Below are 115,043 nucleotides of genomic sequence, written 5' to 3' on the forward strand. Positions count from 1 at the left end.
TGGGGTCCGGTCCGTCGGGCGGCTCGGCGGAGTGGGTCGGACGGGTACGGGGTCTGCCTGCTCATCGACAGCCCCTTTGTAGAAGGTTCTTGGCTGAGGCCGGGGGCGAGTACGCCGGTTGCGGCTCGCTGAAACATGGCCGCTCGGGCGCCCCGCCCCCACCTACACTCCCCCCATGTCCACGCCCTCGGTCGCCCCCGGCACCCCCGCCTCCCGGGCCCTGCGCCACGTCACTTCCCTGGCCACTGGCGGGCCGCTGCGCGGCGGGCTGCGGGTCACGCTCAACTTCCATCCGGACCGGCTTACTTCGGGTGGGGTGCCCCTGTTGCGGCAGCTCGGGCGGGACGGGGTGTACGTCTCGCAGTTCGTGAGCGGGACGAGTAACGGGGGGCTCACGGCGTGGCCCGGCGGGGACCGGTGGCGGTGGGAGAGCCGGATGTTCGGGCGGGCCTACGACGGGGCCGGTGCGGGGGAGCGGCCCGTGTACGGGGCGCTGGACGATCTGCGCGGGCCCGGCGGGGGTGCGCCGAGGTTCGGGTCCTCGTTCCTGCGGCTGCGGGACGGGGCCCTGCGGCGGGCCACGTTCTGCTACCCGGACAGCGCGGACGAGCCCGAGCTGTTCGGGGTCGCCGAGCGGTGCGACCTCGTCGGCCGGTGCCGTACGGGTGGGCGGGACGTGCTCGACGCCTACGTCGAGGCCCATGTGCACGGGCCCGTCTCGCTGGAGCGGGACGTCGAGGTGCTCGTGCTCGACTCCGCGTACCGGGGGACCGGTGTTGAGGAGGACGCCTCGCGGTTGCCGTGCCCCGTCGACTGGCATCCGGGATTTCGGCTTCCGGTCGAAGTACTTGACGACAAAGGGGAGTTCAGGGGTGAGCGGATCGTGCGGCTGGCCCGGGAGGTCGCCGGACCTGGCGGGGTGCTCGATCCGCGGATCATCGGGGACGCCGTGCGGGCCGGGCGCCACGATCCGCAGGACCTGAAGAAGGTGTGGCACTGCCTGGCCCGGTTCGGCGCCCCCGCGGTTCAGGGGGACACCACCGTTCCGGGGGACATCACCGTTCCGGGGGAGACCGCCGTCGCGCCCGCGCCCGCGCCCGCGCCCGAACCCGCACCTGCGCCCCGACCTCAGCCCGCCCCCGCACCCACCCCCGCCCCTCAGCCCAGCAGGTAGGCGCTCGCCGTCGCCGCGCCGAGTGCGCCGCCCGCGATCACCTGGCCCAGCGTGTGGTAGCCGAGGGCCACGCGGGACCAGCACACCGCGAGCGTCATCGCGTATGCGGCGAGCCACCACGGGGAGTGCGCCGCCGCGGCCAGCAGGGCCACCACCGACGAGGCGACCGCCGCGTCCACGGATATCTTCCACACCGTGTTGACCGTCAGCAGGACGACGGTCATCGCCCACAGCGCGAGCATCGCCACGAGGATGCCGTGCGGGGCGTGGCCGAGGATCATCACGAGGGAGCCCAGGCCGATCGACGCGAGGATCACGAGGAAGATCGGGGCGCGTTTGGTGCGGTCCACGACGTGGCGGTCGCCCCAGGTGCCGCGTCCGCGTTCCCACTCGATGTAGCCGGCCGGGACGATGCCCGCGCACAGCGCACCGAGCAGGCCCCAGGGCAGGCCCGTCCAGTCGCCCGCCGCCGCGAGGCCGATCGCCGACATGCCGACGAGGAGGACGTTGCGGGGCTGGAAGACGTCCGTGACCGTGCGGGCCGTGCGGAGGGTTCTCGACGGGTCGTCCACGGCGGGGGAGGAGGGGGTCGGGGTGGTGTTCACTCTGTCCTTTCCAGGGGCGTGCGCGCGGTCTTCGGCTTGCGGGGCCCGGTCGCGCCGGCCGCCCCGCGATACGCCGCCGACACCCGTACCAGCCAGGCTATTTCGTCGTCCTGGTCGGCCGAGGGGGGTGCGGGCGGGCCCTCGCGGAGGGGGCCGGGCGTGGCGCCCGCGTTCTTCGCGGACAGGGTCGCCCGCAGCCACCGGGCCGCCACCGCTGCCTCGTCGCCGGGCGCCTGTCGCCGTACGGCGGTGGCGAGGTCCGGTGTCGCGTAGTGCCGCAACTGCTCGACGGCGTCCGCGATGTCGGCGGCCCAGCGGTCCACGCGCAGGTCGGCGGGGGTGTCCACGCGCAGCAGTTCGCGGGGCAGCGAGGCGGGGGCGGCGAAGGGCTGTTCCGGGAAGGCCGTCATCAGGTCGCGCCACAGGGGGTGCAGCGCCGCCTGCGCGCGCCAGAGCCTGGCCCGGCGTACGCCCGTGCCGAAGGCCGGGATCGAGGCGCCCACCGCGAAGAACACGAACAGGACGACCTGCGCCGCCTCCGTCACCTCGTCGAAGCGCAGCGCGAAGCTCTCGGCCGGGCGGTCCGCGACACTGATCCACAGGAACAGGGTCCGGCTGACCGTGTAGCCCACGCCGATGATCATCGCGAAGGTCATCATGCCGAGCCCGGCGCGCAGGTGCCGCCCGCGCGCGTCGGCCGTCGCGAGGCCCCACTGGAACGCGCACACGGCGGAGGCGGCGCCCAAGTACACGTAGAACACGGTCATGTAGACGGTCGCGCCCCACTGGCCCGCGTGGTCCGAGACGAAGCGGTCCGAGGGGTACGAGCGGTCCACGACGGTGAAGAACAGGACGGTGAGCAGGACCAGCGTCGCCACCGAGGCCTTCGCCGCGACCCGCTGCACGGTGCGCGCGAACCGTACGTGGCGCGGGATCTCCCCGGCGTCCGGGTAGCGGCCGTAGACGGCCACGATGTAGCTGAGGATGGCGAGGATCGCGACGGTCGCCGTGTAGTGCTTCACGAGGACCGCGAGGTCGGTGACCGCGCTGTCGTTGAGGGTCACGCGGACGTACTGGGTCTTCGTCCACAGGGCGGCGGCGAAACCCGCGTAGCAGCCCCACAGGGCGCGTCTGCGCCGGTCCTGTTCGTCGCCCCAGAGCGCGGCGGGCATACGCCACAGCGCGACGGCGGTCATGAGGCCGGCGACGACGTACCCGGCGAGGTCGAGGGGGGAGGGCGACACCCCGCGATCCTAGGGGTGCCTTCGGGGTGCCTTCGAACTCGCGTCCGTTCCTTGCGGGGAGGCGGGGGCGTCCCGGGCGCCCCCCCGAACGCGCCACGGCCGGTCCGGCCCGGTCCCTCAGGCCCTGCCCCGCCCGAACCACCCCCGTCTCCGGTGGGCCACGGGGCGGGCGAGGGAACTGCTGAGGCGGCCGACCATGTCGTCGCTGGCCGTCTCGCGTGCCATCCGGGGCACGAGGGAGGCGCCGAGTTCCGCGACGCGTTCGTCGTGGGTGTCGTACTGCGCGCGCGCCTGCACCGAACCGCCCGCCCCCAGCACCCTCTTGACCAGGTCCGTGTCGAACACCGGGAGTAGCCGGGCGAGTTGGTCGGCGTCCGGGCTCGTGCCGTGCTCGAACCACTCGTGGCACAGCTCGTGCAGGACGACGTGCTGGGTCTGGTACGAGGTCGGGCGGCGGCGGTACAGGACGAGGCTGACCTCGGGCGTCGCCAGGCGCAGCCCGCACGCGCCGCCCGGGCGGGCGAACCGTTCCGGCAGCTCGTGCAGGACGATACGGCGGCCCCGGGCCCGCTCCATCGCCGCGATCAGGCCCTCGATCGTGAACGGGGCCGGGATCGGCAGGTCCGCGAGCCCCTCCTCGCACTCCTTGCGCAGGTCCCGCATGCCGAGCGGGTCCCCTTCGGAGCGTGGGTCCCGTCGGGCGTGCGGGTCCGGCCGGCCGCGTGGGTCCGGCGCCTCCCGTCCGTCGGGCCCGTACCGCTTGCGCATCGTGCTCAGCCGTCCGCGCGGTCGGGGATCGCGGGAGCCTGGTCCGGCGTACGGTCCGCGTGCTGGTCCGTCGGCCCGGCCGGGGCCTTGTCCCTGGCCTCGGTGAGCAGGCTGAGGGCGAACTCCAGGAGTTCCGGGGAGAGTCCGTCGGTCGCTCCGCGCGCGGCGGCGCCCACCACCTCGCCGGTCCTGCGGCGGGCCAGGAAGTGGAGGCCGGCCACGACGTCGTCGACGACCTCGGACTCCTCCTTGAAGAAACGCCAGTCCACGCCGAAGCCGAGACCGAGGGCCTTCAGGATCTCCTCGGAGGGGTGCGTGACCTTTCCGGCGAGGATGTTGGAGAAATAGCTGTGCGACAGGGAGCCGCCGCGCTCCCGTACCCGTTCCGCGAAGAAACGGCCCGAGACCCGCTCCCCGGGAAAGGTCTCTTCGATCATGTATTCGACCTTGGCGCGCAGTGTCCGGAGCTGCGGCGCGGGCTCGTCCATGGTCACCCCGTCCCCCCTTCCCACCCGCACCCCTGCGGGATTCGGCAGGCCCCGACCTCGAAATCGGGCTTGCGTAAACACTCTACGTCACTGTTAACTCGAAAAAACACGGGCAGGGGGCCGCGAGGGGAGTCCCCTGCCTGTGAAAGCTACGCGCGTCGCGAGCCGTGAGACGCGGTGTTCCGCGCTGCCCACCGCCCGTCCGGCTCGCACACCAATCCGCCCGCCCCCCGGCTCCGTATCACCCCCGTACCGGCGAGCGACCGGACATGAACGGGGTGCCAGGACGTCGTGGAGGATCGCCGCGTGAAAGAACCCGTGTACATCGGACCCAATCCGGCGGCGGCGCCGCGTCTGGAGGAGCTGATGCGGCAGGTCGCGCTGGGCGACCAGGACGCGTTCGCCTCCGTCTACGACGCGGTCGCCGGGCCGGTGCTCGGCGTCGTGCGCAGCGTGCTGCGGGACCGGGCGCAGTCCGAGGAGGTCGCGCAGGAGGTGCTGGTCGAGATGTGGCGCACCGCCGCCCGCTTCCGCGAGGACCTCGGCTCCGCCATGAACTGGGTGCTGACGCTCGCGCACCGTCGCGCCGTCGACCGGGTCCGCTCGGTCGAGGCGTCCGCCGCCCGGGAGCGGCGGGCCGGTCTGCTGGAGCGCACCCCCGCGTACGACGTGGTGACCGAGCAGGTCGAGACCCGTCTCGAACAGGAGCAGGTGCGGCGCTGTCTGCGCACGCTCACCGAACGCCAGCGGGAGTCCGTGACTCTCGCCTACTACCGGGGCCTGACCTACCGGGAGGTCGCCGAACTGCTGACGCTGCCGCTCGGGACCGTCAAGACCCGGCTGCGGGACGGTCTGATCCGCCTGCGCGACTGCCTTGGGGTGAGTGTGTGATGACCGCCGTCGACAGCCACGTCCTGACCGGGGCCTACGCCCTGCACGCCCTCGGCGAGGAGGAACGCGCCGAGTTCGAACGCCACCTCGCGCAGTGCGCCTCCTGTGCCGAGGAGGTGCGCGAGTTCACCGAGACCACCGCGCGGCTCGGCCTCGCCGTGTCCGTCCCGCCGCCGCCCGCCCTCAAGGAGGCGGTGCTCACGCGGATCGCGGACGTACGGCAGGAGGCGCCGCACACCGCGAAGGCCGGGCGGCGGCGCGGGCCCGCCGCCGTCCGGGGGCGCGGGCTCGGGCGCTGGGCGCTCGCCGCGTGCCTCGCGGCCGCCGCCGCGCTCGGCGGCACCGCCGTGTGGCAGCACCAGCGGGCCGACGACGCGCGGCAGGAGGCGAGCGAGGCGCGGGACCTCAACGCGCGGCTGACCGCCGTGCTCTCCGCGCCCGACGCGAAGGCGCGGACCGCCGGGATCAAGGGCGGCGGGCGCGCCACCGTCGTCGTGTCGCGGAAGGTGGACGGGGCCGTGTTCGCGGCGGCCGGGCTGCCGAGGCCGCCGTCCGGCAAGACGTACCAGCTGTGGTTCGACGTGGGCGGCACGATGCGTCCGGCCGGTCTGCTCGGCACCGGCCACGGCTCGGGGACGGTGCTCATGGACGGGTCCGTCGCCGGGGCCTCCGGCATGGGCGTGACCGTGGAGCCCGCCGGGGGGTCGAAGGCGCCGACCTCCGACCCGGTCGCGCTGATGGCGCTGCCCGCCTGACACCGGCCGCGCGGGGTGGTTGAGGGGGCCCTCAACCACCCGCCGCTCACGGCCGCTTCGGCCACACCCCCGGTGGCCAGGGGAAGAAGCCGCTGGTGCGGGACGCGTACCGGTCCCAGCCCTCGCGCCGGGACATGGACCGTTCCAGCAGGGCCTTTCCGCTGCCGAAGACCAGCAGGTAGCTCATGACGAGCGGGGCCACGAGGACGGCGCCCGCCGCCCCGGGGGCGGCGGGCGTGAACAGGAACAGGCCCCACCACACGCAGAAGTCGCCGAAGTAGTTGGGGTGCCGCGTCCAGGCCCACAGGCCCCGGTCCATCAGCCGGCCCCGGTGCGCCGGGCCGGACTTGAAGCGGGCCATCTGCGCGTCGCCGACCGACTCGAAGAGCAGGCCCAGCGCCCACAGCGCCACCGCGCACCAGTCGGCGGCGCCGAGCGGGCCGCGTACGTACATCGCCGCCTGCACGGGCAGTGACACGAGCCATACCAGGGCGCCCTGCGGGAGGTAGACGACGCGCAGCGCGTACTGGTCGCGCGAGGTGCCCTGCGGCGCCCGGGACAGCATCCTCTCGTAGCGCGGGTCCTCGCCGTGGCCGCGTCCGCGCCGTCCGATGTGGACCGCGAGGCGCAGCCCCCACACGACGGTGAGCGCGGCGGCCAGCGTCGCGCGGGCCGCGTCGCCCCGGGTGCCGAGGCCCAGCGAGAGCGCCCAGGACACGAGGGCGACCGCCGCGAAGCCGGCGCCCCACGCGGAGTCCACGATCCGGTGCACGCCCTCGCGGCGCGCGAGCGCGTACGTCACGCCCATCACGAGGGCCGCCGCGCCCGCCGCCGGGGCCAGGCCCCGCGCGAACTCGGCCCAGGGGAAGCCGTTCACGCGTCCGCGTCCGGCACGGGTACGGCCTGGGACGGTCCCGTGGGCCGTTCGCACAGGATCTGGTCGACGCCCCTGCGGTTCTCCTCGAAGGCGAGCGCCCCGCCCACCAGGTACAGGCGCCACACCCGCGCGGTCTCCTCGCCGACGAGCGCGGCGAGACGGCCGGTCACCCCGGTGCGGCCGGACGGGCTGAGCAGGGCGGGGCTGGTCGGGGTCATGGGGCGGTCTCTCCCTCGGCGGCGGCGGTGGTGGTGTCGCGGGCGGTGGTGGACGTGGCGGTCTCGCGCGGGGCGCCGTCCGTCCGTGCCGCGTCCTTCGTGAACAGGTACTGCTGGACGTCGAGGTAGCCGGAGCGGAACCCGGCCTCGGAGTACGCGAGGTAGAAGGTCCACAGGCGGCGGAAGGTCGCGTCGAAGCCGAGGGCGCCGACGTGCGCGGCGCGGTCGGTGAAGCGTTCCCGCCACAGCCGCAGGGTCTCCGCGTAGTGCGCGCCGTAGCCGTCCCTGCGGGTCAGGCGCAGCGAGGTGCGGGACGCGGTGACCGACTCGATGGCCTGCGTGGAGGGGATGAGGCCGCCGGGGAAGACGTACTTCTGTATCCACGTGAAGGTGTCGCGGCTCGCGCGCAGCCGGTCGTGCGGCATCGTGATGGCCTGGAGCGCGGCCCGGCCGCCCGGCGCCAGGCGCGCGTCGACCGCCTCGAAGTAGGCGGGCCAGAACTCGGCGCCGACCGCCTCGATCATCTCGACGCTGAGCACCGCGTCGTACGTGCCCGTCGCCTCGCGGTAGTCGCACAGTTCGACGGAGACCCGGTCGGCGAGGCCCGCCTCCGCGACGCGCTCAAGCGCGAGGGTGCGCTGTTCGGCGGAGAGGGTCAGCGAGGTGACGTGGGCGCCGCGGGCGGCGGCGCGCAGGGCCAGTTCGCCCCAGCCGGTGCCGATCTCCAGGACCCGGGTGCCCGCGCCGACCCGGGCGAGGTCGAGCAGCCGGTCGATCTTGTGGCGCTGCGCCGGGGCCATCCGCTCCCAGCTCGCGGGCAGCGAACGGAAGACGGCCGAGGAGTACGTGAGGGTCTCGTCGAGGAAGAGCGCGAACAGCTCGTTGGACAGGTCGTAGTGGGCGCCGATGTTCTCCCTGGCCCCGTCCGGGGTGCCGCGCTGCGCCTCGGGGTGCCGGGGCGCCCACAGGCCGCGCAGCCGCTGGAGCGGGGCGGGGACCAGTTCGGCGGCGCGGGAGGCGAGGACGGTGAGCGCGGCCACCAGGTCGGGGGCGTCCCACTCGCCCGCCAGGTAGGACTCGCCGAAGCCGATGAGCCCGCTGCGGCCGATCCTGCGGTGGAAGGCCACCGGGTCGTGCACGTCGACGAGGGGGCCGCCGAGGCCGAGCCGGGTCCCGTCGGGGAAGCGGACCAGGAGCGGCAGCCGGCCCAGGGCGTGCCGCAGAACACGCCGGGTGATCGCCGTTCGGGCGGTGGACGCCTCGGGGACGGCCGCGACGTCCGGCCAGCGGCCCGCGTCGACCCGCTCGCGCACGTCGCGCGCGTACACGGGGTCGGGGCGTCCGGCGCGCGCGGAGAACGCGCGTTCCGCGCCGGTGGGGGAGGCGGGCCCGGGGACGCGCGCCGGGTACGGCCGGGCGCCGGCCGTGCTCCCCTCGGGCCGGGGCGGGGTGGTCGGGGCGGTCACTGCATTCCCTCCTGGGGGTGGTGGTGGGGCCGCCGCCGGACGGGCAGCCCCCGCAGGTACAGGCGGATGCCGTGCACCCGGATCGCGGCCGACACCGCGAGGGTCGACCAGGGGTGGCGTACGGCGGCGCGGACGAGGGCCTGCGGCGTGGCCGGGACGCGGTGGCCCCGGACGGTCGCGGCGAACGGGCGGCCGCCCTCGCGCTCCAGGCGCACCGACAGCTCCAGCCGTTCGCCGGGCAGCGGCAGGCGCATCCGGTAGTCGCCGTCCACCGGGAAGAACGGCGAGACGTGGAACTCCTTGGCGGTACGCGCCACTGCGGCCTCGTCGGGCCGCAACAGGTAGCTGTGACGCTCCCCGTACGTGTTGTGGACCTCGGCGACGACGCAGACCGGGGCGCCCGCGCGGTCGTGGCACCAGTACAGGGTCAGCGGGTTGAAGACGTGGCCCAGGACGCGGGCGTGCGCGAGCATCACGACCCGGCCGCCCGCCAGGTCGACGCCGTGTGCGGCGAGGAAGCGGTCCAGGCCCGCGCGCAGGCCGGGGGCCGTCCCGCCGAAGTGGTCGCGCGCGTCGAAACGGGCCAGCGGGCGCAGCAGGCGCGGCAGTTGGGGCGGCCGGTCCGGGTCGATGAGCCACATGTACGTGCGGTGCCGCAACCCGTAGCGCAGCGGGGCCGTACGGACGTGGCGGACGGTGCAGGGGTAGAGCGCGGGGGCCGGGGCGGGGCCCGCGCGTCCCGGCGTCCGGCGTGGGCTGCGGCGTGGGGTGCGGCGCCTCACCAGTCGGCTCCCTGGGCGCGCGCGGCCTCGACCCCGGCGCGGCAGCCGTCCTCGTGGAAGCCCCAGCCGTGGTAGGCCCCGGCGAACGCGAGCCGGGGGCCGTTGAGTCGGGGCAGCAGGCGCTGGGCGGCGACCGACTCGGGGGTGAACACGGGGTGTTCGTAGACCATGCGGGCGTGCACGGTCGCGGGGTCCACCAGGTCCTCGCCGCCCAGGGTCACGAGGTACGGGTCGCGGGTGGGCAGGCGTTGCAGCCGGTTCATGTCGTAGCTGATGCGGACCCGGTCGGCGGGCGCCGTGCACGAGGGCAGCAGGTAGTTCCAGGAGGCGTGGGCGCGCGGCGCGCGCGGCAGCAGTGACGTGTCGCCGTGCAGGAGCGTCGGGTTGCGGGAGTACGTGAAGGCGCCGAGCGCCGCGCGTTCCGCGTCCGTCGGGTCGGCGAGCAGGCGCAGCGCCTGGTCCGGGTGGGTCGCGAGGACCACCGAGCCGTACGTCCGCGTCGTGCCGTCCCCGGCGGTCACGTCGACGCCGTCCGCGTGCCGGCGCAGCGCGCGCACCGGCGTACCGGTGAGGACCCGGTCGACGCGTTTGGCGACGAGGTCGACGTACTCGCGGGAGCCGCCGCTCACCGTGCGCCAGGCCGGTGAACCGGTCACCGACAGCATGCCGTGGTGGTCGAGGAAGCGGAACAGGTAACGGGCCGGGTAGCGCAGCGCGGTGCGCCCGTCGCAGGACCACACGGCGGCGACCAGCGGGGTCATGAAGTGGGTGACGAAGTAGCGGGAGAAGCGGTGCGCGGCGAGGAACGCGCCGAGGGTCGTCTCCTCGCCGCCCTGCCCGGGGCCCTGTTCCGGGGCGCCCGACCCGGGGGCGGGTTCGGGGGCGGCCAGCAGCGCGCGGGCGGCGCGGTGGAAGGCGGGGACCTCGCGCAGCAGCCGCAGGTAGCGGGGGCGCAGCGCGTTGCCGGGCCGCGCGAACAGGCCCAAAAGGCCCCGCGCCCCCGCGTACTCCAGGCCGCAGCCCTCGCACCGCACCGACATGCTCATCTCCGACTCCTGCGTCCGCACGCCGAGTTCGCAGAAGAGCCGCAACAGGTTCGGGTACGTACGGCGGTTGTGGACGATGAAGCCCGAGTCCACGCGCAGCGGCAGCCCCGAGGAGTCCGTCACCTCGTGCGTGTGCGCGTGCCCGCCGAGCCGGTCCTGCGCCTCGTACAGGTCCACGGAACGGGACTTGGCGAGCAGGTGCGCGGCGGTGAGCCCCGCGACACCGGCGCCGATGACGGCGGCCGGGCCCGCGCCCCCGTTCTCCCGCCGGGGACTCGGGGCCGCGCCCGCCCCGTTGGTCCGTTCCGTCCCGTCATGTCGCATCATGGGCTCCCTCCCGCCGCAACCGTCATGGGGGATACGGAGCCGAACGGGGCGCGGATGGGCGGCCGGTGCGATCTCCTGCCGGATCTCCCACGAACGGGTGAGTCCGCGATCCGGGACCAATCCGGGACGGGGGGTGTCACCGGATACCCCGCGTGACCCAGGAAACAGCAGTGCAGACCCGGCCGCAGGCGGCGCCCCGTCCCCTGCGCCGCCTTCCGCGCCTCGCGCTGGGGGCGCTGGGCGGTGTGCTGTCCGGCTACGCGGCGCTCGCGCTCGCGGAACTCGTCGCGGCGGCGGTACGGCCCGAGGCGGGCCCCGTCGTCGCGGTGGGCGGTGCCGCCGTCGACCGGACCCCGGTCGAGGTCAAGGACTGGGCGATCCGGCACTTCGGCACCAACGACAAACTCGTCCTCCAGCTCGGCATCCTCGCCGTACTCACCCTGTTCGCCGTGGTCCTCGGAGCCTTCGCGACCCGCTTCCGGCGGACCGGGGCGGCCGGGGTCCTGCTGTTCGGCGTGGTGGGCGCGACGGCGGCGCTGAGCCGCCCGGACTCGGAGGGCTTCACCGACGCGCTGCCGTCCCTGGTGGGGGCGGTGGCGGGAGCGGTCCTGCTGTACGTACTGGTGGGACTGCTCGGCGGGTGGCGCGCCCGGGGCGCCACCGCGCCCGCCGGTCCCCGGGGGAATGAGGATGCTCCCGGGGACCGGACGGACACGGACACCGACGGGACGGACACCGACGGGACGGACCCCGACGGGACGGACGGTTCCGGGGCGAGCGCCGCGGGCCCAGGCTCCGGCCCCGGCTGGGACCGGCGCCGCTTCGTGCTCCTCGCGACGGCCGCGGCCGCCGTCTCCACGGGCGCGGGGGCCGCGGGCCGGGCCCTGAGCGGGGCGGGCAGCGCCGACGCGGTCGCCTCGCGCAAGGCCGTACGGCTGCCGCGAGCGCGCTCTGCGGCGGCGCCCGTCCCGGCGGGCGCCCGGCTGCACGTCCCCGGGCTCAGCTCCTTCACGACGCCGAACGCCGACTTCTACCGCGTGGACACCGCGCTCGTGGTGCCCAAGGTCAACGCGGACACGTGGCGGCTGCGGGTGCACGGCGAGGGGGTGCGCAGCCCGCTCACCCTGAGCTTCCAGGACCTGCTGCGCCGCGAGCTGATCGAGCGCGACATCACGCTGACCTGCGTGTCCAACGAGGTCGGCGGGGGATACGTGGGCAACGCGCGGTGGATCGGCGTACCGCTGGCCCCGATCCTGCGGGAGGCCGGGGTGCGGCCGCCCTCGCGCGGCGGGAAGGCGGACCAGCTCGTGGCCCGCTCGGTGGACGGCATGACGCTCGGCTCGCCCGTCGAGACCGTCATGGACGGCCGGGACGCGATGCTCGCGGTCGGCATGAACGGCGAACCGCTGCCCTTCGCGCACGGCTTCCCCGTCCGCATGCTCGTCCCCGGCCTGTACGGCTACGTCTCGGCCTGCAAGTGGGTCGAGGACCTGGAGCTGACGACCTTCGACTCCTACGACCCGTACTGGGTCAAGCGGAGCTGGGCGAAGCGGGCCCCGATCAAGACGCAGGCCAGGATCGACACCCCCAAGCCGTTCGGGCGGCCCAAGAAGGGCACCGTCATGGTCGCCGGGGTCGCCTGGGCGCAGCACCGGGGCATCGAGAAGGTCGAGATCCAGGTCGACGACGGCCCGTGGCGGCGCGCCGACCTCGCCGCCGAGGACACCAAGGACACGTGGCGCCAGTGGTCCTGGCCGTGGCGGGCGACGCCCGGCGGCCACACCCTCACGGTCCGCGCGACCGACGCGACCGGCACCACCCAGACCACGAAGCGCACCGGGACCGTCCCGGACGGCGCGAGCGGACACCACTCGGTGGTGGTCACCGTCGACTGACGACCCCGCCCCCAGATCCTCGCGTACCGCCCGCAATTCCCTTACCGCCGTACGTACTTATCTCCCCACGGAATCCGTGTTCCGCCCAGGAGCCCGGACCCCCACATCGCACCACGTGTCGAACGCCGAGCGTGGTCCGTCAACAGGAGCAGAAGAGATGAACACCACCACCCGTAAGACCGTCCTGCGCGGCTCCACCTTCCGCCGTACCGCTGTCGCCGTGCTCGCCGCGACGGTTCTCCCGGTGGCGCTGACGGCCTGCTCGGACGACGGCGACAGCGACGCCTCGTCCTCGAAGTCCTCGTCGGCCGCCGAGAAGCCGGCCTCGGACGCGCCGAAGGACGAGGCGAGCGGGAACAACGGCATGAACACGGACGAGCCCTTCGGCCCGGCGTGTTCCTCGGTGCCGAAGAACGGCGCGGGCTCCTTCAACGGCATGCAGGAGGACCCGGTCGCGACGGCCGCTTCGAACAACCCGGCGCTGTCGACGCTGGTCACCGCCGTCAAGAAGGCCGGTCTGGTGGACACGCTGAACAACGCGAAGGACATCACCGTCTTCGCGCCCACCAACGACGCGTTCGCGAAGATCCCGAAGGCCGACCTCGACAAGGTCCTCGCCGACAAGGCGCAGCTCACCAAGATCCTCACGTACCACGTGGTGGGCCAGAAGATCACGCCCAAGCAGCTGGAGAACGGCTCCTTCGACACCCTGGAGAAGAGCAGGCTCATGACGAAGGGCTCGGGCGAGTCCTTCACGGTCAACGACACGGCGAAGGTGGTCTGCGGCAACGTGAAGACGGCGAACGCCAACGTCTACATCATCGACTCCGTGCTGATGCCGAAGAGCTGACCGCGGACGCCGGCGGGGCCCTGGCGGGGGCTTCGCGGTGGTGACGGGGCCCGGGAACGGTATCCAGTTTCCCGGGCCCCTCGCTTGCCACCTGGGTGCACGACCGCCCTTGATAGGCGCCGGGTCAGGCTGAGACCGGCACGCTCTTCCGTTGAGCTACCGTGCCACGAGAGGCACGGACGGGATTCGAACCCACATCTGCCGGTGCGGGCCCGGGCCTGGCGGGCGGTGTGCGGTGGCGCATGCTGAGTCTGGAGCGAGAGTCTGAACTTGAGCGGCGGGGCCGGTGCGTCCGGCTCCACCTGGTCAGTTTCACGTTCTGATTCAGCTTTTCGCGCGCACTCGGCGCGCACCCTCCGCGCTCAAACGGAGGGCGTCCTCTGGCCGTTCACGGTACGGCGGGACCGGTGTCCGGCAGCCGTGGGGGACCACAGGCCGGACGCGGGCGAACCGGCGGACTGCCCGGCCGGCTCAGGAACCGGCGAGCAGGTAGCCGAACACGGCCTCGCCGACGCGCTGGTCGTCCACCTCGAAGGCGTTGGCCTCCTCGCGGGCGAACTTCACCGCCTCCTGGAGCCGTTCGACGCGCTCCAGCAGCTCGTTGACCCGGCGGGCGGGCAGCGCCCCGGAGAACTTCACGGTCGTCCAGTAGCCGATCGCGATGTCCTCGTAGTACACCTCGACCTGCGCCGGGTGCTGCTCGGTGGCCTCCGCCTTGACGTGGTTGCGCGGCACCTTCTTCGTACGGACGGTGCGCACCGGCTCGGTCTTCCAGGTGTCCGTGGACGGGTCCTGCGCCCAGGACTCGGCCGCGTCCAGCACCGGCAACCGGCGGACGAAGGCGTGCAGTTCGCCGAGCTGCTTCTCCAGGAACAGCAGGTACGGCACCGGGACCCCGGCCAGCAGGGTGCGGCCCCCGACCACCACGTCGGCACGGGCGGCGGTGTTGGCCCAGTCCTTCGCGGCGGTCACGTCGAAGAGCCGGGTGAGGCTCGTGGCGGCGGTCCGCAGCAGGTCCTCGGCCTTGACCTGGACCCTGGTCGACTCGGGCGGGAACTGCTCGCCCTCCTCGTCCTTGGGCTGGTAGGTCCGGGACAGCCCGGCGAGCAGGACGGGCTTCTGGATCTCCTGCTGGGCCCGCGCCAACTCCTGGGCGGACTTGGACTTGACGCCCTTTTCCACGGCGATGATCTGATTCAGCTTCGGCACGTGAGCGAAGGTAGCAGGAACGACTCGTACGGGTGGGCGATTTATGGGCTGGGTGCGCTGCTGTCAGGCGGGGTGCCGAACCCGGCGCCGGTGGTGCTCGCCCGGCGGCTGACGCCGAGGGGGCGGCACGGCTCGCGCCCGATCGAGGGCCGGGCGTCCGCGCGGTCCGGTGGGCGGGGCCCGGTCGGGGCGCCTGCGACGGGGGGCGCGGGCCGCCACTGGCCTGGTCCGGCCGGTGGGGCTCGTGCCCCGCGTCGCGGGCGTTCCCCCGTTCCCCCGTACGGCCCCGGTTCCCCCGTGGTCCCCCGTGGGCCGATGCACTGAGGATGCCGTGCGGGGGCTCGGGGCGCACTGCCTGTATCCGGCAGTCTTCCGCGGCCCCGGCCTGCCGGGCCTGGCCCGTACCGCCCGCGCGGCGGTCTGTACGGACGTGCCGCACTCTGATAGTAAGGCTTCCTTACAGAGGAGTCCCCCAACTCCTCGTGTCAGGAAGGGCGTTGACCCCCACATGCGACGCACCTCGGATACCTGCGACAGTCCGCGGGACACCACTTCCGCACCAGGCCCCCGCCGCCACCTCGCACCACTCGCACCACTCGCACCACTCGCACTCCTCCTCGCGCTCGCCGCGCTCCCCTCAGCGGCGTACGCGACGACCACCACCTCCTCGCCCGGCTCCACCGCACCGGCCCTGACGACCCGCGCCGCCCAGGAGGCACCCGCCGTGACATCCGGAGGGGCGGTCCGCCCGGCCGCCGCGAGCGGACTGGACGAGCCCGCCAAGAAGGAGATCGCGATGCGGCTGGTCTCCAGCGCAGAGAACTCCAGCCTCGACTGGAAGGACCAGTACCGCTACATCGAGGACATCGGGGACGGGCGCGGCTACACCGCCGGCATCGTCGGCTTCTGCTCCGGCACCGGTGACATGCTCGGACTCGTCAGGCACTACGCCGAACTCGCGCCCGGCAACGTGCTCGAACGCTTCCTGCCCGCACTGCGCGCCGTCGACGGCACGGACTCGCACGAGGGCCTCGGCACCGCCTACGAGGACGCGTGGCGGGAGGCGGCGAAGGACCCGGTCTTCCAGCGGGCGCAGGACGAGGAACGGGACCGCGTCTACTTCGGCCCGGCCGTCGCCCAGGGCAAGGAGGACGGGGTCGGCACGCTCGGGCAGTTCGTCTACTACGACGCGATCGTCATGCACGGCCCCGGCCAGGACAGCACGAGCTTCGGCGGCATCCGGGCCCGGGCGCTGCGCACGGCGGCGCCGCCCGCGCGGGGCGGTGACGAGACGCGGTGGCTCAACGCCTTCCTCGACGCCAGGGTGTGGGCGATGAGGCAGGAGTCCGCGCACGAGGACACCAGCCGCGTCGACACCGCGCAACGCGTGTTCCTCGACGCGGGCAACCTCGACCTGGACCCGCCGCTGGACTGGAAGGTGTACGGGGACAGCTACCACATCGGGTGAGCACGGCTTCGTGGCCCGGTAGACCGTCGCGACCGTCCCCCGGACCCACCGGCTACCGGGCCACCGTCCCCCGGACCACCGGCTACCGGGCCACGAACTGCGTGAGGATCGCCTGCACCTCGTAGATGTCGACGCCCTTCGTGAAGGTCTTCTCGATCGGCGTGGAGTGGCCCGAGAGCCAGATCTTGAGTTCGGCGTCGAGATCGAAGTGCCCGGCGGTCTCCACGGCGAAGTGCGTGATGCTGCGGTAGGGGACCGAGTGGTACTCGACCTTCTTGCCGGTGATGCCCTGCTTGTCGACGAGCAGCAGCCGCCGGTCGGTGAACAGCATGGTGTCGCGGATCAGCAGATACGCGGCGTGGACCTGCTCCCCCTGGCCGAGCAGCCGGGCGTAGTCGTGCTGCGCCTTGGCCGGGTCGACGGTGTGGGCGTTCCCGAACATCGCCATGGTCTGGCCTCCCTGCGACGTGGCGCGGACGGTGTCCGTACCGCGGCTCCACCGCCGAGCTTCACACGAAGGCCGGGGCGGAGGCCAGGGTTCCGGGCCGGGTCGGTCGCGCCCGTGGAGCGGTCGCGAGCAGACAGTAAGGTAAACCTAATGTCGCTCTCGCACGCATCTTCGTCCGCCCCGGCCCCGGCGCCTGCACCCGCCCCGCCCCAGGCCGCCCCGTCCCCCTCCGCCGCGTCCCCCTCCGCCTCGTCCGCGCACGCGCTCGCGTCCGGGTACGTGCCGCTGGGCTCGCCGGAGGAACTCCAGGAGCGGCTGGGCGGCGAGCCGTGGCCGCTCGTGATCGAGAAGGTGCACGACCGGCTCGTGGACGAGGACCTGGACCTGCTGGCCCGCAGCCCGTTCTGCGTCCTGTCGACCGCCGACGCCGAGGGGAACTGCGACGCGTCCCCGCGCGGTGACCTGCCCGGCTTCACGCACGTGATCGACGCGGGCACGATCGCGCTGCCCGACCGGCTGGGCAACCGGCGCGGCGACAGCTTCCGCAACATCGTCGACAACCCGCACGTGGGCCTGCTGTACCTGATACCCGGGGCCATGGACGTCCTGCGGATCAACGGCCGCGCCCGCGTCCTGACCGACGCGCCGTTCTTCGACGCCATGACGGTCAAGGGCCGCCGCCCCCAGCTGGCGCTGCTCGTGGAGATCGACGAGATCTTCCGCCACTGCCCCCAGTCGCTGCGCCGCGCCGGCCTGTGGTCCCCGGACTCCTGGGAGGGCGCGGAAGCCGCACCCGGCAAGGGAGTTGCCCCGGTCGCCTGACGCGCGACGGCCCCGGCTTGGCTATAGTCCGCCTGTCGTACGGCACCGGGGGGCGGGCCGCGGGGCCCGCACCGGTCGGCTCAGGGGGAGAGACACGTGCATCCGCTCGTCGTGGTGGACAGGTTCAGGTCGGGTTCCGGGCGCCTGCGGGCCTGGGGGGTGACCCTGCTCGTCCTCGCCGGACTGCTGTGGGTCTACGCGGCCTGGCAGATGTTCGCGCCCTACACGGGGGAGTTCGGCCGCGTGGACTGCTCCGGGCCGGCCTTCCAGGACCACGAGGACCTGTACCGCGAGGACCCGTACCGTGGTTCGGCCTCCCGGAACTGGGGCGTCTACAACGCCGAGTCCTGCGCCGCCGCCAGGGACTGGGCGGGGCCGCTCACCGCCCTCGTCCTGTCGACCCCGCTCGCCACGGTGGGCGGGATGCTCGCCGCGACGGGCACGGCGAGCCTCCGCGTCAGCGAGCACATCGAACGGCGCGGCCGGGCCGAGGAGAACTGACCGCGCCCGGGCCGTACGTCAGCGGGGCCCGGGCTCCCCGGCCCCCGTACCGGCGGCGACCTGCGCGGCGGGCGAGGGGTCCGTCCCCGCCGCCGGGGTGCCGGCCGCGATCACGGCGGAGCGGGCGCGGGCCCCGTCCCCGCGGTCCATGAAGCCGCCGAGCAGCGCGAGGCCGAGGCCCGCCACCGCGAGGCCCGCGCCGACGAGCGCGGGGGAGGTCCAGCCCCAGCCGGCCGAGATGACGAGGCCGCCGAGCCAGGCGCCCCCCGCGTTGGCCAGGTTGAAGGCCGAGTGGTTGGAGGCCGCCGCCATCGTCGGGGCCTGCTCGGCCTTGGCCATCAGCAGCATCTGGACCGGCGTCGTGATGAGCGAGCCGACCGCGCCGATGACCAGGACGCACAGCAGCGCCGTCGCCGTGACGTGCACCGCGAAGGAGAACGCGAACAGGGTGAGGGCGAGGACGATCAGGCCCCCGTACAGCGTCGGCCGCAGCGCCCGGTCGGTGAGCGGGCCCGCGATCAGCGTGCCCAGCGTCATGCCGATGCCGTACAGCGCGAGGACGAGGGTCGTCGAGGACTCGGCCATGCCGGTGACCTCGGTGAGCATCGGCACGAGGTAGCTGTACACGGCGAAGCAGCCGCCGAAGCCGACGACGGCGGTCGCGAGGCCGATGCCGACCTGCCGGTTGGCCATCGCGCGCAGCTCGCGGCGGATGCCCGCGCCCTCGCCGCGCGGCTGGTGCGGGACGAGCACGGCGAGCGCCGCGAGGGACACGAGGCCGATCACGCCGACCGCGAGGTAGGCGTACCGCCAGCCGAGGTGCTGGCCGAGGGCGGTCCCCGCGGGGACGCCGATGATGTTGGCGACCGTCAGCCCGAGGAACATCGTGGACACCGCGCGGGCGGCCCGCTCCGGGGCGACGAGCCGGGAGGCGACGACCGCGCCGACCCCGAACAGCGCCCCGTGCGGCAGCCCCGCGAGCACCCGGGCGCCGAACAGCGTGCCGTAGCCGGGGGCGAGCGCCGAGGCCGTGTTGCCGACGACGAACAGCCCGGCGAGCAGGAGCAGCAGCCGCTTGTGCGGGATGCGGGCGCCGAGGCCGGTGAGCAGCGGGGCGCCGATGACCACGCCGAGCGCGTACGCGGAGACGAGGTGCCCGGCCTCCGGCACGGACACGCCGAGGCCGTCGGCTATCTGCGGCAGCAGCCCCATCGAGACGAACTCCGTCGTGCCGATCCCGAAGGCGACGACGGCGAGGGCGAGCAGGGCCAGGGGCATGGCGGGGAAACCTCCGGTGGGGACGGCAGGACGGTTCCGGGGGTCGGGTCGTGCGTTTCGCGGCCCCCCGGTCCGGGCCCGCGCAGGGCCCCATCGCCCGGCGCATGCGAAAAGAGGGGCCGGGCAGGCGGCCCCCATCAGCGCAGCGACCCCGGTCCCCTCCCGCATTCCGCCCCGACCGATATTTCCGGCATGAGCTACGTCACTCCGGGGGCGATGACCTCTCCGGGGCGTGGCCTGCCGCGTGGCGCCCCGGGCCCGGACCGTCGTCCCCCCGCCCGGGCCCCTCGTCCGCCCCGCCCCGGTCCCCGTCCCCCCTGATCGCCCGCTCGACCGCCGTGATCCGCTCCGCGAGCAGGCCCAGCGCGGCGACCGCGCGGACCGCCGGGTCCTGCTCGGGGCCGCCGAGCGCGGTGCGCCGTACGTACGCGGAGCACAGCGCGTCCCAGCGGGCCGACTGCGCGGGGGTCGCGGTGCCGCGCAGGTGGGCGAGTTTGAGGAGCGCCGACTCGGCACCGGTCGCGAGGGTGCGGGCCTCGCCCGCGTAGTGGTCGTGGACGAGCGCGTCGAGTTCCGCCTCGTTCATGGCGGGGGAGATCCGGGCCACGATCCGGTTCATGTCGCGGTAGGAGCCCTGGAGCAGGAACGGCGGTTCGGTGCGGTCCGCGTCGTCCTGTCCGGCCGAGGCGATGTACGCCGCGTTGACCGCGAGCACCGTGTCGCGGGCGCGCAGCACGAGGCGCAGGACCGCGAGGACGCGGTCGCGTTCGGCGGGGGCGTAGGGGTGGGCGGTCGCGTCGGCGCGGGCGGCCGGGTCACCGGCCGCGGCCCGGACCAGGACGCCGAGGTCGGCGGGGTCCCGTCCGGCGAGCGGGGCGAGGACCGGGTGCGAGGTCAGGGCGTTCTCCACGAAGCTGAGCGCGAAGCTCTCCGCCCTGCCGTTCAGGACCTCGCCGAGGTTCCACACGTCGGCGCGGTTGGCGAGCATGTCGGGGACCCGGAAGACGCCCCCGGACTCGGTGAACGGGTTGCCGGTCATGCACACCGCGAAGCGTTTGCCGCGCAGGTCGTGGCCGTTGAGGGTGCGGGTCGCGTCGCACAGCGGGATGAACTTCTGGAGCAGCGCGGGGGACAGGTGCTGGATGTCGTCGAGGTGCAGCAGCACGTTGTTGCCCGCCTTGAGCGCGAAGCCGATCTTCTCCAGCTCCCGGCGCGCGGCCTCGTTTGGCGCCCCGGCCGGGTCCAGGGAGGTGACCTCGTGGCCGATCGCGGGCCCGTCGACCTTCACGAGGAGCAGCCCGAGCCGCTCGGCGACGTACTCCACGAGCGTCGTCTTGCCGTAGCCGGGCGGCGAGAGCAACAGCAGCAGCCCGCCCCGGTCCGCGCCGCCCTCCGCGCCCGCGGCCCCGATCTGGCGGGCGAGGTTGTCGCCGGCCAGCGGCAGGTACACCTCGTCGACCAGGCGGCCGCGCACGAAGGAGGACAGGACGCGGGGCCGGTACGCGGCCAGGTTCAGCCGGCGCACCTCGCGGGCCAGCAGCCCGGTGCGCAGCCGCTGGTAGGCGCGGAACCCGGGGACCACGCGCCGCGCGAAGTCCCCCGTCCTGGCCAGGAACTCGTCGACGCGCAGCGGCAGTCCCTCCGGGCCGATACGGGGGTGGGTGCCGAGCAGCCCGGGAACGGTGACGGTCGTGACGCCCGCCGAGAGCTGATCACCAGTGGACGTGCGTTCGGTGTGTTCGTGGCGCGCGAGGCCGGGGCACACCTCGATCGCGACGGCCTCGGCGAGGTCCCCGGCGTCCACCGGCTCCCCGCACGAGGCCGCGTACGCGGTGAGCCAGCCCTCCACGAGACGCCGCGCGCCCGCCGCGTCGTGCCGCGCGAGGCGGGCCAGTACGTCCTCGGCGTACGGCGGCGGCGACCCGGGCGGGGCGGCGCCGGACACCGCGCGGGCGAACGCGTCGAGGAGGGCGCGGGCGGCCGGGCCCGTCACGAAGGACTCACCGGAGGCGGCCAGTTGCTCGATCAGGTACGTGGCGGCGGGCGCGGTCAGCGCCTGCGGTGACCGCCCCTCCTCCCGTGACGCGGCGACGAGCGTGTCCCGCAGTGTGTCCAGGGCGCCCGGGGCGGTGCCGAAGGTCTCCCTGGCGCGGACGAGCGAGGCGGCCTCCCCGGCCCAGGCGGCGCGCTGGTCCGGGGAGGTGCCGTGCGCCCAGAACAGCTGGGCGGCGGCCCGGTCGGCGGCGCGGTGGCGCAGCAGCCCGGCCGCGCGGCGCAGCCGCAGCACCGCGCCGAGCACGGCCGCCGCGTCGTGGTCGTGCACCCCGCGCTCGTAGCCCTCGTCGTACGCCGCCTGCGCCGCCCGCCGCGTCAGCGCGGCCAACTCCGCTTCGTCCAGGGCCTCCAGGGCGTCCGCGCCGTGTTCGGCGAGAAGGCGCGCGGCCAGGTGCTCGGCGCGGTACACCTCGGCGTTCTCGCTGGACAGGGACTGACCCCAGTACGGGCGGGTCGCGGCGAAACCGGGGTCGGTGACGGGCGCCCGGTAGTCGGTCCCGGTCAGCGCGAGGACCAGCCGCCCGGCGCCCTCCTCGCCCTCCTCTCCCTCGGTGTCCTCCGCGCCCGGTACGAGGGTGAGTTCGGGCGCCCGGGTGGTGACCGTGAACCGGTGCGCGCCCAGGCGGACGGTGTCCCCGCCGTCCGCGTACAGGTCGGTGCGGTCCCGCAGGGCGCGCAGCGCCTCCTGCCGGGCGGCGACGAGCCGTCCGGTCAGCTCGTCGGCGCGCACCGGGTCCCCGAGCCGCCGCAGCCGCTCGGCGATCCCTCGGACCTTGACCGGCAGCGGGTCGGAGGCGAAGTAGGCCGCGACCTCCTCGGCGGAGCCGAGCCCGGCGCCGCGCCGGGCGACGGAGGCGAGGACCTGGGCGGCGGAGGTGGCGAGGCGTTCGGCGCGGCGGGCCCGTTCGTCCTGGAGGGCCTGGCGGCGCGCGGAGAACGCGTCCCGCACCTCGGCCCGTCTGTCGGCGATCTCGGTGAGGAAACCGTCGTGGTCCGCGAACCGCGCCTCCAGGTTGTCCAGTTGGACGAGGAGCGAGGTGAGCTGGGTGTCGCAGTCCTCGGGGGTCCCGGCGGCGGCGAGCGCCCCGGTGACCGACTGGCCGAGCAGCGCGAACTCGGCGGTGAACGCGGCCCGCCCCTCCGCCTCGCGCAACTCCCGTACGCGGGCGGCCAGCAGGGCCCGGGCGCGGTTGAGCCCGCCCAGCACCTCGGCGATCCGCTCCAGTACGACGGTGCGCACGGTCGCGTCCACGACGGGGCCCTCGTCGGCCCCGTCCGGGTCCGTCCCGGCGCCGCCCGTGGGGGAGTCGCCGACGCCGAGTCCGGTCACGACCTCGGTGAGGGTGCGCAGGCCGAGGACCCGTTCCTCGACGCGCGCGGTGAGCGCCTCGGCCTCGGCGACCGCCCCGGTCGTCGGCGCCCCGGCCACGATCCGCTCGGTCTCGGCGTGCTGCTCGGCGAAGGCCGCCGGCCGGCTCAGGAAGTCGACGGCGCGCCGCACGGTCGTCGCGAGGTGCCGGCCGGTCTCCGCCGCGAGCGCGTCGACGGCCGCCGGGTCGGCGTACCGCAGGTCCTTCAGGGCGAGCGCCCGGCCCTGGGCGCGGCGCAGCAGCGCGATCCGGTCGATCCACTCGGCGGCCCGTGCGGGCGCCTCGCCGCGCACCCGGCGCACGAGCCGCCGCACCTCCTCCTCGACCGCCGCGAAGGACTCGGCGGCCCGCGCGGTCAGCTCCCGTACGGAGGCGGACTCGGCGAGCACGTCGGCGGCGGCCTGCCGTACCGCCTCCAGCGCGGCGCGCAGGTCACCGGCCTCGGGGTCGCCGAGCCAGGCGTGCCGGTCGGCGGCGCGCTCGCAGCTCGCGAGCAGCGCGCGGTGCAGCGCCCCGGTCCCGGTGCCCGAGGCGGCGGCCCGCGCCTGTCGCACGGTCGCGAGGCAGTCCGCGAGCCCCCGGACGAGTTCGGCGTTGCCGATCCGCGCGAGCGGGCCGCCGTCCGCGCCCGCCGCGTGGTCGGCGGCGTACGCGTCGGACACGAAGGGCGTACGCCACCACTGCACGGTGTGGACGCGGGCCGGCTCCCCGGGCACCGCGCGCAGGACGACGAGGGTGCCGTCGTCGAGCAGGGCGTGCCCGTGGCCGGTGACCGGCGTGGACACCTCCTTGCGGATCAGGTTGTACGGGAGCAGCAGCGTGCGGCCGCCGGAGCGCGCGCGGAAGACGTACAGGACGTCCTCCCCGTTGGGGGAGCGCACGGACCGCTCGAAGGCCGCATCGGGCACGGCGCCCTCACCGGCCCGCGCGTCCCCGTCCCCCGCCTCGGTGTCGAAGGTGCGCACCTCGCCCGTCGCGAGGCAGTAGCCGCCGGGGAAGACGAGCCCCTGTCCGTCGGGGAGCCGGCGGCAGGACCGGCCGATCGCGTCGATCCGCACGACGGCCCGGGTGAGCGTGTTGAAGACGAGGTGGCGGGCCTCGGGCTCCTTGTACGGGCGGACCCGGATCAGGACGAGGGCACCGACGACGGCGTACGCGACCTCCGCGTCGGCCAGCGACTGGAGGGGCTCGGCGACCGGCTCGCGGTACACGCCCTCGCCGGACTCGGTGTCGTTCTCCACCTTCACGGTGAGGGCGCCGCCGACCGCCGAGACGAACACGGTGCCGTCCGCGAGCGAGAGATGCGGGTGGCGCCCGGGCACGTGGTCCGCGCGGCCCGCCACGGTCCACTCCACGTCGTACGGCTCGGGCACGGTGTGGTCCCGCTCGCCGAGCGCGTCGAGGAAGCGGACGGCGGGGGCCGGGGTGGTGGCCGTCGGAGCGATGGTGGCTGAGGTGGTGCCGGGGGTGGTGGTGCCCGAGGTGGTGGTGCCCGAGGCGATGGTGCCCGAGGCGATGGTTTCCGTGGTGAGCGCCCAGCGCAGGACCCGCAGGTCCTCGTCCCGCTCACCGGTGCGGAAGACCGCGAGCAGCTTCCCCTCGACGAGCCGCAGCCGCAGCAGCCTGGCCCCCTGGAAGTACCGGTGCAGATCACCGAACTCCCGTACGAACGAAGGGTCGTCGAGCAGTCCGGGCACGGCCGTTTGGGGCAGCGCCCGCCCCTCGCGGTCGTACAGCGAGAACACGTCCGCGACGGTGACCGGCCCGGCGGGCCCGGTGCCCGCGGGGCCGCCGCCGAGCGCCGGGGCGGTCCCGCCGTCCCGGCCGAGGTCGTGCCCGAGCAGCAGGACATCGCCGACGGCCACGAGATCGCGCGGTACGCGCGCCGTCTCCGTCCGCAGGTGTCCGGTCCCGGCGAGTTCGGTCCCGGTCGAGCCGAACTCGGCGACCCGCGCGGCGTCCAGCGCCTCCGCACGGCGGGCCAGCACGTCGGCCCGCTCGTTCAGCCGGTCCCGCAGGAGCGCGTAGGTGGTGTCGTCGGCGGGCGAGGTGGTGGGGGAGTTGGTAGGGAAGCTGGTGGGGGAAGTGGCATGGTGCACCTGCTCGTTGTCCGTGTCTGCGGCAGTGGTGTCCCGCCCGGCCGCCGCCCTGCCCCCGGCCCTCGCCCCGTTCACCGTCGTGACGTCCACGCGCCCCGCCCCTCCTCCGTAGGTACCGCCGTGGTGCGCGCCCCCGTGAGGCGCGGGATTCCTCATGTGCCGCTGCTGACCGCCCCGTTGAGCTTGTCGAGGCCGCCGGTCCTGTCGAGCCCCTCGCGCGGGAGGGGCACGGAGCCGTCCGCGAGGCCGCTCACCGGCAGGTCGCTGATGCCGAGCTGCCGGGCCGCCGACAGGAGCCCGTCGAGCTGCGGGGAACCGGACGGCATCAGCTTCATGAGCAGCGCGGACACCGTGAGGTCGCGCACGCCGGACGCGGTCACCGAGCCGAGCACCCGCGTCAGGTCCTCGGTGAAGGAGGCCGAACCGTCCAGCCACGGCCCGGCGAGGGCCTGCGCCGTACGGGAGTTGTCGACGAACCCGTCGATGCTCCGGCCGAGCGACACGGACTGCACGAGCCGGTCGAAGAACACCGAGTCCCCGCCCACGATGTTGATGTCGGCGCTCTCCAGGCCCGTCGCGAGCACCGTGGCCTGCGCCTCGGCGACCTGCCGCTGCACGTCGAGGCCCGCGAGACGCACGTCCTTCTCCGCCTCCAGCCGCAGCCGGTACTCCTCGTGCTGACGCGAGGCGTCGTCCAGCGCGGCCATCGCGGCGGCCTTCTCGGTGAGCCCGGCCGCCTCCGCCTTCAGCTTCTCGCCGATCCCGGCGGCCTCGGCGAGGGCCGTCTCCCGCTTCCCCTCGGCCTGGGCGAGCGCCTTCTCGCGCGCCCCGGCGGCCTCGGCGCGCAGCCGCGCCTCCGTCGCCCGCGCCTCGGCGAGCCCGGACTTCTCGATCACCTCGGCCTCCTGCTCCCGCACCCGGACGGCGGCCAGGCCCTCGGCGGCGGCCTCCGCCCGGACACCCTCGGCGATCCGCACCTTGGCCTGCGCGTCGAGCGCGGCGGCCTTCTCGCGGGCCTCGGCGAGAGTGAGCTGCTCGGCGGCCCGGTGGATCGCGGACTGCTCGGCGGCCTCGGCGGCCTTGATGTCCTTGACCAGCTGTTCCTGCGCCTCGGCCTCGGCCGCGATGACGGTGGCCTGGCGCATCCGCTCGGCCTCCTCGACGGCGCGCAGCCGCTTGATGGACTCCTCCTGCTCGGCGACCGTACGGTCCACGGCGACGCGTTCCCGGATGACCTCGGCGATGTCGCGGCGCTCGGCCTCGACCTCCTTCTCGGCGGAGATCCGGCTCAGTTCCGTCTCCCGGTCCCGGCCGATGACCTCCAGCAGCCGGTCCTTCTCGATCCGCTCGGACTCGATCGCGATGACCCGCTCGCGGTTCTTCTGCGCGACGGCGATCTCCCGCGCCTGGTTCTCCCGCTGAACCCCCAGCTCCTCCTCGGTCCGCAGGAAGGCGCTCTGCGCACGCAGCCGTTCCTCCTCCACGACCCGGGCGGTCTCGGCGTCCTCCCGGGCCCGTACGGTCTCGATCTCCCGCTTCTGCCGGCTCTCCGCCTCGGCCTGCCTGCGCTCCAGTTCGAGGATCGCCTCGCGGGCGTCGACGTCCTGCCGGGTGATCTCCTTCTCCTCGGTGCGCTGGAACTCGTTGGTGCGCACGTGCTCGACGGAGGTCAGCTCGGTGATCTTGCGGATGCCCTGCGCGTCGAGGACGTTGGAGGCGTCGAGCTGGGTGAGCGGCGTCTGCTCCAGGTAGTCGATCGCCGCGTCCTCCAGGCTGTAGCCGTTGAGGTCGGTGCCGATGACCTGGATGATGCGGTCCCTGAACTCGTCGCGCATCGTGTAGAGATCGGTGAAGTCCAGCTGCTTGCCGACGGTCTTGAGCGCCTCGGAGAACTTCGCGTTGAACAGTTCCTGCAAGGTCGCCCGGTCACTGGCGCGGGCCGTGCCGATGGCCTGCGCGACCTTGACGACGTCCTCGACGGTCTTGTTGACCCGCACGAAGAACGAGATGCGGATGTCGGCGCGGATGTTGTCCCGGCAGATCAGCCCGTCCTGGCCGGTGCGCGAGATGTCGATGGTCTTCACCGAGATGTCCATGACCTCGGCCTTGTGCAGCACGGGCAGCACGACCTGACCGGTGAAGGTCACGTCGACCTTCCGCATCTTCGACACGATGAGCGCCCGCCCCTGCTCCACCTTCCGGAACAGGCGGCTGACCAGGAACAGCGCGGCGAAGGCGATGAGCAGAACGGCGACGACGGCGACACCGACGCCCCAGGTGACAGCATTCATGAACGACCCCCCGGTCGTGACGGACAAGTTGAGATGAGCCGCAGGCCGGACAACCCAGGCCGCGTGACGTGTAGGTGAGGGTGTGCGTCCGGGCGCACGTCACCCATGGACCGGGCCCGAGCGGGCGGACCGGACCAGGCTTCGCGCCTCCGGACGGTTCAGCGTTGAGGATCGGCGGCGGGATCGGCGGCCGGGTCGGGACAGGCGTCGAAGGGCGCGACCCAGAAGAACGCGCCGGCCTCGTCGTAGGCGTAGAGCAGCCCGGTGCTGCCCAGCCGCAGCGCGGCCCCCTCGTACTGCCGGACCTGGACGAGGGCCGTGGAACCGTCGGCGGCGGCCACCTCGGCCTGCCCGAACCGCTCGTCGACCCGCCCGGTACGGATCGTGCACGTGAGCCCCACGAAGTGCCGGAGCGAGGGCACGGGCGGCGGCGCGGGCACGTACCGCCGCCACAGCCGTACGAGCGGCAGCGCCACCCCCCAGGCGGCGACCGGCGCGCCGACGAGTACCAACACCCCACCCCCACCCCGCCGTTCCGGGCCGAGGGCCAGGGCGCCGAGCAGACACAGCAACCAGGTCAGCACCACGAGCACCGACCACGCGGGCACCACCGGCACCCCACCGAACCCGGGCAGCCCGCCGCCGACGCCCCCGTCGACGCCGTCGTGATCGACGGCACCGGACACCACCAGGGCCCAGAACCCGAGCACACACAGCAGAACGAGGGACCACACGATCACCGGAAACGAGAAGGAGACCGCGAGGAACTCCCGCATCCTCCCCACCCCCCTCACCCCACCCCCACCGGCCCCCACCGGCCCCGCAGAGGACCAACCCCCGTGCGGCACACCGATGTTCCCACCCTCCGCATCCCGCCCGCATTGCCGCTTCCCGGCAGAGTTCGGTGGACGGAGGGTGCCGGGTGGGGTGGGCGTGGAGGGACAGGATTTCCTGCCCCCGTCGGGTTACAGGGACCCGCGGCCACGGGTAGCCCTGTTACGACGCGCGGGGCGTCCGCCTGACGGTGGCTCTCGCAGTGGACGGGCACCAGGGGAGTAGCGCCGGATGAACCGTACGCGGGTGTACGCCGAACTGCCGGTGCCGGGCGGGGTGGTGGGGGAGGGGTGTGGTGGGCCGGTCCTGCTGCCCCGCCCCCTGGCCGGTGTGGCGCTCGACTGTGCGCTGCGGGGGGTCTACGAGGGGCCGTTCGCCGCTCCGAGGGGAGTGCCGGTGCTGCATCCCAACGGGTTCGTCAAGCTGCCCGTCGCCGTGCTGCCCGGCACGGCCGGACGTCTGTTCCTCCACGTGTGGCTCCGGGACGGCGAGGACTCGCACATCCACAACCACCGGTGGGACTTCACGTCCACGGTGTTGCGCGGCACGCTCCACAACACTCTGGTGGACGTCGGCCCGGGCGGTGACGGCCCCCGGCTGCGGACCGTGCGGCACAGTCCCGAGGCGGGCGGCTTCCGGTTCGACGGCCACGGCGCATCGTGGGTGCGCGTCACCAGCCTGCGTACGGTGGCTCTGCCGGAGGGGGCCGAGTACGCGATGGAGGCCCGTACCCTGCACCGCGTACGGGCCGAAGGCGGCAGTATGACCTTGGTGACACGCGGCATCCCCCGGCGGTCCTGGTCGGACGTCCTGCTCGACAGACCGGTCGAGGACGGCCCCCGCCGTATGCGCCCCGTCGGTACCGCGGAACGTGAGCACTACCTACGACTGGCACTGGAGTCCTTGGCGTGAAGCGAAGCCCATGGCTGAGGCCCCTGCGGGCGACGGGCGGGCGGGAGCCCGGCGGCGGCAGCGGAGGCGGGAGAGGGGCGCCCGCCGCCCCCTCCGGGCAGCCGAACGCGACGAGCGATCCGGCGGCGGTGCGGCGCAGGGAGGTCGTGCTCGTCTTCGGGGTGCGGATGCGCGGCACCTGGCCGCCGCGCGGCTACGAGCCGGGGCCGCTCCCCCTGCTCTGGCGGCGGCCGCAGAACCCGGTGTGGTCCACCACGGCGAGCAGGATCAAGTACACCCACGCCGGTCTGGCCCCGCTCCTGTGGGACGAGTCCGTCCGGTGGCATCGGACGATCACCCACCAGGACGGGGAGCCGCCGGAGCGCTTGCGGCCGGCCCCTTCCGGCCTGCTGCTGGACGCGATCGAACTGGTCTCGCTCAACGCGCACGCTCGTTCGAGCCTGCGGGCGATGAGGGCCCGGCCCCCGGCGAACGCGGTCGCGGTGTTCCACGGGAACATGCCGGCCCACGCCGCTCCCGCGGACATGATCCGCCTCCTGCGCGACTGTGTCGACCTCGATCCCGAGCACGCGGACGGTGCCCACCGGAGGTGGGCGGACGAGATGCTGCCGCCGGGATGGGGGGTGGCCCGTGACGTACGCGAGGCCGTGTACCTGTGCCTTGTCACCTCGACCACCGGGCTCCCCCCGTTGAACGCGGCGTCGGCCCGCCGAGGTCTGGACGTCGTCGACCAGTGGCTGCTGCACCTGTACGAGGCCAGCGAGAAGCCAGGCGACCGGGACATCGCGTCGAGACGGATCTCGCTGGCGGGCGGGCTGCGGGCCGTTCTCGGCCGTCGTGGTCTGGTCGCGGTCGGGACGGAGAACGACGTCCCCAGGTCCGGGCACGAGGAGTCCTACTACGAAGCGTCCAGCTTCTTCCAGCGCACCCTGTACACGGACGCCCTGGTCATGGCGCAACTCCAGGACATACTGCTCGACGCGCTCGACGGGGAGGTGGAGCTGGCCGCGAGAACGGAGCCGGACCTGCGCAGGATCTTCCGGCTCGAACGGGACCTGCTCATCTTCCGCAGGAGCTACCTGGGGGTGAGATTCGGGCCCGGGGACAAGTCCGGAGTGATCCTGCGGGCCTGGCAGACGCGGTCGGACACCCAGGCGAAGGTCCAGAGCCTCAAAGAGGATCTCGCCGAGCTGTCCCGTCAGGTGCAGACCTCCGAGACCGAGACCACCAACGCCATTCTCGGGCTGATCGCCGCGATCGGTCTGCCTCTCGCGACCGGGCTGGCCATCTGGGCCGGGCTTCCCGACGCCGGGGCCACCTCCCTGTGGTGGACGCTGCTGCCGGTCCTCGTCACCGTCCTGGTCCTGATCGCCGCCGTGCCGGGCCTGCGCCGTCTGACCCTCGACGCCTTCAAGCGGCGCCGGCGGCAGGACTGAGGTGACGCCCCGCCACGCCCCCGGCTTCCCGCCCGGCTGCCCCGACAGCGGTGACGTCCTCCAGGAACTCACGGCCGGCGGCCGGCCGTTCGAGATCACCCTCGCCGTCGTCACCAGCGCCCTGCGGGCCGGGGTCGAGGCGGCGGGGGACCACGAGCGGGGGCTGGAGACGGTGCGGGCGAGCCTCGCCCGGACCGGTACGGCCTGCGGTCCGGCCTGGTCGCCCTCGTACTACGGAAAGGACTTGGTGCTGGTCCGCCGCGGCCGGCACGACCCGGAGCGGCTGCCCGTGCCGTCCACCGGCGCCGGCGGGGTCCGGCACGGCTGGGCCTGGGAACGGTGCGTCCTTCCCGGCGGGGCGGACGCGGGCTTCGCCGTGCTCCTGCGCGCCTGCTACGTCGTCTCGATGGCCGCCCGGCTGCGCAGGGACGAACCGGGACTGCCCGCCCGGGCCGGGAAGGCGCTCGCCACCGTGCCGGGGCGGCTCGGCACACGGCGGACCGCCTCCCTGCTGGCCGGGGTGCTGGTGAGGCCGTACGGCGCCCTGACGGCGGCACCGGACGAGGACCCGCGGATGCCGGGGGTGCCCGCCGCGGACGGCTGGCCCGCACGGGCCGCGTCGGCCGGTCCGGGGGACTGGCTGGTCATGACGGACGTGCACGACATCGAATGGGGCACCGTGCGGGCCGAGGGCAGCGGGGAGCGGCTCACGGCGGGGAACGCCGAACAGTTGCTGGGCCTGGCCGCCGAATGGCACGCGGGCCGCGCCCCGTCCGAGGTGTTCGGGGCCGCCTACCGGAAGCGCCAAGAGCGGGAGCGCGCACTCGTCGATCACCTCGGAGAACTCGCGCGGGGCGTGGGGAACCACGGCGTGCTGTACGGCACCTTCGGCGACGGGCTGAGCGGAGTGGTGTCCGAGCCCTCGGCGCTGTGTCACGCGGTGACACGGGCCAACGGTACGAGCGCCGGACAGCTCGTCAGCGGCGCGGGGCTCGCGGCCCTCGGCGTGGACGGCCTCGACGCGGCGCGGCGTCGCGCCGCGTTCGCACTGCACGTGACCAAGACCCTCAAGGGGACGGACCATCCCGCGGGCGGGGTGCACGTGTTCGGTCAACCGCTCACCGAACCGGCCGCCGGGACGGCGCTCGGTTTCCTGGAGCGGTTGCGTACTGCCGGGGCCGGCGTACCCGGGGCGCACCACCTCGACCACGCCCGCCGCCACCGCACCGACTGGTCGCGTCATCTCCCCGTCGCGTACCGGCCGCGTGCCGCCGCGCTGCTGGGAGGGCAGGACTGAGGAGGAAGGGGTGCCCGCGCGGTCAGTGCGGTGACCAGGTCCAGGCCGCCGGGTCCCACACCGCGTCGGCCTCCGTCCCCCGGCCGGCGGGGTGGCGGGCCAGGACCGGTTCCCAGAAGGCTTCCGCGCTGCGCGCGGCCTCGGGCAGCCGGCCGTAGGGGAGCCGGTGCCGGAACATCGCCGAGTCCCAGAAGTCCAGCCACTCGGGGGGAGGTTCGGACAGTTCGGGCCACGGCCTTCCCACCACCTCCAGTTCGGCGGCGACCTCCGTCCGCAGGGACGCGAGCCGCAGCCGGGGAGCCCGGTCGGAGGAGGCGCAGAGGACGAAGTCGAGGAGATCCGTCCAGCGCGTCCCGATACGGCCACCCGAGCGGCGCAGTGTGTAGCGCAGCAGCTTCTGCGCCAGGCAACGGCCGAACGTGGCAGCCGGGACTCCGGTCGCACTCGGGCCACCGGGAAAGAACAGCGGGCCGGTACGGGCGTCCGCCGCTGTCGTTCCCCGGGGGACGAGGGCGAGGTTGAGGAGGACCTCGACGGAAAGCCCCGGGGCCTCGACACGGGCGAGGGAGCGGTGGACGGGAGGCCGGTCCGCACGGTGGAAGGCCATCGGTTCGGCTCTCAGGATTCGCACCCGCGTCCGCGGTGTCCTGGCCGGCAGTTCGCCCGCCTTCAGCAGCGGGCCCGCCGCCTCCGTCTCCACGGCGAGGTCCACGTCCTCAGGCAGCCGCGCGCCAGGCCCCGACCAGGCGAGCAACGCCGCTGAGCCCTTGAGGTACCAGGTGCCCGGCGCGAGAGCCTCGCGCACGGCCGTCAGGAGGGCGCCCGCACTGTGGAGCGTGTGCTGTTCCGGGGTCGTCAGCAGGCGTTCGTCATGGGGGTGCCAGGCGCGGAAGGGGGCGGGTGGGGGCATCGGGTCCTCGGGGCGGTCCGGTCGGGAGTCTCACAGCAAGGTGGCGGCCTGCGGCGGCCGGTCCGTGACGGACGCCCCGCCACGTATCCAGTCCCGTGTCCGCGGGCCCGGATCGCGGACCGCGTCAGGTCCGTACCCCGTGACGGCGGCGCGTTCCGCCAGGTCGCGCAGGGGCGCCACGGAGGAAGCGCACCACCTGTCCAGGGCGGACAGGGGCACCAGCCGCGCGAAGTGGGGGTGGCGGGCCGCGAGGACCAGCAGCCTGCCGCAACGGAAGGGCGCCTCCCGCGTCGGCCCCCGTCCCGTCGCCCACCGCAGGAGCGCGGTGAACGTGCCGGGCGCCTGCGCCGTCGTGGCGGCCCGGTCGAGGTGGAGCGCCGCTCGTGGCAGCAGGGCGGGATGTCGCCGCACGAGGCCGGGCAGGGCCGCGGAGATCTCCGGGGCCGGTGCCGCACGCGGAAGGGCGTAGCGGTACCGCCGTACGTCGTCGTGGCGCACGGCCAGCCGCCAGACCTCGCCCGGTGGTCCGGCGACGTTCGCGGCGACGCCCGCCAGGACGGCGGCCGGGGGAAGAAGCGCCGTCTTGCGGGGCGAGAGCCGCAGGCCCGCACGCCCCAGTTCCGCCGCCACCGCCTCCCGGATCCGGGCCCCCTCCTCGGGGTCCCGCACGGCGATGTGCCATCCGTCGCTCCAGCGGGCCCAGCGGTCTCCCACGTGCTGGGCCACCACCTCGTCCAGGGGGGTGAGCAGGGCTGAGCCCAGCCGCGTGGACCAGCTCCCGGCGTGCAACAGGCACTGCCCGGTGCGCCGCCGCACGACCCGGAGGGCGCTGCCCAGTTCCTCCGTCATCCAGGGGGCCGCGAGCAGCGTGTCGAGCCGGACGCCCGGGCCGAAGTTCTCGATGTCCAGGTGCTGTATCCAGGGGCTCTCGCCGTCCGAGGCCAGAGCGGTGAGGCTTTCCGAGCGGTCTCGGTAGGCGCTCCGGTAGTCCCAGTCGGTGTGGGTGCCGTTGTGGGCGCCGGGTTGGAACGCGTGCCCGCGCAGGGCGCGTTCGACCAGGACGTGCAGTCCGGCGTACACGTCAGCGGGCAGGAGCGGCACGGTGCGGACGCGTTCGCCCACGGGCACCGTGAGCCAGTGCAGGGGCGCGTTCGCGATCAGCGGGGGGACGTCCGAGGGGGAGCGGAGGAAGGCGCCTTCGGACAGCCGGCCGAGGAGACCGGAGTCGGCGAAGGCGTCCGGCAGCCAACTGGTGCGCAGGCTCCGCGCGAACGACGGCTGACAGGCCCGGGTGTCCTCGGTCCAGCGGGAGGGCATGGAGCCATGATGACATCGGGTGAGGTCTCCTGTCCGTAGAGTTGCCGCAAAGCGACTGCGAAGGAAGGGACTTGGCATGGAGCGGGCGGCGGGGGACGGCGGGACGCGCGAGGCCGGTGCCTTCTCGGCCCGGGAGGCCGCCGACAGGCTGATCGCCAAGACGCCCTCGCACGGCGGCGGTTCGGTCTGCCTGCTGACGGCACACTCGCTGGACACGGCGGCCGTAGGCGAGCGCCTGTGGGACCTCCTGGCCTCGGAGGCCGTCAGGCGCGAGATGGACGTGGTCGCGGGAGCCCCGGGCCGCGGGGCGCTGCTCTTCCGCTGGATCTGCGGACTGCACGACTTCGGGAAGGCCACGCCGCTCTTCCAGGCCTGGTTCCCGGAATACACCCGGCACGTCGCGGCGGCCGGGCTGAAGTTCGATCCGCGCTTCTCCGAGCGGGGCAAGGCGTTCCCGCACGAACGGGCCGGCGCACGCCTCTTGCGTGAGGCGCTGGAGAAGGCCAAGTGGCCCAAGAAGCACCAGAGGTGGCTGTGGCCGCTGATCGCGGGGCATCACGGGGACATTCCGGGGCCCAACGGCTTGGAGGTAGGGCAGGCGCGCTACCGGCTGCTCGGCGGCGCTCGCTGGGATCAGGTGCGCGAGGTCCTGCTGGAGCGGATCAGCGCGGAGGTCGGCTTCCCGGACTGGCGGGAGCGGCCCCCGGTCCACGTGCCCGCACGGACCACTCAACTCGTCCTGAGCGGGCTGCTGAAACTCGCCGACTGGCTGAGCAGCGGACTGGAAGGTGTCGACGACCCCGGGCGGGTGAGTTACGCGGCCTCCCACGAGCGGGCGATCGGGGCCTGCGCGGACATCGCTCCGGCCGAGGGCTGGGCGGCGCGGCTGCACGAGCCCGGCGACGCCGCGCTCGACGCGCGTCACGGTGCGCGATGGCGGCACACCGCCCTCCCCGGCGCCGTCCTCGACGTGGCCCGCCGTGTTCCCTCGGGCGGCCTGCTGATCGTCGAGTCCCACCAGGAAGCCCTGGAAGCCGGCCTGGTCGCAGCGGAGATCATGGCCGCCCGCTCCCGGACCGCGGGCGTCTTCGTGGGAGTCCCCGAGTGGTCGGCGCACCACGACGTGTTCCAGAAGGTCCGTGCCTGGCTGGGGCAGGTCGACGCCGGATATCCCGAACGGGCCGTCCTCCTGCACGAACTGCGCTCCCTGGACCCCGAATGGAACGCGGCCAAATATCCGGGCAGCGCGACGCTCCGGCGTGTCCTGGTGGAGGAATGCCCCGGTGAACCAGGCCTGCCTGACAAGGCGTTCGCCGAAGCGGGCGAGGGCGAGAAGCTGCTCGTGGACTGGTTCCACGGTCATGCGCGCGGGCTGCTGGCCCCGTTCGTCGTGGCGCCCACGTACCAGGCGCTCGCCGCCGCCGTACGCAGCCAGTTCGTCATGGTCCGGATGGCGGGGCTCCTCGGGAAGGTCGTGCTGCTCGACATCGCCGACTTCTTCGACGCCCGCACCCGCGTCTACCTGTTGGAGGCGCTGCGCTGGCTGGGGCAGGCGCGGGTGCCGGTGGTCCTGCTCGCCCCCGCCCTGTCCGAGGAGGGCCGGGGCCGGCTGCTCGACGCCTGGGTGGGGGGAGCGCTCGGTGACGAGGCGTACCGGGGTCCGGCGCCCACCGCCGCCACGCCCGCCCACCCCCGGGTGACCGGCGCCTGGGTCGCGGACGGCGTTGCCAGGACGGCGGTACGCGGGGTGGCGTCGGACGCCGGTTCACACGTCCGGGTGGAGTTGGCCCCGGAGAGCGCCGCCTCACTCGCAGGGGACCCCGCGGCCCGGCGCCGCGCCGACGGTGAGGTGGCGCGGTACGTCGCGGAGCGCCTGGGCCCCGGGCGGAGCGCCCTGATCGTGCGCAACGACGCTGGCCGGGCCCAGACGCTGCTGCCCGTCCTGCGCGAGGCGCTCGGCGCGCAGGACACCGTCGTCCTCCTGCACACCCGGCTGGCCGCGGGACCACAGGCGGTGCGGGCGCGCGAGGTGCTCGCGCGATTGTCCCCGCACGCGGTGACGGAGGGCTCCGGCCGGTACGTGGTGATCGCCGACACCCTCGTGGAGCGGGCCTTTCCCGCTCGGGTGGATCTGCTCGTGAGCGATCTGGCGCCCGTCGAGTCGCTGCTCTCCCGGCTGGGTCTCCTGCGTCCCGGCGCTCCCCCGGAAGGCGACGGGACGCCCGGGTCCCGCGTCCTGCTGAGCGGGTTCGCCACCGCGTCCGACCCGGCCGCGGCTGAACGGGAGCAGGTCGCGGAGTTTCCCGAGGAAGCCGTGCGTGCGTACGGACGGCACCGGCTGGTGGCCACCGTCGCGCTGGCCGAGGAGGCCGCGACGGGCGGCGGCTGGCACCTTCCCCGTGATGTCGCGACCCTTGTCTCCCGGGTGCAGGGCACGGCTGACGGTCTGCCCCCGGCATGGCGGCGCCAGGCCGCGCGGACACGCGAGGAGGACCGCGGACGGGTGGCCTCGGCGGAGGCACGCGCGGCACAGCACACGCTTGCCAGGCGCGGGGAACACGGCGCCGCTGATCTCGCGGGGCTCTCCTACCTGTCGGCCTTTCACCAGGAGGGAGACCTTCCGGCTCTTCTGCGGGGCGAGGGCCTGCCCGTGGAGACGCTCGCCGTCGTCCGGGACGACGAGGGGTACAGGTCCCTGCTCGGGCACCGGCTCGCCCCGGACGGCTCCGCGAAGGACCTCTCGGACGCCGTCGTGGAGGCGATCCGCTGCGGATCCGTACGCCTGCCGCCGAGTTGCTGGCAGTCCGGCGAACTCCTCGACCCGTTGCCCGCCTGGAACGTGCCCTACTGGAAGGGCGGCGACCGCCGCCTGAGCCGGAGCCGGGCCCTGGTCCTCGGCGAGGATCTGCGTACTCGTCTGGGCGGCCGTTCGCTGCGTTACGACCACGAACTCGGCCTCGTCGACGAGGGGCCCGCCACGCCGTGAACTCTCTGGGGCGCCCGTGAGGGGAATCGCGGAAGTGGCTGCGGGGAACTCCAAGCTGTGGCAGCCTGATCACGCAACGCGCACGGATCACCGGGGGGCCGGGTGTACAACCTGCTGGACGAGGAGTGGCAGCCCGCACTCGTCACCACTGACACGCGTACGGAACGGGCCGGGCTCCTCCGTCTCCTCACCGAAGCCCATGCATACAGCGACCTGGTGGTGGAGACGCCCACGCAACGCCCGGCGCTCTACCGTCAATTGCTGCTCCCCTTCATGCTCGACGCGTTGCGGGACGAGTTCCCGGGCGACGTCGAGGGCTGGGCGGCCCTCTTTCGCCGCGGACGGTTCACCAAGAAGCAGACCGGGCTGCTGCTGAGCTACGGCGACAAGCACCGCCACCGCTTCGATCTCCTCGACCCCCACCGGCCCTTCGCCCAAGTCCCCGGCCTGCGTACGGAGAAGGGCGAGACCAAGTCGGCCACCGCCCTGGTGGCCACGGCCGCCCAGGGCAACAACGTCCCGCTCTTCTCCTCCCGGACGGACGGCGACGAACTGCGCCTCGACCCCGGGGCGGCGGCCCGCTGGCTGCTGCACACGCACTGCTGGGACACCGGGGCGATCAAGACGGGCGTGGTCGGGGACGACAAGGCCAGGCACGGGAAGACGACCGGGAACCCCGTGGGCCCCCTCGGCAGTCTCGGAGTCGTCATGCCCCGGGGCACCACGCTCTTCGAGACCCTCCTGCTGAACGTCCCCTTAGCCAAAAGGATGTTGCCCGAGGACGCTCCCCAATGGCGTCGCGAGGATGTGACGGGCCTGCCGTGCGCGACCCCCGCCTGGCGGGAGCGGCCGCCGACCGGTCTGCTCGACCTGTGGACCTGGCAGTCCCGGCGCGTTCTGCTGCTGCCCGAACAGGGCCCCGAAGGTTCCTGGCACGTGCGCCGGGTGGTTGTGGCGGGCGGTGACCGCCTGGAGCTGACCCCCGACGACGAACCGCACACCGCGTGGGTCGTCGACTCGCCCACCACAGCGCACCAGCGCCGCAAGGCGCCGCTGGTCGAGGGCGGTGGAGCAGGCGCGGAGCCTCCCGCCAGGCGGCCTCTGCGGCACGTCACGGGACGAGCGGGCTGGCGCGGGCTCAACGCGTTGCTCGCCTTCGCGCACGCCCCCGAGGTCCCGGACAGGAAATCCAGGCGACGCCACGAGACCACCCAGCTGCTCGTGTCCCTCGCCGGGGTCCGCGACGAACTCGACCCGGAGTACCCGCTCCGTCTCGACCTCACCGGCGTCACCTACGGCAAGAAGCTCGGCAACGTCGAGGACTCCTTCCACGACGAGATCCCCCTCCCGCTCGCCGCGCTCCGTTACGACGGGCCGGTACGCGCCGCCCTCCTCGAAGCGGTGCTCCACGCCGAGGAGCTGGCCGACGCGGTCAACCGGCTCGACGGGAATCTGCGGCGCGCCGCCGGAGCCGACCCGGTGCCACCGCTCGCCTGGCAGCAGCCCGGCGAACGGCTGCTGGCCCTGCTCAGCCCGCTCGTCCTGGCCCTGCTGCGCGATCTGCGGCACGTCGACGAGGACGAGGAGGCCTGCGACACGCGGCTGACACGCTGGGAGGAGTCCGCGCGGTGGGCGGCCTGGCAGGTCGCCGAGGAACTCCTGCGCTGGAACGCCCCCGGGATCGTCAGTGGACGCCGCGTCCGCACAAAGGACGGCGGTGAGCAGGTCTACCGGCTGAGCAGCGCCGAGGACTCCTTCCGCCGGGCCCTCGGCGGCATCCTGCGCCGGCTGCCCCGGTCAACCGCAGCAGCCGGTACCTGAACTGAGCCACCGGCTCCCCCATGCCCGTATCCCTGTCCGACGGACCCTTCGCGCACGGAAGGCCGCACGTGAGCCACACAGCACCGGAACCCACCGACGCCCCGCAGGAGCCGGACGAGGGCGCCGAGGACCAACACCGCCCGACCCGCTTCTGGTACCGCTACCGGGAGGGGGACGGCTGGCGCCGTGACATGCCCGGAGGGCCGCCCGGGGAGGAACTGGCCGCCCTGCGGGCCGGACTCGGCCGGCCGGCCGCCTCCGTCCCGGCGATGTGGCCGTACTACACGAGCCCCACGGACGGAAAGGTGACGCGCGCACTGGAGGCGGAGCACGGGGCGCTGGCGCTCTACGGGCTCCACCAGCAGAGCCAGTCCCTCCCCATGCACCGCCGGGGGCGCCCCCTCGGCCGCGCCCTGCACGCCCTGCGCCTGGCCGACCGGTTCAGCTCCGACGCGCTCGACCGGCGGGTCGCCGCCACCGTCGAGTCGGAGGGGCTGCCCGCCCTGCTCTACCGGCTGCGCATGCTCGTCCCCAATCTGCGGGCTGCCGCCGTCCCGCTCGACTACGACCGGCTCTGGCGCGACCTGAACGACTGGCAGACGGCCGAAAGTCGCCAACAAGTGCGGCGCAGATGGGGACTTGAGTACTACGTCTGGGGCCCCCAGAACGCCGAGAACCAGGAGAAGAGGGCGGGGAGCGAAAGCGGGCAGCCGCCGGGCCAGGGGCCCGCCTGAGCCGGTACTCCAGATCCGCGCCGGGGGTTCACCAGCCCGCGCGACAGCGCTCCGTCCCTCGCGCGCCCGGCGTTCGTCGCCCGTCCGAAGAGCACCTCTTCCCTCGCCGGACCCGTCGTCGTCCCTCGACCGTCCCGAAGAACGCACAGGAGGCCGTCTCATGCCCCCCGCCCCGCTCACCCCGCAGGTCCCGCGCGCCTACGTCGACGTGCACATCATCCAGACCGTGCCCCCCGCCAACATGAACCGTGACGACCAGGGAAACCCCAAGGACGCCGTTTTCGGGGGCGTGCGCCGCTCCCGGGTCTCCTCGCAGGCGTGGAAGCGGGCCACCCGGCTGCACCATGCCGAGAGCCGGCCCGTCGAGGACCACGCGACCCGGACGCGGGCCGTCGCCGCCGCCCTCGCCGAGCGGCTGCGCGTCCTGCCCGGTGTACCGGACGAGGAGTCCGCCGCGCGGCTGGCGACGGCGCTGCTCGCCCCACTCGGCATCAAGGCGGGGAAGAAGGAGGGCGACACGGCCTATCTGTTCTTCTACGGGCAGCGGCAGCTCGACCGGCTCGTCGCCCTGATCGCGGAACGAGTCCCCGAACTGCTCGCGCTCGGCGACAAGGCGCTGACGGAGACGGTCGCGGGGCTCGGCGTGCAAGAGGTCTTCCGCACCGGGCACCCGCTCGACGTCGCGCTCTTCGGCCGCATGGTGGCGGATCTCGCGTCGCTGCGCGTGGACGCCGCCACCCAGGTGGCCCACGCCCTGTCCACCCACGCCGTGGACCTGGAGTTCGACTACTTCACCGCCGTGGACGACGAGACGCACCGCAAGAACGAGACCGGGGCCGGGATGATCGGCCACATCGGCTTCAACTCGGCAACCCTCTACCGCTACGCGACGGTGGGCCTGCATCAGCTGCGGCACAACCTCTCCCTGGGCCGGGAGGAGGGTGCCGCTTGGCCCGCCACGATCGCGGGAGTGCGCGATTTCGTGACCTCCTTCGCCCGGTCCGTACCCGCCGGATACGGCAACTCCTTCGCGCACCGGACGCTGCCGAGTCTGGTCGCCGTCGTCGTGCGCACCGACCAGCCGGTCAACCTCGTCTCCGCCTTCGAGGCCCCGGTCGTCTCCGGGGAGCAGAGCATCGCCGCCACCTCCGCGGCCCGTCTCGCGGACGAACACGCGAAGGTCGCCGGGCTGTGGGGCGAACCGGCACCGTACGAGGGAGTGGTCCACGCCTTCGACCCGGACGACGCGGCCGGGAAGGCCGTAGAGAAGGCGTTCGGTCCGGGGCAGTCCTTCCGGGCACTGCTCGCCGGACTGGAGGCACACCTGGAGAGCGCCTACCGGACGGGGGCCGTATGAGCGCCACCACGGGGGTGGACACCGGTACCGTCCCCACCACGGGGGCGGGCACTGGGGCCGTCCTGCTGCTCAGGCTCGCCGGACCACTCCAGTCCTGGGGCGTCAAGGGCGCGTTCAACCGCAGGGAGACGCAGCCCGAGCCCACGAAGTCCGGCGTGATCGGGCTCCTCGCCGCCGCCCGTGGACTCGCGCGCACCGATCCCCTCGGCGACCTGGCCCGGCTGCGGCTCGGGGTCCGCGTCGACGTCCCCGGGGTCCCCCTGCGCGACTACCACACGGTCAGCGACTACCGCGGGCTCCCGCTCCCGCAGAGCGGCGTCAGCGGCAAGGGGACGCAACGGCCGACCTCTCCCGCGAAGTACACCCACGTCACCTCGCGCCACTACCTCCAGGACGCCGTCTTCGTGGTCGCGCTCGAAGGGACGGAGGAGACTCTCGCGCAGGTCGAACGGGAGTTGCGCGCGCCGGCCTTCCCGCTCGCCCTCGGACGCCGCTCCTGTCCTCCCACTCAGCCCCTCGTGCTCGGCCCGCACCCCGGCGGGATGGAACTGGTGCTGCGTACGCACCCGTGGCAGCCGTCCGTCGCGGCTCGCAGGCGCGAGGAGCGCCGCCGTCGCGCCGGGCGGGAAGGTCCCTGGACTGTCCCTTGCCCGGTCACGCTGGAGACCGCGGACGGTGAGGACACCCTGCATGACGTCCCGGTCTCCTTCGACCCGCTCAACCGTGCGTTCACCATCCGCCGCGTGCGACGCGACCTCTTCGACGTCCCGGCGCAGCCGCCGTCGTCCCTCTCCGGGGACGCCGCGTCGACGCCACCGGACGAGCCCCACGACCCCTTCGCCCTCCTGGACGGGTGACCCGTGCCCTACCTTTCCCGTATCCGCATCAACCCGCTGCGTACCGAGAGCCGCAAGCTCCTCGCCAGCCCCCACGTCCTGCACGGCGCCGTACAGGGCGGACTGCCCGGCCCACCCGGCGCCGAGCGCCTGTTGTGGCGGCTCGACGCGGACGACCCGTACCGCCCGCACGTGTACGTCCTCAGCCGATCCCGGCCCGACTGGGCGCATCTCGTGGAGTACGCCGGCTGGCCGGGCGCCGACGGCGAGCACGCCGCGGTACGGGATTACGAACCGCTGCTGAAACGGCTCGTCGAAGGCCAGGAGTACGCTTTCCGGCTGACCGCCAACCCCGTGCGCCACACCACGGACCCGGAGCGGCTGACCCCGGCCCAGGCCAAGAAGCTGGCCGAAGCCCCGGAAGGCGAACTGGTCCGGGGCTTCCGCGTCGCCCACCGCACCGCGCAGGCCCAGCTCGACTGGTTCCTCGGGCACGCCGGGCGCTGGGGCTTCACCGTGGCCGGCTCCCGCACCGATCCGGCCGCGCCGGGGCTCGCCGGACCCCCGCGGGACGAGCGGCCCGCGGCCCGTGGCACGCAGGCCGCCGGCCCGCAGGAGGTGCGCATCACGGACCGGCGACGGCACTCCTTCACCAAGGGCTCCAAGGGCGGGAAGGGGCGCAGGGTCACCTTCAACAGCGCGACCTTCGAAGGCAGACTGCGTGTCGCCGACGTCCCGCTCTTCTCCACCACCCTGCTGGCCGGAGTCGGACCGGCCAAGGCGTACGGCTGCGGACTGCTGACCGTGGCACCGCTGCGGGCGGAGTGACGAACGGGCGCACGGGGGGCGGAGCCGGGGCCTGGTCCGGTCCGGGGCGTGGGAGGCGGTCGCCGGCGGCCCCCGCCCCCGCCCCGCCCTGTGGCACGCTGGACGAGTGACGACCCTGGAGGACCTCGTCCGGCTGCGCCGGGCGCGTGACCTGATGGACCGCGAGTACGCCCGGCCGCTCGACGTACCGGCGCTGGCCCGGGTCGCCCACATGTCGGCGGGCCACTTCTCCCGCAGTTTCCGGGCGGCTTTCGGGGAGACGCCGTACAGCTACCTCATGACGCGCCGCGTCGAGCGGGCCAAGGCCCTGTTGCGGCAGGGCGGCATGTCGGTGACGGAGGTCTGCTTCGCGGTGGGCTGCACCTCGCTGGGCTCGTTCAGCTCGCGGTTCACCGAACTGGTCGGCGAGAGCCCGAGCGCGTACCGGGCCCGGGGCCACCAGGAGGGCGCCGCCGTCCCCGCCTGCCTCGCGAAGATCCACACGCGACCGGTCAGGAACGGAGAAGCGAAACAGGAGCCCCGCCCGTAGCGTGGACCGTGGGCGAGCTGGGGGAGAGCCGCGGGCCGAGCAGCGCCGCACGGCCCGCCCCCCCCGGCACCACAGGCACCACAGGCACCACAGGGACCACGCGGGAACACGGGGAGACACCGAAGCATGGCGAAGAGCACGCGGAGCACGGACCCGGGCACACCGTCGACCACCGCACGGCGCGCCGCCGACGGACAGGCGCCGCACGCCGCCGAGGGCCGGGCGCCGCACGCCGCCGACAGCCACGAGCTGATCCGCGTGCACGGAGCGCGCGTGCACAACCTCAAGGACGTCGGCGTCGAGATCCCCAAGCGCCGCCTGACGGTGTTCACCGGGGTGTCCGGTTCCGGGAAGAGCTCCCTGGTGTTCGGCACGATCGCCGCGGAGTCGCAGCGGCTGATCAACGACACGTACAGCGCCTTCGTCCAGGGCTTCATGCCGACGCTCGCGCGGCCCGAGGTCGACGTGCTCGAAGGGCTGACCACGGCGATCCTCGTCGACCAGCGCCGGATGGGGTCCGACCCGCGCTCCACGGTCGGCACCGCCACCGACGCCCACGCGATGCTGCGCATCCTGTTCAGCCGCCTCGGGAAGCCGCACATCGGCGGGCCCGCCGCGTACGCCTTCAACGTCCCCTCGGTACGGGCCAGCGGGGCGATCACCGTGGAGCGCGGCGCCCGGAAGGCCGTGAAGACGGACTTCCACCGCACCGGCGGCATGTGCCCGCGCTGCGAAGGCCGCGGCACCGTCTCCGACATCGACCTCACCCAGCTGTACGACGACTCCAAGTCGATCGCCGAGGGCGCGTTCACCATCCCGGGCTGGAAGTCCGACAGCTTCTGGACCGTCCGCGTGTACGCCGAGTCCGGCTTCCTCGACCCCGGCAAGCCGATCCGCGACTACACCCGGAAGGAGATGCGGGACTTCCTGCACCACGAACCGGTCAAGGTCAAGGTCGAGGGCGTCAACCTCACGTACGAGGGGCTGATCCCGAAGATCCAGAAGTCCTTCCTCGCGAAGGACCGGGAGTCGCTGCAACCCCACATCCGGGCCTTCGTCGACCGCGCGGTCACCTTCACCACGTGCCCCGAGTGCGAGGGCACCCGGCTCAGTGAGGGCGCCAGGTCCTCGCGGATCGGCGAACTGAGCATCGCGGACGTGTGCGCGATGCAGGTCAGCGACCTCGCCGACTGGATCGCGGGCCTCGACGAGCCCTCGGTGGCCCCGCTGCTGACCGCGCTGCGCCAGACCCTGGACTCCTTCGTGGAGATCGGCCTCGGCTACCTCGCGCTGGACCGGCCCGCGGGCACGCTGTCGGGCGGCGAGGCACAGCGCGTCAAGATGGTCCGCCACCTCGGCTCCGCGCTCACCGACGTCACGTACGTCTTCGACGAGCCCACCGCCGGACTGCACCCGCACGACGTCCGGCGCATGAACGAACTGCTGCTGCGCCTGCGCGACAAGGGCAACACGGTGCTGGTCGTGGAACACGAACCGGAGACGATCGCGATCGCCGACCACGTCGTGGACCTCGGCCCCGGCGCCGGACCGGCGGGCGGCACCGTGTGCTTCGAGGGGACGGCCGACGGGCTGCGGGCCGCGGACACCGTCACCGGCCGCCACCTCGACGACCGCGCGTCCCTCAAGAAGACGGTGCGCGAGCCCACCGGCACGCTGGAGATCCGCGGCGCGCGCACGAACAACCTGCGCGGGGTCGACGTGGACATCCCGCTCGGCACGCTCGTCGTCGTCACCGGGGTGGCCGGCTCCGGCAAGAGCTCCCTCGTGCAGGGCTCCCTGGTCGGCAGCCCGGGGGCGGCCGAGTGCGGAGTGGTGTCGGTCGACCAGAGCCCGGTCCGCGGCTCGCGGCGCAGCAACCCCGCGACGTACACCGGTCTGCTCGACCCGGTCCGCAAGGCGTTCGCGAAGGCCAACGGCGTGAAGCCCGCGCTGTTCAGCGCCAACTCCGAGGGCGCGTGCCCCGGTTGTCACGGCACCGGCGTCCTCTACACGGAGCTGGCGACGATGGCCCCGGTCGCCACCACCTGCGAGGAGTGCGAGGGGAAACGCTTCCAGGCGGCGGTACTCGAATACCACCTCGGCGGGCGCGACATCAGCGAGGTGCTCGCGATGACGGTGGACGAGGCGGCCGCCTTCTTCGGCCCCGGCGAGACCCACACCCCGGCCGCCCGCCGCGTCCTCGACCACCTCGCCGACGTCGGCCTCGGCCACCTGAGCCTGGGCCGGCCCCTCACCACCCTGTCCGGCGGCGAACGCCAGCGCCTGAAGCTGGCCACCCACCTCGCGGCCAAGAGCGGCGACCACCCCGTCTACGTCCTGGACGAACCGACCACCGGCCTCCACCTCGCCGACGTCGCACAACTCCTCGCCCTCCTCGACCGCCTCGTCGACTCCGGCAAGTCGGTCGTCGTCGTCGAACACCACCAGGCCGTCATGGCCCACGCCGACTGGATCATCGACCTCGGCCCCGGCGCCGGCCACGAAGGCGGCCGCCTCGTCTTCGCGGGCACCCCGGCCGAACTGGTGGCGGGCCGAGGGACGGTCACGGGGGAGTATCTGGCGCGGTACGTGGGGGGATGAGGGGTGCTCGTCGCGGCTGCGTCTCAGGGGCCACCGCCCCGGCCCGGTGACCAGTCGTCCTGATCGGGGGATTCCTGAGCCGACTGCGCTACTTCATCGAGGGCCTCCCGGGCTGCGGCAAGAAAGGCCGCGCGCTGAGCGAGGAAATCCAGGCCGGCCGCATGCACGGCGAGGCCCTGCTCCGTGAGGCCGTCGGACGAGGCCGAGTGAGCCTCCGCACAGTCCCGAACGTGCTGGACCAGGGCCGAGAACTGCACGATCAGCTGGAGTGTCAACTCGGCAACCAAGGCTGGCCCTTCGAGGACGACCACGAGCCCGGCGGCCTCCGCTTCCTTGTACCTCCGCCGGATCTCCGCGACCCGCTCTTCGTCGACCGGTGAGGGGCGTGGCTGAGCCTCCAACGCGCGAAAGAACGCCTGGTTGCTCCGGTCCGCGGCCCCGAGGGATTCGAGAAAGGACAGGTAGGCGATCTGCCGGCGCTCCCGGCGCCAGCGCTGATGTTCCACCAGGGCCTCGTGGGCCTGCACCCGACGCCGTTCCCTCTCCTGAAGCCTCTGCTGACGCTCCAGTGCGGCTTCTCCGCGGCGTGCGGACCGGGCTGCGACCAAGGCGGTCAGGGCCCCGCCCAAGATGGTGCCCAGCACCCCCACCACTGACACGGCGACCGCGGTCATGTCGGCTCCTCCCGCCACAGGGCCCCGACCCGGGACCAGGAATCCGCGGCAGCCTTGGGGACGGACAACTCAGCGTTCATCCGAGGCCCGCCCGAGACATGCAGGGCGTGAGCTACCTGGCAGGTGGCGGAGCGGCCTCCTGCCCGGGGTCCCCGAACGGCGCTGCGGACGGACGCGGAGTAACGCTCTCGGAGGTGTTCGAGGGGCTCGCCTCGCCCGCCCCGCCGCCGCCCAGCAGAAGCAGCGCGAGGAGCAGGAGCAGCAGCCCTCCGGCTCCCCCGGCCGCTTCCTTCCCACTGATCCGCCGGTGGTGAGGACGGACGTAGGCGCCGTTGCGGTAATGGCCCCTGACACGCGTGGTCGCAGCAGACGGGACGGGTGTCGGCCCGGGCATGGTGGTGCCGGCGCGACGGGAGGCGCCCGTCCGAGTCGGCGAGACGCTGCCCGTGGAACTACTGGACCGGCGATGGTGGGGGCGGACATAGGTGCCGTCGCTGCGGTAGTGCCCGCGGACGTATGACATGGAGGATTCCTCGGACGAGTCGGACGCACGGGACAAGCGGTCGCTGTCAGGGCGCATGCAACGTTACAGCCCATCACCGACAGAGCACGTCCAACTGGGCATGTACGAGGCTGCGTTGGATGCGATCGCATACTCGGCTCGGGAAGTCCCCGGCTTCCCGGCCAGGTAGCTCGTGCGCGCGCCATGTGCGGTCCACCACGCGTCTGATGGGCGACAGCTGTCCCTTCGGCCGACAGCGGAGGCCGACCATCCGGTTCAGTCGTGAAGAGTGACTTCTTGAATCCGGATTCCGAGGCCCGAATAGGAAACCGGCTCTCCGGCAGCCTCGCGGACGGCCTTCAGCCCCAGGCTGCCGACACCTCTGCGTTCGAGTTCACGGCGGGGGAGCACGTAGAAGTCCCACTGGGCGGTGTCCAGCGGATCGTAGGCGGCGTGTTCGACGGCGGTCTGCACGGCGAAGACGTAGACATCAGCGTTGTACGACACGGTGCTGGAGTACCCGGTGAGAGGACTCCAGGTGCGGGCGCGCAGCCCGCTGAAGCGGACGGCTGAAGGGCCGCGCTGTTCCCACGCCTGCAAGTAGGCGCTGGTCTTGACCTCGATACGAAGCCCGTCCGTGGTCTCGACGTCGTGGCTTGCCCATTCCACGCGTGGCCGCCGTGAGCCCACGGCCTGGTGAACCAGGAACTCGGCGAACAGCCCCCGGGTGTTGTTGACTCTCAGGTCCGGCATGGCGAACCGCCAGAAATCGAGCACGGTGACGTCGCTGATACCAGCAAGCGGCTCGTCTCCTTGCAAGGACGCGGAGGCAGGCGGAGCCAGGAGAGGCTCCTGTGAGGCTGGCTTCATGGCGGAAAGTCTGCCACCGGGGCTCTGCGTGTTCCGCTCGCCCACGCTCAGACCGCCTGGTCGGTTCACCAGGGCCTGTCGGGATGCCGGTCCACCGGCCAAGCGGTCCGCGTCCGCCGGACGGCGGCTGCGGATTTCACATGCCGTGCATGGAACGGCCCGCCCCGGCCCCTCTAGTCTCCTGGCATGGCAGCAGAAGGAATGCTCGCCGCTCGCCGCCACGTCGATTTCGGCAGGCTGGCGAGCGCGCTGTGTACGGCCGCCACGGCGTGATCGCCGGGGCCGGTCGCTTGTCGGCCGAACGTGATCCCGGGACTGACCGGCGGTCGTCGCAGTTCACGCAGCCGTCGTGGCAGTGAGCCGACTCTGACCCGTCGGCTCGCCCCGCCCCGCCCCGTCACCGGGTCCCGGCCTCCGGCCGGCCCGGCCGCCCAGCGCCTGAACGCCGTCCCTGAACTCCACGTGTTCACAGCTCGGTTCAGCACCCCCTCGTCCCATCGAAGGACCACAGGAGGAAACGACCCATGAGTACCCACGACAGACCGCGGGTGAGCCGGCGCGGCTTACTGGCCGGCTCGGCGGCGGTGGCCGCCACGGCAGCCGTACCCGCGGTGGCGCAGGCCGCCGCCGCGAGCACCGCGGACACCACGGCCGCCGCGCCCCGCCCCAACATCCTTCTGATCGTCACCGACGACCAGCCCAAGCACACCGAATGGGCGACCCCCAGGACGGTCGACTGGCTCGCCGGGCGGGGCGTGAAATTCACCAACGGCCATGTGACCACGCCCCTTTGCGCACCGTCGCGGTCGTCGATCCTGTCCGGGCGGTACGCCCACAACCACGGCGTGCGGAACAACGGGGCCTCGTACCAGCTGGACCAGAGCACCACCCTTCAGCGGTACCTCCAGCAGGCGGGCTACCGCACCGGACTGTTCGGCAAGTTCCTCAACTCCTGGAAGCTCGCCGAGAATCCGCCGCACTTCGAGGACTTCGCGCTGCTCCAGCCGGGGTACGTCGACGCCCGGTGGAACATCAACGGCACGGTTCAGACCATCAACGGCTACACGACCGAGATCATCAAGAACCGGACGCTGGACTTCCTGGACGAGGCCGCGACGGACAGCCGCCCCTGGTTCGCGTACGTCACTCCGTACGCCTCGCACGGGCCCCGCAGGCCGGAGGAGAAGTACAAGGGGACGGCCGTACCGGAGTGGAACGGACGTCCCTCCGTCCCCGAGGCCGACCGGAGCGACAAGCCGGGCTACATCCGCGACGCGACGGGGACCCTGGCCGACGGCCGCCGCATCCGCGCGGAGCAGTTGCGGACCCTGCGGTCCGTGGACGACGCGGTGCAGGCGTTCAAGGACAGGCTGACGGCCCTCGGACAGCTGGACAACACCCTGGTCGTCTACATCGGGGACAACGGGTTCGGCTGGGCGGACCACGGCTGGACGAAGAAGTCGGTGCCCTACCGGCAGGCGCACGAGGTGCCGTTCTACCTGTCCTGGCCGGCCGGTGGCCTGGGCGCCGCAACCACCGACGACCGCGTCGTCGCCAACATCGACATCGCGCCCACCGTCCTCGACGCGGCCGGGATCACGCCGGGGCACTCGCAGGACGGGAAGTCGCTGCTGACCTCGTACAGCCGCGATCACCTGCTCGTCGAGTGGTGGAAGCAGGGCCCCGCCGCCGAGGGGCCGCCGACCTGGGCCTCGTACGTCGCCAAGGACAAGCAGTACACCGAGTACTCCGACCTGACGACCGACGCCAACGGCGTGGTCTCCGGCACGGGGCAGCTGAAGTTCCGGGAGTACTGCGACCTCGCGGGCGATCCGCACCAGCTGAAGAACAGCCTCTACCAGGCGACCCCGCAGGACGAGCGGAACCTCGGCATACCCGCTCTGGCGGCCCGGCTCGCCACCGACCGCACCAGCTAGTGCCGCAGCAGGCAATGTTCGCCCCGTCGCGACGCCCGGCACGTCCTCTCGCCGCACCGGACGAAAACCCAAGTACGTCCAGTACTAGGGCTTCCGGCCGGCGCACCGAGAGCACGCACCGGACGCCGCTCCTTCACGGGCAAACATTGCCTGCCACGGCACTAGCCAGAAGCCGCGTCCCGGCCGGGGACCGGAGTGACCGCTGTCGTCCCCGGCCGGCCCGTCGGCCCGCCCGAACAAGGGAGCCGCTGTGCCCCATGCGTCCACTGTGCCTGTCGCGTCGATTGCGCCTACCGCGTCCGCCGTGCCTCCCACGCCCTCCTCTTCCTGCTGCACACCGGGCCACGGTGGCGCCGGGACCGTCACGGTCTCCCCGGCGCGGCCCCGGTCCCGGCCCGCGTCCGCCGACCGGGTCGCCAGGCAGCTGGTCGGCCTTCCCGGTGGCCGTTTCCTCATGGGCAGCGAGGATCCGGACGGCTTCCCGGCCGACGGCGAGGGCCCGGTCCGCGAGGCCGAGGTCGCCCCCTTCCGCATCGCGCCCGCAGCCGTGACCAACGCCCGGTTCGCCACCTTCGTCAAGGCCACCGGCCATGTCACCGAGGCCGAGCGCTTCGGCTTCTCCTTCGTCTTCGCCGGCCTTCTGCCCGACGAACTCGCCGCCTCGGCGGCCCCGGTGGCGGCGGTCCCGTGGTGGCGGGCGGTACCGGGCGCCACCTGGAGACACCCGGAGGGCCCGGGTTCCTCGTTCGCCGCCCGGCAGAACCATCCCGTCGTGCACGTGTCGTGGAACGACGCGCAGGCGTACTGCGCGTGGTCCGCTACGCGGCTGCCGGGGGAGGCGGAACGGGAGTACGCCGCGCGCGGCGGCCTGGAGCGGCGGCGCTACCCGTGGGGCGACGAACTGACGCCGGGCGGGCGGCACATGTGCAACATCTGGCAGGGCGAGTTCCCCACGCACCACACGGGCGGGGACGGACACCCCGGCACCGTCCCGGTGACGTCCTACCGGCCCAACGGCTACGGCCTCCACAACATGGTGGGCAACGTCTGGGAGTGGTGCGAGGACTGGTTCACGCCGGACACGACCCGGGTGATGCGGGGCGGCTCCTACCTGTGCCACGACTCGTACTGCAACCGCTACCGCGTCGCGGCCCGCAGCTCCAACACGCCGGACAGCTCGACGGGCAACATCGGCTTCCGCGTCGCGATCTGAGGGGGGTACGGCCCCCCGACAGGTAGCGGTCCGGCCGACCGGTCAGCGTAGCTTGCGGTAGGTGGCGCGCAGGTCGTCGATCCATGCCCCGGGGTTCTCGTAGGGCCCGAAGTGGCCGCCCCTGGCATGGACGTTGACGTCGCGGACGTCGGCGTAGAACTGGCCACCGCCGGCCTTGAAGATCGCGATGCGTTCCTCGGCGGTCTCCGCGCCGGGTGAGGAGTCACCGAGCAGGAAGGTGAAGCCGGCCGGGGCCTGGACGTAGGGCTTCAGGTCGTTGACGGGTCGCGGCGGATGGAGACTGGCGTTCTTGTAGGCGCGGATCGAGGAGCCGATGGCCTGGTTGACCCAGTAGATGGTGGCGAAGGTGAGGATGTCGTCGGCGGGCCAGGTCGCGTCGAAGTCCGCGTCGCGGTCGCTCCACGTCTTCCAGCGCTTGAGGACCCATGCCAGCATGCCGGCCGGGGAGTCGTTCAGTCCGTGGGTGAGGGTCTGGCCGTCGAGCAGGTGCGCGGCCACGTGGGAGACGTAGACCTTGTTCCGGCGCAGGATCCGGGCGCGGTCGGCTTCGGGGAGGTCCTCGGTGCGCAGGCCACCGGTCAGGTCCCAGTAGCGGTCGCCCTGGAACATCGCGGGCGGCATCTCGTTGCCGAGGTGGACGCCGTACAGGGAGTCGGCGTACTTGTGCCCGAGCCGGGCGCCGACGAGCGCGCCGTAGTCGGCCGCGCCGACGCCGTACCTGCGGTGGCCGAGCACCTCGGTCATCAGGGTGTGGAAGCGGTCGGCCATGTCGGCGTAGTTCTCACGGGGGTTGGTGAGGGGGGTGGAGAAGCCGAAGCCGGGCAGGGAGGGGACGACCACGTCGAAGGCGTCGGCGGGGTCGCCACCGTGTGCGGCGGGGTCGGTGAGCGGGCCTATGACCTTGTGCCAGTGGTGGTGGGTCCAGGGCCAGCCGTGCATCAGGAGCAGGGGGATCGGCGCCGGGCCCCTGCCTCGTTCGTGGACGAAGTGCACCGGGGTGCCGCCGATGTCCAGACGGTGCTGGTTGAAGGCGTTCAGCTTCCGCTCGGCGGCCCGCCAGTCGAAGCCGTCGGCCCAGTACTCGATCAGAGGCTTGAGGTAGGCGGTGCGCAGACCGTAGGTCTCGTCGTCGTTCTCCGGGTCGGACGCGAACCGGGTGGCCTTCAGCCGGGCGCGCAGGTCGTCCAGTACTTCCTGCCGGACGTCGACGACGAACGGCTCCAGATCACGGGGAGAATCGGTGCTGCTGCTCATGGCGGTGCTTCCTTCCATGCGAGCCGTGCGAGGACGATCGGCTCATTCGAGGGTGACGACCGGCCCCGACGGTGGGGCCGGTGGTGGTGTCAGTACGCGATGTCCATCCGGACCCGGGTCAGTACGAGCTCGCTGATCTTCCAGACCCCGTCGACCTTGGTGAACCGGGGCCGGTAGTGCCCGAAGCCGTGCATGGAGGTGAACCGCGGCCTGCCGTCCGGCCCGGTACTGGCGGGGCGCTTGATCAGGTCCTCCATCGCCCACACCGCGCGGGCGGAGGTCTCGGTCTCGACGTCGATCTCGTCCGAGAACAGGTGATGGACCACCACTGCCCCGGGACCGACACTGGCCGCGATCGACTCGGCGATCTGCGACCGGCCCGCCATCCGCCGCGCGACGGAACCGTCGACGTCGTGCGGGGTGAACGTCCCGTCGTCAGTGAAAAGCGACGCCAGCTCTTCCCAGCGCTGCAGGTCGGCGGTGCGCACATAGCGCGCCATCAGACGGCGCAGATCCTCAGTGATGCTCAGGCGTTCGATCGCGCTCAGGGGTTCGATGACGTCCATGGGTCGTGCCGCTCCGTTCCGCTCGTCACTGCGCGGCTCCCCGGCACGCCTCGGCGTCCTTCGACGTCGCAGCGGGCGGGACCACGAGGAGAGCGTGTGGTGGACTTGCCGGTCCATCGGAGTGTGCCGATGCATTATTGGACCGGCAAGTCCAGTTCTGGGCGGTGCCCGGACGCGAGGGTCGCGCGGTGGCCGGAGGCGGGACCTCGCTCCGGGCTCACCAGCGCCGTCGAGCCGCTCAAACCAGCGGCCCGTCGCCGTCCCGGTCGCCCGACGGCTGCTGCCCGGCCCTCCCCACGGGGATGGGGCGTCCCGGGCCGCGGGGACGGGGCGTCCCGGGCCGCGGGCCTGGGTCCTGGGCCCGGACGGGCGGACTGCCGGGCGGGCCGGGTCGGGCCGTTCCCGGCCGGGCGGAAGGACAGGCGGCTGGGGCGGGGAAGGACAGGCGCTGGGGCGAGGGAGGCCAGGCGGCCGGGGCGGGGGAGGGCAGGCCCGGGCGGGAGTCCGGGCGGCCGAGCGAAGGGTCGGACGCCCGCCCGGACGCCCGTCCGGACTCCAGACCAAGGAACCAAGGACGACTCAGCGCAGCCCGGCGAAGAGATCGTTCTCGGGCACGTCCGCACCGGTGCTGTCCTTGACCCGCACGAAGGTCTCCACACCCATCAACTCGCCGAACCTGTCCTTGCCCATCTTGAGGAAGAAGATGTTCTCGCCCTGGCTGGCGTGCGCGGCCAGCGCGTCGAACTTCTGGCCGCTGAACGCGGTGGTGTCCACCCACGTGGTGATCTCTTCGTCGGGGAGCCCGATCTCGGCCATCGCGGCGGCCTCGGCGGGGTCCGGCTCCGGCATGTCCCCTCCGAACTCGCGCATGATCTCCCCGAACCGCTGCATCCCCGAGCGGGGCACCGTCGTCCAGTACACCTTCGGTGTCAGCGCGGCCATCTCCACCGCCGCCATCGTGATCCGATGGGCCTGGATGTGGTCGGGATGACCGTAGAACCCGTTCTCGTCATAGGTGACGACCACATCGGGCCGGTAGTGCCGCATCAGCTCCGCGAGACGGGCGGCGGCCTCCTCCACGGGGGTCTGCCAGAAGGCCCGGGGGGCCTCGTTGCTCGGCCAGCCCATCATCCCGGAGTCGGCGTAGTCCAGCGTCTCCAGATCGCTGACCTTCAGGACGTCACAGCTGGCTTCGAGCTCCCGGCGGCGCATCGAGACGACGGCCGCCGGATCGTGCCCGGGATCACCCGGCTTGACACCCCCCGGCCCGTCCCCGCAACCACCGTCGGTACAGGTCACAAGGACCGTGCGCACACCCTCCGCCGCGTACCGCGCGAGGACCCCGCCGGTGCTGGTGGCCTCGTCATCGGGGTGGGCGTGCACTGCCATGAGCGTCAAGGGGTGGTCATTCATGAGAAACAGTCCTCCTGCGGAACTACGTCCAGATACGCGGCGGGCGCATCACCGATCCCGGTCCGCAACACGCCGAACCGGACGCCCCGGCCCCGCCCGCACGGCGCCGGTTCCTCGACTGCAACCCCACCGCCCACAGTGACTGTTCCCGGCACGGCCACCCGGCTCGCCCCCGAAGGGAACCCACCCCACCGAGACCCCACTCCGCACCCACGTCCACGCGGGGCCCACGGGGCGGCAAGGGAGCCCACAAGAGGTGAAGGCCCCGGTCTCAGACCCGGGCCTTCACCCAAGAACAGGGGACGAGGGCCGGCGCGCGCTCCGAGCTTGGGAGCCACCCGGAAGCTGCATGGCCCGCAGGCCTCTGAGCTGCGGTGAAGCCCTGGACGGCAGCGCCCTGGTCGCTACCGTCCAGGGCTAGCGGTAACCGCCGCTCACCTGCTGAACTGCACGGCTCGAAGTCGCCCGATGACGCGCGGAGGGCCTGCCACTGATCCGCCCGCACACGCCGTGACTCCGGGCCGCGATGTCAAGCCCGGGCAGGTGGGTTGATCATGATGCAGCCGTCTTTGGCTGCCCGTGGTGACGCACAGTCACCACACCAGTCATCTCCACTGTGGTCCGTGGTGATGCAGCTGCCACACCTGTCATCACATCGCCACTGCTGCCGAGCAGGCCAAGCCGAAGAGTGTGGTGGCCGCGTGGATTTTGCGCACGCGCGGGTTCCTTTCGGGGTGATAATGGGCCGGAAGGTTATCAAGATATCGAGCACACGTCGCATTCGCATGTGCGGATTCGAAATCTGACCCTATTCGTCGCGGGTTGCGGAGTGGGGGTGTCCCTGTCGCTGCACGCGCGGTCGATTGCGATCAGGCGACGGCCGATATCGCGCACATCGGCATTGTCTCGATGCCGTATCAATTCGAATGCCTGCCGTAATATCGTGTACGCTTCATCGGGATCCCCCGCCGCGAGCCGCACATCCGCCAGCAGCGTCCGGGCGGCGGTCTCCTCGTCGATGTCTCCGAGCGCCCGGAATTCCGAGAAAGTCTCATCGAACATGGAAAGGGCCGATCGGGGCTCGTCCGACTCCGTGAAGACTTCGGCCAGGTTTCTGCGTACGGTCGCACGGTCGTATCGACTTCCGTCGACTTCCAGAAAGGACAGGGATTCGTTAAACGAATGACGGGCTGATGTTAATTCGCCCGCCTGGTGTTGTAGTTCGCCTATATTGTTGAGTGTCTGGGCGGATGCGGTTCTATCGCCCGCCTCTCGGAATCCGGCGAGAGCTGCGAAAGTTCTCGAGTGCCTGCTCGTGTTCTCCGAGGGAAAGCATGGTCACCGCGATGTTGTTCCGGCTGCGCGCCATGTCCCAGACGTCGCCCGACCGTGACTTGACGTCGAAGGACTCCTGGAGCAGGACGAGAGCTCTGCGGTTCTCACCGAGATGCCAGTTCAGTGTGCCAAGGACCCGTAGTCCTCCGCCTCGGCAGGTCCGTCACCCAGTGCTCGCGCGAGCTCCCCCGCCGCCGCGGCCTCCGAGTAGTCCCCGATGCTCGCCTCCGCCGCGCAAAGGTCGATCAGAGCCCGGCAGAGTGACGGCGCGCATCTCGTGCGCCCGGCTCCAGTGGATGACGGCATGCCCCAGGAGCCTCTTGGCGTCCTGCCAGTAGCACTCCGACTGCAAGAACCCGGCCAGGGCGGAGCTGAGCCGGGCAGCCGCCCCGGCTCGCCGTTGTGCCGGGCGTGGTCTGCGACAGCCAGGAGATTGCCGCGTTCCGTAGCGGCGGCGTCCGGCAGAGGCGGCGAAGGTGTCGGCAGAAGCGGCGTCGACGCGTTCAGCCGTACGCGTCGGGGATAGGCCATCCGATCCGCGAGGTCGGCTTTCGTGATGTAGAAGCTCGTCAGGCGGTCGGCGGCCCGACGTCGTTCCTGCTCGCTGTCCTCCGCGATGGACAGTCCGTAAGCATACTCGCGGAGCAGATCGTGGTAGCGATAGCGGTCCGGTACGGGCTCTCCAAGTAGCTGGAACGCCAGTAGGCCTTCAAGTATCCGCTCCGTCGTGTCCAGCGGCAGGCCCAGCATGGCGGCTGCCGCATCGGCGGTGAAGTCGGCCTCGGGATGCATCCCGAGGCAGCGAAACGCGGCCCGTTGCTGCGCGGTGAGCGTCCGATAGGAGAGGGCGAACGACCGCGTCATCTCCTGTTCCTGATCCGCGCTGTGGATCTCCGCCAGCCGCCTGGTGCTTCGAGTGAGCCGCTCGGCCAGGATGCCGAGTGTCCAGGACGTACGGGCCCGGAACCGATGCGCCACCAGCTCGATGGCGAGGGGGAGGAACCCACACAAACCCACAATCCGGGCAGTTCCCGCGATGTCACGCGTGCGCTCCTCCCCCGCGAAACCGCGGAAGAGCGCGATGGCGTCCTCCTCCGGTAGGACGTCGAGCGGGACTGACAAAGCCTGCGGGATACCGGTCAGGTGTCTACGGCTGGCGATGATGGTCAGGGACGGCGATCCGCTCGGCAGCAGCGGGCCGACCTGTCCGGGGCCGGTCGCGTCATCCAGGATGATGACCATGCGACGCTCCGCCAGCATGGTCTGCCACAGGGCCGTGCGCCCTTCCAGCTCCGCCGGGATGGAGAAGGCCGGCGCCCCGAGCAGCCTCAGTAGGGTCGCCAGCGCCGCCCTCGCACTGAGCGGTTCCTGGGCGGGTGAATGTCCGCGCAAGTGAGGTGCTGGCGCTCAATCGTGTCTCCGCGAGCGTCCGCCGAACGGTCGCCGCCCAGAGCCCGGGCAGACCGGCCAGTGCCTCTCCCTGCCACAACTGCTCAGCTCGGGACAGCAGTTCCAGTGCTCGCGCGTCACCGTCACTGCCGAGTGCCGTATCCACGAGGTTCTGGAAGCGTTGCCGGTCCACGCGCTCGCGTGCGGTCTTCAGGGTGTAGGTGTGCACCGTCCCGGCGATGGTGGGCGCGTCCGGTCCCGTATCGGCCGCTCGTAGCCGTCGGCGGAGGCGCGACGCATAGGTGTGCGCGTTCTCGCGAGCACGTGTGGGGGGATCGCCGTCCCAGAGCCGTTCGATCAGTTCGCTGATCGCGACAGGACGGCCCGCGTCAAGAGCGAGCGCGGCAAGCAGCACCCGCTCCTTGTCTGATCCGAGCGGCAGCCACTGCCCGTTCAGCCACAGCCCCACCGGTCCAAGAATCTGGAATTCCACCGGCGCCCCGCTTGTCCGGCGGAAGGCTCATGAGCATGACATCACACGCCGAATAGCGCCATGCGCCGTCGCTGTACTTGGCGCGATTCATCTGGCTCCTACTGGTCATTCCAGGTCGCACCCCGGTGGGGTGCGAAGGCGTACGGGCAATTGGTGATCGATCTCGCGTGGCTGGAGGGGTGATTCGAGTACGGACTCGCAGGGACTTCGCGGGAGTGCGGCCAATGGCGAGGTGAGACTGCGTGGTCCCGCCATCCAGGCCCGTGAAGTGCGCGGAGGCAGCCATCTCCACCCGGCGCGTCTGCGCCTGCCCTATGGGCGTTGGCACGCCAACTGTGTTGCTGTCGCGCCCACTTCGGCAGCCAATCGGGCGATCTTGCTTCACTCGACAATCTCCGCACCCCGGGATTGCCGAGTGATCGCCGGAAGTGGTGTGGCTGGAATTGGCAAGGCGCCTCTGCTTTCAGGTGGCCGCGTTTCCTGCGCGCCGAGTTTCCCGAAGCGCCGAGTTCCCGGAGGCCGGCTGTACGTGGACTTGCGCGGCACTCGGCGGGTGAGCCGATGGGACCTGCGGAGATCCTTGGCCAGTTTCTCCGGGTGCAGGGCGTAGGGACGCCGTCGACGGACGCGGTCGAAACTGGCATCCATGTGGCGCTCCCTCGCTGCCGACCGGCGGATCGCGATCAGGCTTCAGCAAGACCAGCCACGCCGCCTTCCCGGCGCCGCCCGAGTCCAGGCGCCGAACGGAGGAGAGGGCCTCTTCGCCGTGCCGTGAAAGCGGAATGCGGAATTCGGCACTCAGTCGGAGGCGCCCTCCTCTACGGTGATCGCATGAGCGAAGACAATCACCTCTCGCTGTCACCTCTTCGTGCCCTGGTGCCCCACGAGGACTGGGCGGAGCTGATGCGGTATCCGAGCAGTATCTATCCGATCGGTCACGCGCTGCTGTGCCAGGGTGCGACGGGAACTCACGTGCTAGCACTGGACTATGGACTGGTCAAAGTCGTCCGGACCGACCGCGACGGGCGGGAGCGACTGCTCGCCTTCCGCGGGCCCGGCGAGATCCTCGGCGAGATGGCACTCCAGGGTGCAGGTGTGCGCATGGCCACCGTCCGGGCAATTGGCGAATGCAAAGCATTCCACGTGCCTGGAGCGGATTTCCGACGCTTGGTGGACAAGCACCGGCTCGCCTATCCGCTCGCCGTGATGGCCTCGCGCCGCCTGTTGGAGCAGGCCGAGATCCATGACGGGGCTGTGCACGAGCGGCTCGCCGTGGCCTTGCTCCGTCTGGTCGAGGTGTCGGGCGGAAATCGGTCCTTCGACCTCACCAGGGAAGACCTGGCCCAGCACATCGATGTGGGCCGCAAGGCCGTCAGTAAGGCACTGGAGACGCTTGGGCAGGACCGGGTCGTGGCCGGGAAGCGCCGGGTCGAAGTGGTCGACGTGGAAAGGCTGCGCAAGGTGATCGAAGCCCCGGGGACACGGTGTGCTTCACGTCACTCATCGTCTGGTCCTGCGGCACGGAACGCTCCCGCGCTCACGGTGAAGCTCAAAGGGCGAGCTGCCGCCCGCACGAGTGCCCCGGCCCGGGCTCATGGAGTTCGGGTGGGCTTCACAGAGGAGTGATATGCGCGAGTTCACCAACGAACTGCCCCAGCGAATCGTCCGCCCCTACACCCACAGCCGGCTGCTCCCCGCCTACCGGGGCATCCTGGCCGTGGATGCCAAGGACTTCACGGGGCGTCCGGCGATCGAGCACGAAGCCGTCAGCCGGGCCGTACCGGAGCTTCTCAGGACCGCGCTGTCGAGGGCGGAACTGGGGGACCTCTGGCAGGACCGTACTTTCCCCGCCTCGACCGGCGACGGCTACGTCTTCGGCTTCGACCCCGCACGTATGCCCTTCGTGATCCACCCGTTGCTGCTCACGCTTCAGGACGTACTGACCGACTACAACGTCCTGTCTCACGGGGCAGCACCCATCAGGCTCCGGGCGAGTGTGCACGTCGGCCCGCTGCCCGACACTGGGGACGAGTTCAGCGGCAACGGCACGGCACGCAACGACACCCACCGCCTCCTTGACGCACGTCCCGTCAAGGCCGTGCTCGCCTCTCACAAGGAGAACATCACCCACGTAGCGGCGATCCTCTCCGACCGCTGCTATGAGGACGCTGTGGCAGGTGGGTACACGGGGCGCCATCCCGACCACTTCGTGGAGGTGGCCGCTACGGTCGACGGCAAGCCGTTCTCCCAGCGGGCGTGGATCTACGTACCCCAGCCGTCCGGGCCGCTGTACGAGGAGGCCCCGGACATCGAGACCGGCGAGGAGGCCGTGCCGGAAGAGGTCCGTCCACGGCTGCACGACGCCACACCGGCTCCTCAGGTGCGCAACAGTGCCCCTCGTGGAAACGTCAACACCGGCACGGTGCACGGTGGACAGAGTGTGGCCAACCATCAGGTCGCTGGCGATCACGTCGAGGGCAACAAGGCCGGTCGTGTCCGTGGACCTCAGGGTGATCAGGTCCGCGGCAACAAGTACCAGGGGTGGCAGTGACGTCGGACGAGGAGCCGCAGCCGACGGTGCCGCCCGGTCTCGCACCAGCCGCTCCCCAGACGCCACTCGGCGACGGGCCGTCGGCTACCGAGGTCGAGTACGACATCCCCGAACTGCTCGACGCCATCGGCGCGGCCGCGAGAGAGCCGATCTCGTTTGTGTACGCCCCGCGGGGAAACGTCAACTCCGGATCGGTGCACGGTGGCCAGCGTGTACACAACGGGTCGACGTCCGAGGGACGCGGGCCCCGGAAGGGGAGAGTGCGCGAGGGGCCCGTCCCGCAGGCGGAAGTGCGGGCCGCCGCCTTCGGGTTCGCGGTCCCCGACTGGTTCGATGGTGCCCTCGCGGAGTTGAAGGAAGGGCCGCTCTTCCTGGCGGGGCGGCCGGGGTCGGGCCGACGCACCGCGGCGCTCAACCTTCTGCGGGAGAGCTGCGGAGAGGGGGCCCTGCTGCGGGCGCTGGACAGCGTTACCGAACTGGACCGCTGGCAGCCCAGCGATCCCTCGGCGCGGGGTTACCTGATGGACGGCCTGTTCCCGTCCCGTCGTCTTGGCCCCGGTGTCCTGGGGCACGTGCGCTCACTGCTGAAAAGGGCCACGGCGCACATGGTGATCGTGCTGCCCGATGACACGGCGTTGCTGCGCCGTCTCGAACAGGACCTGCATGTCCGCCCCGTCCGGTGCGTGCCGCCGCCTCCCGCCATGGTCTTCGGCAGGTACTTCGAAGAGATGGTTCCCGACCAGCGGGAGCGCGAGCGTCTGTTGTCGGCGCTGAAGCGGCGCCATGAGCTGGGCGACCTGTTGGTCCCGCAATTGGTACCCGCCGAGGTGGTGGAGCTGGTGACAGCCATCGTGACGGCGGACGGTGATCCTGAGGCGCTCGGTGACCTGGGCGGTCGGCTGAGCTACCGCGCAGAACAGGAAGTACCCGAACTCATTCGGGAGTTGCGTGGCGACCCGGACGCCCTGGCTTTCTTGCTGGCCGCCTCCGTCTACGAGGGCCTGGACCACCGGCTCATCCGTGAGGAAGCCGTTCGATTGCTCGACCTGTCCGGAGGCCGTCTGACGGCGGAGTTGCCGCCGACGGACTCCTCAGGAGCCGACAAGGGCGGGCGTCCCAACCCGGACTTCGTCTTCCGGCGGTCTCTGACTGATCTGCTGCACGCTGTTCGCGCCGTGCGCCAGGAACGTGCGATCAGCACGGACGGAGCCTACGCGCACAGTGTGCAGGGAGTCGTCTTCCTCAGGCACCGGCAGGCCGAGGTAGTGCTCAGACATGTGTGGCTTGAGTACGGGCAGTTGTCGGACCTTCTGGTGGAATGGCTGCGGGAGGTGGAGCGCACCACCGAACTCAGTCGCCCAGTAGGGCAGTTCATGGGTCAGGCGGCGAGGTGGGGAGGCGGGCGACGCGCACTGCGGCACATCCAGGCCCTCGCCGAGTCGGACCGCACGACCAGCCGTCTCATCGCGGCGAACGCACTGAGTATCGCGGCCGAGGACCCGGTACTCGTCGCGGAGGTGCGCTATCGCCTCCAGCGCTGGAGCGTGGCGGCGGGCGTCCATCTGAGGACGACGGTGGCGTACACCTGCGGTGCGGAGTTCGGGCTCTCACGCCCCGATCTGGCCCTGCGGCTTCTGCATGGTCTCCTCCTCGGCGTGCGGAGTCGTCCTGGTGAGAAGGGTCAGGACGGCGACGGCAGGGTCCTGCTGGCCGTGCGGGCGGCGATCCTGAGCCTTTTCCAGGCCGGTAACGAGGCGAAGGTGTTCGGCCGGCTTGTCGAATGGCTGGACGCGGAGCGATGCGACCCGGAACAGGTGCTTTTGCTGTTCGGCCAGTTACTCCAGTCCCCGGGGTGGTTCGTGCGGCGACTTGCGGATGAGACCCCGGAGGCGGGATTGATAGTCGAATTTGTTCGCCGTGCGTTGAACACGGAGAGCTCGTTCGACGCGACGTGTGCGGCCTTGCTGCGCTGGGCTGACTGGGCGCGGTGGGACGAAAGGCAGTATCGGGCGGTGGAAATCATGTTTGCCGCACTGGCTCGCACCATGCAATTCGGGGAATTCCGGTTGTTCGTCGAAATGGATGAGACCGGTGCGGACGGGTGGGCAGGACTGGACACGGCGCGGGCTTCGCTCGGCAGGTGGCGCGCCGGACGACGGGGGGAGGCGGCATGAGCGACGAGTCAACCGAGCGTCTCTACTTCCGGGTCGCCGGCCCACCCTGGCGGGAAATCCTGCGTCAGCGCTGGTCCGCTGGCAGGGACTGGTCTCTGGTACTCAGGGACGAGGTCGGGGACTACCGCTTCTTCAATAGTGCTGGGGCTGCGGACGACGCCGGACTCTACGGGCCCGCGACGGACGAGGCGGCCCCGCCCAGCCTGCGCGGACGGTACACCGACGTGTTCCGGGTGGATGCGACCGAGCACGTGGACACCCGGGCGGTGGGCCTTCCCACCGTGTACGGAACGGAATCGGTGGACCTGTGGGTCGCGTGGTGGGTCCACGACCCCGTACGCGTCGTGCGCACGAGGACCACGCGCGGCTGGGATGTCGTGCGGAACCGTCTCACCGGCGCCCTGCACCACCTGGCCGAGGAGCAGGCGGTGGCTGACAGCGGGCTGGGGGCCCCGGAGATCATGCAGTACCTCGGCGTGCCACAACACCTGGAGGACACGGGCCTGAGCTATCGGGTGTCCGACGTACGGCTCCGTGAAAGCGGTGAGGAACTGCTGATCGGCAAGGAGGAGGGCGCGGGGGTCCGCTACTCCTGGACGACCAGCCGTCGTGGAGAGTACGAGTTCTGCCTTCAGGCACTGAACGCCGGGCCGGCGTCCTTGGCGGCGCTCTGGCTTCTCAGGCACCCCGACCAGGTGCGCCAGGTGCTGGACTGGTCGGTCGACCACCAGAGTCTGCTGAGCCCTCCGCGCAGTGACTGGCAAGAGGAACTGGCCGTACTGCTGGGCACGCTGACCGATCAGGAGCGCAAGGAGATTTCCTACATCCTGAGGGACCGGATCTCCGCGCTCGGGCGTCCGGTTCCGGGCGGATCCGTCTAACGTCAGGATTCTCTCCGGTAAATCGAGTGAATGGGCGAGTGTGCTGCCTTCGGGTAGCGCACTCGCCCGTTTTTGTATGGGACTCCGTAATTCCCGCTCTGTGGCCGAGGTCACGTCGCTTCTGGTCCTTAGGAACGGAAGCGCGGATCGGCACGCGGGATTCTCGATGCGTCCAGAAAACGGGCGCCCGATCCACTTTGTGGGTGTCCAGACCATTGAAGGGCGACATGCGGGCAGAAGAGAATCGAAGTACAGACGACGTCATCGCGTTCCCCCGGCCGCACGAGACCGCCGAATCGCTGGTCGCTCACCGTGCGGTGCCGGACACCGCGCCTGAAGCGGAGGCCGCCCCGGCGACGGTTCTGAACGCCGAACGCGGGATCATCAACACCGGCACCGTTCACGGCGGCCAGTACGTCACCGCCATCGAGCTTTCCGGCCACGTCGACGGTGGAGCCGATGGGGACATCTGAGCTTCCTCAAGGGGGTGACCTCGACGCTTTGGTAGCGGCCCTGGCCGGCCGGGAGATGGTGGTCGTAGCGCCGCACGGCACCGTCAACACCGGCCTGGTCACGGGTGGCCAGCGGCACGCCGTGTCCCATCAGGCCGAGGGCGGCACGGCGCATGGTCCGATGCGGCAGGGCCCTGTACGGGCCAAGCACCTGGAGACCGCGAGACGGCGCTTTGTGCCGCCGCCCCGCTTCGACGAAGCGCTTACCGCGCTCGACTCCGGCATCACCGTGCTCCTCGGAGAGCCGGGGACAGGACGCGAGACACACGCCCTCAACCTGCTGGCCCATGGCAGTGAGGAGCCCGTCCTCGTCCAGGTGGACGGAGCCGTCAACTTCTCCCGGTGGGGGCCGCGGGCTCAGGGAGTGCACGGATACCTGGTGATGGAGCCCCCGGACCCGTTCGCGCTCCGGGCATGGGATCTGTCCCGCCTGGAGAAGCCCTTGGCCGATGCGGGGGCGCGTCTGATCATCGTGCTGACGGATGTCCCAGGGCTGGCCGACGCCTTGACGGACCACTTGGGCATGCCCGTAGTGCACCATCACCCACCGGACGCACGGAGGGTCTTCAGCGCTCATCTCGACGACGGCCCCCCCGACGGGGGCGCGTGCGCCGACTGGTTGCGGGCCTTGGAACCTGGTCAGCTCGACGAGTTGGTCCCCGAGGCGCTTCCGCCCCGATACGCGGCGCGGGCGGCGGAGGCCGTGCTCCGACTGGGTGTCGCGAGCGGAGCGACCGGCGCCGAGGTACTGCGCCATGTGGCCCGGGCCGAGGCCGCCGAAGTCGTCGCCCGAGCTCAGACGGATCCCGCCCTGCGCGCCGACCTGCTCGCTGTCACTGTCTATGGAGGGCTCCACCGCGACGTGGTGGCGGAGCGTGCCGGGGATCTTCTCCGGATGACAGGGCGGGCAGGGAAGCAGGACGCCGCGGCCCGTGGTGCCCACGGCTACTCGGTGCGCGGCACTGGCCGACGGCTCCGGCCTGACACCCTGCGGCTTCTCGGAGCACACCGTGCGCGGTGTGCCGAGGACGGAACCGCGGACACGGTGTCCTTCTACTGGCCCGCCGTGAGCGCGGCCGTGTGGGAGGTCGTGTGCCACGATCACACGGAGCTCGTGCCCCTCCTGCATTCATGGCTCGCCGGTCCCGGCTCTGAGGCGGAGCAGGTCGAACGGGCCGGGCGGGCGGTCGCCGCCATGGCGGGGGCGACCGGCGGCCGATCCCTGGAACACCTCCGAGACCTGGCGCTTGCTCCGTCACGCCCGGCACCTGAGGTGGCGGGACGGGCCCTGGGGACGGCTGTTCAGGAACCGGTAGCGGGACGGGCAGCGGCTGACCTGGTCGAACAGTGGAGTGTCACGGCCGAGGCGCCGCTGCGCGAGGCGGTGCTCCAGGCCTGTCACCCGGACCGCGGCCAGGTAACGGAAGAGCAAGCTCTCTGGCTGCTCGGAAGGCTCATGACAACCCTGGACGTCGATAGGGACGCCCCGTCCGTCGTCGTCGCCGTCGCGGAAACTCTGGTGCGGCGTTTCGCAGCCGGGGATTCCGACGCCAGGACAACCGTCCTACGCTGGATGCGCGACTGCGCGCGGTCGGAGGGTGTTCCCAGCCTGCTGGCGGCCCTGTGCTTTCCCATGATGGTGGCCACGGGCCTCACGTGGTGGAGCGAACAGATGCTCACCGAAACCGAGTGGCTGTCCAGCACGGTTGAGCTGGCAGCACATGCGCTGAACGAATCGGCCACCTTCGCGGCCATGCGGGACGCCCTCCTCGACTGGTGTGCCGAGGCGGCCCGCGCTGAGCACCAGGCACGGGTGCTGAGCGAAGTCCTCGATGGTTTGGTGTCCGCCCGTCAACCCGGCTTCCTGCGCTGGCTCCTGGCCGTCGAGAGGGGCCCCGACGCGATGCCCGGCAAGGAGCCGGCAGCCCGAGCGCTGGCTGCATGGCGTAGCGAATCACCTGTCCCGAACCCCGATTGAACAGGAGGACCGATGTCACTTCCCCCTCACCCCGGCATCTTCGCCACCGTAGAGCGTCACTGCGCCGGCAGCGAGCCGACGCCCCCGTTACGTCTCGATGACGGGTCGGAACGGGCCGGTGCACCGCTGGCCCTCGTAGAGGCCCGCCAACTCCTCTACGACCGCTCCGCCGACCCTGAGGCTCGTGCGAGCCTGTGGCACCAGATCTCGGAGCGCCTCCACTCCAGCGCCGCCGGGCCCGACTGGCAGCAGGCTGTCGTGTGGCTGGGTCTTCCGGGACTTCGCCGCACCGCCTACAAGATCACCTGGTGTTTCAGCGGCGAACGAGACGACGTCGAGGCGGAACTCGTTACTTGCTACCTCGAAGCGCTGACCCGTCTCGAGGCGGATGACCCTGACCCCGGTGGGACAGTCCTGCGTTCAGCCTGTTCCCGCGCCTACGCCGTGTGGCGCCGCGCGCGCCTCGAAATGGCCGTGGACGACGTGGAGCGAGCCGGTGGCGCTCCGGTCGAAGCGGGGGCGGCGGACTACTGGCAGGCTGACTACGACCCGGCCCCGAGCCATCCCGGGCTCTCGGCCACGATGCGAATCACCGTCCCCGCTGACCGTGTCGAGGGCGTACGCCTCGGCAGCCTGGCCCGGACCTGGGGAGTGGGCGACAACGCCACGAGCGTCGGAATCTCAGGCCGGGGCCGCCAAGTCGCCACGGTCTCTCTGCGCCGCGTACGGAGGAGTGCGTGACTGACCGCGACGAGACGCCCCTCACCTTCCGCGAGATCTTCGATCTCCCGGTCAGCGTCAATCTGCGAACGGCGGCCAGAGCCTTCGGGATGTGCCTGGGTACGGCCTACCGACTGGTGGCCCAGGAGGCATTCCCCTGCCCGACGGTACGCGTCGGGCGACGCCACCGCGTGCTCACCGTGGACCTCCTGGGCGCACTGGGCATCGAGGAGCGCCCGGTCTTCGCCGACGAGGTGGCCGACGGAGTGGCACTCACACTCTTCGACTCACCCCCAGCCTCCGCCCTGTCGGCTGCCCGGCCACCGACAGGGCTTCCCACCCCGTTGTGAAGGAGACTGCCATGCCCACCTGCCTCGCCGTCTGCGGGACCACCCCCGCCGTCGACCCTCCTGGTCGACCCCTTAGGGGGGAGCGGCACCGGTCCACCGTCCTTTATGAGGACATCGTGCACCCCGCGTGTGCGCAGCTCGGTCTGACTTTCCTGCGCGCGGACCGGCTCACGGAAGCCGGCCTGCCCATGGACCAACTCATGAGCCTGATCAGGGAGGCGGATGTCGTCGTCACCGACCTCGACGAACTCGGGGCGGAGCTGTCCTTCGAGCTCGGCGCGCGACACGCCCTCGGCCGGTGCACCGTCCATGTCACGGAGAAAACAGAAAGGTTCTTGGGCTCCGGGGGGACTCCCCAGGTCCCGTTTCCGTCACACCCCGCCGAGACCGTCACTGCCCGGCAGCAACTGACGAGCGTACTCGCGGAGGTGCTGGGCGGAGGTAACGTCCTGTCGCTCACCAGGGGATCGACCCCTGGGGCCGGCGCGGAACCGACCGCCGGTGACGACGCCCCCGGCCTGATGGACCTGATCGTCGAGGCGGAAGCGCAGCTGGAGGCGATCTCCGGCGACATGGCCGACGTGGAGTCCGCCCTGACGGACCTCGGGGAGATGATGACGCTGATCGGTGAGGAAATGGACCGTGTCAGCCATCCCGGGGCTTCGATGAACATGCGGATGGCCGTGATCAACCGCCTGGCCAAAGCTATTGAAGGACCGGCCGACGACCTGGCGGCGGCGGCCGAGTGCTTCGCGGCGCGCATGGGGGCCAGCGTCGACGCCTTCCGGGCGTTCCTGGAATGGGCGGCGAGCACGCCGCGCCACGAATGGCCGGAGGGCGCGGAGGAGGTGCTGGAGCAGGTCCGCGCGGCTCCCGGGGAAATGCAGGAAGCGGCGGGCGCCTTTCAGGAGATCATGGCGGTGATCAGCCTGTTCGGCTCCTCCAGCCGTCAGCTACGCCGCCCCTCCCGGCTGATCAACACAGCCCTTCAGACCATTTTCAGGAGCGTGGCCGTGCTCGACGAACTGAGGGACCTGGCCATGGCGCTGAGGGAGCCCTGAGTCTCTGCTCGGAGACGCTGACCTGATGAGGCACGACCGGCTGCGCGGTCTGGGGGCAATGTCGCGCAACGCGACACCTCAGATCCCGCCGCCGGATTGCCGCCTGGCGAGTGACGTAGCGATCAGCTCCATCGGACCGCGCCTGCCAGTCGTCCGAAAAGCCCGTGATGAAGTACCAGAACTCCGAGGCCGGCCCGCAGAGGGAAGTGGCCGAAGGCGTCGAGACACACGTATGGCACGACAGGAGTAATCCGGTCTCGACAAGAGAGTCCCAGGTCATCGACCTGGGACTCTCGTCTGGAGTGGGTGACGAGAATCGAACTCGCGCTCTGAGCTTGGACCAACGCTGCTTGAGCTGGTGAAGTCGTCCTGGCCTACGTGGTTGACCGGTTCAGGTGAGGTCGGCGAGGTCTCTGGAAGCCGTACTTGACCGCTGCTGTCCGCTCCGAAGGGCACGGATGGCACGACGGCCGAGGGGCGATCAGCCGCTCTCGCGAACCGTAACCGGCAGCGCAGTCGGCATCATCGAGCCATCAATCCTCGTTTGGGGACTCGAGCTCGTGAAGTCGTTCCCCGATGTCGTCGGCCCAGGTCGGTGCCCACTGACGCAGCCCGGCGATCGCTTCCTCGTCGAGTCCGTAGGCGGCGAATTCCGTGTCGTCGATCCAGTCGGCTCCGCCCAGCCGAGCCTGCAGCTCACTGAGATCGAAGGAGTCCCTGGCGTGGCGCCGGCCGAGTTCTTCGAGTTCGACGGGGTATCAACGGCCCGTGGCGGCCGGCACGTCGATCAGGTCCCTGGCGAGTCCGCGGTCGGCCAGGGCGCGGACCTTCGTGCCCACGACATCTGGGAGCGACAACACCAAGCCGTGCTCGGTGTGTACGGGGCCGCCAGAGTGCCTCTTTGAGGATGTCGACCTCGCACTCCTCGTGGCTGGCAGGGTCGGTCACGATCAAGCGCGCGGACAGCGGGTCTGCCTCCAGAGCTTCTACGCTCCACCCGCGCTGCTCCAGTCCGGTACGCACGACGGCAGCGATGTTCTCCATGGGATCTGGGTTCTCGGTCGCGACATCGAGGTCTTGGCTGAGCCGGTGCACCAGGCCGTGTGCCTGGACCGCGTAGCCGCCGGTGAGCGCCGAGGGGGTACGCGCCGCCCACGGCGAGCACGTCTGCAAGCAAGCGGCGGTGCAGGCCGGTGAGGTTCACGCGGCGGCCCGCGCGCTGCCGCCCAGCTCGCCGAAAGCTCTGTCCCAGACTTCACGGACATCTCGGCTGACCAGTGTGCGCAGTGTGGGCCATAGGTCGACGAGAAGCTCCCGATTGAGGTACTGAACCAGGTCGTGGTGCTGGCCCTCGGCCAGGACGATGCGGTAGTAGCTCATCCGCAACCGGGGCTGGTCGAGGTCGAAGGTGGTCAGCCCCGACCATGCAAGGTGGAGCGGCAGACGCACAGGGCCGTGCTGGGGACCGGCGAGCTCGGAGAGCGCTGAGGGCAGGGCCGGGCGAACTTGGCACGGCGAAGATCGGAAAGGCCGGGCTGTGATGCCATACGTCGATTATCCAGGAGGAGTCGGCAGTGAGAGGCTTCGTCTGCAGACAACGCTCGTGTGAGCGCGAGGCGGGCCCGACCGGCGGCTGCCCCACCAGCTGCGAAGCTGCCAACAAGAAAGCCCCCGACCGCTGGCCTGGGGCTTTTTCATGGAGCGGGTGACGAGAATCGAACTCGCGCTCTGAGCTTGGGAAGCTCATGTTCTACCATTAAACTACACCCGCATGATCGACACTCGGTCTGGCCGGCAGGGTTGGCCGGTGACTGAGGTTCGTCGGAAGTTACTTTACCCCATCGTTCGCCCCCGGTGCTGCCGCCGGGGGTTTTGTGTGTGGCGGGTGGGGTGATGCGGGCTGTGGGGGCCGGAGTTGGGGCGTAGGGTGCGGCCGTTGGCGGGTGGGGGAGTGCCGCGTACGGGGCGCCCGGTACGTGTCGTAATGTGGCTTTCGTCCGCAGCAGGTACGGCTCGTGGGAAGGGATCCGACGCTCGATGGAGCACACCGTCGTCCGATGTGCCGAGGGGCATGTTTTCAGTACCGCCTCGTTCCCGATGCAGCAGCTCGGGGTCGACCGGATCGGGCCCGGACGTCTTGTCCGCTGTCCTCGGTGTGCCCGGTTGCGGCACGCCGTGCCGGTGGAGTCCGGGAAGCGCTGAACCGTTTCGGCCTGTCCTGGGGAGTGCCCGGATTCGGGCTGCTCCCGGGGCGGGCCGTATCCTCGTCGGCGTGCTTCTCTCTGACAAGGACATCCGGGCCGAGATCGATGCCGGTCGCGTCCGCATCGATCCCTATGACGAATCGATGGTGCAGCCATCGAGTATCGATGTGCGTCTCGACCGGTATTTCCGGGTGTTCGAGAACCATCGGTACCCCCACATCGACCCCTCCGTCGAACAGACCGATCTGACCCGGCAGGTGTCGCCGGAGGGCGACGAGCCGTTCATTCTGCACCCCGGGGAATTCGTGCTGGCCTCCACTTTCGAGGTCGTGACGCTGCCCGACAATCTCGCCTCGCGGCTGGAGGGGAAGAGTTCGCTGGGCCGGCTCGGTCTGGTCACGCATTCCACCGCCGGGTTCATCGACCCCGGGTTCTCCGGGCACGTCACTCTTGAGCTGTCGAATCTCGCGACGCTCCCGATCAAGCTGTGGCCGGGTATGAAGATCGGCCAGCTGTGCATGTTCCAGCTCAGCTCGCCCGCCGAGTTCCCCTACGGTTCGGACCGCTACGGGTCCCGCTACCAGGGGCAACGCGGGCCGACCGCGTCCCGTTCCTATCTCAACTTCCACCGGACCGAGGTGTGATCCCCCGATGAGCGCCCAGCGGGAAGAGCTCTCCTACGAGCACTTCGGTGTCGCCGTCAGGGAGTTGGCGCAGGCCGTCGCCGACGACGGGTTCGAGCCGGACATAGTGCTCTCCATCGCGCGGGGCGGGGTGTTCGTGGCCGGGGGCCTCGCCTACGCACTCGACGTGAAGAACCTTCATCTTGTCAACGTCGCGTTTTACACCGGAGTCGGTACGACGCTGGAGATGCCGGTCATGCTGGCGCCGGTACCGAACGCCATCGATTTCTCCAACAAGAAGGTCCTCATCGCCGACGACGTCGCCGATACGGGGAAGACGCTGAAGCTCGTGCACGATTTCTGTGTCGAGCAGGTCGCCGACGTGCGCAGCGCCGTCATTTACGAGAAGTCGCAGTCGCTCGTGAAATGCGAGTACGTGTGGAAGCGCACCGACGACTGGATCAATTTCCCGTGGTCCGTGCAGCCGCCCGTCGTACGGCGTGCGGGACAGGTCCGCGACGCCTGATCACCCCGAGCGGCCCGCCTGCCTGAGGACCTGAGACGAACGGCGTGGGGCGGCACCGGATTCCTTCCGGTGCCGCCCCACGCCGTTCGTCCGCCCGCACGTCTGCGGTACGCCGTCCACGTCCGCTAGTCCGCTAGAACGTGCCCAGTTTGATGATCGACAGCAGGGCGATCAGCTGGATGGCGCTCGCGCCCAGGGCCTTGGGCCACGGCAGGTCGTGCGAGCGGCTGACCATCGAGGTGAACAGGAAGCCCGCCAGCAGCCAGGTGATCCAGCCCAGGATCTGGACGAAGGAGGCGTCGCCGCCCGCGAAGATCGCCACGAGCAGGCGCGGGGCGTCCGTGATCGTCATGATGAGCATGGACAGGCCGACGGTCGGCTGCCAGGAGCCGTCGCCGCCCAGCTGGCGGGCCAGGGTGTGCGTCACGACGCCCAGGACGAAGGCGCTCACCGTGATGGCGACGCCCGTGGTCAGGACGTACGGGATCGCGGTGCCGATCGTCGCGTCGATGACGTCCTCACGGGCGCCGTCGAAGCCGAAGATGGCGAGCAGGCCGTACACGAAGGTCACGACGAGCGCGGGGCCCCACATCGGGTAGTCGCGCATCTGCATGAAGGTCGCGGAGGGGCGCATGACGACGCCGCTCAGCAGTTCCTTCCAGCGCAGTCGCGGGCCCACGGGCGGGGCCGCGGCCTGACCGGCCTGGTAGGTGCTGTCCTGGCCGTACGGGTCCTCGCCGATCGAGAACGCCTGCGTGTGGCCCGGGTTGTTGTGCGGTGCGTACGGGTCGTGGGGGGCGTCCTGGCCGGGGGCGGGGCGCTGACCGCCGCCGTAGCCGCCCTGGCCCTGTCCCTGGCCGGGTCCGGGGTTCTGCGGGTAGCCGTATCCGCCCTGGCCCGCTGCCTGGCCGCCGCCCTGCGGGTACCCGTAGCCACCCTGAGCCCGGCCCGCGCCGCCGTGCTGGGGCGGTTCGCCGAAGTACTCGGGTTCCCCGTGGCCCGCGTTGGTCTGCGGCCACTGCTGCCCGCCGCGGGCCGGGGCCTGCGGGGGCGTGCCGTACTGCTGTCGCGGGGCCTGCGGGGGGTGCGGGCGCGGAGCGCCGTACGGGGCCTGTGCGGGCCCTCCGTACTGCTGTCCGCCCTGCCCCTGCGCAGGTCCGGGGCGTTGCTGCCCACTCGTGCGGTTGTCCCGGCCGCGTCCGATCCTGAATCCAGCCACGTCAACGAACGTACCCGTTCGTGGGCGGGTCGGCGGACGGGAGTGTACGCACGGGGGCCTTTGCGGCCGACCTGTGACATCCCCTACGGGTCGGCCTGCGGGTTCCCCTACTGGTCTGGCGCAGCAGGGGAACCCGCAGTCTCCCAGGTCGGCCAGGTCTCCCAGGTCGGCCAGGTCGGCCGAGCCGCTCAGGCCCGAGGCATGCGGGGCCCGCGAAGCCCGCCGGTCCCGTCAGCCCGTCGGCTCCGTCAGTCGGCGAAGTTGAGGCCGAACGCCGGCTTGCCCGAGGCGGAGATGCCGACGCCGGCCGTCGAGGTGTAGATGCCGGCCGGCGAGGTCAGCGTGCCGTTGGTGTTGGAGTGCAGCGCGTAGACCGCGCCGTTGCCGTCGTTCTCACCCGAGGCGCCGACGATGACGTCGCCGCGGCCGTCGTGGTCGAGGTCGTCGACGTGGACCTCGCCGCCGAAGCCGTCGTACGCCTCGTCCGAGTTGGGCACGCCGGCCGTGTCCTGGCTCAGGAAGCGCGCGCCCTGGCCGGTGATGCCGGAGCCGTTGGCGGCGCCGTACAGGACGGTGACCGAGCCGGTGCCCGTCCTGCCGTTGACGGTCTCGTTGGCGGCGCCGACGACGAGGTCGAGGTGGCCGTCGCCGTTCACGTCGCCGAGGTCGAGTTCGTAGCCGAACATGTCGTTCTTCTCGCCGGCGCCGGGCACTCCGGCGGTGTCCTGCGTGAAGGTCTGTATCCCGCCGCCGGCGGGGCCCGCCTTGTTGCCCTTGACGATCAGCGCCGTACCGCCGGTGTGGGCGTGCGCGATGCCGCTGTCCCAGACGAGGCCGATGACGATGTCGCCGAGGCCGTCTCCGTTGGTGTCGCCGACGTCGGTGATCAGGCCGCCGGGGAGCTTCTGCGCGCCCTTGGTGGTGACGCCGGAGGCCGAGCCCGGCAGCCAGAAGTTGGCGTTGTAGTCGTCGTCCTTGGCGAAGCCGTCGACGATCAGGTCCTCGCGGCCGTCGCCGTTGACGTCACCGGAGTGCAGACCGGTGATCCCGTTGCCCTTGCCGCTCCAGAGGGCCGGGGTCACGGTGTACGAGCCCTTGCCGGTGCCGCTGGTGCGGGTGAAGCCGCCGCGGACGACGTCGATCGTGGTGTTCCCGGAGGCCGTGCCGACGGCGAGGTCGTCCTTGTGGTCGCCGTTGAAGTCGGCGGCCTCCAGGTTGCCGCCGAACATGTCGTGGCTGCTGGGGCGCGGGTCCTTGACCTCGGTGCCGCCCTTGAGGCCGGAGGCGGAGCCCCACAGGATGACGGTCGAGCCGCCGTCCTTGTCGCTGCCGACGTCCTCTCCGGGGGTGCCGACGGCGAGGTCGTCGTAGCCGTCGCCGTCGAAGTCGCCGAAGGCGGTGTCGCTGCCGAAGCGGTCGGCCGCCTCGGCGTTGCCGGGGACGCCGGCGGAGTTCTGGGAGTAGGTGGCGTAGCGGTTGGCCGTCTTGCCGCCGTAGATCACCGTGACGGCCCCGGCTTCTTTCTTGCCGGAGACGTAGGCCAGGGGCGCCGAGACGGCGACGTCGGCGTAGCCGTCGTTGTTGAAGTCGGCGTCGGCGCGGCCCGGGGCCTTGGCGGGGGCGGCGCTCGCCGTGGTGGCCGAGAGGGCCAGCAGCCCGCCGGTGAGGGCGGCTGCGGCGGTCGCGGCGAGGGCGGTGCGGAGGTACTGAGGCATGGAGTTCTCCTGCGCGTGCGCGAACGGCAACAGAAGCGGTTCGCGGCCTGTCGGCAGAGAGATGACCTCTGGAGGGGGCGAAGGGCTGTGGGGGAGGGGTGGGGAATGTGATGGGACAGTGACGAGGGGGTGAAGGGCGGGGCCGTGGCCCGCCCTTCACCCCCTCGTCACTGTCCTGCGGACGGCGCGGGCGCGTCCGGTCAGCCCGCCGGGGCCGGTTCCGGTTCGGGGTCCGGGGTGTCGGCCTCGGCGGTGGGCGGCTCGGGGTCGGCCGGGGTCCTCACCGAGTCCAGCAGGAGCTGGGCGACGTCCACGACCTGGACGGACTCCTTGGCCTGGACGCCCGCGGCGGAGCCGCTTTCGGCCGCTGCCTTCTTGCCGTTGACCGAGTCGGTCAGCATGACGAGGCAGAAGGGGCAGGCCGTCGAGATGATGTCCGGGTTGAGGGACAGGGCCTCGTCGACACGCTCGTTGTTGACGCGCTTGCCGATCCGCTCCTCCATCCACATCCGGGCCCCGCCGGCGCCGCAGCAGAAGCCGCGCTCCTTGTGGCGGTGCATCTCCTCGTTCCTGAGGCCCGGGACCTTGGCGATGATCTCGCGCGGCGGCGTGTAGACCTTGTTGTGCCGGCCCAGGTAGCAGGGGTCGTGGTAGGTGATGAGGCCCTCGACGGGGGTGACGGGGAGGAGCTTGCCCTCGTCCACGAGGTGCTGGAGCAGCTGCGTGTGGTGGATGACCTCGTACTCGCCGCCGAGCTGCGGGTACTCGTTGGCGATCGTGTTGAAGCAGTGCGGGCAGGTCGCGACGATCTTCTTGGCGGACCTGGGCCTCTTCGTGGCGGGGTCCTCGTCATCCTCGCCGTACGCCATGTTCAGCGTCGCGACGTTCTCGGCGGCGAGCTGCTGGAACAGGGGCTCGTTGCCGAGGCGGCGCGGGGAGTCGCCGGTGCACTTCTCGTCGCCGCCCATGATCGCGAACTTGACGCCCGCGATGTGCAGCAGTTCCGCGAAGGCCTTCGTGGTCTTCTTCGCGCGGTCCTCCAGGGCGCCGGCGCAGCCGACCCAGTAGAGGTAGTCGACCTCGGTGAGGTCCTCGATGTCCTTGCCGACGACGGGGACGTCGAAGTCGACCTCCTTGGTCCACTCCAGCCGCTGCTTCTTGGCCAGGCCCCAGGGGTTGCCCTTCTTCTCCAGGTTCTTGAGCATCGTGCCCGCCTCGCTGGGGAAGCTGGACTCGATCATGACCTGGTAGCGGCGCATGTCGACGATGTGGTCGATGTGCTCGATGTCGACCGGGCACTGCTCGACGCAGGCGCCGCAGGTGGTGCAGGACCACAGGACGTCGGGGTCGATGACGCCGTTCTCCTCGGCGGTGCCGATCAGGGGGCGCTCGGCCTCGGCGAGGGCGGCGGCGGGTACGTCCTTGAGCTGCTCCGCCGTGGCCTTCTCGTTGCCCTCCATGTCCTTGCCGCCGCCGGCCAGCAGGTACGGGGCCTTGGCGTGCGCGTGGTCGCGCAGCGACATGACCAGCAGCTTGGGGGAGAGCGGCTTGCCGGTGTTCCAGGCGGGGCACTGCGACTGGCAGCGGCCGCACTCGGTGCAGGTGGAGAAGTCGAGCAGGCCCTTCCAGGAGAAGTGCTCGACCTGGGAGACGCCGAAGACGTCGTCCTCGCCCGGGTCCTCCCAGTCGATCTCCTTGCCGCCGGTGGTCATCGGCTGGAGCGCGCCGAGCGAGGTCTCGCCGGTGGCGTTGCGCTTGAACCAGATGTTGGGGAAGGCGAGGAAGCGGTGCCAGGCGACGCCCATGTTGGTGTTGAGGCCGACCGTGATCGCCCAGATCATCGTCGTGCCGAGCTTGATCAGGGCGGTCAGGTAGATCAGGTTCTGGAGCGTGGGAAGGCTGAGGCCGCGGAAGGCGGCCACCAGCGGGTAGCTGACCCAGTAGCTCGCCTCGTAGCCCTCCACGTGGTGGATGGCGCCCTCCAGGCCGCGCAGGGTCAGGACCGCGAGCCCGATGACCAGGATGACGTACTCGACGAAGTACGCCTGGCCCAGCTTGGAGCCGGTGAAGCGGGACTTGCGGCCGGCCCGCGAGGGCAGGTTCAGCAGGCGGATCGCCATCAGCGTGACGATGCCGAGGGTGGTGAACAGCGCGATGAACTCGATGTACACCTCGTACGGCGGCCAGGTGCCGATCCACGGGAGGATCCAGTCGGCCTGGAACAGCTGCCCGTAGGCGTTGAGGATCGTCAGGCCCAGCGTCAGGAAGCCCACCGCGACGAACCAGTGGGCGACACCGACGATGCCCCAGCGGTTCATCCGGGTGTGCCCGACGAATTCCTTCGCCAGGGTGATGCTCCGCTGCTTCCACCGGTCGGTGCGGGTGCCCGCCGGGACCGGCTGGCCCAGTCTCACGTGGCGGACGATCTGCGCGACTGCTCGGGAGATGAGCGCCACGCCGACCACGGTCAGAAGCAGCGACACGATGATCGCGGCGAGCTGCATGGAGGGCTCCTCGAACCTGCGCGTACGTAGGGGGGACGGGGGTGGGCCGCCGTCCTGACGGGGCAGAACCCCCTGGGAGGGCGGTGCGGACGGTGCGGGCGGCCGGCCGGTCGCCGACACGGGCCACTGATCTTACTAAGCGGTAACTTATTCGGTCTGTATGGAGGGTACCCACTCTCCGGGGTCGTGGGCAGACGGGCGTGCGGTGATCTGCCGCACGGGGTGGGCCGGCGGTGGGGGGTCTGGGTTCAGGGGTCTGCGGGAGGTGTGCGGCGTCCTGTGCCGGGGAGGCGGGGCGAGGGTGTCGCGGGGTGGGCGGGCTGCTCGGGGTGTGGGGGTGTCCCTTGGGCGGGCATACGTCAGGGGCGGGGAATGGACATACGTTAGCGAAGCGGGCGTTTGGGCAACGGGCGCGGGGTGGGCGGGGTCGCGTCGTCGGGTGCGAGTCGGGTGCGGGTTGGGGCGGGCGGATGCGCGCCGTTCGGGGCTTGGGTGCGGGGTTGCGCGTAAGGGCTGGATAAGAGTTGAGTCTCCATGACTCAGGTCTGTTGACAGCGGGAGATCTCTGCTGCATCCTTGAGCCTGTTCCACTCAAGTCATCTGGAGGACCCGAAATGGCACGTGCGGTCGGCATCGACCTGGGCACGACTAACTCCGTCGTCAGCGTTCTCGAAGGCGGCGAGCCCACCGTCATCACCAACGCCGAGGGCGCCAGGACCACGCCGTCCGTCGTCGCCTTCGCCAAGAACGGCGAGGTGCTCGTCGGCGAGGTCGCGAAGCGCCAGGCGGTCACCAACGTCGACAGGACCATCCGGTCGGTCAAGCGCCACATGGGCACCGACTGGAAGATCGACCTCGACGGCAAGAGCTTCAACCCGCAGCAGATGAGCGCCTTCATCCTGCAGAAGCTGAAGCGGGACGCCGAGGCGTACCTGGGCGAGAAGGTGGCCGACGCGGTCATCACCGTCCCCGCGTACTTCAACGACTCGGAGCGCCAGGCCACCAAGGAGGCCGGTGAGATCGCGGGCCTCAACGTCCTGCGCATCGTCAACGAGCCGACCGCCGCCGCCCTGGCCTACGGGCTCGACAAGGACGACCAGACGATCCTGGTCTTCGACCTCGGTGGCGGTACCTTCGACGTCTCCCTGCTGGAGATCGGCGACGGTGTCGTCGAGGTCAAGGCGACCAACGGCGACAACCACCTCGGTGGTGACGACTGGGACCAGCGCGTCGTCGACTACCTGGTCAAGCAGTTCAACAACGGTCACGGTGTGGACCTGGCCAAGGACAAGATGGCGCTCCAGCGTCTGCGCGAGGCCGCCGAGAAGGCGAAGATCGAGCTGTCCTCGTCCACCGAGACCACGATCAACCTGCCCTACATCACGGCCTCCGCCGAGGGCCCGCTGCACCTGGACGAGAAGCTCACGCGCGCCCAGTTCCAGCAGCTGACCGCCGACCTCCTGGACCGGACCAAGACCCCGTTCCACAACGTCATCAAGGACGCCGGTATCTCGCTCAGCGAGATCGACCACGTCGTCCTCGTCGGTGGTTCCACCCGTATGCCGGCCGTCGCCGAGCTCGTGAAGGAGCTGACCGGCGGCAAGGAGGCCAACAAGGGCGTCAACCCGGACGAGGTCGTCGCCATCGGCGCCTCGCTCCAGGCCGGTGTCCTCAAGGGTGAGGTCAAGGACGTCCTGCTGCTGGACGTCACCCCGCTGTCCCTCGGTATCGAGACCAAGGGCGGCATCATGACCAAGCTGATCGAGCGCAACACCACGATCCCGACCAAGCGTTCCGAGATCTTCACGACGGCCGAGGACAACCAGCCCTCCGTGCAGATCCAGGTCTACCAGGGCGAGCGCGAGATCGCGGCGTACAACAAGAAGCTCGGGATGTTCGAGCTGACCGGTCTGCCGCCGGCCCCGCGCGGGGTCCCGCAGATCGAGGTGTCCTTCGACATCGACGCCAACGGCATCATGCACGTGACCGCGAAGGACCTCGGCACGGGCAAGGAGCAGAAGATGACCGTCACCGGCGGCTCCTCGCTGCCGAAGGACGAGGTCGACCGGATGCGCCAGGAGGCCGAGCAGTACGCGGACGAGGACCACCGTCGCCGTGAGGCCGCCGAGTCCCGCAACCAGGGCGAGCAGCTCGTCTACCAGACGGAGAAGTTCCTCAAGGACAACGAGGACAAGGTCCCCGGCGACGTCAAGACCGAGGTGGAGTCCGCCGTCACCGAGCTGAAGGAGAAGCTCAAGGGCGAGGACACCGCCGAGATCAAGACGGCGACGGAGAAGGTCGCGGCCGTCTCGCAGAAGCTCGGCCAGGCCCTGTACGCCGACGCGCAGGCCGCCGGGGGTGCCGAGGGCGCCGCGGGCGCGGGCGACGCCGGCCAGGCCAAGGCCGAGGACGACGTGGTCGACGCCGAGATCGTCGACGAGGACAACAACCGTAAGGACGGCGCCGCATGACCGAGGAGACTCCGGGGGGCTTCGACGACAAGGACGAGCCCGCTGACGTCTCCGACGGCGCCACCCCCGACGCCGCCGCCGAGGCCGGCCGGCCCGCCTCCGAGGAGGCGGGCGGCACGGCCCCGGCCGGGGACGCACAGCAGAACGTGGCTCTGACGGCCCAGCTGGACCAGGTGCGTACGGCGCTCGGCGAGCGCACGGCGGACCTCCAGCGGCTCCAGGCCGAGTACCAGAACTACCGTCGGCGCGTCGAGCGGGACCGCGTGACCGTCAAGGAGATCGCCGTGGCGAACCTCCTGGGCGAGCTGCTGCCCGTGCTCGACGACATCGGCCGGGCCCGTGAGCACGAGGAGCTGACGGGCGGGTTCAAGTCGGTGGCCGACTCCCTGGAGGCGATCGTCTCGAAGATGGGCCTGCAGCAGTTCGGCGAGGAGGGCGAGTCCTTCGACCCGACGATCCACGAGGCCCTGATGCACAGCTACGCGCCGGACGTCACCGAGACGACGTGCGTCGCGATCCTCCAGCCGGGGTATCGCTTCGGCGAGCGCACCATCCGGCCCGCCCGGGTCGCGGTCGCCGAACCGCAGCCCGGGGCCCAGCCGGCCAAGGAGGCGGCGGCCGACGAGGAGAAGTCCCCGTCGGCGGACGAGGAGAGCGGTGGCCCGGACAAGGGCTGACGGAGCAGGACGGCGCCCGGCCGGATCGCATGATCCGGCCGGGCCGCTCGCACAGCGGCAGAAGTCGGGGCAGCGGCCGGGACGGACGCCGCTCGGAAAGGAGGGACGTCGAGGATGAGCACCAAGGACTTCATCGAGAAGGACTACTACAAGGTCCTCGGCGTGCCGAAGGACGCCACCGAGGCAGAGATCAAGAAGGCGTACCGGAAGCTCGCCCGCGAGAACCACCCGGACGCCAACAAGGGCAACGCGAAGGCCGAGGAGCGCTTCAAGGAGATCTCCGAGGCGAACGACGTCCTCGGTGACCCGAAGCGGCGCAAGGAGTACGACGAGGCGCGCAGCCTGTTCGCTGGCGGCGGTTTCCGCCCCGGCGGGGCGGCCGGCTCGGGCGGTTCCTTCAACTTCGACCTCGGTGACCTGTTCGGCGGCGGCCCCGCCGGAGCGGGTGCGGGGGCCGGTGCGGGCGGCGGCTTCGGCGGCGGTCTCGGCGACGTCTTCGGCGGCCTGTTCAACCGGGGCGGCGGCCAGGGCACCCGTACGTCGGCGCAGCCGCGCCGGGGCCAGGACATCGAGTCCGAGGTCTCGCTCAGCTTCACCGAGGCGGTGGACGGGGCGACGGTGCCGCTGCGGATGTCCAGCCAGGAGCCCTGCAAGGCGTGTTCGGGCACCGGCGACAAGAACGGCACGCCCCGGGTCTGCCCGACCTGTGTCGGCACCGGGCAGGTCTCGCGCGGTGGCGGGGGCGGTTTCTCGCTCACCGATCCGTGTGTGGACTGCAAGGGCCGCGGCCTGATCGCCCAGGACCCTTGCGAGGTGTGCAAGGGCAGCGGCCGGGCCAAGTCCTCGCGCACGATGCAGGTGCGCGTCCCGGCCGGGGTCACCGACGGCCAGCGCATCCGCCTGCGCGGCAAGGGCGCGCCCGGCGAGCGCGGTGGGCCCGCCGGCGACCTGTACGTCCTCGTGCACGTCGAGGCGCACCCGGTCTTCGCCCGCAAGGGCGACAACCTGACGGTCACCGTGCCGGTCACCTTCAGCGAGGCGGCGCTCGGCGCCGCCGTGCGGGTGCCGACGCTCGGCGGACCGCCGGTCACTCTCAAGCTGCCGGCCGGTACCCCCAACGGGCGCACGATGCGCGCCCGGGGCAAGGGCGCGGTCCGTAAGGACGGCACCCGGGGCGATCTGTTGGTGACCGTCGAGGTCTCGGTTCCGCAGGACCTCGACGAGCGGGCCCGTGAGGCCCTGGAGTCGTATCGCGACGCCACCGCCGGGGAGGACCCGCGGGCGGCGCTGTTCGAGGCCGCGAAGGGAGCATGACCATGGACGGCCGAGGCAGGAACCCGTACGAGCTGACCGAGGAGACCCCGGTCTACGTCATCTCGGTGGCGGCCCAGTTGTCGGGGCTGCATCCGCAGACACTGCGTCAGTACGACCGTCTCGGGCTGGTCTCCCCGGACCGCACGGCGGGCCGGGGCCGGCGCTACTCGGCCCGTGACATCCAGCTTCTGCGCCAGGTGCAGCAGCTCTCGCAGGACGAGGGCATCAATCTGGCCGGAATCAAACGGATCATCGAGCTGGAGCAGCAGGTGTCCGCGCTGGAGCAGCACGTCGCCGAGCTGTCGGCGGCGGTCGACGGCGCGGCGGCCGCGATGCGTCAGCGCGAGGCCCAGGTGCACGCCTCGTACCGCAGGGATCTGGTCCCCTACCAGGAAGTGCAGCAGACGAGCGCGCTGGTGGTGTGGCGCCCGAAGCCGAAACGTATCTCTGGGGCGGAGTAGTGCGCGGTGCGCCGGAGTCGGCGGTAGCGCGGAGCGAAGCGGGGCCGGGGGCCTGACGGACGCGTGGTCCGGGCGCTGACGGACGCGTGGTCCGGACGCGTGGTCCGGGCGCCTGACGGAGGCCGTGGTGGGCCGGGACGGGACCTTGACGGTTCCTGTCCCGGCCTCGTCCGTGTCCGTGGTCCTCGGCCGTGTCCGTGGTCCTCGTCGCACGCCCGGCCCTCGTCGCACGCCCGGCCCTCGTCGTCCGGTCTCTCATCCGCCCGGTTCTCTCAGGGGAGCGTCTCCGTTCTCTCAGGGGAGCGTCTCCGTCGCGTTCCCGGCGGCCTGTGCCGACTCCGCCAGGGCGTCGAGGAGCCCGGACTGGGCGATGAGGTAGCCGAGTTGGGCGCGGCTTCCGCTGCCGAGGGTGGCGGCGAGTTTCGCGATGTGGGCCCGGCAGGTGCGCACGTTCATGCCCAGCCGGCGGGCGATGGCCTCGTCGACGTGGCCCTCGACCAGCAGCCGGGCTATGGACAGTTGGGTGCTGGTGATCCCGCTCAGGTCCGGCCTGGAGGTGACTTCCTTCCACGGCACGGCGAGGGTCCAGAACTGGTCGAAGACGTTGGCCAGGTAGCGGACGAGCCCGGGGTGGCGCAGTTCGAGCGCGATCTTGCGGTCGCCGCTGATGGGGATGAAGGCGGCTTTGCGGTCGATGATGATGAGCCGTTCAGGAAGCTGCTCCATCGTCCTGAACTCCACGCCGCGCGGGGTCACCCGCTCGACGTAGGCGAGGGTCGAGGGGTGGTGCCTGGCCGTGTGGTGGTAGAGCGTGCGCATGCGGATCGGGCGGTCGAAGAGCGGCTCGACCCTTCGCAACGCGTCCTCCAGCAGGTACGGTGGCCGCCCGCTGCCCGGCTGGAGCGTCAGTACCTCCTCGGTGCACTCCAGGCTGGTCCGGTCGAGCGTGGCGTTGATGCGCTCCAGGCCCTCCAGGACGGTGATGGCATGGGTGGTGGCCGGTTCCTGGCTGGTCAGGGCCATCAGGGGCTCGAACACCTCGGTGAGTGCGACGGCCGAGCGCCGGCTCTTGAGTATGCGGTCCTCGATGGGGTGGATGAGCCGGGCGAGGGCGATGGAGGGCTGCACGGGGTGCAGCCAGACGGGGTCGTCCGGGTCGGGGTGGAGCAGTCCCATGTCGAGTACGCACGGAGCCGCGTCCGCTTCCTCACGAGTGACACGGCCTGCGCGAAGGCTGGCGGCATACAGCTGCTGCCCGGTTTCGCACAGTGGCTCCATGGGATGTGGATGTGATGATTCGATGGATTTTTCCCCCATATGACACCCCCTCAGCCTCCTGTATTACAGGAACATGATGCACGGCTCCGCTAGTGGAAGCGCCAGGTCTGAGACATCGTCTAGGGGACGGGGGCCGATTACGGATTACAGAGGTGGGAGCACGGTTATGTCCTTGAAGCTTCGTACGCTCTGCGTTTCAGCCGCGGCCGCGATGGCCGTCGGGGCGGTGGCTCTGGGGGGCTCCGCCTTTGCGAGCGAGCCGGCTTCGGCCGTGAGTGGTTCCGCGACCTCCAGTGCCTCGGCCCACCATGCCGCCCAGGCCGAGCTGTCCTGGGGTTCGACCCCGCGGGTTGCTCCGGCCGAGTTGTCCTGGGGCTCGACCCCGTCGGGTGAGCTTTCCTGGGGCGTCGCTCCGGCCGAACTGTCGTGGGGTTCCACTCCTGCTGTTGCTCCGGCCGAGTTGTCGTGGGGTTCCACCCCGTCGGGTGAGCTTTCCTGGGGCGTGGCTCCGGCCGAGCTGTCGTGGGGTGCGACGCCGCGGGTTGCTCCCGCCGAGTTGTCCTGGGGCTCGACCCCGTCGGGTGAGCTTTCCTGGGGCGTGGCTCCGGCGGAACTCTCCTGGGGTTCGACCCCCGCCGTCGCCCCCGCCGAGTTGTCCTGGGGTTCGACCCCCGCTGTCGCCCCGGCCGAACTCTCGTGGGGTTCGACTCCGTCGGGTGAGCTTTCCTGGGGTTCGGTCCAGGCATGACCACACCACCTGACGACCGCACGTTCCGGCGCGAGATGGCCACCGCCTACCGCTCCGGATGGCACTTCATCGATCTCGTCACGGCGATCCCCCACGACGGCGATTCGCTGATGGTCACTCTCTTCGGGGAGCCGGTCGTCGTCGTGCGGGATCAGGCCGAGGACGTCAGGGCTTACCGCTGTCTCCGTCGCCCCAGGGGCGCGCCGCAACCCGTGCGGTGCGTGATCCGGTACGGAATGATCTTCGTCAACCTCGACCGGCGCGACCACGAAGAGGTCGCCGACTGGTCGGACACCGTCGTCACCCCCCGCAGTGCCTGAGCGATCCCCCGTTGTCATGTCGCTCGGGTGCTTTCCCCCCGCAGCGGCGTCGCCGAGGACCTGAACCCGGCGACGCCGCTGCCATGTCCGGCCCCCGTCGCGCCCCCCTCGCGACGGGGGCCGGACGCGTGTCCGCAACCGGCCGGGGCAAGCGGAGCGCGGGTGGGGTCAGGCGTTTCCGAGGGCCCGGGTCAGGGCGACCTCGATGATCACGCGGTCCGGGTTGGGCGCCGGTGTACGGCCGTAGCGTTCCGCGTACCGCCGTAGCGCCTCCTCGATGGTCTCCTCGTCCGTGCGCAGGCTCGCGCGGCCTTCCAGGGTGGCCCAGCGGCGCCCGTCGACCTGGCACACCGCGACTGGGGCCCCTTCCGGCCCGGCCGCCAGGATGTTGCGGGCCTTCTTGCTCTGTTTGTTCGTCGTGATCCGGGCGACCCGGGCCTCGGGGTCGTACGTGACGCCGACCGGCACCAGGTGCGGGGTGCCGTCGGGCCGGGGCGTGGTGAGCGTGCAGATGTGCCGCTCGCGCCAGAAGTCGAGGTAGGAGGCGCCGGGGCTGCCGGGGTCGAAGGCCATGTCGCGGAATCTATCGCCCGGTTCCGTGCCTCCGGTTCGCCTCTCCGCCGACTCTCACGCGTACAGGTGAATACCGGAGGGGACTCGCACGTACGGCCTTGAGTGGAATAGACTCAACTTTGTACACGTTGACGGAGTCAGTGTTGCGGGCTGACGGCTGATCAGCGTCGGCTTGCGTGAACGCGGCGCGGGGAGCGCGCGCGTCGGCATCGAGTGCGAGGAGGAAGTGCGGCGTGGATGCGGAACTGACCAACAGGAGCCGGGACGCGATCAATGCGGCCAGTGCGAGGGCGGTGTCGGGGGGCCACCCCGACCTGACCCCGGCGCATCTGCTCCTCGCGCTGCTCACGGGCGAGGACAACGAGAACGTGACGGATCTGCTCGCCGCCGTGGGCGCCGACCAGTCCGCCGTACGCTCCGGGGCGGAGCGGTTGCTCGGTGAGCTGCCGAGCGTCACGGGTTCCACGGTCGCCCCGCCGCAGCCCAACCGGGAGGCGCTGGCCGTCGTGCAGGACGCGGCGGACCGGGCCAAGGAGCTGGGCGACGAGTTCCTTTCGACGGAACACCTGCTCATCGGCATCGCCGACAAGGGCGGTCAGGCCGGTGACCTGCTGAAGCGGCAGGGCGCCGGCGCCAAGCAACTGCTGGAGGCGTTCCAGCGCGCCAGGGGAGGACGCCGGGTGACCACACCCGATCCGGAGGGCCAGTACAAGGCCCTGGAGAAGTTCGGCACCGACTTCACGGAGGCGGCCCGCGAGGGCAAGCTCGACCCCGTGATCGGCCGGGACCAGGAGATCCGCCGCGTCGTGCAGGTGCTGTCGCGGCGCACCAAGAACAACCCGGTGCTCATCGGCGAGCCGGGCGTCGGGAAGACGGCGGTCGTCGAGGGCCTCGCGCAGCGCATCGTGAAGGGGGACGTCCCGGAGTCGCTGAAGGGCAAGCGGCTCGTGTCGCTCGACCTCGGCGCGATGCTGGCGGGCGCGAAGTACCGCGGCGAGTTCGAGGAGCGTCTGAAGACGGTCCTGTCCGAGATCAAGGACAGCGACGGCCAGATCATCACCTTCATCGACGAGCTGCACACGGTCGTCGGCGCGGGCGCGGGCGGGGACTCCGCGATGGACGCGGGCAACATGCTCAAGCCGATGCTGGCCCGCGGTGAGCTGCGCATGGTCGGGGCGACGACGCTGGACGAGTACCGCGAGCGGATCGAGAAGGACCCGGCGCTGGAGCGCCGTTTCCAGCAGGTCCTGGTCGCCGAGCCGACCGTCGAGGACACTGTCGCGATCCTGCGCGGGCTCAAGGGCCGCTACGAGGCGCACCACAAGGTGCAGATCAACGACAGCGCCCTGGTGGCCGCCGCGACCCTCTCCGACCGGTACATCACCTCGCGGTTCCTGCCCGACAAGGCGATCGACCTGGTCGACGAGGCCGCTTCCCGGCTGCGCATGGAGATCGACTCCTCGCCCGTCGAGATCGACGAGTTGCAGCGGTCCGTGGACCGGCTGCGCATGGAGGAGCTGGCGCTCAAGAGCGAGACGGACCCGGCTTCGGTGCAGCGCCTGGAGAAGCTGCGCAAGGATCTCGCGGACCGCGAGGAGGAGCTGCGGGGGCTGACCGCCCGTTGGGACAAGGAGAAGCAGTCCCTCAACCGGGTGGGTGAGCTGAAGGAGAAGCTGGACGACCTGCGCGGTCAGGCCGAACGCGCCCAGCGTGACGGGGACTTCGACACCGCTTCCAAGCTGCTGTACGGGGAGATCCCGAACCTGGAGCGGGATCTGGAGGCCGCTTCGCAGGCCGAGGAGGAGGCCGCGAAGGACACCATGGTCAAGGAGGAGGTCGGCCCCGACGACATCGCCGACGTCGTCGGCTCCTGGACGGGCATTCCGGCCGGGCGTCTGCTGGAGGGCGAGACGCGCAAGCTGTTGCGCATGGAGCAGGAGCTGGGGCGTCGCCTGATCGGGCAGCGTGAGGCGGTCGCGGCCGTGTCCGACGCGGTGCGCCGTACCCGGGCGGGGATCGCCGACCCGGACCGGCCCACCGGTTCCTTCCTGTTCCTCGGCCCGACGGGTGTCGGGAAGACCGAACTCGCGAAGGCGCTCGCCGACTTCCTGTTCGACGACGAACGCGCCATGGTCCGCATCGACATGAGCGAGTACGGCGAGAAGCACAGCGTCGCGCGGCTGGTCGGCGCCCCGCCCGGATACGTCGGGTACGAGGAGGGCGGCCAGCTCACCGAGGCGGTGCGGCGGCGTCCGTACAGCGTGGTGCTGCTCGACGAGGTGGAGAAGGCGCACCCCGAGGTCTTCGACGTCCTGCTCCAGGTCCTGGACGACGGGCGGCTCACCGACGGGCAGGGCCGCACGGTCGACTTCCGCAACACGATCCTGGTCCTGACCTCGAACCTCGGCAGCCAGTTCCTGATGGACCCGCTGACGCCGGAGGAGCAGAAGAAGGAGCAGGTCCTGGAGGTCGTACGGGCCTCGTTCAAGCCGGAGTTCGTCAACCGGCTCGACGACGTCGTGGTGTTCTCCGCGCTGGGCCAGGACGAGCTGGCGCACATCGCGAGGCTCCAGGTCGACCGCCTCGCCAAGCGGCTCGCCGACCGGCGCCTGAAGCTGGAGGTCACTCCGGAGGCCCTGGCCTGGCTCGCGCTGGAGGGCAATGACCCGGCGTACGGGGCGCGCCCGCTGCGCCGCCTGATCCAGACGGCGATCGGGGACCGGCTGGCCCGGGAGATCCTGGCCGGCGAGGTCAGCGACGGCGACACCGTCCGGGTCGAGCGCTTCGGCGACGAACTGCTGGTGGGCCCGGCGACGGGTGAGGCCGGGTCCGGGGCCGGTTCCGGTACGGAGGCGGAGGGTGCCCCCGAGGGAGGTGCCGGGTCCGGGGCGGAGCCGCCGCGCAAGACGCTGTAGAGCGGAAGACGCTGTAGAGGAAGTTGGCTCCCCGGGGTGCGGGCCGGCTCCCCGGGGTGAGAGCCGGCTCCCCGGGGCGCGATCCGGCCCGCCCGGTCACGAAGGCCCTGTTCTGTGGGCCGGACGGGCCAGATCGCGTCAGGGGCGGGCGCCCGGTGCGGCCGGGGCTTGCCAGCCCCCACCGCGTATGGGGGAGGATGGCCGCATCCGTACGAAGGGAAATACACGGTGAGCATCGACCCGTCCTCGATTCCGAACTTCGGGGGCAGCCAGCCCGAGCCCCAAGGACCGGCGGGCCCCGTCGTCCCCGATCAGGACCTTGTGAAGCAGCTTCTGGAACAGATGGAGCTGAAGTACGTCGTGGACGACGAGGGTGACCTCGCCGCTCCGTGGGAGGAGTTCCGCACTTACTTCATGTTCCGCGGCGAGAACGAGCAGCAGGTCTTCTCGGTGCGGACGTTCTACGACCGCGAGCACAAGATCGACGACAAGCCCCAGTTGCTGGAGGCGATCGACGACTGGAACCGCCGCACCCTGTGGCCGAAGGTCTACAGCCACACCCACGACGACGGCTCGGTCCGCCTCATCGGCGAGGCCCAGATGCTGATCGGCACCGGGGTGAGCCTGGAGCACTTCGTGTCCTCCACGGTCAGCTGGGTGCGGGCCGCGATCGAGTTCGACCGCTGGCTCGTGGAGCAGCTCGGCCTGGAGCAGGACATCGCCGATGCGGCGGACGGCGACAAGCCGGACAGCTCCGACAAGCCGGAGAAGCCCGAGAACCCCGAGAGCTGACGAGCGGTCCCCGGGCGCGTGCGGGACGTCATCGCTCCTGGGCGTGGTCCCGGGCGCGGTCCCGGTCCTGGTCGTGGGCGCGGTCCCGTCACAGGGCGGCGCTCGCGCCGGTGATCAGGAACGCCCCGTAGCCCGCCGAGAACCCGGCCAGGACGACGACGAAGACGGTCGCCGCCCTCGGCCGGGTTCTCGCCGTCCGGGCCAGGAACGCGGCGGCGGGCAGCAGCAGCGGGAAGGCCGGCAGCAGGAACCGCGGTTTGCAGCTCACGTACGAGGAACCGCCCACGGCGATCAGCATCAGCATCCCCGTGTAGACCACGAGGGCCCCCGGCAGCGCCGCCCATCTGCGGGTCAGCAGCACGGTGAACAGGGCCAGGGCCCCGATGAGGACGAGCAGGGCGATGACGTAGATCCAGCGGGTCGTGCCGATCTCCAGCCGGTCCACGAGCCGCATCATGCGCTGCCCGAAGTCGAAGGACGAGCCCCAGTCGTCCTGCACCGCGAAGTACCCGCCGAGCGGGTCGCCCTGACGGGCGCCCACGTACAGCACGTACCCGGTCCAGCCGAGCGGGGCGAGCAGCACCCCGGCCCAGATCCGGGCGGACCCGGGGTGGGGCCCCGGGGCGGCCGGCCGGAGCGAGGGCTCCGGAGTCCCGGCCCAGCCGGACAGGCGCCGCAGCGCGTCGGGGGCGGGGAGGCGCGGGAGGGCGGGGCGGTTCAGGAAGGCGGGGAGGCGTGGGAGGCCGGTCAAGCGCGGGAAGCCGGGGAGGCCCGGGTGCCGCAGCCCGCTCGGGGCGGGGTGCCGCCGCGCTTCGGGCCAGGAGGCTCTGCGGCGCCGTCGGGACCACAGGACCCACAGTCCGTACAGGCACACGGCGGCGGCGACGGCGGCGCCGTTGGGCCGGGCCAGACCGGCGAGCACGGCGAGCGTTCCCGCCCACAGCCAGCGGCCGGTGAGCAGCGCGTACAGCGACCACACGGCGCAGGCGGTGAGCAGCGACTCGCTGTAGGGCACCGACAGGACGACGGCGTGCGGGAGCAGCACCCACAGGGTGACGAGGGCGAGGGCGGTGCGGCGTCCGCACAGCCGTACGCCGATGGCGTGGACGCCCCAGACGGCGAGCAGTCCGGCCGCGAGGGACAGCAGGAGCGCGGTCACCGGCACGGACAGCGGCAGGAGGAAGGCGAACGCCCGGATCAGCGCCGGGTACAGCGGGAAGAAGGCGACGTCCCGGTAGAGCAGGTGCGGATAGTGCGCGGACCGGCGTACGGCGCCGTAGCCGTACTCGGCGATGTGCTGGTACCAGGGCGCGTCCCAGATCCGCAGCAGATGCTCGTAGACGGGGAAGTCGCCGAGCAGGCAGACCGCGAGCGCGACGAGCGCCCCGCACAGGCGCGCGGCCACGAACACGAGGAGCGCGGGCGCGGCCGACCGCAGAGCCGCCCCGGCCCGTCCGCGCCACTCACCGGGGCGCCCGCGCCACTCACCGGGGCGCCCGCGCCACTCACCGGGGCGCCCGCGCCACTCACCGCGGCGCCCGCGCCACTCACCGGGCCAGCGGCCGGACCACCGGCTGGGGCGTCGGCTGGGTCGTCGGCCGGGGCGTCGGCTGGGTCCGGGGCTCTGGCCGGGTCCGGGCTGCTGGCCGGTCCCGGGGCTTCGGCCGGTCCCAGGGCTTTGGCCGGTCCCGGGGCTTCGGCCGGCTCCGGGGCTCTGGTCGGTCCCGGGGCCCCGGTCGGCGTCGGGTCTCTGCCTGGTCCACCCGGTGCGGGCCCAGGAGGTCCATCCGCCGGGCGCCGTGCCGGGGGCCCCGGGTGTCGGATCCGGCTCCTGGAGCCCGTCGTCGACCGGTCCCGGTGTTCTGTCGGCCTGTCCCGCGCCGGCTGCGGGGCGGCCGGGGGGCCCGTCGGTCGGTCGGCGGGGCCAGGAGCGTGCCCCGGGCCAGATCTCCCGTACCCGGCCCTCAGCCCCGGGGCGCGTCCAGATTCCCGCCCGGATGGCACCTGCCAGGGTGGTTCCAGCCCGGCTCCCCCTTGTCCGGTTGATCCGGTTGATCCGGTTGATCCGGTTGATCCGGTTGATCCGAGTGGTCCGTGTCCGCCCGCTACCGGTGTCGGCCCTCACGAGTTCGCTCACAGGCTGCACTGTGCGGCGCCGCGCCCACTCGCTCACCAGGACAAGCCGCACGGCCCCACGATGCCGCCCGATCGGGCGTCGACCGGCTCCCCTGTGGACGACCCGGTGGACGACCAGGCGGGCGACCCGGTGGACGTCCTACCGGACGGGGGGAATCACCGGCCCCCGGGCGATCAGGACGTCGGCCCTGTGGTGCCAGCCGAGGGAGGAGTAGAGGCGCTGGCCTTCCTCGCTGGCCAGCAGAAGGCCGGTACGGGCCCCCTGGGACACGGCGGTCTCCGCCAGGGCGTGCATGACGGTGCGGCCCAGGCCGCGTCGGCGGTGGGCGGCGTCCGTCTCGACGCGGTCGGCGATCGCGTCCCCGCCGACCACGGCGACGCTGCCGCGCGCCGCCACCTCTCCTGAGGGGGCGCGGAGGGAGACGACGGTGACCGGTCCCTCCGTGCGCACCTCGCGCTCGTACGGCACGGCAGACGCGTGCCTCGGTTGCTGAGGGCGCTGAGGGTGCTGAGGGTGCTCGCTCAGATCGGTCGTCATCAACCATTCGGACCGGTGGAGCAACTCCAGTCCGGCGTCGCGGACGACGGTTTCGGCCGCGCCCGGTCGCAGCGTGGGCACGGTGAGCCAGGTGGTCTGCCGCTCGGCGGCGACGGCTGCCGCGAGTCGTGCCAGGGACTCGGGCTCCTCGTCCGCACGCAGTGCGAACACCTCGACCTCGCGGCCGGGTTGGCCGCACTCGGACCGCAGGCCGTCCCCGGCGGGTTCGGTCGGCTGGGCCTCGGGCAGCGAGCGGGCGACGGTCCAGCCGTCCAGCCAGCGTCGTATCAGCCCCGGTTCGATCTTCGTCATCCGGCGATTAGAGCACGACCGCAACCGGTGGGCCGGGGGAACAGCCGCCCCTCCTGTCCGCCGCCGTGGGGGTGGGACGTCCGTGCGTCCAAGGCTGGGGACTGGGCCGGGAACAAGGCCGGGAACAAGTCGGGCAATCACCGCTCGTGACCCGTGGTACTTTCTGTCACGGAATGAACTCATAAAGTGACCGCGCTCCAGGTGGCGGTCGCATAGATGACCCCGGCAGCGCGCCAACGCTCCGGGGTCCGGCACAAGGACGACAACTCCTCATGCGTATTCATCGTAGCCGTCACGCGCGCGGTTTCACGGTTCTCCCGAACCTTCTGCTCCAGGACCGCCGCCTGTCGTACACCGCGCGCGGTCTGCTGGTCGATCTCCTCTCCCGTCCCGAGAACTGGTCGGAGGACGGCCGTCACATGGCCGACAGCAGCCCCCAGGGACGTATCGCGGTCGCCAGGGGCCTGCGGGAACTGGCCTCGCTCGGCTACTACTGGGTCAACAAGATCCGTCGCCCGGACGGCACTTTCGTCACCGAGGTACACGTGTACGACGTGCCGCGAGCCGCCCCGGGAGCTGACGTCCCGGACACCGGTTTCCCGGGTCCCGGTGAACTGAAGGCCGGTGCGCCCGGCGCCCACCCCGTAAAGAACGGTGGGAAAAAACCCTCCCTCCCCGCGCAGCGCACGTCGGCGCTCGCGCCCGTACCGGTCGTCCCTGCGCGGGAGCCCGTGTCCGCGTCCGCCCCGGGGCTCGCGTCCGCGTCCGAGGCGTCCGTATCTGAGGCGTACGACGGTTCCGGGCGAGGTTCCGGGCAGGAGGAGCGGCCCCACGGGGACTCCGTGGCGCGGGCGGCGTCCACGCTGTGCAGCGTGGTCCGTACGGAACCCCGGCTGCGGATCGGTGCGGTCGAGGCCCTGAGCCTCGCGCCGCTGGTCCACGAGTGGCTGGAGCGCGGCTACGGCGAACGGGATCTGGCCGCCGCCCTGCTCGGCGGCCTGCCCACGCGCCTTCACTCGGCGGTCGCCCTGCTGCGCGACCGCCTGACCCGCAAACTCCCGCCCGCCCCCGAACCGCCGGAGCCCGCGCGCGCCCCCGAGCTGCCGAAGTCCGCGTACGCGTCCGATCCGCCGAAGTCCGCCTACGTGTCCGGGCCGCCGGAGTCCGCGCGCGCTTCTGGGCCTGACCGGCGGCAACTCGTCGACCGTCCGCGCTGGTCGGGGCTGGCCGGACGTCCGTGGTGGTCGGAGTGCGAGGGCTGCGGCCGTCCGGTACGGGAGCAGGGCCCGTGTGCGAGCTGCGCGGCCGTCACCGAGGAGGAACGGGCCGCCAGGGCCCGCGCCACCGACACCGTCACCAGGGGCCGGGCCCTGGTGCGGGCGGCCTTGGAGCAGCGGGCGGCGGGTACGGGCTCCGTGCGGCGCTGAAGCCCTCGCCGCCCCCGCCCCCGTCTCGCGCTTCCGCTCAGGCTCCCAGTCGCAGTCGTCCCAGACGGGCGACGGCGTCCTGAAGGACCTCCTGCTTCTTGCAGAACGCGAAACGGACCTGGGTGCGGCCGGGCTCCGGGTCGTCGTAGAAGACGGAGTTGGGCACCGCGACCACTCCGCAGCGCTCGGGCAGAGCGCGGCAGAACGCGACGGCGTCCTTCTCGCCGAGCGGGGCCACGTCCGTCGTGACGAAGTACGTGCCCCGCGGCTCGTGAACGGTGAAGCCCGCCTCGCGCAACCCGGCGGACAGCAGGTCGCGCTTGGCGCGCAGGTCCTCCCGGAAGTCCTCGTAGTAGCTGTCGGGGAGAGCGAGCGCCTCGGCGATCGCGTACTGGAAGGGGCCCGCGCTGACGAAGGTCAGGTACTGCTTCGCCGAGCGCACCGCCGCCACCAGCTCCCGCGATCCCGTGACCCAGCCGACCTTCCAGCCGGTGAACGAGAAGGTTTTGCCGCTCGACGAGATGGACACCGTGCGGTCGCGCATCCCGGGGAGCGAGATCAGCGGACGGTGCTCACCGGCGAAGACGAGGTGCTCGTAGACCTCGTCCGTGACCACCAACAGGTCGTTCTCCACCGCCAGTTCGGCGATCGCGTTCAGTTCCTCCCCGGTGAGGACCATGCCCGTCGGGTTGTGCGGGCTGTTGAGGAGGAGGAGACGGGTGCGCGGGGTGATCGCGTCGCGCAGGGCGTCCAGGTCCGGGCGGAACCCGGGGGCGCGCAGCGTCAGCGGGACCCGGACGCCGCCGGCCATCGCGATGCTCGCCGCGTACGAGTCGTAGTACGGCTCGAAGGCGATGACCTCGTCGCCCGGCTCCACGAGCGCCAGCATCGACGCGGCGACCGCCTCCGTCGCCCCCGCCGTGACCAGGACTTCCGTGTCGGGGTCGAAGTCGAGCCCGTAGAAGCGCTGTTGGTGGGCGCTGATCGCCGCGCGCAGCTCCGGGACGCCGGGACCCGGCGGGTACTGGTTGCCTCTTCCCTCGCGCAGCGCCCGTACCGCCGCCTCCCGTACCTGGGCGGGGCCGTCGGTGTCGGGGAACCCCTGGCCGAGGTTGATGGCGCCGGTGCGGACGGCGAGCGCGGACATCTCCGCGAAGATCGTCGTGCCGAACTCGGCGAGCCGTGGGTTCAGGAGCGGGCGCGCGGACCTCCCGGCGCCCTGGGCTGTGCTGTCCGTGGAGGTCATGGCGCCATCCTGCGCCGAAGCTCTGGACTTCCTCAACTCTGCTTTGGCCGCGAAACGGGGCGGGCATCTCCGGGACACACACGCGGCGGCGCCTACGGGGGGCCGCCCACGGGGGACAGGATCGGGGGTGTCGCCATGTTCAGCACCTGGGGAGAATCCGGCTTCGTATTCGTCTTTTTCATGGTGATCTGCGCGGCGGTGATCATCAGCGCCTTGGCGCGCAAGAGCGGGGGCGGGCGCCGGAGCGGCGGGGGCCGGAGCGGCGGGGGCCGCAGCCGGGGCCGAGGCCGGGTGGGTAACGGCGGCCGGGCGGGATACCACGGCGCGGAGGGGAGCTGGTGGGTCGGAGCGTGGGACTCCGGGTCCTCGTCCTCCTCGTCCGGGGCTTCGTCCTCCGACTCCTCGTCGTCCGGGTCCGGCCATCACTCCGGCGGTCATTCCGGCGGTCATTCCGGTGGGCACCACTCCTGCGGGGGCGGTGGGTCGCACTCCTCCTGTGGAGGCGGTTCCTCCTGCGGGGGAGGTTCTTCCTGCGGAGGAGGCGGTGGAGGGTGTGGCGGAGGCAGCTGACACGGGGCAGCTGGTCCGCCCGTGCCCCGGCCCTCAGGAGTTCGCCTTCTCGGGGGCCGGGGCGCGCCTGTCTGTTGGTCCTGCTGGTCCTGCTGTTGTCCGTGGTCCGTGGTCCGTGGCTCGTACTTTCGTCTGCTGTTCGTACCTTCGTATGGATTGGCTTGGGCTGGGGGCGGCGCCGGTGAAGATCAGGGAGTGCGTCCGGCGCGTACAGGTGGTGGGACCGCGTGCGCAGCCGAACGCCTATCCGTTTTCCGGGTTTGTTGAACATGTGAACTGTTCGGCCCTCGGGGGATGGAAAACCACCAGGAGAAGGGCGAAAAGGCTGTCAGGGCACCAGAGTTCATGATTCCCTCTAAAACGTCGCCGCTTCCCGAACGTCCCGTCCACGCCCCTGGGCGCGTACCGGGGTGTGAGTCGGCTACTCCCTCACCCTCGTCCCGTCCCGCACAACGGGCCCCGGGGGCGCGGCCGGTCCTCGTTCCCTCCGGTCCGTCCCGAGGGCGGAGCCCGCCACCGTCCTTGCGCGCCTGTGGAGCCGAACCATGCTCACGAAACTGAAAACCACGTACACCGACACGCGCGCGAGTGATCTCGCCTGGGAGCTGGGCCGGGAGCCCCTTCCGGCTCTGGCGACCCTCGACCTCACCCTCGATGACGCGACCCTGCAACTGCGGCTGCTCGGCGCCTCGCACCAGATCCTCATCGAGGACGACCGTGGGCGCTGTTCGGAGACGGTGGCCTGTCTGTCCGACGGCGGCAACCCGCTGCCCATCGGCGTCGCCGAGCAGGTCGGGCCCTTCGACTACCACTTCGCCGCGCACGTCGAGGAGTTGCCCGCCAGTCACTTCGAGGGGCGTGCCCAGGAGTTGATCGCGCTCATCGCGGAACACCCGCACGGGCTGGTCGGCGTTTTTCCGGGCAGCCCCGACGCGTTCACCGCGCTGCTGGCCCAGCGTCGCGACGGTGAGACCCAGTGGCGCACCTGGCACGCCTATCCGCAGGAAGGGCAGCTCGTCGCCACTCGTACCCGGCTCGCGGGACGGGTGTCGCTCAGCGGCGTGGGGGCTGGCGTCGCCGCAGGGCGAGGGGCACGCCGACGGATGCCGCAATTTCACCCGTGTGGGTGACAGGGGAGCGCTCGTCGATTACGTAGAGTAGTCGTCATGAACGGATCGCGACTCTCTGTGTCTGTCTCACTCGTCCTCTCGACTGCCGTGCCGGCCGCCTTCCCGGCCTCCGGCTTCGGCGTCGTATGGGCCCTCGTGCGGGCCCTCGTGCGGGCCGGCGTCCTGGGCCTCGTGTGGTCCGTCGTCCTGGCTCGGGCTGTCGTCTTGGGCGTCTTCTCTGCGGCGTGGGGCCCGCCCGCTGAGTCGGCGGCTGAGGTGCCCGCTGTTTCCCGGCCATCGGGAAGAAGAACCGCCACAGCCCCGTTCTCCAGTCCTCGCGGTGGGTACCGCGCCGGTACGGGACGAGAACCGTGGGAGCCGGCGAGGCGTGAGCGGTGGCGGTGGCGTCTGTGGTGGCGGTGGAGATGTGAGGCAACCGTGCATCAGCAGGTGCGGATCGCCCCGTCCTGGGTAGGCTCGGCGGCCATGGAGCATGAGGTGTTCGTCCCGGCCGCACCCGAGTCGCTGCGCCGCGCCCTCGGTGACCGCCCGCTGCTCACCGAGAGCGTCCCGGGCCTGCTGCCGGACCCGGAGGACGGCTCCGCGCCGGTCGCCGGACGGCTGCGGCTGCGGATCGCGGCCCACACGGTCACGTACCGGGGGGCGCTTCGGATCGAGGCCGCGCGCGACGGCTCCTACACGCTCCGCGTCGAGGCCGTGGAGGCGCGGGGCGAAGGCACCGTGAACGCCGTCCTCACGCTCACGCTCCGCGCGACAGAGGGCGGTACGACGGCGGCCTTCGCGGGAACGGGTCAGGTCACGGGGCGGCTCACCGAGTTGGACGAACCGGCCGTGGAATCCGCACTGCACCGCCTGCTCAACCGATTCGCGGCCAACCTCGGCCAGGCAGGCCGCCCGCCGCAGGCCGTGCGGGCCCCGGAGGCTGCGGACGATGCCACGGGTGCGAGCGGTGTCGCGGGGAACGACGGCAAGGGCGGGCAGACGCCTACGGAGGGGGAGAGCGGCATGGACGCGGAGAACAGCGCCGACAGCCCGGAGGACGGGCGGGACACCGACGGCAGCGCGGACGCGCACGCGGACGGTACGTCCGGGGCGAAGGACGGTACGTCCAAGGCTAAGGACGGTACGCCCAGGGCTAAGGCGGACGCGGGGGCGGGGGCGGGGGCCGGTTCGGAGTCGGCTCGGCGGACCCCGGAGTCTCCGCAGGCCGGGCAGGCCGAGCAGGCCGGGCAGGCCGAGCAATCGGCGGGCGGGGGCGACGAGGCTCCCGGCGACGAGGCTCGCGAGGGCGATGACACTCACGCGAGTGATCAGGCTGGTGAGGGTGATCAGGCTCGCGAGGGCGATGCGGCTCACGCAGGTGAGGGAGGCGCGGGGGACGTGGCGGACGCGGAGAACGCGGACGCGGAGAACGCGGACGCGGAGGACGCGGACGCAGAAGACGATGCGCAGATCTCGATCTTCGAGACCGAGGTGCCGCCGTCCTCGCTCGGGCCGGACGACGTGGACGACGAGGTGGAGCGCGTCGTCCAGGAGGCGGAGGCCGCCGGAGACGTGGTGCCTCCGGCCGAGGCCGCGCACGCCCGCCGGACGATGATCGGCCGCAGCGCCGAGGAGGTCGACCACGCGCCGCCCAGGGGCCGGTACGCGCCGGTCGCCATGGCCTCCGCCTCCTCGGCCGCCGACACCCTGCGCTGGGCGGCGCCGGCCGCCGCGCTCGTGGTGGCTTCCGCGATCGTCGCGGGGCGTGCGCTGAGGCGCCGCCGCTGAAGAGAAGGCCGCCGTGCTGTGAGCCGGGGTCCGCGGGGCAGCCCGGGGATCTCCGGGCTGCCGGGACTCCGTGCGCTCTCGGCTGCCGGGAATCCGTGCGATCTTGACGGGGGCCGGTGCGCGTGGCTGGACGTAAGGTCACCCCGTGAGCACCGAACAAGAGACGACGCTGACCGTCCGAAACTCGTCCGTCACCGTGCGCCCGGACCTCGGCGCCCGGCTGAGCAGTCTGGTGGTCGGCGGGCAGGAACTGCTGCGCTCCGGCGACCACTACGGCTCGTTCCCGATGGCCCCCTGGTGCGGCCGGACCCGGGACGGACGATTCGTGAACGGCGGCGTCACCCACCAGTTGCCGCTCAACGACGCCCCCCACGCGATCCACGGGACCGTGCGCGGTCACACCTGGAACGTCGCGCGCACCGGCGAGGCCGAGCCGGGCACGGAGACCGCCTCCTTCACGTACGACCTGGTCGATCCGTGGCCGTACCCGGGACGTGTCACCCAGAACGTCGAGCTGACCGAGGACTCCCTCACGCTCCACATGGGCATCGAGACGTACGGCGACTCCTTCCCCGCGCAGGTCGGCTGGCACCCCTGGTTCCGGCGCAATCTCGGCAACGGGGGCGAGGACGTGCGCATCGAGTTCCAGCCCGGCTGGCAGGAGGAGCGCGGCGCCGACCACCTGCCCACCGGCAAGCGCATCGACCCGCTGCCGGGACCCCGGGACGACTGCTTCGGGATGCCCGACGGGGTCACCGTCCTGCTGACCTGGCCGGGGGAGCTGGAGCTGACCGTCAAGAGCCGCGAGAAGTGGGTCGTGGTCTTCGACGAGCCCGAGGACTACGTGTGCGTCGAACCGCAGAGCGGACCGCCCAACGGCCTCAACACCCACCCGCGCCTCGTGACCCCGATCGACCCGCTGGAAGCGAGCACCACGTGGAGCTGGCGCCTGCTCTGAGAGCCTCCGCTCCGGTCTGAGGGCCCCCGCTCCGGTCTGAGGGCCTACGCTCCGGTCGCTCCTGCTCCGACGGCTCCGCCCTGACGGCCTTCGTGCTGACGCCCTTCGTTCTGGACGGCCTCTGCTCTGGCGGCTTCGTTCTGGCGGCCTTTGCTCTGGCGGCCCTGGCTGTGTCAGCTCCGGCGGCCTCTGTTCTGGCGGCCCTGGCTGTGTCAGCTTCGGCGGCCTTTGCTCTTCGGGTGGGCGCCCGCACCAGCGCACCCATGTCCGCCGCACACCTGTCCGCCGCGCATCCGTGGTCCGCCGCGCGCCGTGTCCGCCGCGCTCCCGCGCCGCCCGCCCCGGACGGGCGGCGCGGCGGCCGCTTAAGCTCGTGGCCATGACTGACGCACGTTCCGAGCTGCTCCAGCAGATCAAGGACAAGGCCGTGGTGCACGGCAAGGTGACCCTCTCCTCCGGGCTGGAGGCCGACTACTACGTCGACCTGCGCCGGATCACCCTCGACGGTGCGGCCGCGCCCCTGGTCGGGCAGGTGATGCTCGATCTGGTCGAGGACCTGGAGTTCGACGCCGTCGGCGGGCTGACCCTGGGGGCCGACCCGGTCGCCACCTCGATGCTGCACGCCGCCGCCGCGCGCGGAAGGCGTCTCGACGCCTTCGTGGTCCGCAAGGCGGCCAAGGCGCACGGGATGCAGCGTCGCGTCGAGGGCCCCGACATCAAGGGCCGCCGGGTCGTCGTGGTCGAGGACACCTCCACGACCGGGGGCTCCCCGCTGACCGCCGTCGAGGCCGTACGGGAGGCGGGCGCGCAGGTCGTCGCCGTCGCCACGATCGTCGACCGGGACACCGGGGCCGGCGACAAGATCTCCGGTGAGGCAGGCGTCCCCTACGTCTACGCCTACGCGCTGAAGGAACTGGGCCTCTGAACGCCTGAGTGCGCCCGTCCGAACGCCCGGGTAAGCCCCTGAGCTTCGAGCGCCCACACCGCGTGCCCACACCGCGTGCGCCCACCGCGTGCGCCCACCGCGTGTGTGCCCACAGTGGGCCGCCCCGGTACAGGGCGCCCGCGTCGGGTGCTGCCGGGTGCGCTCTTGGTGCGCTATGAACCTGGCCTCACCGGCCCCTGAAGTGGGCCACCGGACGCTCGGCTGAACGTCCGAGCCGTAGCTCGTGATGTTTCACGTGAAACATCGCCGGTCCGGGCCATCACGCCCCCGACCTGCGATGTTTCACGTGAAACCTCCCCCGGTCGTCTCACCCCTGCCCTCCGCACTGGAGCGGGTCGGCAAGTCTGGAAAGATGGGACCGGCCGACACCGCCGTCGCCACCAGGTCAGGGTCATCGCACGTCTTCGCAACACACCCGCACATCACAAGGAGCGGACACATGCCCATCGCAACCCCCGAGGTCTACAACGAGATGCTCGACCGGGCGAAGGCAGGCAAGTTCGCCTACCCGGCCATCAACGTGACCTCCTCGCAGACCCTGCACGCCGCCCTGCGCGGTTTCGCTGAGGCCGAGAGCGACGGCATCATCCAGATCTCCACCGGTGGTGCCGAGTTCCTGGGCGGCCAGTACAACAAGGACATGGTCACCGGCGCCGTGGCCCTCGCGGAGTTCGCGCACGTCGTCGCCGCCAAGTACCCGGTGACCGTCGCGCTGCACACCGACCACTGCCCCAAGGACAAGCTGGACGGCTACGTCCGCCCGCTGCTCGACATCTCCGAGGCCCGCGTCAAGGCCGGCGAGAACCCGCTGTTCCAGTCCCACATGTGGGACGGTTCCGCCGAGACGCTGAGCGACAACCTCACGATCGCCCAGGAGCTGCTGGCCAAGGCCAAGGCCGCCAAGATCGTCCTGGAGGTCGAGATCACCCCGACCGGTGGCGAGGAGGACGGGGTCTCGCACGAGATCAACGACAACCTCTACACCACGGTGGACGACGCGATCCGCACCGCCGAGGCGCTGGGCCTGGGCGAGAAGGGCCGCTACCTGCTCGCCGCCTCCTTCGGCAACGTGCACGGCGTCTACAAGCCGGGCAACGTCGTGCTCCGTCCCGACCTGCTCAAGGAGCTGAACGACGGCGTCGCCGCCAAGTTCGGCAAGACCAGCCCCTTCGACTTCGTCTTCCACGGCGGCTCGGGCTCGACCGCCGAGGAGATCGCGACCGCGCTGGAGAACGGCGTCGTGAAGATGAACCTCGACACCGACACCCAGTACGCGTTCACGCGGCCCGTCGTGGACCACGTGTTCCGCAACTACGACGGTGTGCTGAAGGTCGACGGCGAGGTCGGCAACAAGAAGGTCTACGACCCCCGCACTTGGGGCAAGCTCGCCGAGGGCGGCATGGCCGCGCGCGTCACCGAGGCCTGCGCCAACCTCCGCTCGACCGGCACCCGACTGAAGTAACCCGTACGCCGGGTGGCGTGCGTCCGGGCGCCCGTCTCCGGGCGCCCGTCTCCGGGCGCCGGTCCGGCCGTGCCGGTCTCCGACTTCCGGTCCCGGCCGCCGGTCCCGGCCGCCGGTCCCGGCCGCCGGTCCCGGCCGCCGGTCCCGGCCGCCGGTCTCCGGCCGTGCCCGGTCTCCGCGCGGTCCCGGCCTCCCTCCTGGCCTCTTCGGTCCCACTGGGCCCTCGCTCTCCCCGTGGATGCGACAGCATCCTCATATCGGAGCGGGGGCCCGGCCCCGTTCCCGGCCCGGGCCAGGCAGACTGGAACCCATGGCCATTCACGAGAACCTTCTCGGGGGAGTCCCCCCGACCCACCTGCCCGAAGAGACCGAGCCGCGCGAGCTGCTGGCCTCGGGCAGCCCCGCCTCCGAGGTCGCCGCGAAGTACCCCAAGTCCTCGCTGGCCTGGGCGCTGCTGGCGGACGACGCCTTCGAGGCGGGCAACACCGTCGAGTCGTACGCCTACGCCCGTACCGGCTACCACCGCGGCCTCGACGTGCTGCGCCGCAACGGCTGGAAGGGCCACGGCCCGGTGCCGTGGGAGCACGAGCCGAACCGCGGCTTCCTGCGCGCCCTGCACGCGCTCGCCCGCGCCGCCCAGGCCATCGGCGAGAAGGACGAGTACGAGCGGTGCACCGAGTTCCTGCGTGACTCCTCTCCGACGGCGGCGCAGACGCTGGGCTGAACCGGCGGTTCCTCCGTCACGGGTCCTCCCGCCTTGCCGTCCCCCTCGGGTGCGACGGAGGATGCGGGTGGGCCCGTTCGCGTGTGTGAGGGGCCCGAGGGGACCGGAGCCCCCTGTTCTCCCGCACGGGTGTGCCGTACGGGAACGGCAGGGGCGGACCGCTACCCGGCAGCACGTCTCCAGGAGACATTGATGTCGCACGACCCTGTCGCCAGCCCGCACCTGCCCGCCACCGAAGCGGACCCGGCAAGCCGGACGGCCCCGGCAAGCCCGACGGACCCGGGAAGCCCGACGGACCCGGGAAGCCCGACGGCCCCGACGGCCCCGACGGACCCGAACCTCGACTTCGCGGGCAGTACGCCGTACGAGGACTACGTCCACGCCGACGTCCTCACCCACCTTCAGCACCAGCTCTCCGACGATCCCGGGGAAATGGTCTTCCTGGTCACGACCCAGGTCATGGAGCTGTGGTTCACGGTCCTCGTCCACGAGTGGGAGACCGCCGCGCGGGCCCTGCGGGAGGACGACCTGACGACCGCGCTCGACGCCCTGAAACGCTCCGTACGGGAGCTGGAGGCGCTGAACGCCTCGTGGACGCCGCTCGCGGGCCTGACCCCGGCGCAGTTCAACTCGTACCGTTCGGCGCTCGGCGAGGGCTCCGGTTTCCAGTCCGCGATGTACCGGCGGCTGGAGTTCCTGCTCGGGGACAAGTCCGCCTCGATGCTCGTCCCGCACCGGGGCACCCCGCGTGCGCACGGCGAGCTGGAGAAGGCGCTGCACGAACCGAGCGTGTACGACGAGGCGCTGCGGTTCCTGGCCCGCCGGGGCCATCCGGTGCCGCCCTCGGTGCTGGACCGGGACCTCAGCACCCGTCACGAGCCCTCGCCCGAGGTCGAGCGCGTGTGGGCCGACATCTACACCGGCGATCAGCAGGGCGAGGAGGTGCGGCTCGGCGAGGCGCTGACGGACGTCGCCGAACTGGTGTGGCGATGGCGCAACGACCATCTGGTCGCGACCCGCCGCGCGATGGGCTCCAAAGTCGGCACGGGGGGCTCCGCCGGGGTGGCCTGGCTGGAAAAGCGCGCCTCCCACAACGTGTTCCCCGAACTCTGGACGGCCCGCAGCCATGTCTGAGACCCCGAACCACCCCACGCCCCCGAGCCTCGGGGCTCCGGCGCCCACGCGGGCCTCGGCCCCCTCGCGGGCCCCGGCCACTCCGGCCGACGCCCTCTCCCCGGCCACTCCGGCCGACCCCCTCTCCCCGGCGAACCCGGCGACCACTCCGCCCGCCCCGACCACCCCTGAGGTCCTGGACTCCAGCACCCCCTGGGCGCGGGACGAGGCCGCCCCGCTGCCGCCGGACTCGCCCGCCGTGGGGGCGGTGGTCGAGGCGGGGCTCGCCGAGATCGCGCGGCGGCTGGACGCCAAGGACCCGTTGCGGCACTGCCGGGACCGGTTCGTCCTCGACCCGTCCGTCGTCTACCTCGACGGGAACTCGCTGGGACTGCTCCCGAAGGCCGTACCGGAGCGGCTGCACGAGGTCGTGACCCGTGAATGGGGCGGCCTCGGTATCCGTTCGTGGACGGAGTCGGGCTGGTGGACGGCGCCGGAGCGGGTCGGCGAGCTGATCGCCCCGCTCGTCGGGGCGGGCCCCGGGCAGGTCGTCGTGGGCGACTCGACGAGCGTGAACCTCTTCAAGGCGCTCGTCGCGGCCGTACGTCTGGCGGGCCCCGGGCGTGACGAGGTGCTCGTGGACGTCTCGACCTTCCCCACGGACGGCTACCTCGCGCAGGCGGCCGGCCGGCTGACCGGTCACCGGCTCGTGCCCGTACTGCCCGCCGAGGTGCCGGGGGCGCTGAGCGGACGGACGGCGGCGGTGCTGCTCAACCACGTCGACTACCGCACCGGCCGGCTGCACGATCTGCCCGGGCTGACGGCGGCGGTCCACGAGGCGGGCGCGTACACCGTGTGGGACCTGTGCCACAGCGCGGGCGCGCTGCCCGTGGGGCTCGACGCGCACGGCGTCGACCTCGCGGTCGGCTGCACGTACAAGTTCCTCAACGGAGGGCCCGGGGCACCGGCCTTCCTGTACGTGCGCGCCGAGCACCAGCCGCGCTTCGACTCGCCGCTGCCGGGCTGGAACTCGCACGCCGAACCCTTCGGGATGCACGGCGAGTACACCCCGGCGAAGGGCGCGACGGCCGGCCGCGTCGGCACCCCCGACATCCTGTCGCTGCTCGCCCTGGAAGCGGCCCTCGGCGTGTGGGAGGGCGTGGACGTGGCGGCGGTACGGGCCAAGTCGCTCGCGCTCACCGACTTCTTCCTGGAGTGCGTCGACCGGCAGGTGCCCGCGGGCCGTCTGGAGCCGGTGACCCCGGCGGCGCACGAGGAACGGGGCAGTCAGATCGCCCTGCGCTGCGCGGACGCGGCAGGGGTCATGCCCCGGCTGGTCGAGCGCGGTGTCGTCGGCGACTTCCGGCCCCCGGACATCCTGCGCTTCGGCTTCACCCCGCTCTACCTCGGCTTCGAGGAGGCGGAACGCGCGGCCCGCGTCCTGGCCGACACGGTGCGCGGTGACTGAGCGAACCCGGACCCGGACCCCAACCCGGGCCCGTACCCGTACCCGTACCGGCCCCGGTCCCGGGGGGTGAGGGGCGGCGGTGGCCCCGGCCCACCCGCCGGGCCACCGCCGCCACGCCGCTGTCCGCCCATGTCACACGCCTGATAGCGTCCCGCCATCCACCGTGCCCGCGCGGCGACTTGCCGGAGAACGCAGGGGAAGCCCGGCGCGCCGCAACGGGGTTCACGGACGGAGAGACGCGCAAAAAGCACCAGGGACATACGGAGCTGGAGAATGCCGGACGACGCCGACGAAGCGCACGAGGCCGACAGGTCCCCCAGGGCCGACGACGCTCACGAGGCCGCGGAGCGTGAGGCCGCGGAAGCCGCCGAGGCCGCATCGCTGTTCGCGCACCCGGAGCTGACGCCGGACGCGACCGCCTCGTACGGCGAACACCCGGACCAGGTCGTGGACTTCTGGGCGCCGCACGACGGACGCAGCGGGAGCCCGCTGGTCGCGGTCCTGCACGGCGGGGCCTGGCGGGAGCGGTACGACCGCCGGCACCTGACGCCGTTCGCGGACTTCCTGGCCAGGCGCGGTTTCGCGGTGGCCCTCGTCGAGTACCGCAGGGGACCGGGGCTGCCCGAGCAGGGCCGGCCGCCGAGGGCGGGCCGCTGGCCGGAGACCTTCGACGACGTGGCCACCGCGGTCGACGCGCTCCCCGAACTGGCCCGCCGCGCGCTGCCGGGCGCCGATCCGTCCCGTACGGTGCTCACCGGTCACTCGGCGGGCGGCCACCTGGCGCTGTGGGCCGCGGCCCGCCACAACCTGCCCGCCGACGCGCCCTGGTACCGGGCCGCCGCGCCCCCGTTGCGCGGGGTCGTGGCGCTCGCCCCGCTCGCCGATCTCGTCCTGGCCCGCGAGGGCAAGGTGTGCGAGGGCGCGGCCGAACAGTTCCTCGGCGGCCCCGAACGGTTCGGGGGACGGCTCCCGTACGCCGACCCGGTGGCGCTGCTGCCGACGGGCATCGCCACGACCCTCGTCCACGGCCGGGAGGACCGCGAGGTGCCGCCGGAGATCGCCGACTCCTTCGCGGAGGCCGCGGCCGCCGCCGGCGAACTGGTCGGCGTGACCCTGCTGGAGGACGTCGGCCACTTCCCGCTCGTGGACCCCGCGGCGGACGCCTGCGCCGTCGTCGCGGAGGAGATCGCCCAGCTCGCCTGGTAGGCGGGGAGCGGCCCCTTCGAGGACAGGCGAGTCGGCCGCGGCCGGCCGGTTCAGAGGATCGGCGGGCGTCCCAGCCGGGTCATGCGCCACACCGTGCGCCATCTCATCGACCCGCGCGGGCCGCACGGTGTCCGCGCGCCCTCGAAGAACCCGCCCCACCACGCCTTCGCGTTCCCCAGGGACCGGGTCCGCGCCATGGCGAGAAGGACCCACGTCCCGAGATAGACCGGGACGAGAGCGGCCGGGAGCCGGCGGCGGGCCAGCCAGACCCGGTTGCGGGCGGTGAACCGGTAGTGGGCCGCGTGCCGGGCCGGGGACGTCTTCGGGTGCTGGAGCACGAGCCCCGGCTCGTAGCGGATCTGCCACCCGCCGTCGAGCGCGCGCCAGGCCAGGTCGGACTCCTCGTGCCCGAAGAAGAACTCGGCGGGCCACAGACCGGTCTCCCGGAGCATCGGCATCGACAGGGCGTGGCCGCCGCCGAGGAAGGCGGTCACCGGGCCGCCGCGCATCGGGTCGTCCGCCCGCAGCCGGGGCACCCAGCGTCGTTCGGTGTGCCCGTTCTCGTCGGCGACCCGGAACCCGATGATCCCCAGCCGGGGGTCCGCCGCGAACAGGTCCCGGACCTTGCGGAACACGTCGTCGGCGACGAGGAGACCGTCGTCGTCCAGCTCGACGACGACATCGGCCTCGCCCGAGTCGCGCAGCATCCGCAGGCCGACGTTCCGGCCGCCCGGACAGCCCAGGTTCTCCTCCAGCGGGACCTTGGTCGCGTCCGTGGCGATCCCGGTGAGGGGCGTCGCGTTGCCGACCAGGACGACCCGCGTCGCGGGCACGTCCTGCCGCTCCACCGAGGCGAGCAGCGCCGCCAGCTCGCGCGGCCGGGTGCCCATGGTCACGATGACCACCCCGATACGCGGCGACGGCGACGGCGGCTGCGAGGGCGACGGCGACGGCGGCTGGGACAGCGGCATGGCGGCGGACTCCGGTGGTCGGCGCGGTGGCGGAGCGCCGATGCTAGCCAATACCGGGCGATACGGTCACTTCTTCGCGAAATGACCACCCCGCCGGGATTCGTGCCTGTGCCTCCCTGGGAGCGGAGGAGCGGAGGAGTGGAGTGAGTTGCGGGGCCGGGCGGCCTGCTCGTTGTCCCGGCCGGGCCGGGGCGGGGCGGAGTGAGGCTGCGACCGGCCAGGCCGGCTCGCGGCGGACGTGGCGCGGGAGGCCCGGTGGGCTCTCGCCGTCTCCCTGGATACGGTACGGTAGCGTTCCGGAACGTGCTCGTACCACTAGAGGGGGTGGCCCCATGGGTGTTTCCGTGGACCCGAGCGCTGTCGGCGCCGCGGAGCGGAAAGCGGATCATCGTGGGGGAGGGCGCCCTCGGGATCCGTCACGGGACGACGAACTGTGCCGGGCGGCGTTGGAACTCCTGGCCGAGATCGGCTACGAGCGCCTGTCGATCGACGCGGTGGCGGCTCGTGCGCATGCCGGCAAGGGCGCGGTGTACCGGCGCTGGTCCGGCAAGGCGGAGATGGTCATGGAGGCCGTCGGGCGCCTGAAGGGCCGGCTCGCGGAACCGGACACCGGCTCCCTGAGTGGAGACCTGGAGGAGATCGCCTGCGCGTTCTCGGAGGGCGGCAACGTCTTCGAGACCCGGGTGATGCTCGGGTTGATCTCCGCCGTGATGCGGGACAGCGGACTGCGCGAGGTGTTCGAGCAGCACTTCGAGCAGTCCCGCCGCCACGTGCTCGAAACCGTCCTGCGGCGGGCGGTCGAGCGGGGGGAGATCGCTCCGCAGCGCGACCTCGAACTGCTGGCCGGACTGCTCCCGGCCCTCATCTTCCAGCGTGTACTCCTGCGCGGCGCGCCTCCGGACTCCGCTTTCGTCAGGCGGGTGATCCAGGAGGTCATCCTGCCCCTGGCCACCTCTCAGGCCCCCTCGGGAACCGCCCGGACCGGCCCCGGCCCGGCGGACCGGGCCGAGTCGTGACCACACGGCGCAGGTCGGCAACCGGCCTGCCGGAAACCGGCCTGCCGGAAACCGGCCTGCCGGAAACCGGCCTGCCGGAAACCGACCTGCCGGAAGGGGAGCCCGGGCGCCAGCGCGCGGTTGTGCCGGCGCCCGCTCCCTCCCCTCCCTCTACTTCTTCCACTTCTTCCACACGAATCGCTAGGTGATCGCCATCATGTCGTCCTCGACGACCCCCCTTGATCCACGGCGCTGGAAGGCGCTGATATTCATCTGCCTGGCACAGCTGATGGTCGTGCTCGACGGCACCATCGTGAACATCGCCCTGCCCTCGGCGCAGCGCGCCCTTCACTTCTCCGACGGAAACCGCCAGTGGGTCGTCACCGCGTACGCGCTGGCGTTCGGCGGCCTGCTGCTCCTGGGCGGACGGATCGCGGACAAATGGGGCCGCAAGCGGGCCTTCGTGACCGGGCTGGTCGGCTTCGCACTGGCGTCCGCGCTGGGCGGGGCCGCGGTGAACACCGGAATGCTGCTGGGCGCCCGCGCGCTCCAGGGCGCGTTCGGCGCGCTGCTCGCACCTGCCGCTCTGTCCCTGCTCACGGTGACGTTCACCGAGGGCAGGGAGCGGGCCAAGGCGTTCGGCATCTACGGTGCCATCTCGGGCGGCGGCGCGGCCGTGGGCCTGCTGCTGGGCGGGGTGCTGACGGAGTACGCGAACTGGCGCTGGACGCTGCTGGTCAACATCTTCATCGCCGCGATAGCGATCACCGGCTCGGTGCTGGAGGTGCGGGAGCCGGCCGGCAGCCGAAACGGGGACCGTCTGGACCTGCCGGGTGCGCTGCTGGCCTCCGGCGGACTGGCCTCGCTGGTATGGGCGTTCAGCCGTGCCGAGAGCGACGGGTGGGGCTCCACGTCGACCGTCGCCCTGTTCGCCGCGGCGGCTGTCCTGCTGGCCCTGTTCGTCGTCGTCCAGAGGCGGGTGAAGGCACCACTGCTGCCGATGCGGGTGATCCTCGACCGCAACCGGGGCGGCGCCTACCTCTCGCTGGGCATGGCCGTGGTGGGCATGTTCGGGCTGTTCCTGTTCCTGACGTACTACCTGCAGGTGGTCCTCGACTACAGCCCGGTGATCTCCGGAGTCGCCTTCCTGCCGATGGTGGCCGGCATGATGACCGGTTCCACCCAGGTCGGCGCCCGGCTGATGACCAGGGTCGCTCCCCGCTTCCTGATGGGCCCCGGGTTCCTGCTCGCCTCCGGCGCGCTGGTGATCCTGGCGCAGATCAAGGTCGACAGCTCGTACGCGGCCGTACTGCTGCCGGGGCTGTTCCTCATGGGCCTGGGCCTGGGCACGGCGTTCATGCCCGCCATGAGCCTGGCCACCCGTGGCGTGAAGCCTCGTGACGCGGGTGTGGCCTCCGCCATGGTCAACACCTCGCAGCAGATCGGTGGCGCCATCGGCACCGCCCTGCTGTCCACTCTCGCCACCAGCGCCACCACCAGCTACGCCGGCGACCACGCCCATGACGCGACCACCCCCGCGGCCGGACATCTCCTCCAGCTCCAGGCGATGGTCCACGGTTTCTCGACGGCCATCTGGTGGGCGGCCGGCATCCTCGCCCTCGCCTCGGCCACCGCGTTCACGCTCATCAACACCGGTCACCAGGGCAAGGACGTCCAGCGCAGCAGCTCCGACGAGGAACCGGTCGTGGCTTCCGCCCACTGAACCCCGGGTCCGGCGGCCCAGGCGGCGGGGGCCGCCTGGGCCGCCCTCACACCGAGCCGGCGGCGGGGCGGAGCGGGACATGACCGGTGGTTCCGTGCCGCGTCGGGGCCCGCCGTGGCAGGACCTCCTTCCGTCCTTTCCGGTCGTCCCGTCATCCCCCGGCACCGCCCCCGTCGTACTTCCGGCGGACGGCTCGGGGGCGCCGGAATCCGCTTCGCTGGGGACGACCGGGGGCCGCCCTTGCGCCTACCGTGCTGGCATGACAGAGACGGTGACTTCGACTTCCGGCTCCGAGCGGCCGGCGCCGGCCACGGAGCGGCACCTGTTGGCCGGTGCGCTGCGGGCCCTGCGGGCCGACCTCGTCACGGGGGCGTTCGCGTTCCGGCCGGTGCCGACGATGGACACGGAGCGGGGCGGGTGGCTGCTGCTCCCGCAGCGGGTGCGCTCGGCGGCGCGCCGGCTGCCGCAGGCGACCGTCCTGTTCGTGGCGCTGTGCGTCGCGCTGGCCGCGTACGCCGACGAGGGCAGCGGCGCGCTCCTGGCGGGGGTCGGCGTGCTGGTCACGGCGTTCTCGCTGTTCCGGCCGCTGGGCGCGTGGTGGATCTCCCTGGTGTGCTGTCTGGCGCCCGCCGCCTTCGGCGGGACGCCGTTCGGGCTCGGCGCGCACTGCCTGGTGATGGCGGTGGTGGCGTTCCAGTCCCGTCCCCGCGTCGCCTTCGAGGTGTGGTTCCTGAGTCTCCTCGTCGGACTGTGGGGCTCGCCCGTGTCCACGGGGATGGACGGCGCGGTGGCGACGTTCTTCGTGCTGACGGCGCTCCTGCTCATCGCCATCGTGGCGTTGCGCGGCTGGCAGCGGGCCCGGGGCGAGGTCGCGGTGAAGGAGGCGGAGGTCGCCGTCAAGGACGAGGTGACCCTCGTCGAGCGTTCGCGCCGCACCCTGCTTGAGGAACGCACCACGATCGCGCGGGAGTTGCACGACGTGGTCGCGCACCACATGTCGGTCGTCGCGATCCAGGCGGAGGCCGCGCCCTACCGCGTGGAGCGGACGCCGCCGGAGCTGGAGGCGGCGTTCGTGACGATCAGGGAGAACGCGGTCGCCGCCCTCACCGAGCTGCGGCGGGTCCTGGGCGTCGTACGCTCCGAGGACTACGAGGTGCCGGACGCGCCGCAGCCGACGCTCGCCGCGCTGGACGGCCTGCTCGCGAACGTCGAGGAGGCCGGGGTGCGGGCGGAGAAGGTGGTGACCGGCGCGGTGCGGGAGTTCCCGCAGGGCGTCGAGCTGTCGGCGTACCGGATCGTCCAGGAGGCGCTGAGCAACACGCTGCGGCACGCGCCGGGCGCCTCCGCGCGCGTCGAACTCTCCTACGTGCTGGGCGGCCTGGGCCTGCGGATCGTCAACGGCGCCCCGGCGCAGGAGCCGAGGCCCTCGGCCGGGGCCGGGCACGGGCTGACCGGGATGCGGGAGCGGGTCGCGATGCTCGACGGGGTGATCACGACCGGTCCGACCGGGGACGGCGGCTTCGAGGTGACGGTGTTCCTCCCGGTCGCCCCCGATCCCGAAGAGCAGCCCGAAGCGGCCCGTGCGGAGCAGCCCGAAGCGGTCCGCGAGGAGCAGGCGGAAGCGGCCCGTGACGAGGCCCCGGCCGCCGGGCCGGCCGCAGACCCGGAGGCCGGGTCGGCCTCCCGCACCACGACCCTGGCCGCCCTGTCCCCGGCCGTCGTCGCCGGCGCCCCGGCCCCGCGCACGTCCCTCGTCAAGAGCCCCCGCCCGTCCGGACGGCCCGCCGCCGGGGGCGGTGCGGCATGACCATCCGCGTACTGATCGCCGACGACCAGATGATGGTCCGCGAGGGTTTCTCGGTGCTGCTCAACGCGATGCCCGGCATCGAGGTCGCCGGGGAGGCCGTGGACGGGCGCGAGGCCGTGGACGCGGCGGTGCGGCTGCGGCCCGACGTCGTGCTCATGGACATCCGCATGCCGAACCTCAACGGGATCGAGGCGACGCGCGAGATCATCGCCTCGGACTGCGGGGCGCGGGTGCTCGTCCTGACCACCTTCGACCTCGACGAGTACGTGTACCAGGCGCTGCGCGCGGGCGCCTCCGGCTTCCTGCTCAAGGACGCCTCCGCGCGTCAGCTCGCCGAAGGCGTGCGGATCGTGGCGAGCGGCGAGGCGCTGCTCGCGCCGAGCGTGACACGGCGGCTGATCACGGAGTTCGCGAAGGTCGCCGACGCGCCCGCGCGCCCCGCCGCCTACCGGGGCGGGGCGTACGGGGAGCTGACGGAGCGGGAGACGGAGGTGCTGATCCAGGTCGCGCGGGGGCTGTCGAACCAGGAGATCGCCAAGCGCCTCGTGGTCGCCGAGTCGACGGTCAAGACCCACGTCAGCCGGGTGCTCGTGAAGCTGGGCCTGCGCGACCGTACGCAGGCCGCCGTCTTCGCGTACGAGGCGCGGCTGGTCACCCCGGGATAGCCGCCGGGACAGCCGCGAGGACGGCCCCCGGGACCAGCCCGAAGGTCCGCCCCCGGCCCCGGGTCACGGCAGCATGAGTGTCCACGCCGCCTTGCGGACCGCCCAGGTGCGGTGCCGGACGGGGCCCGAGGTCAGGGTGTCGGCGCGGTAGTGGAAGTCGGGCCCGGACACGGTGACGCGACGGGCCCGGGCCGTGAGCACGGCCGCCGCCCCGGACTCGGCGCCGCCCCGCGGCTCCGTACTGGTCGGGGTGGTGGTGGCGGTGGCGCCCGGCCGGTGGATCTCGATGTCGGCGAGGCCCGCGACGGAGGGCGTGATCGTCACCGCGTCGACGGGTTCGTCCAGGTCGGCGAGGATCTTCCCGTCGGCCTCGACACGCAGCCGGTACGGACCGGCCTCCGGCCCGTGCCCCGGGTGGTGCCCGCCCGGCGCGGGCCGCGCGGCGAGGGTGCGGACGAGGGACTGGCAGGTGCGCAGCCAGTGCGCGGCGTGCGCGTGCCCGGTGTCCCTCGGCGGCGCGGGGACCAGGAGCCGGCCGAGGACCACGCCGTCGCTGTCGTCGACCAGCAGGTCACGGGGGCTGGGGGAGCCGTCCAGGACGGCGCGGGCCGCCGCGACGGTCGAGGTGGGGACGCCCAGGGAGTGCGCGAGGTCCAGGCCCCCGCTCCCGACCGGGACGAGGGAGACGACGCAGGAGCCGAGCGTGCGGTCGCGGTGCAGGACGGACACGGCCCGCAGCAGCGCCCGGTCGTCACCCACCACGACGGGCTGCCGGGCCCCTCTGCGGTGCAGGGCGTGCGCGAACTCCTCGGGCCCCTCGGGCAGGCACACCTTGGTGTGCGCTCCGGCGCCCAGGACGTCCCGGGCGATCCGTACGGACTCGCCGTCCACCCGCCGGGCGGCGGGGTCGACGAGGACCAGCAGCGAGGGCGCTCCGCACGCGGCGGGCTCTGGAGCCGACACCTCTGTCCTTCCTCGGGTACAGTCTTTGTGCAAGAGCCCCTTGCGCTATTGCGCCAGGGGCTTCGTCTATTCCGGGGCACCGGTCCGACGGCTCGCGGCCAAAGACGGTCGACGGCGAACGTGCGCGCTTACCTGCGGGCGGACGCCGGGATAACGGTGTACGTCGTAGCCACGTACGCCCCGACCTTGGACATGCCCCGCCCGGAAGGGGTGTACGCCTGTGCCCGCACTTGTGCTGCTCGGTGCTCAGTGGGGTGACGAGGGCAAGGGGAAGGCCACCGACCTGCTCGGTGGCTCGGTGGATTACGTGGTGCGCTACCAAGGTGGCAACAACGCGGGTCACACCGTCGTTGTCGGCGACCAGAAGTACGCGCTGCATCTCCTCCCCTCCGGCATTCTGTCGCCCGGCTGCGTGCCGGTCATCGGCAACGGTGTCGTCGTCGACCCGGCGGTCCTGCTCTCCGAGCTGAGCGGACTGAACGAGCGAGGCGTCGACACGTCCAAGCTCCTGATCAGCGGAAACGCGCACCTGATCACGTCGTACAACGTGACGGTGGACAAGGTCTCGGAACGTTTCCTCGGCAAGCGGAAGATCGGCACGACGGGGCGCGGCATCGGCCCGACCTACGCCGACAAGATCAACCGCACCGGTATCCGCGTCCAGGACCTGTACGACGAGTCGATCCTCCTGCAGAAGGTGGAGGCGGCGCTGGACATAAAGAACCAGATGCTCGTCAAGCTCTTCAACCGCCGCGCGATCGAGCCCGGGCAGATCGTCGAGGAGCTGCTGAGCTACGCGGACCAGATCAAGCCGTACGTCGCGGACACCTCGCTGGTCCTCAACCAGGCCCTCGACCAGGGCAAGGTCGTCCTGATGGAGGGCGGCCAGGGCACGCTCCTGGACGTGGACCACGGCACGTACCCCTTCGTCACCTCGTCGAACCCGACCGCCGGCGGCGCCTCCACGGGCTCCGGCATCGGCCCGACGAAGATCAGCCGGGTCATCGGCATCCTCAAGGCGTACACCACGCGCGTGGGCGCGGGACCCTTCCCGACGGAACTCCTCGACGAGGACGGCGAGGCGCTGCGCCGCATCGGCGGGGAGCGCGGTGTCACCACCGGCCGCGACCGGCGCTGCGGCTGGTTCGACGCGCCGATCGCCCGCTACGCGACCCGCGTCAACGGCCTCACCGACTTCTTCCTGACCAAGCTCGACGTCCTGACCGGCTGGGAGCGCATCCCGGTGTGCGTCGCGTACGACATCGACGGCAGGCGCGTCGAGGAGCTGCCCTACAGCCAGACCGACTTCCACCACGCGAAGCCGGTCTACGAGTACCTGCCGGGCTGGTCCGAGGACATCACCAAGGCCCAGACCTTCGACGAACTCCCGAAGAACGCCCGGGACTACGTGAAGGCCCTGGAGGACATGTCCGGCGCCCCGATCTCCGCGATCGGCGTGGGCCCGGGCCGCACGGAGACCATCCAGGTCAACTCGTTCATCTGAGGACGACGGCTCGTTTCGCCCGGCTGAGGACGACGAGGTGACGTTCGGCGGGGTGACCGGATACCGCATCCGGTCACCCCGCCGCCGGGGCGCGTCCCGCTTGTGGGGCGGTCACCGCGGCGGGGTTCCTGTCGCGGAGCACGTCGGCGACGGGCGGACCGGTCAGGTCAAGGACGCGGCTGCGGAGCCGCGAGCCGTCAGTCCACCGTGACACCCAGATCGCGGAGAACGCCGCATGCCTGCTCGTCCGGGACGGCAGGGGGATGGCGGCCGAACTCGCGGACGCGTCGCGGGAATCCCGCGGGGAGGGCGACAGCGGTGCACAGGGAACCCGCTCAGGGGCCGGCGCGTCCGTGCCGCCGCCCCTCGCGCTGAGGATCTCCACTCCGGTCCGCGGGGAGGCGACGCTCTGTCCTCGTCCGAGGGGACCACCACCGGTTCCTCGTGGGCAACTCAATCAGGCAGAGGAATCCCTTCGGCCTCGATGATCTCCATGGCCCGTTCGACGGAGATCTCCGGGGCCGTGTAATCCAATGCGGCGATGTGCTCAAGGAACTCGCTCGGCGGCGACACGTGGTGGTAGTGGACGTAATCTGACCACGCGAGGTGCCAGACCCATTCCCCGTCCGTCATGATGCCGACGCGTACTTGCATGTTCACGGAGTCGGAAAAAGGGTCCTGCATCGTGCCCGGCGAAAAGAGCAGGGGCTCGGCCTCCTCCAGAAAGCTGGACAGCCGGCCGATGATCTCACCCGAAAGACCGTCGGTGCTGAACTCGGCTTCCTCTTGGGCTTCGCCCACTCGATGAGGTACAGGCAGCTTGGGCATGTATTAGCTCCCTCCATGGGGATGGAATATGTCGAAGGCGCCGCGGATGCTGGGATGGATGCCGTTTCCGGCGGAATTGAATGGGGCCACGGCGGTCCTTCCGTGCGGCCAGACCCATAGAAAGTCGTTGGGGGCCTCCACTGTGACGCCGAGGGCATTGGACAGGTTCTGCGCGAACCCGTCAGCCTTCATGCCGGTCTGGCAGGAGAGGAGCCTGACGGGCTCTCCGTTCCAGCCGTGCGCGCGCATCAGGGATGCGATCTCGCGATGGTCGAAATGGTGCCAGTTCTCACCCAGATGAGCGGCCCCCTCTTTGATCTGGTATCCCACCGATGTGGGTGACCCGTGAATCCCGATATCGAATTTTCCATTGCTCTTGATGCGGTTCATGCTTTTCAGGAGAGTGTCTCCTGGGCGGAACACGAGCATACCCGGGCGGCCGTCCTTGAAGGGAGTGACCTTGAATGACAAGGGGCTCTTGCCTCGGGAGGCCAGCCCCTTGACGGCGGTGACGACACTGGCCGATCCGTCGCGGATTCCACCGGCCAGCCCTTTGAGTCCGCCGCCGATGCCTTTGAGGGCCCCGCCGCCCAGCGCCCGGAGTCCGCCCGCTTTCCAGAGTTTGCCGAGTTTGGCGAGGCTGGTGAGGCCTTTGGTGGCGGGGATGCAGTCGAGGGCGGCCCAGATGAGGTCGCTCCAGCCGGCTTCGCCGTTGATGACTTTTCGTATCGTGTCCGCCATGACGACGAGGGCGGCGGCGAAGACGAGCCAGCCGAGCGGGCCGCCGACGATCATCACGATGAGCCCGACGATGGTCACGACCCATTTGCAGACGGTGACGATCTCGTCCCAGTGGTCGGCGACCCAGTCGACGGCCTCCTCCCACCAGTGGCGGTTGGGGATACCGGCGTCGGAGGCGTCCTCGATCTTCTTGACCGTGCGCCGGGCCGCCTCCTGGCGCAGGCCGCGTGCCTGTTCGGCGAGTTTCTTCGCCGCGTCCAGGGCGCTCTGTGCGTCGTTCA

At 71.9% G+C, this 115,043-nt stretch carries 93 protein-coding genes, 1 tRNA gene and 3 pseudogenes (1 of these 97 cut by a window edge); 55 read left to right on the forward strand and 42 right to left on the reverse strand.

Going from position 1 to position 115,043, the window contains the following annotated elements:
• Nucleotides 1–175: 175 nt before the first annotated feature.
• Complete coding sequence (locus AB0J21_RS10290) at nucleotides 176–1,174, forward strand: DUF3626 domain-containing protein (RefSeq protein WP_363145422.1); 999 nt, start codon at nucleotides 176–178, stop codon at nucleotides 1,172–1,174.
• Here the strand turns inward: AB0J21_RS10290 and AB0J21_RS10295 are convergent.
• From AB0J21_RS10295 to AB0J21_RS10310, 4 genes are all read right to left on the reverse strand, one after another.
• On the reverse strand, nucleotides 1,159–1,746 hold the full coding sequence (locus AB0J21_RS10295) for a hypothetical protein (RefSeq protein ID WP_363145739.1): 588 nt from the start codon (nucleotides 1,744–1,746) through the stop codon (nucleotides 1,159–1,161). The two genes, AB0J21_RS10290 and AB0J21_RS10295, sit on opposite strands and share 16 nt — an antisense overlap.
• Before the next feature lie 29 nt (nucleotides 1,747–1,775).
• Nucleotides 1,776–3,023, reverse strand: coding sequence for an MAB_1171c family putative transporter (locus AB0J21_RS10300; RefSeq protein WP_363145423.1), 1,248 nt, complete (start codon nucleotides 3,021–3,023; stop codon nucleotides 1,776–1,778).
• 117 nt (nucleotides 3,024–3,140) lie between these two features.
• Nucleotides 3,141–3,686, reverse strand: a complete 546-nt coding sequence (locus tag AB0J21_RS10305) for a toxin (protein WP_363145424.1) — start codon at nucleotides 3,684–3,686, stop codon at nucleotides 3,141–3,143.
• Between the two features lie 110 nt (nucleotides 3,687–3,796).
• Nucleotides 3,797–4,279 carry a hypothetical protein gene (locus AB0J21_RS10310; RefSeq protein ID WP_363145740.1) on the reverse strand — a complete coding sequence of 161 codons (483 nt, stop codon included), beginning with the start codon at nucleotides 4,277–4,279 and terminating at the stop codon, nucleotides 3,797–3,799.
• 306 nt (nucleotides 4,280–4,585) lie between these two features.
• Between AB0J21_RS10310 and AB0J21_RS10315 the strand changes: the two genes are divergently transcribed.
• Entirely contained in the window at nucleotides 4,586–5,170 is a 585-nt protein-coding gene (locus tag AB0J21_RS10315; protein WP_363145425.1) for a sigma-70 family RNA polymerase sigma factor, read from the forward strand.
• On the forward strand, nucleotides 5,170–5,925 hold the full coding sequence (locus AB0J21_RS10320; protein WP_363145426.1) for an anti-sigma factor: 756 nt from the start codon (nucleotides 5,170–5,172) through the stop codon (nucleotides 5,923–5,925). The genes AB0J21_RS10315 and AB0J21_RS10320 overlap by 1 nt, the downstream gene beginning before the upstream one ends.
• A 46-nt stretch (nucleotides 5,926–5,971) precedes the next feature.
• Here AB0J21_RS10320 and AB0J21_RS10325 read toward each other — a convergent pair whose 3' ends face one another.
• The 5 genes and pseudogenes from AB0J21_RS10325 to AB0J21_RS10345 form a co-directional block, all read right to left on the reverse strand.
• Nucleotides 5,972–6,802, reverse strand: coding sequence for a DUF1295 domain-containing protein (locus tag AB0J21_RS10325; protein WP_363145427.1), 831 nt, complete (start codon nucleotides 6,800–6,802; stop codon nucleotides 5,972–5,974).
• Nucleotides 6,799–6,954 (reverse strand): annotated as a pseudogene (locus AB0J21_RS10330) (SAM-dependent methyltransferase); the annotation flags it as partial. The gene AB0J21_RS10325 and the pseudogene AB0J21_RS10330, both read right to left, overlap by 4 nt.
• 62 nt (nucleotides 6,955–7,016) lie before the next feature.
• Nucleotides 7,017–8,348: a cyclopropane-fatty-acyl-phospholipid synthase family protein gene (locus AB0J21_RS10335; RefSeq protein ID WP_363145741.1), complete on the reverse strand. Its 1,332-nt coding sequence runs from the start codon at nucleotides 8,346–8,348 to the stop codon at nucleotides 7,017–7,019.
• Between the two features lie 134 nt (nucleotides 8,349–8,482).
• Nucleotides 8,483–9,268 carry a DUF1365 domain-containing protein gene (locus tag AB0J21_RS10340; RefSeq protein WP_363145428.1) on the reverse strand — a complete coding sequence of 262 codons (786 nt, stop codon included), beginning with the start codon at nucleotides 9,266–9,268 and terminating at the stop codon, nucleotides 8,483–8,485.
• Nucleotides 9,265–10,641, reverse strand: a complete 1,377-nt coding sequence (locus tag AB0J21_RS10345) for an FAD-dependent oxidoreductase (RefSeq protein ID WP_363145429.1) — start codon at nucleotides 10,639–10,641, stop codon at nucleotides 9,265–9,267. The genes AB0J21_RS10340 and AB0J21_RS10345 overlap by 4 nt, the downstream gene beginning before the upstream one ends.
• Nucleotides 10,642–10,811: 170 nt before the next feature.
• Between AB0J21_RS10345 and AB0J21_RS10350 the strand changes: the two genes are divergently transcribed.
• Nucleotides 10,812–12,536, forward strand: coding sequence for a molybdopterin-dependent oxidoreductase (locus tag AB0J21_RS10350; protein ID WP_363145430.1), 1,725 nt, complete (start codon nucleotides 10,812–10,814; stop codon nucleotides 12,534–12,536).
• A gap of 157 nt (nucleotides 12,537–12,693) precedes the next feature.
• A complete protein-coding gene (locus AB0J21_RS10355; protein WP_363145431.1) occupies nucleotides 12,694–13,386 on the forward strand; it encodes a fasciclin domain-containing protein in 693 nt (230 codons plus the stop codon).
• A gap of 471 nt (nucleotides 13,387–13,857) precedes the next feature.
• Here AB0J21_RS10355 and AB0J21_RS10360 read toward each other — a convergent pair whose 3' ends face one another.
• A complete protein-coding gene (locus tag AB0J21_RS10360; protein ID WP_363145432.1) occupies nucleotides 13,858–14,595 on the reverse strand; it encodes a hypothetical protein in 738 nt (245 codons plus the stop codon).
• A 508-nt stretch (nucleotides 14,596–15,103) separates the two neighbouring features.
• Here AB0J21_RS10360 and AB0J21_RS10365 point away from each other — a divergent pair.
• Nucleotides 15,104–16,063, forward strand: a complete 960-nt coding sequence (locus AB0J21_RS10365) for a chitosanase (protein ID WP_363145433.1) — start codon at nucleotides 15,104–15,106, stop codon at nucleotides 16,061–16,063.
• An 82-nt stretch (nucleotides 16,064–16,145) separates the two neighbouring features.
• Here AB0J21_RS10365 and AB0J21_RS10370 read toward each other — a convergent pair whose 3' ends face one another.
• On the reverse strand, nucleotides 16,146–16,511 hold the full coding sequence (locus AB0J21_RS10370; protein ID WP_363145434.1) for a PH domain-containing protein: 366 nt from the start codon (nucleotides 16,509–16,511) through the stop codon (nucleotides 16,146–16,148).
• A gap of 150 nt (nucleotides 16,512–16,661) precedes the next feature.
• On the opposite strand from AB0J21_RS10370, the gene AB0J21_RS10375 reads away from it, so the two are divergent.
• Nucleotides 16,662–17,333, forward strand: a complete 672-nt coding sequence (locus AB0J21_RS10375) for an MSMEG_1061 family FMN-dependent PPOX-type flavoprotein (protein ID WP_363145435.1) — start codon at nucleotides 16,662–16,664, stop codon at nucleotides 17,331–17,333.
• A 96-nt stretch (nucleotides 17,334–17,429) separates the two neighbouring features.
• On the forward strand, nucleotides 17,430–17,834 hold the full coding sequence (locus AB0J21_RS10380) for a hypothetical protein (protein WP_363145436.1): 405 nt from the start codon (nucleotides 17,430–17,432) through the stop codon (nucleotides 17,832–17,834).
• 18 nt (nucleotides 17,835–17,852) lie between these two features.
• On the opposite strand, the gene AB0J21_RS10385 is transcribed toward AB0J21_RS10380, so the two are convergent.
• The 4 genes from AB0J21_RS10385 to AB0J21_RS10400 all read right to left on the reverse strand — a co-directional run bounded on the left by AB0J21_RS10385 (nucleotide 17,853) and on the right by AB0J21_RS10400 (nucleotide 27,703).
• Nucleotides 17,853–19,112, reverse strand: coding sequence for an MFS transporter (locus AB0J21_RS10385; protein WP_363145437.1), 1,260 nt, complete (start codon nucleotides 19,110–19,112; stop codon nucleotides 17,853–17,855).
• Between the two features lie 202 nt (nucleotides 19,113–19,314).
• Nucleotides 19,315–24,555: a DNA repair ATPase gene (locus AB0J21_RS10390; RefSeq protein ID WP_363145742.1), complete on the reverse strand. Its 5,241-nt coding sequence runs from the start codon at nucleotides 24,553–24,555 to the stop codon at nucleotides 19,315–19,317.
• Nucleotides 24,556–24,788: 233 nt separating this feature from the next.
• A complete protein-coding gene (locus AB0J21_RS10395) occupies nucleotides 24,789–26,927 on the reverse strand; it encodes a flotillin family protein (protein ID WP_363145438.1) in 2,139 nt (712 codons plus the stop codon).
• A gap of 158 nt (nucleotides 26,928–27,085) precedes the next feature.
• Complete coding sequence (locus AB0J21_RS10400; RefSeq protein WP_363145440.1) at nucleotides 27,086–27,703, reverse strand: hypothetical protein; 618 nt, start codon at nucleotides 27,701–27,703, stop codon at nucleotides 27,086–27,088.
• A 289-nt stretch (nucleotides 27,704–27,992) separates the two neighbouring features.
• Here AB0J21_RS10400 and AB0J21_RS10405 point away from each other — a divergent pair, with 289 nt between their 5' ends.
• From AB0J21_RS10405 to AB0J21_RS10415, 3 genes are read left to right on the forward strand one after another with little or no spacing between them, the layout of a single operon-like run.
• A complete protein-coding gene (locus AB0J21_RS10405) occupies nucleotides 27,993–28,673 on the forward strand; it encodes a hypothetical protein (protein ID WP_363145441.1) in 681 nt (226 codons plus the stop codon).
• Nucleotides 28,670–30,109: a hypothetical protein gene (locus tag AB0J21_RS10410; RefSeq protein WP_363145442.1), complete on the forward strand. Its 1,440-nt coding sequence runs from the start codon at nucleotides 28,670–28,672 to the stop codon at nucleotides 30,107–30,109. The genes AB0J21_RS10405 and AB0J21_RS10410 overlap by 4 nt, the downstream gene beginning before the upstream one ends.
• Before the next feature lies 1 nt (nucleotide 30,110).
• Complete coding sequence (locus tag AB0J21_RS10415) at nucleotides 30,111–31,406, forward strand: hypothetical protein (RefSeq protein WP_363145443.1); 1,296 nt, start codon at nucleotides 30,111–30,113, stop codon at nucleotides 31,404–31,406.
• 22 nt (nucleotides 31,407–31,428) lie between these two features.
• Here the strand turns inward: AB0J21_RS10415 and AB0J21_RS10420 are convergent, their stop codons facing one another.
• Nucleotides 31,429–32,316, reverse strand: a complete 888-nt coding sequence (locus tag AB0J21_RS10420) for a nucleotidyl transferase AbiEii/AbiGii toxin family protein (protein WP_363145444.1) — start codon at nucleotides 32,314–32,316, stop codon at nucleotides 31,429–31,431.
• Between the two features lie 30 nt (nucleotides 32,317–32,346).
• Entirely contained in the window at nucleotides 32,347–33,633 is a 1,287-nt protein-coding gene (locus tag AB0J21_RS10425; RefSeq protein ID WP_363145445.1) for a hypothetical protein, read from the reverse strand.
• Nucleotides 33,634–33,709: 76 nt separating this feature from the next.
• On the opposite strand from AB0J21_RS10425, the gene AB0J21_RS10430 reads away from it, so the two are divergent.
• From AB0J21_RS10430 to AB0J21_RS10465, 8 genes are all read left to right on the forward strand, one after another.
• On the forward strand, nucleotides 33,710–36,619 hold the full coding sequence (locus AB0J21_RS10430; RefSeq protein WP_363145446.1) for a CRISPR-associated endonuclease Cas3'': 2,910 nt from the start codon (nucleotides 33,710–33,712) through the stop codon (nucleotides 36,617–36,619).
• 102 nt (nucleotides 36,620–36,721) lie between these two features.
• Nucleotides 36,722–38,440 carry a type I-E CRISPR-associated protein Cse1/CasA gene (gene casA / locus AB0J21_RS10435; RefSeq protein ID WP_363145447.1) on the forward strand — a complete coding sequence of 573 codons (1,719 nt, stop codon included), beginning with the start codon at nucleotides 36,722–36,724 and terminating at the stop codon, nucleotides 38,438–38,440.
• A gap of 68 nt (nucleotides 38,441–38,508) precedes the next feature.
• Nucleotides 38,509–39,174, forward strand: a complete 666-nt coding sequence (gene casB, locus AB0J21_RS10440) for a type I-E CRISPR-associated protein Cse2/CasB (protein ID WP_363145448.1) — start codon at nucleotides 38,509–38,511, stop codon at nucleotides 39,172–39,174.
• A gap of 160 nt (nucleotides 39,175–39,334) precedes the next feature.
• Nucleotides 39,335–40,531, forward strand: a complete 1,197-nt coding sequence (gene cas7e, locus AB0J21_RS10445) for a type I-E CRISPR-associated protein Cas7/Cse4/CasC (protein ID WP_363145449.1) — start codon at nucleotides 39,335–39,337, stop codon at nucleotides 40,529–40,531.
• Nucleotides 40,528–41,388, forward strand: a complete 861-nt coding sequence (gene cas5e / locus AB0J21_RS10450) for a type I-E CRISPR-associated protein Cas5/CasD (RefSeq protein ID WP_363145450.1) — start codon at nucleotides 40,528–40,530, stop codon at nucleotides 41,386–41,388. Before cas7e ends, cas5e begins: the two co-directional genes overlap by 4 nt.
• A gap of 3 nt (nucleotides 41,389–41,391) precedes the next feature.
• Nucleotides 41,392–42,195, forward strand: a complete 804-nt coding sequence (cas6e, locus tag AB0J21_RS10455) for a type I-E CRISPR-associated protein Cas6/Cse3/CasE (protein ID WP_363145451.1) — start codon at nucleotides 41,392–41,394, stop codon at nucleotides 42,193–42,195.
• A gap of 106 nt (nucleotides 42,196–42,301) precedes the next feature.
• Nucleotides 42,302–42,724: a helix-turn-helix transcriptional regulator gene (locus AB0J21_RS10460; RefSeq protein ID WP_363145452.1), complete on the forward strand. Its 423-nt coding sequence runs from the start codon at nucleotides 42,302–42,304 to the stop codon at nucleotides 42,722–42,724.
• A gap of 126 nt (nucleotides 42,725–42,850) precedes the next feature.
• Nucleotides 42,851–45,325, forward strand: a complete 2,475-nt coding sequence (locus AB0J21_RS10465; RefSeq protein ID WP_363145453.1) for an excinuclease ABC subunit UvrA — start codon at nucleotides 42,851–42,853, stop codon at nucleotides 45,323–45,325.
• A gap of 23 nt (nucleotides 45,326–45,348) precedes the next feature.
• On the opposite strand, the gene AB0J21_RS10470 is transcribed toward AB0J21_RS10465, so the two are convergent.
• Nucleotides 45,349–45,999 (reverse strand): hypothetical protein, encoded by a 651-nt coding sequence (locus AB0J21_RS10470; RefSeq protein ID WP_363145454.1) that lies wholly within the window; start codon nucleotides 45,997–45,999, stop codon nucleotides 45,349–45,351.
• A 778-nt stretch (nucleotides 46,000–46,777) separates the two neighbouring features.
• Nucleotides 46,778–47,371: a hypothetical protein gene (locus AB0J21_RS10475; RefSeq protein WP_363145455.1), complete on the reverse strand. Its 594-nt coding sequence runs from the start codon at nucleotides 47,369–47,371 to the stop codon at nucleotides 46,778–46,780.
• Between the two features lie 524 nt (nucleotides 47,372–47,895).
• Between AB0J21_RS10475 and AB0J21_RS10480 the strand changes: the two genes are divergently transcribed.
• Both AB0J21_RS10480 and AB0J21_RS10485 read left to right on the forward strand, forming a co-directional pair.
• Nucleotides 47,896–49,308: a sulfatase gene (locus AB0J21_RS10480; protein ID WP_363145456.1), complete on the forward strand. Its 1,413-nt coding sequence runs from the start codon at nucleotides 47,896–47,898 to the stop codon at nucleotides 49,306–49,308.
• 424 nt (nucleotides 49,309–49,732) lie between these two features.
• On the forward strand, nucleotides 49,733–50,521 hold the full coding sequence (locus AB0J21_RS10485) for a formylglycine-generating enzyme family protein (RefSeq protein ID WP_363145743.1): 789 nt from the start codon (nucleotides 49,733–49,735) through the stop codon (nucleotides 50,519–50,521).
• A gap of 42 nt (nucleotides 50,522–50,563) precedes the next feature.
• Here AB0J21_RS10485 and AB0J21_RS10490 read toward each other — a convergent pair whose 3' ends face one another.
• From AB0J21_RS10490 to AB0J21_RS10525, 8 genes and pseudogenes are all read right to left on the reverse strand, one after another.
• The gene (locus AB0J21_RS10490; protein ID WP_363145457.1) at nucleotides 50,564–51,796 is read right to left on the reverse strand and encodes an epoxide hydrolase; all 1,233 of its coding nucleotides are present in this window, start codon (nucleotides 51,794–51,796) and stop codon (nucleotides 50,564–50,566) included.
• Nucleotides 51,797–51,885: 89 nt separating this feature from the next.
• On the reverse strand, nucleotides 51,886–52,362 hold the full coding sequence (locus AB0J21_RS10495) for a nuclear transport factor 2 family protein (protein ID WP_363145458.1): 477 nt from the start codon (nucleotides 52,360–52,362) through the stop codon (nucleotides 51,886–51,888).
• A gap of 579 nt (nucleotides 52,363–52,941) precedes the next feature.
• Nucleotides 52,942–53,775 (reverse strand): PIG-L family deacetylase, encoded by an 834-nt coding sequence (locus AB0J21_RS10500; protein ID WP_363145459.1) that lies wholly within the window; start codon nucleotides 53,773–53,775, stop codon nucleotides 52,942–52,944.
• A gap of 756 nt (nucleotides 53,776–54,531) precedes the next feature.
• Entirely contained in the window at nucleotides 54,532–54,837 is a 306-nt protein-coding gene (locus AB0J21_RS10505; RefSeq protein ID WP_363145460.1) for a hypothetical protein, read from the reverse strand.
• Between the two features lie 45 nt (nucleotides 54,838–54,882).
• Nucleotides 54,883–55,005 (reverse strand): annotated as a pseudogene (locus tag AB0J21_RS10510) (hypothetical protein); the annotation flags it as partial.
• Nucleotides 55,006–55,033: 28 nt separating this feature from the next.
• Complete coding sequence (locus AB0J21_RS10515; protein WP_363145744.1) at nucleotides 55,034–55,234, reverse strand: tetratricopeptide repeat protein; 201 nt, start codon at nucleotides 55,232–55,234, stop codon at nucleotides 55,034–55,036.
• Nucleotides 55,231–56,352: a hypothetical protein gene (locus tag AB0J21_RS10520; protein ID WP_363145461.1), complete on the reverse strand. Its 1,122-nt coding sequence runs from the start codon at nucleotides 56,350–56,352 to the stop codon at nucleotides 55,231–55,233. Before AB0J21_RS10520 ends, AB0J21_RS10515 begins: the two co-directional genes overlap by 4 nt.
• The gene (locus tag AB0J21_RS10525) at nucleotides 56,333–56,992 is read right to left on the reverse strand and encodes a BTAD domain-containing putative transcriptional regulator (RefSeq protein WP_363145462.1); all 660 of its coding nucleotides are present in this window, start codon (nucleotides 56,990–56,992) and stop codon (nucleotides 56,333–56,335) included. The genes AB0J21_RS10520 and AB0J21_RS10525 overlap by 20 nt, the downstream gene beginning before the upstream one ends.
• Nucleotides 56,993–57,823: 831 nt before the next feature.
• Between AB0J21_RS10525 and AB0J21_RS10530 the strand changes: the two genes are divergently transcribed.
• The 9 genes from AB0J21_RS10530 to AB0J21_RS10570 all read left to right on the forward strand — a co-directional run bounded on the left by AB0J21_RS10530 (nucleotide 57,824) and on the right by AB0J21_RS10570 (nucleotide 67,219).
• The gene (locus AB0J21_RS10530; protein WP_363145463.1) at nucleotides 57,824–58,618 is read left to right on the forward strand and encodes a Crp/Fnr family transcriptional regulator; all 795 of its coding nucleotides are present in this window, start codon (nucleotides 57,824–57,826) and stop codon (nucleotides 58,616–58,618) included.
• A gap of 1 nt (nucleotide 58,619) precedes the next feature.
• Nucleotides 58,620–59,543, forward strand: coding sequence for a hypothetical protein (locus AB0J21_RS10535; protein ID WP_363145464.1), 924 nt, complete (start codon nucleotides 58,620–58,622; stop codon nucleotides 59,541–59,543).
• Nucleotides 59,540–61,717: a hypothetical protein gene (locus tag AB0J21_RS10540; RefSeq protein WP_363145465.1), complete on the forward strand. Its 2,178-nt coding sequence runs from the start codon at nucleotides 59,540–59,542 to the stop codon at nucleotides 61,715–61,717. Before AB0J21_RS10535 ends, AB0J21_RS10540 begins: the two co-directional genes overlap by 4 nt.
• Complete coding sequence (locus tag AB0J21_RS10545) at nucleotides 61,714–62,598, forward strand: hypothetical protein (protein WP_363145466.1); 885 nt, start codon at nucleotides 61,714–61,716, stop codon at nucleotides 62,596–62,598. Before AB0J21_RS10540 ends, AB0J21_RS10545 begins: the two co-directional genes overlap by 4 nt.
• Before the next feature lie 203 nt (nucleotides 62,599–62,801).
• Nucleotides 62,802–63,071: an S-type pyocin domain-containing protein gene (locus AB0J21_RS10550; protein WP_363145467.1), complete on the forward strand. Its 270-nt coding sequence runs from the start codon at nucleotides 62,802–62,804 to the stop codon at nucleotides 63,069–63,071.
• Nucleotides 63,058–65,088, forward strand: coding sequence for a hypothetical protein (locus tag AB0J21_RS10555; protein WP_363145468.1), 2,031 nt, complete (start codon nucleotides 63,058–63,060; stop codon nucleotides 65,086–65,088). Before AB0J21_RS10550 ends, AB0J21_RS10555 begins: the two co-directional genes overlap by 14 nt.
• A 12-nt stretch (nucleotides 65,089–65,100) precedes the next feature.
• A complete protein-coding gene (locus AB0J21_RS10560; RefSeq protein WP_363145469.1) occupies nucleotides 65,101–65,829 on the forward strand; it encodes a hypothetical protein in 729 nt (242 codons plus the stop codon).
• Nucleotides 65,826–66,158 carry a DNA-binding protein gene (locus AB0J21_RS10565; protein WP_363145470.1) on the forward strand — a complete coding sequence of 111 codons (333 nt, stop codon included), beginning with the start codon at nucleotides 65,826–65,828 and terminating at the stop codon, nucleotides 66,156–66,158. Before AB0J21_RS10560 ends, AB0J21_RS10565 begins: the two co-directional genes overlap by 4 nt.
• Before the next feature lie 200 nt (nucleotides 66,159–66,358).
• Nucleotides 66,359–67,219, forward strand: a complete 861-nt coding sequence (locus AB0J21_RS10570; protein WP_363145471.1) for a hypothetical protein — start codon at nucleotides 66,359–66,361, stop codon at nucleotides 67,217–67,219.
• Between the two features lie 533 nt (nucleotides 67,220–67,752).
• On the opposite strand, the pseudogene AB0J21_RS10575 reads toward AB0J21_RS10570, so the two are convergent.
• The 3 genes and pseudogenes from AB0J21_RS10575 to AB0J21_RS10585 form a co-directional block, all read right to left on the reverse strand.
• Nucleotides 67,753–68,423 (reverse strand): annotated as a pseudogene (locus tag AB0J21_RS10575) (nucleotidyl transferase AbiEii/AbiGii toxin family protein).
• Nucleotides 68,420–68,668 (reverse strand): transcriptional regulator, encoded by a 249-nt coding sequence (locus tag AB0J21_RS10580; protein ID WP_363145472.1) that lies wholly within the window; start codon nucleotides 68,666–68,668, stop codon nucleotides 68,420–68,422. The pseudogene AB0J21_RS10575 and the gene AB0J21_RS10580 overlap by 4 nt, the downstream one beginning before the upstream one ends.
• A 248-nt stretch (nucleotides 68,669–68,916) precedes the next feature.
• Nucleotides 68,917–68,990, reverse strand: a tRNA-Gly gene (locus AB0J21_RS10585).
• 501 nt (nucleotides 68,991–69,491) lie between these two features.
• Between AB0J21_RS10585 and dcd the strand changes: the two genes are divergently transcribed.
• Both dcd and AB0J21_RS10595 read left to right on the forward strand, forming a co-directional pair.
• A complete protein-coding gene (dcd, locus tag AB0J21_RS10590) occupies nucleotides 69,492–70,067 on the forward strand; it encodes a dCTP deaminase (RefSeq protein WP_363145473.1) in 576 nt (191 codons plus the stop codon).
• 7 nt (nucleotides 70,068–70,074) lie between these two features.
• Nucleotides 70,075–70,572, forward strand: coding sequence for a phosphoribosyltransferase (locus AB0J21_RS10595; protein ID WP_363145474.1), 498 nt, complete (start codon nucleotides 70,075–70,077; stop codon nucleotides 70,570–70,572).
• Between the two features lie 133 nt (nucleotides 70,573–70,705).
• Here the strand turns inward: AB0J21_RS10595 and AB0J21_RS10600 are convergent, their stop codons facing one another.
• The 3 genes from AB0J21_RS10600 to AB0J21_RS10610 form a co-directional block, all read right to left on the reverse strand.
• Nucleotides 70,706–71,791, reverse strand: coding sequence for a Yip1 family protein (locus AB0J21_RS10600; RefSeq protein WP_363145475.1), 1,086 nt, complete (start codon nucleotides 71,789–71,791; stop codon nucleotides 70,706–70,708).
• A 248-nt stretch (nucleotides 71,792–72,039) separates the two neighbouring features.
• On the reverse strand, nucleotides 72,040–73,506 hold the full coding sequence (locus tag AB0J21_RS10605) for a VCBS repeat-containing protein (protein ID WP_363145476.1): 1,467 nt from the start codon (nucleotides 73,504–73,506) through the stop codon (nucleotides 72,040–72,042).
• A 200-nt stretch (nucleotides 73,507–73,706) separates the two neighbouring features.
• Entirely contained in the window at nucleotides 73,707–76,010 is a 2,304-nt protein-coding gene (locus tag AB0J21_RS10610) for a (Fe-S)-binding protein (protein WP_363145477.1), read from the reverse strand.
• Nucleotides 76,011–76,624: 614 nt separating this feature from the next.
• Between AB0J21_RS10610 and dnaK the strand changes: the two genes are divergently transcribed.
• From dnaK to AB0J21_RS10630, 4 genes are all read left to right on the forward strand, one after another.
• Entirely contained in the window at nucleotides 76,625–78,481 is a 1,857-nt protein-coding gene (gene dnaK, locus AB0J21_RS10615) for a molecular chaperone DnaK (protein WP_363145478.1), read from the forward strand.
• Entirely contained in the window at nucleotides 78,478–79,158 is a 681-nt protein-coding gene (grpE, locus tag AB0J21_RS10620; protein ID WP_363145479.1) for a nucleotide exchange factor GrpE, read from the forward strand. The genes dnaK and grpE overlap by 4 nt, the downstream gene beginning before the upstream one ends.
• A gap of 114 nt (nucleotides 79,159–79,272) precedes the next feature.
• Nucleotides 79,273–80,472: a molecular chaperone DnaJ gene (gene dnaJ / locus AB0J21_RS10625; RefSeq protein WP_363145480.1), complete on the forward strand. Its 1,200-nt coding sequence runs from the start codon at nucleotides 79,273–79,275 to the stop codon at nucleotides 80,470–80,472.
• A 2-nt stretch (nucleotides 80,473–80,474) separates the two neighbouring features.
• Nucleotides 80,475–80,933, forward strand: a complete 459-nt coding sequence (locus AB0J21_RS10630; protein WP_363145481.1) for a helix-turn-helix transcriptional regulator — start codon at nucleotides 80,475–80,477, stop codon at nucleotides 80,931–80,933.
• Between the two features lie 294 nt (nucleotides 80,934–81,227).
• Here the strand turns inward: AB0J21_RS10630 and AB0J21_RS10635 are convergent, their stop codons facing one another.
• A complete protein-coding gene (locus tag AB0J21_RS10635) occupies nucleotides 81,228–82,250 on the reverse strand; it encodes a helix-turn-helix transcriptional regulator (RefSeq protein ID WP_363145482.1) in 1,023 nt (340 codons plus the stop codon).
• 705 nt (nucleotides 82,251–82,955) lie between these two features.
• Here AB0J21_RS10635 and AB0J21_RS10640 point away from each other — a divergent pair.
• Nucleotides 82,956–83,279, forward strand: coding sequence for a (2Fe-2S)-binding protein (locus AB0J21_RS10640; protein ID WP_363145483.1), 324 nt, complete (start codon nucleotides 82,956–82,958; stop codon nucleotides 83,277–83,279).
• A gap of 168 nt (nucleotides 83,280–83,447) precedes the next feature.
• Here the strand turns inward: AB0J21_RS10640 and AB0J21_RS10645 are convergent, their stop codons facing one another.
• Nucleotides 83,448–83,852 carry a TIGR03618 family F420-dependent PPOX class oxidoreductase gene (locus AB0J21_RS10645; protein WP_363145484.1) on the reverse strand — a complete coding sequence of 135 codons (405 nt, stop codon included), beginning with the start codon at nucleotides 83,850–83,852 and terminating at the stop codon, nucleotides 83,448–83,450.
• 233 nt (nucleotides 83,853–84,085) lie between these two features.
• Here AB0J21_RS10645 and clpB point away from each other — a divergent pair, with 233 nt between their 5' ends.
• Complete coding sequence (gene clpB / locus AB0J21_RS10650) at nucleotides 84,086–86,767, forward strand: ATP-dependent chaperone ClpB (RefSeq protein ID WP_363145485.1); 2,682 nt, start codon at nucleotides 84,086–84,088, stop codon at nucleotides 86,765–86,767.
• 228 nt (nucleotides 86,768–86,995) lie between these two features.
• Complete coding sequence (locus AB0J21_RS10655) at nucleotides 86,996–87,559, forward strand: YbjN domain-containing protein (RefSeq protein WP_363145486.1); 564 nt, start codon at nucleotides 86,996–86,998, stop codon at nucleotides 87,557–87,559.
• Nucleotides 87,560–87,647: 88 nt separating this feature from the next.
• Here AB0J21_RS10655 and AB0J21_RS10660 read toward each other — a convergent pair whose 3' ends face one another.
• Both AB0J21_RS10660 and AB0J21_RS10665 read right to left on the reverse strand, forming a co-directional pair.
• Nucleotides 87,648–88,964, reverse strand: a complete 1,317-nt coding sequence (locus AB0J21_RS10660) for a hypothetical protein (RefSeq protein ID WP_363145487.1) — start codon at nucleotides 88,962–88,964, stop codon at nucleotides 87,648–87,650.
• A gap of 870 nt (nucleotides 88,965–89,834) precedes the next feature.
• Entirely contained in the window at nucleotides 89,835–90,545 is a 711-nt protein-coding gene (locus AB0J21_RS10665; RefSeq protein ID WP_363145488.1) for a GNAT family N-acetyltransferase, read from the reverse strand.
• A gap of 272 nt (nucleotides 90,546–90,817) precedes the next feature.
• Here AB0J21_RS10665 and AB0J21_RS10670 point away from each other — a divergent pair, with 272 nt between their 5' ends.
• Entirely contained in the window at nucleotides 90,818–91,972 is a 1,155-nt protein-coding gene (locus AB0J21_RS10670; protein WP_363145489.1) for a hypothetical protein, read from the forward strand.
• A 37-nt stretch (nucleotides 91,973–92,009) separates the two neighbouring features.
• On the opposite strand, the gene AB0J21_RS10675 is transcribed toward AB0J21_RS10670, so the two are convergent.
• Nucleotides 92,010–93,218: a pyridoxal phosphate-dependent aminotransferase gene (locus tag AB0J21_RS10675; RefSeq protein ID WP_363145490.1), complete on the reverse strand. Its 1,209-nt coding sequence runs from the start codon at nucleotides 93,216–93,218 to the stop codon at nucleotides 92,010–92,012.
• Between the two features lie 1,115 nt (nucleotides 93,219–94,333).
• Here AB0J21_RS10675 and AB0J21_RS10680 point away from each other — a divergent pair.
• From AB0J21_RS10680 to AB0J21_RS10720, 9 genes are all read left to right on the forward strand, one after another.
• Complete coding sequence (locus AB0J21_RS10680) at nucleotides 94,334–94,918, forward strand: DUF2617 family protein (RefSeq protein WP_363145491.1); 585 nt, start codon at nucleotides 94,334–94,336, stop codon at nucleotides 94,916–94,918.
• A gap of 465 nt (nucleotides 94,919–95,383) precedes the next feature.
• Nucleotides 95,384–96,688, forward strand: a complete 1,305-nt coding sequence (locus tag AB0J21_RS10685; protein WP_363145492.1) for a hypothetical protein — start codon at nucleotides 95,384–95,386, stop codon at nucleotides 96,686–96,688.
• A gap of 145 nt (nucleotides 96,689–96,833) precedes the next feature.
• On the forward strand, nucleotides 96,834–97,646 hold the full coding sequence (locus AB0J21_RS10690; RefSeq protein WP_363145493.1) for an aldose 1-epimerase: 813 nt from the start codon (nucleotides 96,834–96,836) through the stop codon (nucleotides 97,644–97,646).
• A 379-nt stretch (nucleotides 97,647–98,025) separates the two neighbouring features.
• A complete protein-coding gene (gene pyrE / locus AB0J21_RS10695) occupies nucleotides 98,026–98,571 on the forward strand; it encodes an orotate phosphoribosyltransferase (RefSeq protein ID WP_363145494.1) in 546 nt (181 codons plus the stop codon).
• A gap of 460 nt (nucleotides 98,572–99,031) precedes the next feature.
• Nucleotides 99,032–100,054 carry a class II fructose-bisphosphate aldolase gene (gene fbaA / locus AB0J21_RS10700; protein ID WP_363145495.1) on the forward strand — a complete coding sequence of 341 codons (1,023 nt, stop codon included), beginning with the start codon at nucleotides 99,032–99,034 and terminating at the stop codon, nucleotides 100,052–100,054.
• A gap of 310 nt (nucleotides 100,055–100,364) precedes the next feature.
• On the forward strand, nucleotides 100,365–100,778 hold the full coding sequence (locus AB0J21_RS10705; protein ID WP_363145496.1) for a DUF3151 domain-containing protein: 414 nt from the start codon (nucleotides 100,365–100,367) through the stop codon (nucleotides 100,776–100,778).
• Nucleotides 100,779–100,970: 192 nt separating this feature from the next.
• Nucleotides 100,971–101,912 carry a tryptophan 2,3-dioxygenase family protein gene (locus AB0J21_RS10710; RefSeq protein ID WP_363145497.1) on the forward strand — a complete coding sequence of 314 codons (942 nt, stop codon included), beginning with the start codon at nucleotides 100,971–100,973 and terminating at the stop codon, nucleotides 101,910–101,912.
• On the forward strand, nucleotides 101,905–103,359 hold the full coding sequence (gene kynU / locus AB0J21_RS10715) for a kynureninase (protein ID WP_363145498.1): 1,455 nt from the start codon (nucleotides 101,905–101,907) through the stop codon (nucleotides 103,357–103,359). Before AB0J21_RS10710 ends, kynU begins: the two co-directional genes overlap by 8 nt.
• A gap of 273 nt (nucleotides 103,360–103,632) precedes the next feature.
• On the forward strand, nucleotides 103,633–104,565 hold the full coding sequence (locus tag AB0J21_RS10720; RefSeq protein WP_363145499.1) for an alpha/beta hydrolase: 933 nt from the start codon (nucleotides 103,633–103,635) through the stop codon (nucleotides 104,563–104,565).
• Between the two features lie 50 nt (nucleotides 104,566–104,615).
• Here AB0J21_RS10720 and AB0J21_RS10725 read toward each other — a convergent pair whose 3' ends face one another.
• Nucleotides 104,616–105,536 carry a glycosyltransferase gene (locus tag AB0J21_RS10725; protein WP_363145500.1) on the reverse strand — a complete coding sequence of 307 codons (921 nt, stop codon included), beginning with the start codon at nucleotides 105,534–105,536 and terminating at the stop codon, nucleotides 104,616–104,618.
• On the opposite strand from AB0J21_RS10725, the gene AB0J21_RS10730 reads away from it, so the two are divergent.
• From AB0J21_RS10730 to AB0J21_RS10750, 5 genes are all read left to right on the forward strand, one after another.
• Nucleotides 105,454–105,621 (forward strand): hypothetical protein, encoded by a 168-nt coding sequence (locus tag AB0J21_RS10730; RefSeq protein WP_363145760.1) that lies wholly within the window; start codon nucleotides 105,454–105,456, stop codon nucleotides 105,619–105,621. The genes AB0J21_RS10725 and AB0J21_RS10730 overlap by 83 nt on opposite strands.
• A 361-nt stretch (nucleotides 105,622–105,982) precedes the next feature.
• Nucleotides 105,983–106,552, forward strand: a complete 570-nt coding sequence (locus AB0J21_RS10735; RefSeq protein ID WP_363145501.1) for a TetR/AcrR family transcriptional regulator — start codon at nucleotides 105,983–105,985, stop codon at nucleotides 106,550–106,552.
• Between the two features lie 196 nt (nucleotides 106,553–106,748).
• Entirely contained in the window at nucleotides 106,749–108,254 is a 1,506-nt protein-coding gene (locus AB0J21_RS10740; RefSeq protein ID WP_363145502.1) for an MFS transporter, read from the forward strand.
• A 259-nt stretch (nucleotides 108,255–108,513) separates the two neighbouring features.
• Nucleotides 108,514–110,061, forward strand: a complete 1,548-nt coding sequence (locus tag AB0J21_RS10745) for a histidine kinase (RefSeq protein ID WP_363145503.1) — start codon at nucleotides 108,514–108,516, stop codon at nucleotides 110,059–110,061.
• Nucleotides 110,058–110,726 carry a response regulator transcription factor gene (locus AB0J21_RS10750; RefSeq protein WP_363145504.1) on the forward strand — a complete coding sequence of 223 codons (669 nt, stop codon included), beginning with the start codon at nucleotides 110,058–110,060 and terminating at the stop codon, nucleotides 110,724–110,726. Before AB0J21_RS10745 ends, AB0J21_RS10750 begins: the two co-directional genes overlap by 4 nt.
• Nucleotides 110,727–110,789: 63 nt before the next feature.
• On the opposite strand, the gene AB0J21_RS10755 is transcribed toward AB0J21_RS10750, so the two are convergent.
• Nucleotides 110,790–111,689 (reverse strand): diacylglycerol kinase, encoded by a 900-nt coding sequence (locus tag AB0J21_RS10755; protein ID WP_363145505.1) that lies wholly within the window; start codon nucleotides 111,687–111,689, stop codon nucleotides 110,790–110,792.
• A gap of 220 nt (nucleotides 111,690–111,909) precedes the next feature.
• Here AB0J21_RS10755 and AB0J21_RS10760 point away from each other — a divergent pair, with 220 nt between their 5' ends.
• On the forward strand, nucleotides 111,910–113,193 hold the full coding sequence (locus AB0J21_RS10760) for an adenylosuccinate synthase (protein ID WP_363145506.1): 1,284 nt from the start codon (nucleotides 111,910–111,912) through the stop codon (nucleotides 113,191–113,193).
• 453 nt (nucleotides 113,194–113,646) lie between these two features.
• Here the strand turns inward: AB0J21_RS10760 and AB0J21_RS10765 are convergent, their stop codons facing one another.
• On the reverse strand, nucleotides 113,647–114,021 hold the full coding sequence (locus AB0J21_RS10765) for a hypothetical protein (protein WP_363145507.1): 375 nt from the start codon (nucleotides 114,019–114,021) through the stop codon (nucleotides 113,647–113,649).
• A gap of 3 nt (nucleotides 114,022–114,024) precedes the next feature.
• A protein-coding gene (locus AB0J21_RS10770) for a putative T7SS-secreted protein (RefSeq protein WP_363145508.1) crosses the window boundary here: on the reverse strand, nucleotides 114,025–115,043 show its 3' portion. 547 nt of this gene lie beyond the right edge of the window; only the last 1,019 of its 1,566 coding nucleotides appear in the window; its start codon lies off the right edge, out of view; it ends in the stop codon at nucleotides 114,025–114,027.

The sequence above is a fragment of the Streptomyces sp. NPDC049954 genome, assembly GCF_040656295.1.
Lineage (GTDB): Bacteria > Actinomycetota > Actinomycetes > Streptomycetales > Streptomycetaceae > Streptomyces.

What these genes read in the sequence shown, in the direction of transcription:
- AB0J21_RS10290 (WP_363145422.1), top strand. Translation starts at nt 176, where the DNA reads ATGTCCACGCCCTCGGTCGCCCCCGGCACCCCCGCCTCCCGGGCCCTG.
- AB0J21_RS10305 (WP_363145424.1), bottom strand. Translation starts at nt 3,686, where the DNA reads ATGCGGGACCTGCGCAAGGAGTGCGAGGAGGGGCTCGCGGACCTGCCG.
- AB0J21_RS10310 (WP_363145740.1), bottom strand. Translation starts at nt 4,279, where the DNA reads ATGGACGAGCCCGCGCCGCAGCTCCGGACACTGCGCGCCAAGGTCGAA.
- AB0J21_RS10320 (WP_363145426.1), top strand. Translation starts at nt 5,170, where the DNA reads ATGACCGCCGTCGACAGCCACGTCCTGACCGGGGCCTACGCCCTGCAC.
- AB0J21_RS10345 (WP_363145429.1), bottom strand. Translation starts at nt 10,641, where the DNA reads ATGATGCGACATGACGGGACGGAACGGACCAACGGGGCGGGCGCGGCC.
- AB0J21_RS10355 (WP_363145431.1), top strand. Translation starts at nt 12,694, where the DNA reads ATGAACACCACCACCCGTAAGACCGTCCTGCGCGGCTCCACCTTCCGC.
- AB0J21_RS10365 (WP_363145433.1), top strand. Translation starts at nt 15,104, where the DNA reads ATGCGACGCACCTCGGATACCTGCGACAGTCCGCGGGACACCACTTCC.
- AB0J21_RS10370 (WP_363145434.1), bottom strand. Translation starts at nt 16,511, where the DNA reads ATGGCGATGTTCGGGAACGCCCACACCGTCGACCCGGCCAAGGCGCAG.
- AB0J21_RS10375 (WP_363145435.1), top strand. Translation starts at nt 16,662, where the DNA reads ATGTCGCTCTCGCACGCATCTTCGTCCGCCCCGGCCCCGGCGCCTGCA.
- AB0J21_RS10385 (WP_363145437.1), bottom strand. Translation starts at nt 19,112, where the DNA reads ATGCCCCTGGCCCTGCTCGCCCTCGCCGTCGTCGCCTTCGGGATCGGC.
- AB0J21_RS10395 (WP_363145438.1), bottom strand. Translation starts at nt 26,927, where the DNA reads ATGAATGCTGTCACCTGGGGCGTCGGTGTCGCCGTCGTCGCCGTTCTG.
- AB0J21_RS10400 (WP_363145440.1), bottom strand. Translation starts at nt 27,703, where the DNA reads ATGCGGGAGTTCCTCGCGGTCTCCTTCTCGTTTCCGGTGATCGTGTGG.
- AB0J21_RS10405 (WP_363145441.1), top strand. Translation starts at nt 27,993, where the DNA reads ATGAACCGTACGCGGGTGTACGCCGAACTGCCGGTGCCGGGCGGGGTG.
- AB0J21_RS10420 (WP_363145444.1), bottom strand. Translation starts at nt 32,316, where the DNA reads ATGCCCCCACCCGCCCCCTTCCGCGCCTGGCACCCCCATGACGAACGC.
- AB0J21_RS10425 (WP_363145445.1), bottom strand. Translation starts at nt 33,633, where the DNA reads ATGCCCTCCCGCTGGACCGAGGACACCCGGGCCTGTCAGCCGTCGTTC.
- AB0J21_RS10430 (WP_363145446.1), top strand. Translation starts at nt 33,710, where the DNA reads ATGGAGCGGGCGGCGGGGGACGGCGGGACGCGCGAGGCCGGTGCCTTC.
- cas7e (WP_363145449.1), top strand. Translation starts at nt 39,335, where the DNA reads ATGCCCCCCGCCCCGCTCACCCCGCAGGTCCCGCGCGCCTACGTCGAC.
- cas5e (WP_363145450.1), top strand. Translation starts at nt 40,528, where the DNA reads ATGAGCGCCACCACGGGGGTGGACACCGGTACCGTCCCCACCACGGGG.
- AB0J21_RS10465 (WP_363145453.1), top strand. Translation starts at nt 42,851, where the DNA reads ATGGCGAAGAGCACGCGGAGCACGGACCCGGGCACACCGTCGACCACC.
- AB0J21_RS10470 (WP_363145454.1), bottom strand. Translation starts at nt 45,999, where the DNA reads ATGACCGCGGTCGCCGTGTCAGTGGTGGGGGTGCTGGGCACCATCTTG.
- AB0J21_RS10475 (WP_363145455.1), bottom strand. Translation starts at nt 47,371, where the DNA reads ATGAAGCCAGCCTCACAGGAGCCTCTCCTGGCTCCGCCTGCCTCCGCG.
- AB0J21_RS10480 (WP_363145456.1), top strand. Translation starts at nt 47,896, where the DNA reads ATGAGTACCCACGACAGACCGCGGGTGAGCCGGCGCGGCTTACTGGCC.
- AB0J21_RS10490 (WP_363145457.1), bottom strand. Translation starts at nt 51,796, where the DNA reads ATGAGCAGCAGCACCGATTCTCCCCGTGATCTGGAGCCGTTCGTCGTC.
- AB0J21_RS10495 (WP_363145458.1), bottom strand. Translation starts at nt 52,362, where the DNA reads ATGGACGTCATCGAACCCCTGAGCGCGATCGAACGCCTGAGCATCACT.
- AB0J21_RS10500 (WP_363145459.1), bottom strand. Translation starts at nt 53,775, where the DNA reads ATGAATGACCACCCCTTGACGCTCATGGCAGTGCACGCCCACCCCGAT.
- AB0J21_RS10505 (WP_363145460.1), bottom strand. Translation starts at nt 54,837, where the DNA reads ATGTTCGATGAGACTTTCTCGGAATTCCGGGCGCTCGGAGACATCGAC.
- AB0J21_RS10520 (WP_363145461.1), bottom strand. Translation starts at nt 56,352, where the DNA reads ATGGTCATCATCCTGGATGACGCGACCGGCCCCGGACAGGTCGGCCCG.
- AB0J21_RS10530 (WP_363145463.1), top strand. Translation starts at nt 57,824, where the DNA reads ATGAGCGAAGACAATCACCTCTCGCTGTCACCTCTTCGTGCCCTGGTG.
- AB0J21_RS10535 (WP_363145464.1), top strand. Translation starts at nt 58,620, where the DNA reads ATGCGCGAGTTCACCAACGAACTGCCCCAGCGAATCGTCCGCCCCTAC.
- AB0J21_RS10545 (WP_363145466.1), top strand. Translation starts at nt 61,714, where the DNA reads ATGAGCGACGAGTCAACCGAGCGTCTCTACTTCCGGGTCGCCGGCCCA.
- AB0J21_RS10555 (WP_363145468.1), top strand. Translation starts at nt 63,058, where the DNA reads ATGGGGACATCTGAGCTTCCTCAAGGGGGTGACCTCGACGCTTTGGTA.
- AB0J21_RS10560 (WP_363145469.1), top strand. Translation starts at nt 65,101, where the DNA reads ATGTCACTTCCCCCTCACCCCGGCATCTTCGCCACCGTAGAGCGTCAC.
- AB0J21_RS10570 (WP_363145471.1), top strand. Translation starts at nt 66,359, where the DNA reads ATGAGCCTGATCAGGGAGGCGGATGTCGTCGTCACCGACCTCGACGAA.
- AB0J21_RS10595 (WP_363145474.1), top strand. Translation starts at nt 70,075, where the DNA reads ATGAGCGCCCAGCGGGAAGAGCTCTCCTACGAGCACTTCGGTGTCGCC.
- AB0J21_RS10605 (WP_363145476.1), bottom strand. Translation starts at nt 73,506, where the DNA reads ATGCCTCAGTACCTCCGCACCGCCCTCGCCGCGACCGCCGCAGCCGCC.
- AB0J21_RS10610 (WP_363145477.1), bottom strand. Translation starts at nt 76,010, where the DNA reads ATGCAGCTCGCCGCGATCATCGTGTCGCTGCTTCTGACCGTGGTCGGC.
- dnaK (WP_363145478.1), top strand. Translation starts at nt 76,625, where the DNA reads ATGGCACGTGCGGTCGGCATCGACCTGGGCACGACTAACTCCGTCGTC.
- grpE (WP_363145479.1), top strand. Translation starts at nt 78,478, where the DNA reads ATGACCGAGGAGACTCCGGGGGGCTTCGACGACAAGGACGAGCCCGCT.
- dnaJ (WP_363145480.1), top strand. Translation starts at nt 79,273, where the DNA reads ATGAGCACCAAGGACTTCATCGAGAAGGACTACTACAAGGTCCTCGGC.
- AB0J21_RS10630 (WP_363145481.1), top strand. Translation starts at nt 80,475, where the DNA reads ATGGACGGCCGAGGCAGGAACCCGTACGAGCTGACCGAGGAGACCCCG.
- AB0J21_RS10635 (WP_363145482.1), bottom strand. Translation starts at nt 82,250, where the DNA reads ATGGGGGAAAAATCCATCGAATCATCACATCCACATCCCATGGAGCCA.
- AB0J21_RS10640 (WP_363145483.1), top strand. Translation starts at nt 82,956, where the DNA reads ATGACCACACCACCTGACGACCGCACGTTCCGGCGCGAGATGGCCACC.
- AB0J21_RS10645 (WP_363145484.1), bottom strand. Translation starts at nt 83,852, where the DNA reads ATGGCCTTCGACCCCGGCAGCCCCGGCGCCTCCTACCTCGACTTCTGG.
- AB0J21_RS10665 (WP_363145488.1), bottom strand. Translation starts at nt 90,545, where the DNA reads ATGACGAAGATCGAACCGGGGCTGATACGACGCTGGCTGGACGGCTGG.
- AB0J21_RS10670 (WP_363145489.1), top strand. Translation starts at nt 90,818, where the DNA reads ATGCGTATTCATCGTAGCCGTCACGCGCGCGGTTTCACGGTTCTCCCG.
- AB0J21_RS10675 (WP_363145490.1), bottom strand. Translation starts at nt 93,218, where the DNA reads ATGACCTCCACGGACAGCACAGCCCAGGGCGCCGGGAGGTCCGCGCGC.
- AB0J21_RS10680 (WP_363145491.1), top strand. Translation starts at nt 94,334, where the DNA reads ATGCTCACGAAACTGAAAACCACGTACACCGACACGCGCGCGAGTGAT.
- AB0J21_RS10685 (WP_363145492.1), top strand. Translation starts at nt 95,384, where the DNA reads ATGGAGCATGAGGTGTTCGTCCCGGCCGCACCCGAGTCGCTGCGCCGC.
- pyrE (WP_363145494.1), top strand. Translation starts at nt 98,026, where the DNA reads ATGACTGACGCACGTTCCGAGCTGCTCCAGCAGATCAAGGACAAGGCC.
- fbaA (WP_363145495.1), top strand. Translation starts at nt 99,032, where the DNA reads ATGCCCATCGCAACCCCCGAGGTCTACAACGAGATGCTCGACCGGGCG.
- AB0J21_RS10705 (WP_363145496.1), top strand. Translation starts at nt 100,365, where the DNA reads ATGGCCATTCACGAGAACCTTCTCGGGGGAGTCCCCCCGACCCACCTG.
- AB0J21_RS10710 (WP_363145497.1), top strand. Translation starts at nt 100,971, where the DNA reads ATGTCGCACGACCCTGTCGCCAGCCCGCACCTGCCCGCCACCGAAGCG.
- kynU (WP_363145498.1), top strand. Translation starts at nt 101,905, where the DNA reads ATGTCTGAGACCCCGAACCACCCCACGCCCCCGAGCCTCGGGGCTCCG.
- AB0J21_RS10720 (WP_363145499.1), top strand. Translation starts at nt 103,633, where the DNA reads ATGCCGGACGACGCCGACGAAGCGCACGAGGCCGACAGGTCCCCCAGG.
- AB0J21_RS10730 (WP_363145760.1), top strand. Translation starts at nt 105,454, where the DNA reads ATGGTCACGATGACCACCCCGATACGCGGCGACGGCGACGGCGGCTGC.
- AB0J21_RS10725 (WP_363145500.1), bottom strand. Translation starts at nt 105,536, where the DNA reads ATGCCGCTGTCCCAGCCGCCGTCGCCGTCGCCCTCGCAGCCGCCGTCG.
- AB0J21_RS10740 (WP_363145502.1), top strand. Translation starts at nt 106,749, where the DNA reads ATGTCGTCCTCGACGACCCCCCTTGATCCACGGCGCTGGAAGGCGCTG.
- AB0J21_RS10745 (WP_363145503.1), top strand. Translation starts at nt 108,514, where the DNA reads ATGACAGAGACGGTGACTTCGACTTCCGGCTCCGAGCGGCCGGCGCCG.
- AB0J21_RS10750 (WP_363145504.1), top strand. Translation starts at nt 110,058, where the DNA reads ATGACCATCCGCGTACTGATCGCCGACGACCAGATGATGGTCCGCGAG.
- AB0J21_RS10765 (WP_363145507.1), bottom strand. Translation starts at nt 114,021, where the DNA reads ATGCCCAAGCTGCCTGTACCTCATCGAGTGGGCGAAGCCCAAGAGGAA.